80 protein-coding genes and 1 pseudogene (1 of these 81 only partly in view) are annotated in these 81,678 nt (G+C 34.2%); 38 read left to right on the forward strand and 43 right to left on the reverse strand.

Annotated features, from left to right (window positions below; all coding sequences use genetic code 11):
• Window positions 1-1,352, reverse strand: a pseudogene (locus FLY87_RS06915) (methyl-accepting chemotaxis protein); it reaches 277 nt to the left of the window's first position.
• Between the two features lie 196 nt (window positions 1,353-1,548).
• Here FLY87_RS06915 and FLY87_RS06925 point away from each other — a divergent pair.
• The 5 genes from FLY87_RS06925 to FLY87_RS06945 are packed head-to-tail and all read left to right on the forward strand — an operon-like array spanning window position 1,549 to window position 7,098.
• A complete protein-coding gene (locus FLY87_RS06925) occupies window positions 1,549-3,018 on the forward strand; it encodes a sensor histidine kinase (protein WP_012546582.1) in 1,470 nt (489 codons plus the stop codon).
• Entirely contained in the window at window positions 3,011-4,357 is a 1,347-nt protein-coding gene (locus FLY87_RS06930; protein WP_012545725.1) for a sigma-54 dependent transcriptional regulator, read from the forward strand. The genes FLY87_RS06925 and FLY87_RS06930 overlap by 8 nt, the downstream gene beginning before the upstream one ends.
• Before the next feature lie 37 nt (window positions 4,358-4,394).
• On the forward strand, window positions 4,395-6,098 hold the full coding sequence (locus FLY87_RS06935) for a PAS domain-containing sensor histidine kinase (protein WP_012545995.1): 1,704 nt from the start codon (window positions 4,395-4,397) through the stop codon (window positions 6,096-6,098).
• Window positions 6,095-6,472, forward strand: coding sequence for a response regulator (locus FLY87_RS06940; RefSeq protein ID WP_012545156.1), 378 nt, complete (start codon window positions 6,095-6,097; stop codon window positions 6,470-6,472). Before FLY87_RS06935 ends, FLY87_RS06940 begins: the two co-directional genes overlap by 4 nt.
• Window positions 6,469-7,098, forward strand: a complete 630-nt coding sequence (locus FLY87_RS06945) for a hypothetical protein (protein ID WP_012545260.1) — start codon at window positions 6,469-6,471, stop codon at window positions 7,096-7,098. The genes FLY87_RS06940 and FLY87_RS06945 overlap by 4 nt, the downstream gene beginning before the upstream one ends.
• Before the next feature lies 1 nt (window position 7,099).
• On the opposite strand, the gene FLY87_RS06950 is transcribed toward FLY87_RS06945, so the two are convergent.
• Window positions 7,100-7,558: a response regulator gene (locus tag FLY87_RS06950; RefSeq protein WP_012545664.1), complete on the reverse strand. Its 459-nt coding sequence runs from the start codon at window positions 7,556-7,558 to the stop codon at window positions 7,100-7,102.
• A 402-nt stretch (window positions 7,559-7,960) separates the two neighbouring features.
• Here FLY87_RS06950 and FLY87_RS06955 point away from each other — a divergent pair, with 402 nt between their 5' ends.
• Both FLY87_RS06955 and FLY87_RS06960 read left to right on the forward strand, forming a co-directional pair.
• Complete coding sequence (locus FLY87_RS06955) at window positions 7,961-8,905, forward strand: sulfite exporter TauE/SafE family protein (RefSeq protein WP_012546489.1); 945 nt, start codon at window positions 7,961-7,963, stop codon at window positions 8,903-8,905.
• A 13-nt stretch (window positions 8,906-8,918) separates the two neighbouring features.
• Entirely contained in the window at window positions 8,919-9,332 is a 414-nt protein-coding gene (locus tag FLY87_RS06960) for a hypothetical protein (protein ID WP_012545633.1), read from the forward strand.
• A 314-nt stretch (window positions 9,333-9,646) separates the two neighbouring features.
• Here FLY87_RS06960 and FLY87_RS06965 read toward each other — a convergent pair whose 3' ends face one another.
• The 10 genes from FLY87_RS06965 to FLY87_RS07010 form a co-directional block, all read right to left on the reverse strand.
• The gene (locus FLY87_RS06965; RefSeq protein ID WP_012545684.1) at window positions 9,647-10,333 is read right to left on the reverse strand and encodes a BsaWI family type II restriction enzyme; all 687 of its coding nucleotides are present in this window, start codon (window positions 10,331-10,333) and stop codon (window positions 9,647-9,649) included.
• Window positions 10,320-11,489 (reverse strand): DNA methyltransferase, encoded by a 1,170-nt coding sequence (locus FLY87_RS06970; protein ID WP_012546859.1) that lies wholly within the window; start codon window positions 11,487-11,489, stop codon window positions 10,320-10,322. Before FLY87_RS06970 ends, FLY87_RS06965 begins: the two co-directional genes overlap by 14 nt.
• 207 nt (window positions 11,490-11,696) lie before the next feature.
• Entirely contained in the window at window positions 11,697-12,140 is a 444-nt protein-coding gene (locus tag FLY87_RS06975) for a response regulator (protein WP_012546418.1), read from the reverse strand.
• A 6-nt stretch (window positions 12,141-12,146) separates the two neighbouring features.
• Window positions 12,147-12,527, reverse strand: a complete 381-nt coding sequence (locus FLY87_RS06980) for a response regulator (RefSeq protein ID WP_012545665.1) — start codon at window positions 12,525-12,527, stop codon at window positions 12,147-12,149.
• 9 nt (window positions 12,528-12,536) lie between these two features.
• A complete protein-coding gene (locus tag FLY87_RS06985; RefSeq protein ID WP_012545320.1) occupies window positions 12,537-13,466 on the reverse strand; it encodes a universal stress protein in 930 nt (309 codons plus the stop codon).
• A gap of 15 nt (window positions 13,467-13,481) precedes the next feature.
• Window positions 13,482-15,215, reverse strand: a complete 1,734-nt coding sequence (locus tag FLY87_RS06990; RefSeq protein WP_141266678.1) for an SLC13 family permease — start codon at window positions 15,213-15,215, stop codon at window positions 13,482-13,484.
• Window positions 15,216-15,224: 9 nt separating this feature from the next.
• Window positions 15,225-15,935 (reverse strand): hypothetical protein, encoded by a 711-nt coding sequence (locus FLY87_RS06995; protein ID WP_141266680.1) that lies wholly within the window; start codon window positions 15,933-15,935, stop codon window positions 15,225-15,227.
• A gap of 11 nt (window positions 15,936-15,946) precedes the next feature.
• A complete protein-coding gene (locus tag FLY87_RS07000; protein ID WP_141266682.1) occupies window positions 15,947-17,458 on the reverse strand; it encodes an SLC13 family permease in 1,512 nt (503 codons plus the stop codon).
• A gap of 9 nt (window positions 17,459-17,467) precedes the next feature.
• Entirely contained in the window at window positions 17,468-17,989 is a 522-nt protein-coding gene (locus FLY87_RS07005) for an HPP family protein (protein WP_012545603.1), read from the reverse strand.
• A 17-nt stretch (window positions 17,990-18,006) separates the two neighbouring features.
• Window positions 18,007-18,747, reverse strand: a complete 741-nt coding sequence (locus tag FLY87_RS07010) for a GntR family transcriptional regulator (protein WP_141266684.1) — start codon at window positions 18,745-18,747, stop codon at window positions 18,007-18,009.
• A 196-nt stretch (window positions 18,748-18,943) separates the two neighbouring features.
• Here FLY87_RS07010 and FLY87_RS07015 point away from each other — a divergent pair, with 196 nt between their 5' ends.
• The gene (locus FLY87_RS07015) at window positions 18,944-21,436 is read left to right on the forward strand and encodes a PEP/pyruvate-binding domain-containing protein (RefSeq protein WP_181406003.1); all 2,493 of its coding nucleotides are present in this window, start codon (window positions 18,944-18,946) and stop codon (window positions 21,434-21,436) included.
• 71 nt (window positions 21,437-21,507) lie between these two features.
• Here FLY87_RS07015 and FLY87_RS07020 read toward each other — a convergent pair whose 3' ends face one another.
• The 4 genes from FLY87_RS07020 to FLY87_RS10320 all read right to left on the reverse strand — a co-directional run bounded on the left by FLY87_RS07020 (window position 21,508) and on the right by FLY87_RS10320 (window position 25,376).
• Window positions 21,508-21,927: a sigma-54 dependent transcriptional regulator gene (locus tag FLY87_RS07020; RefSeq protein ID WP_012546768.1), complete on the reverse strand. Its 420-nt coding sequence runs from the start codon at window positions 21,925-21,927 to the stop codon at window positions 21,508-21,510.
• A 14-nt stretch (window positions 21,928-21,941) separates the two neighbouring features.
• Window positions 21,942-24,161, reverse strand: a complete 2,220-nt coding sequence (locus FLY87_RS07025) for a sensor histidine kinase (RefSeq protein WP_028842593.1) — start codon at window positions 24,159-24,161, stop codon at window positions 21,942-21,944.
• A gap of 44 nt (window positions 24,162-24,205) precedes the next feature.
• The gene (locus tag FLY87_RS07030; protein WP_012545151.1) at window positions 24,206-25,180 is read right to left on the reverse strand and encodes an AEC family transporter; all 975 of its coding nucleotides are present in this window, start codon (window positions 25,178-25,180) and stop codon (window positions 24,206-24,208) included.
• Window positions 25,181-25,250: 70 nt separating this feature from the next.
• Window positions 25,251-25,376 (reverse strand): hypothetical protein, encoded by a 126-nt coding sequence (locus tag FLY87_RS10320; RefSeq protein ID WP_012546186.1) that lies wholly within the window; start codon window positions 25,374-25,376, stop codon window positions 25,251-25,253.
• A gap of 212 nt (window positions 25,377-25,588) precedes the next feature.
• Between FLY87_RS10320 and FLY87_RS07040 the strand changes: the two genes are divergently transcribed.
• Together FLY87_RS07040 and FLY87_RS07045 are read left to right on the forward strand one after the other, a co-directional pair.
• Entirely contained in the window at window positions 25,589-26,098 is a 510-nt protein-coding gene (locus tag FLY87_RS07040; RefSeq protein WP_012545294.1) for a nucleotidyl transferase AbiEii/AbiGii toxin family protein, read from the forward strand.
• Window positions 26,082-26,276 carry a hypothetical protein gene (locus tag FLY87_RS07045; protein WP_012546041.1) on the forward strand — a complete coding sequence of 65 codons (195 nt, stop codon included), beginning with the start codon at window positions 26,082-26,084 and terminating at the stop codon, window positions 26,274-26,276. Before FLY87_RS07040 ends, FLY87_RS07045 begins: the two co-directional genes overlap by 17 nt.
• A 43-nt stretch (window positions 26,277-26,319) precedes the next feature.
• On the opposite strand, the gene hemG is transcribed toward FLY87_RS07045, so the two are convergent.
• The 12 genes from hemG to FLY87_RS07110 all read right to left on the reverse strand — a co-directional run bounded on the left by hemG (window position 26,320) and on the right by FLY87_RS07110 (window position 39,678).
• Window positions 26,320-27,672 (reverse strand): protoporphyrinogen oxidase, encoded by a 1,353-nt coding sequence (gene hemG, locus FLY87_RS07050; protein ID WP_012545161.1) that lies wholly within the window; start codon window positions 27,670-27,672, stop codon window positions 26,320-26,322.
• Window positions 27,654-29,183 carry a uroporphyrinogen-III C-methyltransferase gene (cobA, locus tag FLY87_RS07055; protein WP_012546266.1) on the reverse strand — a complete coding sequence of 510 codons (1,530 nt, stop codon included), beginning with the start codon at window positions 29,181-29,183 and terminating at the stop codon, window positions 27,654-27,656. Before cobA ends, hemG begins: the two co-directional genes overlap by 19 nt.
• A gap of 12 nt (window positions 29,184-29,195) precedes the next feature.
• Complete coding sequence (hemC, locus tag FLY87_RS07060) at window positions 29,196-30,131, reverse strand: hydroxymethylbilane synthase (protein ID WP_012545283.1); 936 nt, start codon at window positions 30,129-30,131, stop codon at window positions 29,196-29,198.
• Window positions 30,112-31,401 carry a glutamyl-tRNA reductase gene (hemA, locus tag FLY87_RS07065; protein ID WP_141266688.1) on the reverse strand — a complete coding sequence of 430 codons (1,290 nt, stop codon included), beginning with the start codon at window positions 31,399-31,401 and terminating at the stop codon, window positions 30,112-30,114. Before hemA ends, hemC begins: the two co-directional genes overlap by 20 nt.
• A complete protein-coding gene (locus tag FLY87_RS07070; protein ID WP_012545612.1) occupies window positions 31,398-32,204 on the reverse strand; it encodes an inner membrane protein YpjD in 807 nt (268 codons plus the stop codon). The genes hemA and FLY87_RS07070 overlap by 4 nt, the downstream gene beginning before the upstream one ends.
• Complete coding sequence (locus FLY87_RS07075) at window positions 32,204-32,884, reverse strand: molybdopterin-guanine dinucleotide biosynthesis protein B (RefSeq protein WP_012545701.1); 681 nt, start codon at window positions 32,882-32,884, stop codon at window positions 32,204-32,206. Before FLY87_RS07075 ends, FLY87_RS07070 begins: the two co-directional genes overlap by 1 nt.
• A gap of 668 nt (window positions 32,885-33,552) precedes the next feature.
• The gene (locus FLY87_RS07085; RefSeq protein WP_012546509.1) at window positions 33,553-34,992 is read right to left on the reverse strand and encodes an ATP-binding protein; all 1,440 of its coding nucleotides are present in this window, start codon (window positions 34,990-34,992) and stop codon (window positions 33,553-33,555) included.
• 183 nt (window positions 34,993-35,175) lie between these two features.
• The gene (locus tag FLY87_RS07090) at window positions 35,176-36,006 is read right to left on the reverse strand and encodes a universal stress protein (RefSeq protein WP_012545567.1); all 831 of its coding nucleotides are present in this window, start codon (window positions 36,004-36,006) and stop codon (window positions 35,176-35,178) included.
• Between the two features lie 2 nt (window positions 36,007-36,008).
• On the reverse strand, window positions 36,009-36,755 hold the full coding sequence (locus FLY87_RS07095) for a hypothetical protein (protein ID WP_012545191.1): 747 nt from the start codon (window positions 36,753-36,755) through the stop codon (window positions 36,009-36,011).
• 1 nt (window position 36,756) lies between these two features.
• Window positions 36,757-38,025: a sulfite exporter TauE/SafE family protein gene (locus tag FLY87_RS07100; RefSeq protein ID WP_012546139.1), complete on the reverse strand. Its 1,269-nt coding sequence runs from the start codon at window positions 38,023-38,025 to the stop codon at window positions 36,757-36,759.
• Between the two features lie 71 nt (window positions 38,026-38,096).
• Window positions 38,097-38,222 (reverse strand): hypothetical protein, encoded by a 126-nt coding sequence (locus FLY87_RS10325; RefSeq protein ID WP_255446980.1) that lies wholly within the window; start codon window positions 38,220-38,222, stop codon window positions 38,097-38,099.
• 190 nt (window positions 38,223-38,412) lie between these two features.
• Window positions 38,413-39,678 carry a sigma-54 dependent transcriptional regulator gene (locus FLY87_RS07110; RefSeq protein WP_141266690.1) on the reverse strand — a complete coding sequence of 422 codons (1,266 nt, stop codon included), beginning with the start codon at window positions 39,676-39,678 and terminating at the stop codon, window positions 38,413-38,415.
• Window positions 39,679-39,769: 91 nt separating this feature from the next.
• Between FLY87_RS07110 and mutS the strand changes: the two genes are divergently transcribed.
• Genes mutS through FLY87_RS07125 form a run of 3 tightly spaced genes read left to right on the forward strand, consistent with a single transcriptional unit; the run spans window position 39,770 to window position 43,872 of the window.
• Window positions 39,770-42,328 (forward strand): DNA mismatch repair protein MutS, encoded by a 2,559-nt coding sequence (mutS, locus tag FLY87_RS07115; protein WP_038059260.1) that lies wholly within the window; start codon window positions 39,770-39,772, stop codon window positions 42,326-42,328.
• Window positions 42,321-42,932: a dephospho-CoA kinase gene (gene coaE, locus FLY87_RS07120; RefSeq protein WP_012546225.1), complete on the forward strand. Its 612-nt coding sequence runs from the start codon at window positions 42,321-42,323 to the stop codon at window positions 42,930-42,932. The genes mutS and coaE overlap by 8 nt, the downstream gene beginning before the upstream one ends.
• Window positions 42,919-43,872, forward strand: coding sequence for a bifunctional riboflavin kinase/FAD synthetase (locus tag FLY87_RS07125; protein ID WP_028842605.1), 954 nt, complete (start codon window positions 42,919-42,921; stop codon window positions 43,870-43,872). Before coaE ends, FLY87_RS07125 begins: the two co-directional genes overlap by 14 nt.
• On the opposite strand, the gene FLY87_RS07130 is transcribed toward FLY87_RS07125, so the two are convergent.
• Window positions 43,861-45,723: a hypothetical protein gene (locus tag FLY87_RS07130; RefSeq protein WP_181406004.1), complete on the reverse strand. Its 1,863-nt coding sequence runs from the start codon at window positions 45,721-45,723 to the stop codon at window positions 43,861-43,863. The genes FLY87_RS07125 and FLY87_RS07130 overlap by 12 nt on opposite strands.
• 105 nt (window positions 45,724-45,828) lie before the next feature.
• Between FLY87_RS07130 and FLY87_RS07135 the strand changes: the two genes are divergently transcribed.
• The 7 genes from FLY87_RS07135 (at window position 45,829) to recG (ending at window position 51,333) form a co-directional block, all read left to right on the forward strand.
• Window positions 45,829-46,239 carry a tetratricopeptide repeat protein gene (locus FLY87_RS07135; RefSeq protein WP_141266692.1) on the forward strand — a complete coding sequence of 137 codons (411 nt, stop codon included), beginning with the start codon at window positions 45,829-45,831 and terminating at the stop codon, window positions 46,237-46,239.
• Between the two features lies 1 nt (window position 46,240).
• Entirely contained in the window at window positions 46,241-46,678 is a 438-nt protein-coding gene (locus FLY87_RS07140) for an OsmC family protein (RefSeq protein ID WP_141266694.1), read from the forward strand.
• Between the two features lie 126 nt (window positions 46,679-46,804).
• Window positions 46,805-47,176, forward strand: a complete 372-nt coding sequence (locus tag FLY87_RS07145; protein WP_012545038.1) for a PA2779 family protein — start codon at window positions 46,805-46,807, stop codon at window positions 47,174-47,176.
• Between the two features lie 113 nt (window positions 47,177-47,289).
• On the forward strand, window positions 47,290-47,532 hold the full coding sequence (locus FLY87_RS07150) for a lipoprotein (RefSeq protein WP_012546039.1): 243 nt from the start codon (window positions 47,290-47,292) through the stop codon (window positions 47,530-47,532).
• Between the two features lie 126 nt (window positions 47,533-47,658).
• On the forward strand, window positions 47,659-48,153 hold the full coding sequence (rimP, locus tag FLY87_RS07155; protein ID WP_012545395.1) for a ribosome maturation factor RimP: 495 nt from the start codon (window positions 47,659-47,661) through the stop codon (window positions 48,151-48,153).
• A 4-nt stretch (window positions 48,154-48,157) separates the two neighbouring features.
• A complete protein-coding gene (gene nusA, locus FLY87_RS07160) occupies window positions 48,158-49,255 on the forward strand; it encodes a transcription termination factor NusA (protein ID WP_028842609.1) in 1,098 nt (365 codons plus the stop codon).
• A 5-nt stretch (window positions 49,256-49,260) separates the two neighbouring features.
• A complete protein-coding gene (recG, locus tag FLY87_RS07165; RefSeq protein ID WP_012545417.1) occupies window positions 49,261-51,333 on the forward strand; it encodes an ATP-dependent DNA helicase RecG in 2,073 nt (690 codons plus the stop codon).
• Here the strand turns inward: recG and FLY87_RS07170 are convergent.
• The gene (locus tag FLY87_RS07170; protein WP_012546596.1) at window positions 51,330-52,088 is read right to left on the reverse strand and encodes a GGDEF domain-containing protein; all 759 of its coding nucleotides are present in this window, start codon (window positions 52,086-52,088) and stop codon (window positions 51,330-51,332) included. The genes recG and FLY87_RS07170 overlap by 4 nt on opposite strands.
• A gap of 173 nt (window positions 52,089-52,261) precedes the next feature.
• Here FLY87_RS07170 and FLY87_RS07175 point away from each other — a divergent pair, with 173 nt between their 5' ends.
• Entirely contained in the window at window positions 52,262-53,278 is a 1,017-nt protein-coding gene (locus FLY87_RS07175; RefSeq protein ID WP_141266696.1) for a zinc-dependent alcohol dehydrogenase family protein, read from the forward strand.
• Between the two features lies 1 nt (window position 53,279).
• A complete protein-coding gene (nth, locus tag FLY87_RS07180) occupies window positions 53,280-53,912 on the forward strand; it encodes an endonuclease III (RefSeq protein ID WP_141266698.1) in 633 nt (210 codons plus the stop codon).
• Here the strand turns inward: nth and fdhD are convergent.
• Entirely contained in the window at window positions 53,909-54,670 is a 762-nt protein-coding gene (gene fdhD, locus FLY87_RS07185) for a formate dehydrogenase accessory sulfurtransferase FdhD (protein WP_012546799.1), read from the reverse strand. The genes nth and fdhD overlap by 4 nt on opposite strands.
• Window positions 54,671-54,759: 89 nt before the next feature.
• On the opposite strand from fdhD, the gene FLY87_RS07190 reads away from it, so the two are divergent.
• From FLY87_RS07190 to FLY87_RS07220, 7 genes are all read left to right on the forward strand, one after another.
• Complete coding sequence (locus tag FLY87_RS07190; protein ID WP_012545650.1) at window positions 54,760-55,080, forward strand: iron-sulfur cluster assembly accessory protein; 321 nt, start codon at window positions 54,760-54,762, stop codon at window positions 55,078-55,080.
• A gap of 3 nt (window positions 55,081-55,083) precedes the next feature.
• A complete protein-coding gene (gene hemB / locus FLY87_RS07195) occupies window positions 55,084-56,049 on the forward strand; it encodes a porphobilinogen synthase (RefSeq protein WP_141266700.1) in 966 nt (321 codons plus the stop codon).
• An 8-nt stretch (window positions 56,050-56,057) separates the two neighbouring features.
• Window positions 56,058-56,351: a nucleotidyltransferase family protein gene (locus FLY87_RS07200; protein WP_141266702.1), complete on the forward strand. Its 294-nt coding sequence runs from the start codon at window positions 56,058-56,060 to the stop codon at window positions 56,349-56,351.
• Window positions 56,348-56,680 carry a DUF86 domain-containing protein gene (locus tag FLY87_RS07205; protein ID WP_141266704.1) on the forward strand — a complete coding sequence of 111 codons (333 nt, stop codon included), beginning with the start codon at window positions 56,348-56,350 and terminating at the stop codon, window positions 56,678-56,680. Before FLY87_RS07200 ends, FLY87_RS07205 begins: the two co-directional genes overlap by 4 nt.
• Window positions 56,681-56,690: 10 nt before the next feature.
• Window positions 56,691-58,706, forward strand: a complete 2,016-nt coding sequence (gene uvrB / locus FLY87_RS07210; RefSeq protein ID WP_141266706.1) for an excinuclease ABC subunit UvrB — start codon at window positions 56,691-56,693, stop codon at window positions 58,704-58,706.
• 41 nt (window positions 58,707-58,747) lie between these two features.
• Window positions 58,748-59,518 (forward strand): NAD-dependent deacylase, encoded by a 771-nt coding sequence (locus tag FLY87_RS07215; protein WP_141266708.1) that lies wholly within the window; start codon window positions 58,748-58,750, stop codon window positions 59,516-59,518.
• A gap of 109 nt (window positions 59,519-59,627) precedes the next feature.
• Window positions 59,628-59,873, forward strand: coding sequence for a hypothetical protein (locus FLY87_RS07220; protein WP_012546710.1), 246 nt, complete (start codon window positions 59,628-59,630; stop codon window positions 59,871-59,873).
• Between the two features lie 111 nt (window positions 59,874-59,984).
• Here the strand turns inward: FLY87_RS07220 and FLY87_RS07225 are convergent, their stop codons facing one another.
• From FLY87_RS07225 to FLY87_RS07240, 4 genes are read right to left on the reverse strand one after another with little or no spacing between them, the layout of a single operon-like run.
• Window positions 59,985-60,641 (reverse strand): formate dehydrogenase subunit gamma, encoded by a 657-nt coding sequence (locus tag FLY87_RS07225; RefSeq protein WP_012546324.1) that lies wholly within the window; start codon window positions 60,639-60,641, stop codon window positions 59,985-59,987.
• On the reverse strand, window positions 60,631-61,608 hold the full coding sequence (locus tag FLY87_RS07230; protein ID WP_141266710.1) for a 4Fe-4S dicluster domain-containing protein: 978 nt from the start codon (window positions 61,606-61,608) through the stop codon (window positions 60,631-60,633). Before FLY87_RS07230 ends, FLY87_RS07225 begins: the two co-directional genes overlap by 11 nt.
• Window positions 61,609-61,648: 40 nt before the next feature.
• Window positions 61,649-61,831: a zinc ribbon domain-containing protein gene (locus tag FLY87_RS07235; protein ID WP_012545552.1), complete on the reverse strand. Its 183-nt coding sequence runs from the start codon at window positions 61,829-61,831 to the stop codon at window positions 61,649-61,651.
• 13 nt (window positions 61,832-61,844) lie between these two features.
• On the reverse strand, window positions 61,845-62,108 hold the full coding sequence (locus FLY87_RS07240; protein WP_012546461.1) for a metal-sensitive transcriptional regulator: 264 nt from the start codon (window positions 62,106-62,108) through the stop codon (window positions 61,845-61,847).
• Between the two features lie 120 nt (window positions 62,109-62,228).
• Here FLY87_RS07240 and FLY87_RS07245 point away from each other — a divergent pair, with 120 nt between their 5' ends.
• The gene (locus tag FLY87_RS07245) at window positions 62,229-63,137 is read left to right on the forward strand and encodes a selenium metabolism-associated LysR family transcriptional regulator (RefSeq protein WP_012545844.1); all 909 of its coding nucleotides are present in this window, start codon (window positions 62,229-62,231) and stop codon (window positions 63,135-63,137) included.
• Here the strand turns inward: FLY87_RS07245 and pyk are convergent.
• Genes pyk through FLY87_RS07285 form a run of 8 tightly spaced genes read right to left on the reverse strand, consistent with a single transcriptional unit; the run spans window position 63,132 to window position 71,362 of the window.
• Window positions 63,132-64,550 carry a pyruvate kinase gene (gene pyk, locus FLY87_RS07250; protein ID WP_012546708.1) on the reverse strand — a complete coding sequence of 473 codons (1,419 nt, stop codon included), beginning with the start codon at window positions 64,548-64,550 and terminating at the stop codon, window positions 63,132-63,134. The two genes, FLY87_RS07245 and pyk, sit on opposite strands and share 6 nt — an antisense overlap.
• A gap of 11 nt (window positions 64,551-64,561) precedes the next feature.
• Window positions 64,562-66,139: an L-aspartate oxidase gene (gene nadB, locus FLY87_RS07255; RefSeq protein ID WP_141266712.1), complete on the reverse strand. Its 1,578-nt coding sequence runs from the start codon at window positions 66,137-66,139 to the stop codon at window positions 64,562-64,564.
• Between the two features lies 1 nt (window position 66,140).
• Window positions 66,141-67,847, reverse strand: coding sequence for a type IV-A pilus assembly ATPase PilB (gene pilB, locus FLY87_RS07260; RefSeq protein ID WP_012546013.1), 1,707 nt, complete (start codon window positions 67,845-67,847; stop codon window positions 66,141-66,143).
• Complete coding sequence (locus tag FLY87_RS07265) at window positions 67,848-68,735, reverse strand: methylenetetrahydrofolate reductase (protein WP_012545211.1); 888 nt, start codon at window positions 68,733-68,735, stop codon at window positions 67,848-67,850. It lies immediately after the preceding gene.
• A gap of 2 nt (window positions 68,736-68,737) precedes the next feature.
• Complete coding sequence (locus FLY87_RS07270; RefSeq protein ID WP_012546331.1) at window positions 68,738-69,385, reverse strand: methylenetetrahydrofolate reductase C-terminal domain-containing protein; 648 nt, start codon at window positions 69,383-69,385, stop codon at window positions 68,738-68,740.
• Window positions 69,382-70,242 carry a bifunctional methylenetetrahydrofolate dehydrogenase/methenyltetrahydrofolate cyclohydrolase FolD gene (gene folD, locus FLY87_RS07275; RefSeq protein WP_012545120.1) on the reverse strand — a complete coding sequence of 287 codons (861 nt, stop codon included), beginning with the start codon at window positions 70,240-70,242 and terminating at the stop codon, window positions 69,382-69,384. The genes FLY87_RS07270 and folD overlap by 4 nt, the downstream gene beginning before the upstream one ends.
• Window positions 70,243-70,809 (reverse strand): GTP cyclohydrolase I FolE, encoded by a 567-nt coding sequence (gene folE / locus FLY87_RS07280; RefSeq protein WP_012545785.1) that lies wholly within the window; start codon window positions 70,807-70,809, stop codon window positions 70,243-70,245.
• A complete protein-coding gene (locus FLY87_RS07285) occupies window positions 70,802-71,362 on the reverse strand; it encodes a 5-formyltetrahydrofolate cyclo-ligase (RefSeq protein ID WP_307722232.1) in 561 nt (186 codons plus the stop codon). The genes folE and FLY87_RS07285 overlap by 8 nt, the downstream gene beginning before the upstream one ends.
• Window positions 71,363-71,518: 156 nt before the next feature.
• Between FLY87_RS07285 and FLY87_RS07290 the strand changes: the two genes are divergently transcribed.
• The 8 genes from FLY87_RS07290 to FLY87_RS07325 all read left to right on the forward strand — a co-directional run.
• Entirely contained in the window at window positions 71,519-72,724 is a 1,206-nt protein-coding gene (locus tag FLY87_RS07290) for an acetylornithine transaminase (RefSeq protein WP_012546465.1), read from the forward strand.
• Window positions 72,721-73,620: an ornithine carbamoyltransferase gene (argF, locus tag FLY87_RS07295; RefSeq protein WP_141266716.1), complete on the forward strand. Its 900-nt coding sequence runs from the start codon at window positions 72,721-72,723 to the stop codon at window positions 73,618-73,620. The genes FLY87_RS07290 and argF overlap by 4 nt, the downstream gene beginning before the upstream one ends.
• Window positions 73,621-73,716: 96 nt before the next feature.
• Window positions 73,717-75,483 carry an L-lactate permease gene (locus FLY87_RS07300; RefSeq protein WP_028842618.1) on the forward strand — a complete coding sequence of 589 codons (1,767 nt, stop codon included), beginning with the start codon at window positions 73,717-73,719 and terminating at the stop codon, window positions 75,481-75,483.
• A complete protein-coding gene (locus FLY87_RS07305; RefSeq protein WP_141266718.1) occupies window positions 75,480-76,871 on the forward strand; it encodes an FAD-binding oxidoreductase in 1,392 nt (463 codons plus the stop codon). Before FLY87_RS07300 ends, FLY87_RS07305 begins: the two co-directional genes overlap by 4 nt.
• A gap of 10 nt (window positions 76,872-76,881) precedes the next feature.
• Complete coding sequence (locus FLY87_RS07310; protein WP_255446985.1) at window positions 76,882-78,189, forward strand: (Fe-S)-binding protein; 1,308 nt, start codon at window positions 76,882-76,884, stop codon at window positions 78,187-78,189.
• Complete coding sequence (locus FLY87_RS07315; protein ID WP_141266722.1) at window positions 78,182-78,718, forward strand: lactate utilization protein; 537 nt, start codon at window positions 78,182-78,184, stop codon at window positions 78,716-78,718. The genes FLY87_RS07310 and FLY87_RS07315 overlap by 8 nt, the downstream gene beginning before the upstream one ends.
• Before the next feature lie 10 nt (window positions 78,719-78,728).
• On the forward strand, window positions 78,729-80,852 hold the full coding sequence (gene ldhH / locus FLY87_RS07320; protein WP_012545063.1) for an L-lactate dehydrogenase (quinone) large subunit LdhH: 2,124 nt from the start codon (window positions 78,729-78,731) through the stop codon (window positions 80,850-80,852).
• Between the two features lie 45 nt (window positions 80,853-80,897).
• A partial coding sequence (locus FLY87_RS07325) for a methyl-accepting chemotaxis protein (protein WP_255446983.1) occupies window positions 80,898-81,678 on the forward strand: 781 nt, incomplete at its 3' end.

Here is an 81,678-nt window from a genome sequence, read left to right on the forward strand (position 1 = left end):
TTTTGAAGACTTTCCTGCATTGCGGATACAGCAACAACCGTCTCATTCTGTATAGTTTTTATAGTCTCACTTATCTATTCTGTTGCTTTTGTTGTCCTTTCAGCAAGCTTTCTGACCTCATCAGCAACTACTGCAAAACCTTTTCCCTGCTCCCCTGCCCTTGCAGCTTCAATTGCTGCATTGAGAGCAAGAAGATTTGTCTGGTCAGCGATTTCCTTTATCATATTAACAACCTCTCCTATCTGCTTTGATTGTTCTCCAAGAGACTGAATAACATAGGAGGTTTCTGAAACCTTATTTGCTATTTCCTTGACCTCAGTAACAGTCCTATTTACCACATCTTTGCCTTCCTCTGCAACATTCAATGCATCTGTAGCTGCAGAGGCAATATTTGATGCATTTTTTGCAATATCCAGAACAGTCTGAGACATTTCTGTGCTTGCTGTTGCCACCTGATTTGTCTTTGTTGCCTGCTCATCTACCCTTTTTGCCATTTGAAGAACCGTAGCAGATAGCTCCTCAGAAGCAGAAGAGAGTTGATTGGAGGCGTCAAGAATTCTGAGCATATTTTCCTTGAGCTTTAACCTCATTGAATCTACTGAATTGAGAAGTTCTCCGATTTCATCTTTTCTGTCAGATTTTATATCTACAATGAAATCCCCCTCGGCAATTCTTGAAAGTTTTTCTTTCAATTCTGAAACAGGACTGGTAATTCCTTTGATGGTATAAAATGCAAATGCTATACCGAAAATTACAGCCACTCCGCTGAGAGCAAACTCTATGTTTCGCTCCTTGCGAAATACTTTATCCTCCTCCTGTATATCTTTATTTTCCTTATCATCTATATAAGTAAGAAGACCATTTATATCGTCTCTGCATTTTTTACCTACATCCCTAAGCTCCTTTTCAAGGAGATTGGCCGCTTCTACTGTTTTATTATCAAGAGCAAGCTGAATGCTTTTGTTTATCAAAATTTCTCTTGTCTTGCAATCCTCTTCAATCTTTTGTAGTAATGTCTTTGCTTCGCTACTACTACACTGTTTTTTGAGTTCTGAAAGAAGTTCCCTAAATTTCTCCTTTTCTGAGTTTACTTTTTTTACATTCATTTCTTTCTCGGTTGAATTTTTAAGTAAAAGAATATTTCTTAAATCAATAGCTTCTTCTTGAATTATTTCTTTCATATTTTCAGCAAGTTCCAGCTTTTTAACATCATCATTCACAACCGTGAAAAGCAAAGCTTGTACCTTCTGGACATTAAATAAACCGATAAAGACAATAATAACAGTAATAAAAAGAATACCCCCAAAACCCAATCCCAGACGAAAACCCATTTTAATGTCCTTAACCCTCATAACAAAACCTCCTCATATATTAATGAAAATGCCCTAAATATATCTTAATAAAGGTCTGCTTTGCCTTTTTGCATTTTTTATGCCAAAAAATAAATTGATGTTCTTTTCTGAAAAATTAACTATTGAGATTAATCGAGCTTGTTTCAAAAATAAACTATTTGTTGCATTTTGCAATGCAGTTAATTTAAATTATACTATGTTTCCTAAAAGTATTGCACAGAAGATTATGCTTTTTTATATTTCAGGAATAGCTGTGACCATTGGATTGTCAATGATTCTTTTGTCTGATGTATGGATAGTTAAACAAAAGATAGAGCTTGAGGAAAATATCTCAAACTTATTTGAAACAATGCAGGAAATTAGAAGAACTGAAAAAAACTTTTTTCTCTATAAAAACGAATCAGACTACAATGAAAATCTGGAATATATAAAAAATGTCAAAGATTTCATAAAAAATAACAAATTTGAAGGGTTGAAAATAGAAAATGCAATAAAAGAATTTTCTGAAACTCTTCAAAGTTATGAAGAATTGATGTTACAGTTAAAGGGAAAAATTAACTCACCCTCTGCCTATGCGCTTGAAAAATCAATTAGAGAAAAAGGCAAACTCCTTACACATATTGCAGAAAATATTAAAACTACTGAACGCAAAATAATAAAAGACAGTCTGAACAACATTTTAAAATATAGCATTTTTGTGATAATTATATTTTTTGTTATTCCCTTTATTTTTTTTGGATTAGGTTTTACAAAACTTATTTCTGGAACATTGAAACATCTTGAAAGTCAGATAAAAGAGTTAGCAGAAGGGAAGGTATATCAAATTCAGACTAAATCTCATGACAAAGAGATTATATCTCTTGTCAATGCCTTTAATAAACTTCTCAAAGAACTTGAGTCAAAACAAAAGCAACTTATACAGGCAGAGAAACTTTCTTCTCTTGGCACTCTTTTGTCAGGAATTGCCCATGAGCTTAACAATCCCTTATCAAATATTTCAACTTCCTGTCAGATATTGATTGAAGAAATTGAAGATTCAGATATGGAATATAAAAAAGAACTTCTTCAGGCAATTGAATCACAGACAGAGAGAGCTAAAAATATCATAAGAACAGTTCTTGATTTTTCAAGAAGAAAGGAACTGACAAAAGAAAATATTCCTGCCAACAAGTTAATAGATGACACAATCCTTTTAATTAAAGGAGAAATACCTACAAAAGTAAAACTATCCGTTGATATAGAGGATAATCTTTCAATCTATGCGGACAAACAAAGAATCCAACAAGTTCTCATCAATATCATTAAGAATGCCATACAGGCATCAGGAGAAGAGGGAAAAGTAAGCATAAAAGCTTATTCTTACAGTCAGGAAGCATTTGATAGATATTTCATTTTAAAGGAAGAAGGAAAATGCATTGGTGAAATGCCATGCAATAAGGAGTTTATCTGTATTGAAATTAAAGACACTGGTCCCGGAATAGATACAGCAAATTTACTTAGAATATTTGAGCCATTTTTCACCACAAAGGAAAACAAAGGCTCGGGGTTGGGATTGTTTATAGCGCAGGAATTGATTAAAGACCACAATGGTTGCATCTGTGTTGATAGCACTTTAGGTAAAGGAACGACTTTTATAATAATGCTTCCAAGAAATGGAAATGATTAAAGTTCTTGTCATAGATGACGAAAAAATAACTTTAAAAAATCTTGAACATGTCTTAAAGAAAGAAGGATACGATGTTACAGGTACTGACAGTGGAGTAGAAGCTTTAAAACTTATTGAAAAGCAGGAGTTTGATATTGTATTAACTGACATTAAAATGGAGAAAGTTGATGGATTTGAAATATTAAGAAAGTGTAAAGCTCTTTATCCTGATACAGAGGTCATTATGATAACAGGATATGCTACTGTTGAAAATGCTGTTACTGCAATGAAACAAGGAGCTTTCTACTACATTGCAAAACCTTTTAAATTAGACATCATTCGCAAGATTATACTGGAAGCCTCTGAAAAAGTGAAGCTGAAGAAAGAGGTAAAACAGCTTCGCCAACAACTTGATTTTCACGAAAAAGTCAACATAATTACCCAGAATAGCAAAATGTTAAAACTTCTTGAAATAGCCCGTCAGATTGCACCAACCGATTGCAATGTTCTTATTACTGGAGAAAGCGGAACAGGTAAAGAACTCTTTGCAAGATATATTCATCTGAATTCCTTAAGAAAAAAAGGACCTTTTCTTGCAGTAAATTGTGGAGCCTTCTCTGAAGAACTTCTCAGCAATGAACTTTTTGGACATGAAAAGGGAGCATTTACAGGAGCTAATGCTCTAAAAAAAGGCTTAATTGAAATGGCATCCTCAGGCAGTTTATTTCTTGATGAGATAACAGAGATGTCCTTAACCATGCAGGCTAAACTTTTAAGAGTGATTCAGGAGAGAGAGTTCTTCAGACTTGGTGCAACTGAGCCAATAAAAGTTGATGTGAGATTCATAGCAGCAACAAACAGAGACATTAAAGAGGAAGTCAAAAATGGAAAATTCAGGGAGGACCTCTACTATAGATTAAATGTTGTTAATATAGAAATACCTCCCTTAAGAGAAAGAAAAGATGACATTCCTCTCTTAGTTGCCTATTTCTCAAAAAAATACTCTTTACTCATGAAAAAGGAAATAACTGGGGTTTCAGAAGAAGCAATTAATCTTCTTGTTAACTACGAATACCCGGGAAATGTGAGAGAGCTTGAAAATATCATAGAAAGGGCTGTTGTCCTATGTAATTCCTCACAAATTGACGTTGAACACCTTCCACAGGATTTAAAAGAACTAAAAATAGAGGTATTTACCAAAAAAGAAGGTAAATTTATGTCCTTAGAAGAACTGGAAAAGGAGTATATAAAATGGATTTTAAGAGAAGTGGGTAATAATAAAACAGTGGCAGCACAAATCCTTGGAATTGACAGAGTATCACTTTGGAGAAAATTAAAAAATTACGGGATTGAAAATTAATTTCCCCTTATTTCTAAAATCTGCTATAATTTAAAAAATGTTTAATCCTCTCAGACAATTTCTAACAAAACTTACCGAAGATAGATATTTTTATCTTAAATTCAGACTTATTTTGCTTAACACATTTTTTGCCATTATTCCCCTTGGTATTGTAGTAACTATTACCTATTTATGGATATATCAAATAGTTCATGACGAATTTAGAAATAATCTGAAATGGCAGATGCAGGAAACAAGACATTCCCTTGAATTTTTTATTTCTGAGAGAATTTCTGCTCTTAAATTTATTATAAGTTCCTATCCCGAAGACTATTTTACCAATGAAAAGAAATTTTATAAGATTTACTCTGACTTCAAAAGAGAGTTTGAAGGGATTGTTGATATGGGAATAGTTAATAGCAAAGGTATACAAACTTTATATGTAGGACCCTATCAACTGAAAGGCAAAGATTATTCTCAGACAGAATGGTTTAAAGATATGACATTAAGGACAGAATATGTAACAGATGTTTTTCTTGGATACAGAAAAATTCCACATTTCTCAATAATTATAAAAAAAGATTTACCTTCCAATAGCGATTTTAGACTTTTAAGGGTATCCATAAATATGGATATTTTACAGAGATTAGTAGCAAATCTTGAACTTGGTTCTCAGGATGATGTTTTTCTTATAAATAGAAACAAAATACTTCAGACCAATTCAAAGCTTTTTGGTAATGCTCTTGAATCTTTAAAACTTCCTTTTCTAAACATAGAAGCAGACAGCAAAAATATAAAGATTTATGATATAGAACTAAACAAAAAACAGGCATACATAGCATATGGAACTATTAAAGAAACTCCATGGATACTTGTAACAACAATATGTTCAAAACCCTATGAAAAAATTCCCTCCTTTTTTACAAAAGAAGTTACCTTAATAAGTATTTTCAGTATTGCACTGATTTTTTTTGTAATAACAAGTTCAATAAATAGTCTTGTTAACAGAGTGCATAAAGCTGACCACGAAAGAGAAATTGCAATAGCAAATGCTGAGCATGCTGATAAACTTGCATCCATAGGAAGGCTTGCTGCCGGAGTTGCCCATGAAATAAACAATCCTCTGGCAATTATAAATGAGAAAGCAGGGTTAATGAAAGACTTACTGGAGTATGGAGACATATCTCAAAATAAAGAAAGATTTATTCAGCTTATAAGTTCAATACAGGATAGTGTTACAAGGTGCAGGACAATTACTCACAGACTTTTAAGCTTTTCTAAAAAGATAGATAAAGCAAGAGAAGATTTTTATATAAACGAAGCAATACAGGAAGTAATTGGATTTATAGAAAAAGAAATTCAAGCTAAAGGAATTAAAATAGTTTACGATTTTGAAGAAAATTTGCCCAAGATTACAACAGATAAAGGGCAATTACAGCAGGTATTATTAAACATAATAAATAACGCTGTTGACGTGGTTGATATAGGAGGACAAATAGAGATAAAAACAAAGCTTATTGACGATAATCACATAAAAATATCAATTAAAGACAACGGTCCAGGGATTCCGAAGGATCGTCTTAAGCATATTTTTGAACCTTTTTATACTACAAAGAAAAAAGGCACTGGATTGGGTTTATATATTTCCTATGGAATAATAAAAAAACTTGGTGGTGATATTAAAGTAATGAGTGAAGTTGGTAAAGGTAGCATCTTTTCAATAGAAATGCCTGTCAATCCTGAAATGGAGGAAATTACATGAAAAAAGCCAAATTGTTAATAATTGATGATGAACAGGAATTAGTTACAACCTTAGCTGAAAGACTAAATCTTAGAGGATATGATGCAAACGGAGTAACCAGTTTTTCCGAAGCCATTACATTTATAAAGCAAATACCTGATGTTATTATCCTTGATATAGGACTACAGGATACAGATGGACTTGAAGTATTAAAAAGGATAAAAGAAATAAATCCTTCTATTCAGGTAATTATGCTTTCAGGATACGGTGATAATGAAAGAATAAACAAAAGTTTACAGAATGGTGCTTTTGACTATCTAATAAAACCTGTTGATATTGAAGAGTTAGTATCAAAAATTAACAGCGCAAAGCTAAAAAAGGAGGAAATGGAATGATTGAAAGACCCTTAGCTTTTGTAGGCAAGATTATCGCAGATTTTACCCATGAAATCAACAATCATCTTGCTTTAATAAAAGAATCTGCAGGTTTAATCAGTGATATATGTAAAGGCAAAAAATCTATTGATAAAAAAGAAATGCCCTATGTTATTGAAAGTCTTGAGGCAATTGAAAATCAAATAAACAAAAGTGTAAATTTTATCAACTATTTCAACAGATTCGCTCACAGAATGGACAATCTTAAAAGCTCCTTTAAATTAAACTCTGCTATTGAGGAATTATTTGAATTACTCAAAAGATATTCCAATAGAAAAAAAGTCTCTTTAAAATATGATTTACCCTCATCCCTACCTGATATTGAAAATTCACCATTTATACTGGAATTTGCAATATTTTATGCAGTAGATAGCTTTTTGAAGAAATCTAAACCTGATACAAATATCATTGTAACAGCTAACAAAGAAAATGGCTTCATCAGATTAACAGTAAAATATGAGGGCGAGTTTACAGAAAATATCACACAAGAAATATGGCAAATTTCAACAGTTCAAGAAATACTATTACTTACCAATATAAAAATTACATGCAACGATAAAACAGTTACTATAGAAATACCTATTTAAATTATTTTTCTTCCTTGTTTTCCATTATTTTTCTTGCTGTGTCAAATTCACCCTCTTCAGCAAAGGCAATTGCAGACATTGTAAGCTCAAGCTTTCTCTGATAAGCACCCTTGATTTTGTCCATTAAAGTTTCAATATCAACGGGTTTTCTCAAAAATTCATAAGCTCCGAGTTTTTCTGCTTCTTCCTTATCTTTTTCTGTTCCATGAGCAGTTAGAATAATAACCTGCGTTGTTGGATATGCCTGTCTGATCTGTCTTAAAACCTCAATTCCGTCCATTCCGGGCATGCGCAAGTCAAGAACAATAACATCTGGTTCCTGTTCTTCTGCATATTTTATTGCTTCCTCACCACTGTATGCTGTATCTGGTTTAAGTTCCCGCATCTCAAGTCTTTTGGCAAGAGTTTTTACAAACTCTACTTCATCATCTACAAGTAAAACTCTCATCTGCCTTCCCATTTTTACCTCCTGGATATTCTTTAGAGACTGTTCAAAAACTTGTAGTTTATTGAAAATCAATGAACCACAAGTCCTTAGATCTCTTAATTACCTCTAACTGTCATTCCTCGCCTCCAAAGGAGGAAACCCTTTGCTTACGCTCAGGGTGACAATCAAAGTGTCATTCCGAGGAGTGTTAGCGACGAGGAATCTCCTCGGTTAAAGGAAGAGATCCCTCGGGCAAAGCCCTCGGGATGACCCTTAATTATTGAACAGTCTCGTTCTTTACATAATAATAAAAAAACTGCAAAAAAATGTAAAGCAATTATAAATTATCTGGCTATAAAAAATTATAATAACCTTTTTCCCATTCATTTATGTAATAATTTTATAATCTTACATCTAAAACATTAGGAGGTTAGAATGAACATAAGGTCTCTGAGTTTGCTTATTCTTTTAGTCTTTTCTCTGCTTGCTGTTTCGCCAGTTTTTGCTGATACAATAACTCCTTCAGACAGTTCTATGCCATGGTGGGCATGGCCCCTTATTTTGTTTGTTGTTACATTTATACTCGGAGTTTTGGCTGTATTAGGTGGAGTCGGAGGCGGTGTTCTTTTTGTTCCAATAGTTGGTGGTTTCTTCCCGTTTAATATGGATTTTGTAAGAGGTGCTGGACTTTTTGTTGCCCTGGCAGGTGCCCTTGCTGCAGGACCGGGACTCTTAAAAAGAGGCTTTGCAGATTTAAGGTTAGCAATACCTCTCGCTCTTATTGCTTCAGCTTCTGCCATAGTTGGTGCTATGATAGGACTTGCTCTTCCGCCTAACATTGTCAATATTGCTTTGGGCGCAACAATTCTTATGATTGTAGCAATAATGCTTCTTGCAAAAAAATCTGAATATCCTGAAGTTAAGAAAGCAGATGCTCTTTCACAGGCACTAAAAATAAATGGTATATATCACGAAATATCAACAGGAAAAGAGATTGAGTGGAAAGTGCATAGAACTCCACAAGCTCTTGTTCTTTTCATCGCCATTGGAATAATGGCAGGTATGTTTGGACTTGGTGCTGGATGGGCAAATGTTCCAGTTTTGAATCTTTTAATGGGAGCACCATTAAAAGTCTCTGTTGCTACAAGTAAATTTCTTCTCTCAATCACAGATACATCTGCAGCATGGATTTATCTTAACAATGGTGCGGTTCTACCAATGATGGTTGCTCCGAGTATTGTGGGTATAATGCTTGGTTCAGTAGTTGGAGTGAGAATCCTTGCCGTAGCTAAACCAAAGATAGTTAGATATATTGTTATTGCAATGCTTCTTTTTGCAGGCTTAAGAGCATTGCTTAAAGGACTTGGAATTTGGAAATAATGGAGGTTAAGAAATGACAAAACATCAGATTAAAGAAGAACAGATTGCCTATGCAAAATGGCTTGACTGTGGGATGAAAATAGGACTTCTTTTGCTTATTATAACATTCATAATTTATATTACAGGAATACTTTCTCCCCAGATACCCATATCAGACCTTCCTAAATACTGGAAACTAAAGGCTCATGAATATTTGTCCTCTGCAGGAATTCAGGCTGGCTGGGCATGGTTAAGTATGGTTACAAAAGGAGACTTTTTAAACTTTGTTCCTGTAGCATTTCTCGGAGCTGTAACCATACTTTGTTATATTAGAATACTACCGATTTTTTTGAGAAAGAAAGATATAGCCTATTTCATATTTGCTTTGGCGGAATGCTTGATTTTAATACTTGCTGCATCAGGACTTTTACATGTAGGCGGACATTGATATCATTTCAAAAACCATAACTAATTTAACAGAAAAGGAGACCCTTCGGCTTTGCGTCAGGGTGACAGAAATTAGTGTATTCAATGGAGTATCATTTAGCAAATTCATTAAATCTTTAACAACACAATGTAGGTGACTTCTAAAAAACAAAAATGAAGTTTCCTTTATGGTGACAAAACTTCTCGTCATTCCGAGGCTGCGGAAGTAGCCGAGGAATCTCCTCCCTTGTTTAAAGTCAAAATTCTTTATCTGATTTTAGAAGTAGAATAAGTGTTTTCCCCAGATTTTTTCTTTTGAAAAGAATTCAGGGAAAATTAGTTGTTCAGCAACTTTTTTAAATCTTGAATGAAGTTAGAAAAATTTTTTACTTTATCTGATTCTTCAATCTTGACATCACTCATTACATAACAACCATCAGTATCAACCTCTACTATGGCTCTTCCTTTTTTGGCAGGTATTTTCTTGGTAAGTGTTCCATCTTCATCAGGTGTTATAAAGAAAACTTTTATATTTTTTGTAACGCAATCAGTGGATAGCTTTAATTTCCAATACCCTGTTTGAGCAATTCTTTCACGCAAAGTTACTTTACTTGATATTACTGCAATAACCTCGCAATTTTTTGGATTATAGATTATCAAATCAACATCTGGAAGATGAGAACCAAATTCTCCGTAGTGAATGAGTAAATTCCTCTTAACCCTGTTTAATTCTTCAGTTAAATTTTCACTACTTTTTCTCTCAAGCGTATTTCCTTCTACAATTTTCAGACCAAGCCTTTCAACTTGGTCTTTTATTATGTAAAGTATTAATTTTTCTAAATTCTTACCTTTAAAAGCCCTCCATGACTGTTCATGATCTCTGTTTGGAGTGGGAGATTTTTCCCAGTCTTCCTTGTGAATGTTTTTAGCTTCTTTTAGCAAATCTGAGATATAGTTGTAAACCTTATCTCCATACTTTTCTTTGTAATCTTCATAAAGCTTCAAAAGCTTATTTATCTTCATTTTTTCTTTCGTATTGAGTCCAATTTATTTTTCTCTTTGTTTTACTCTCTTTAGTTTTTATATCGGGTTTCCGCATGATATGAAGATATTTAAACCCTCTCAAATAAAAGTTAAATCTTATCGCGCGGTTATACCAAACACCAGTATTTGACGTTTGCCCCCTTCTCACTACACAGATTATATCAACGGGTTCAAAGTATTTACATAGCCTTTCAAATATTCTAAAGCCAACCGGAGTAAATTTTTTCTTTACCCATTGGTCACCAATAAGCCATGCCAGAATCTTTCCAGGTTTTAAAACTCTATGGCATTCTTTCATAACCTTCTCAAGTTCATTATAGAAATCCTCTGTTTCAGCAGAGATTTTACCTATACAATTTGGATTTTCATTGTATCTGATGTTATCTCCATATGGCGAATCAATGAAAATCATATCAACAGACTCATTATCAAGAGGAATACTACGTGCGTCATTTTGAATAATCTCTGAACGTGTAGGTGAGATATCAAAGGCTATGCATCTTCTTCCTTCTTCTCTACATACATCAAAAGTTGTTCCGCTACCTGCCATAGGGTCTAAAACAAGGTCTCCCGGTTCTGTGTATCTTTTTAGAAGATTGTATATAATAAAGGCAGGTGTGACACCTGGATATTTATTATTTCCCTTAGGGGTTTTGCCATAACTCTGTTTGGGGTAATCCCACAAGGTAGTCGCTTCTAATCTGGGTTTTTCGTGTTGCTCAGATTTCGGAAGCTTAATCATACTTAGGTCTAAATTAGGATTGTCTAATAAATTGAGCAAAATTTGAGTTTTTTTACGGTCAACTATATGAGTCTGCCATTCAATATTTAATTTTGAGAGAATTTGCTTTGCATTTTTTAATGATTTTATCTCTCCGTTTGTGACAACTTTCACCTGATAGGGATATCTTCCCTGCCAAGCCTCAGGCACAATATTTTTTCCTCCCTTAGAGTCAGCTATAAAAGGACCAAAAATAGTGTCAGTATCTATGTTGAGGAGAAAAAGAATGTCGCCCTTTTCAATTGACAATACTTTATCACTATAGATTTTGTTTGTGCCAAAAAGTTTTCTGACAAAACATTCTTCTTGACTTTTATTTGTACATGCAAAAATTACACTTTTAAAATTTTGCATCCTTTCTATTCCTCTTGATTAAAACAATCATAAGATTTTACGAATGAAACTATTAAAAATTATATCATATATCTGGCAAAGGAACTCAAAAAGCATTAATTTCCTTAATGCTAAGAACATTGCATTAGAGGAAAATCATACTTAGTTGTCTAAATGAAGTCAGCATGTTTCTCCATATGGCTGGGTCGCAGCGACCCAGCCTACCCTCTACCAAGGCTTACTCTGAAGAATTTCTTTTAGATGTTCCTCGTGTTTCTTCTCTATTATTAGAAATCTCTTGTTTTTTGCCTCCTCTATTTTCTTCATAAGCTTTTCAAAATCAACTGGCTTTTGCATAAAATCAATTGCTCCTTCTTTGATTGCCTCAACTCCTGCTTCAACTGTCCCGTGTCCTGTAAGAATAATTATCTGTAAATCAGGATGTTTAGCTTTTATCTCTTTTAAAACTTCTATCCCACTTTTCCCAGGCATTACAAGGTCAAGAATAATTGCATCAAAGTCCCTTTGATCAGCCTTTTTAATTGCTTCTTCACCAGTTGTAGCAGCTTCTACCTTGAGTCCTCTCATACCAAGTCTCTGTGAAACCACTTTCAAAAACTGTTCTTCATCATCTACCAATAAAACATTTGCCTTAAGCTCCTCATTTGACATCTGAAATTACCCCCTTTGTTTAATTTTTTCTCTAACTCTCTCAATCTTTATTATAAGCTCTTTTATATCAATTGGTTTAATTATATATTCCAGCGCTCCCTCTTTCATAGCCTCCTCAACATATTTTACATCTCCATAAGCAGTAAGCATTATGACTTCAGTAGCTGGATTGATTTTTTTTATCAACTTCAGAAACTCTATTCCATTCATCTCAGGCATTCTTATATCAAGAATAATGAGATGTGGAGAATAACTGTAAAAAAGAGGCATTGCTTCAATAGAAGATGTAGCAAATTTTACATCATACTCCCTCATAGAAAGTCTCTCCGAGAGAGTAGTTACAAAATCAACCTCATCATCAACAAGAAGAATTTTCAGTTTTTCCAATTTGATTACCTACTGATTAATTATTGCAATGGTCTGTTCAAAACAGTTATTTAGAACTGATGAGCTTACACCCCCTAATACAATGTCTTTAATTGCAGACCTCCCTTTACGTCCCATTATGACAAGATTATAGCCAAATTCTTGCACTTCCTTGATGATTTCATCTTTTGGAAATCCTACAACACTCTTAGTTTCAATTAATCCAGTTTCAACCCCTTCATCTGTAAGAATTTTCTTTGCTTTTGAAAGAGTTTCTTCTGCTTCTGCCTCAGGGTCAATTCCTTGTCTTACTCTTTCAAGATAGAGAGATACATTAATTACTCTTAGAATTGTAATTTTTTGTATAGCCTTTACTTGTTTTGCAAGACATGCTGCATGCTGCACTGCCTTCATTGAATATTCTGAACCATCCACAGGAAGTAGAATGTGGGATAAGGGATTTTCTGTTATCTTCTGTCCTACAATGTAAATATTTTGATTGAGCAAACCATGAATTACCTTGTTTGAAACACTCCCAAGAATATATCCCTTCCACTCTGACATTCCTCTTCTTGCCATAATTACTGTTTGGAATTTTTCACGGGTCGCAACCTCAATGATTTTATTTCCTGCTTCACCTTCTTCAACTAATTTTGATAAAGTTCCTTTAAACCCTGATTTCTTAAGATTATCTTCATATTCTGTCAGAAAAGGTATTATGTTTTCCTCAATGTGTTTTTCACGAATTTTTTTGAAAGTCTGCGTTTCTTTTATCAACTCTGCCCTGAAATCAATATTTTTCATTCTTTCACTTAGATACCCTCCTGTCATTACATAAAGAAGCGTGACTTCTGAAGAATCAACTCCCGAAAGTAAAGCCCCAGCAAATTTTATTGCTCTCAAGGAGTTTTCACTTCTGTCAACAGGAAGTAAAACTTTTTCAAAGGGACAGTTTATCATTTTCCAACCTCCTTTTTAGTAGAAAAGCAATAGCCATACATTGCAGATGGCTACACTAATTATCATATATAAAAAGGCATATTTCATGAAACCAAAGAAGCTTATCTTATGCCCTGCAGACTCAGCAATTCCTATTGTAACAACATTAGCAGAAGCACCTATCAATGTTCCGTTTCCACCGAGGCATGCGCCAAGAGCCAGTGCCCACCAAAGGACATTGGTTTCTGCTCCTGGAATTACCTTGCTAAGATAGGCAACTATGGGAAGCATCGTAGCTGTAAAGGGAATGTTGTCAACAAAAGCACTCATGATGGCAGATACCCAAAGTATCAAACATATGGCAACAGTTAGATTTCCAGCGGAAAGATTATGAACCCAGTCGGCTATTACTGCGAGAAGTCCTGCTTCCTCAACAGCACCGACAATTATAAAGAGAAAGATAAAAAATAGCAGTGTTGTCCACTCAATATCCTTCTCAATAAGTTCAAGCATTTTGACTTTCTTTGTCACAACTGCATAGGTAAAAAGAAGACCTGCACCAAAAAGGGCGGGGATAGAGACTTCCATATGCCAGTAGCCATGGGTTGCAAAGAAAGATACAACAAGAGCCATTATGAAAAGTCCATATCCAAGAAGGGTTTTGTCTGTGATTTTGTATTCTTCCCTTAAGTAACTGATAAATGCGTTTATGTCCTCAACTTTGCCCTTTTTGTATTCCTTTGAGTAGAAAAACTTGTTGTAAATAACAAGAGCTATCATACTTATAATAACTACTGGCGTTAAGGCATAGACGAACTGCATAAATGTAAGCCCTGTGTATGAACCAATCATTATGTTTGGTGGGTCACCTATAAGAGTTGCAGTTCCACCTACATTGGATGCCATTATTCCGGGAATTAAGAGAGATAAAGGATTAATCTTAAGGGCTATTGCAATCTCTATTAGAACAGGAGTGTAAAGTAACATTGTAGTGACATTGTCAAGAAAAGCAGAGGTGACTGCAATGAAAAAACAAGAAATTATTGCAAGAGTCATCACGTTACCCTTTGCAATTTTATAGGACATGTAAGCACACCACTGGAAAACTCCTGTATGTTTGAGGACACCAATTATAATCATCATTCCCATGAGAAGAAATATTACATTCATATCAATTGCCTGAATGGCTCTCTCAAAGGAGATTATATGAAACTCTGGATTAAAGGTGCCAAGTGTGTAGGTAAGTATGAGCATTGTTGCTGCACCTATCATGGCAGCTACTGTTCTATGGAGAAGCTCAAAAGATATCAGTGCATAGGCAATTAAGAAAACACCGGTTGCTATCCAGAAAGCAGGTCCGAGATGGCGTTCAATCATTATGTCTTTACTAATGTAAAATTCATTTCCTTTCTGGGCAAAGTCGTCCTTTTTAAACTCCACCTTTGTTTTTTTATAAGAACTCTTTACAATCTCAATCTCTATCTTTGCGCTGTCAATCTCACCTTTGGCAAGATAAAAATTCATTTGAAAAGTTCCGTGCGAGGAAGTGAGAGTTTTATCTGTCTCTTTGTGGTCAGTGATTAATTTATGGGGCTTTCCATTTACAAGCAAACTTATCTCAGCATCTCTTACAGGCTCTTTGTGGGAATCAAGAATTGAGCCTGAAATAAAGAATATATCAACATTTTCCTTTGGTTTTTCTGCTTCTAAGGCAAAGGCTGAAACATTAAAAACAAAAAGAAGCAGAAACAATATAAGCAGCTTTTTCATGACTCCTCCTTAAATTTCTAATTTTTTCTTTTCTCCATCAACTACAACATAGGCCTCATCTGGCACTATATAGTTTTCCTCAGGACCATGTATTTGAATTCCAGAAATTACAGCATAGTCAGCTTTTTTAGAGTCCACAACCTTTTCAATGATATTTTCTAAATCCTCAACTATCACCTTGAGTGTGATTTTTGTAAGGGTAAGAAGGTCAGGAACTTCACCGTATTTAAGTTCCCTTAAAATTCTTCTTTTAAGAAGACTTTCCTCAATGTCCTCTTCATCAAGTCTTATGTTTATTTTCCCACCACTGAGTTCATTAAGAAAAAGGCATAGAGCCCCACAGGCATGAGATTTTTCAAGTCCCTTTCTTTTACATACCCCCATGTTTTCGTTTTCATCAATGGCGATATGGGAAAAGGCATAGAATACATAACGCTCCTTACCTTCAACCTTTGGGGCATGACTTATAAAGGCTTTAAGACCAGTCTTGCCGGCTGTAAAAAGACCGGCAAGACTGGAGAAATTAAAAGCTTCTCCCCACATTCTTTTGACATGACTTCTTACAGTCTGGGAAATTTCATCCCTACATATACAAACTGACGCTATTGCGTTATCATCATTGAAACCGTAGCCTTTGAGAACATCATAGGATTTTTTGAGGAATTCATACTCTTTATAGAACTTTCCAAAAATCCTTTCTAAAATTGGTTTTATAACCATCTCTTACACCCCTACTTTAAAAGTATAGGCATTCCCAAAATAGGCCATACTGTAACGAGAAATATAGCAAGAACTAAAATCAAGACAATGCTCATTGTAATACCGTGTTTGAAAAACTCTCCTGGAGTAAACTGTCCTGACTGATAGGAAATAGCATTGGGAGCTGCACCTATTAGAAGTAAAAAGGGCATTCCTGCTGTGACCAGAGATGCATAAAGTATTACATCAGGTGCTACACCGAGATACTGGGCAATTACAAGAGATACAGGAAGGGATATGGCTATTGCTGCCACATTCATTATGAAATTGGTCATTATGAGAACAAAGGTTGCTATGCCAAGAACAAATATAATCCATGGTGCCTGCTGGAACATAACAAGCCAGTTAACTGCCATCCACTGGGCTGCACCTGTTTTCCAAAGACAGAAACCAATACTCATGGCACCACTAAATAGAAGTATTATATTCCACGGAATATCCTCAAGCTCCTTTATTGTGAGAACACCTGTGAGGAAGAAAAGCAATGTGGAACAGAGCATTATAGCAGAACGGTCAAGGGGTTTAAGAGCTGGAACAAAGGACTGAAGGGACATTACTACTATTACAGCTGCAACGCAGATTATTACAAATTTTTCCTGTCCTGTCATAGGACCGAGTTCTTTCATCATGGTCTTTACTTTTTCTCTAAGGCCTGGGATGATATTTTTTTCAGGTTTGAGGAATATCATCAGATAAACCCATATAAGGAAAACCATTATCCAGCCAATGAGGAACATATATTTGGTAAGTTCAAAAAATCCAATGTCTCTTCCGGTAAACTCCTTAAACATACCTGCTGCTGCAGGACCACGGGCTGCACCAAGAAAAGTAATAATACTTCCAGCACCCGCTGCATAAGCCATCCCTATAAAGAGTGCTTTACCAAACTTTGTTGGTTTATCACCTTCACCATAGAGGGCATTTATGGCAAGAAGAATTGGAAAAACGGTAGCTGCGGCTGCAGTATGTGCCATTAAGTGAGCAAGTCCGGCGGTAACAACCAAAGCACCAAGAACAATCATGCTGGTTCTTTCACCAACTACATTAAGCATATTGTATGCTAAACGTTTCGTAAGTCCTGTTTTTGTGAAAGCGAGTCCTACAACAACTGAACCGAAGATAAACATAACAGAAGGGTCCATAAAATCACGGAAAGCATCCTTTGCTGAACGAATTGCAAATATTGCCTGAAAAACACCTATGGCTATACTTGTAACACCTATGGGAACTACTTCAAAAACCCACCATATACCTGCAAGTAAAAATAAAGCTATTGCACCTTTTGCTTCCTTTGTTAAGGGGAAGTGCTTGCCCATTGGGTCAACAGCATCGGGCCAAGCAGGCGAAAAGTAAATTCCCAGAAAAAAGGCAAGCCCTAAGAAGATAAAAAATATTCTTTTCCATGGAATTTTTCTCTTTTCCTTTGCTACATAGATTTCTGGTGGTGGTTCAGGTAAACCTTCTGGTCTTTTTTTGTCAGCCATTTCCTCCTCCTATTCCTTGATTATTTCTTCTGAGATTGTGTCAAATACTTCAACCATTCTTACTATGCCCACAAATTTCTTTTTGTCTTCAATTACTGGCAGCACAGGTAGGTCAAAATGAATCATAAGATAAGCAGCCTTTGTAACAGGGTCTGAAGGGTCAACAAAATGTTTTGCAGGAACCATGATTTCACTTACAGGTTTCTGAGCAAGTTTTTTTGATTCCTGAGTAAAAAGGCTATCCCAGACAACACTGAGCCCTGTTTTTTCTTCTTCTGGAACCTGTGCTTTTGCTGGTGGCTTAAGAAATGAAGGCTCAAGTCCTCTTAAAATATCCTTGAGAGTAATAGTTCCAAGAAGATTATACTTTTCATCAAATACAAGCACTGCGAGAGGGTCTGTGTGTTTACTTGGCTGAATAAAAGAAGCCTTTACAACTTTGATAGCCTGTTCAATGCTGAACCAGTAGGGAATATGAGGATACTCAAATATTCCCATCATAACATCCTTTACTAATTTTCCATCTGACATACCCCACCTCCTAAGGTTTATAATGCTTTTCTTTGAAAAGCAATAAATAATTTATTTCCATCACTTTTTTTATAAAATTTGCTTAAAAGAACAACCGTATCACCTGAAAAAACCTTCTGTATCATCTCTATTGCATGGGTGTTTTCAGGAACCTTTAAAGACTGGGCAGTTTCTTTATTTAAAATTGATAGATCAAAATAATTTAAAACTTTTGTTGTTTTTATGCTATATTTCTTTTCAAAGAGGTCAATTATTGACTGGTTTTCAATATCTTCTTCAAGTAAATGAGGACAAATATTAAAAGGCACAAAGGATTCCTGAAGAATTGATGGTTCATTCTCAATGAGCCATCTCACTTTTACATATATAACATGTCTGTTTTCCGGTATATGCAACTCTTTACTTAAATTTCCCACAGGCATCATAACTGTTTTTGCAAGAATTTCCTTATTAAATAAAGCATCATCTTCAACCCAGAGCTTTTTAAATACCGTTGTCATTATCAAACCTTCTGAAATATAATTGCTACTTACAAAAGTTCCTTTACCCTGTTGCCTGATGAGATATCCCTGTCTTACAAGTTCCAAAACAGCATTTCTTACAGTTGCTCTGCTTACATTAAACATTTTGCAGAGTTGATCCTCTGTTGGTATCTGCATACCCGGGGTCCACTCTTTACTTTCAATTTTCCTTCTCAGGATATCAAATAGTTGAAGATATAGCTTTTCATGCTCGTCCCTACTAATTAACTCAACCATTTTTACTCCTTATCATATTGTTATTACATTATTATATTGTTATAATGTAACATTGTAATTTTATATATCATACTTACAATAAAAAACTTTGTCAAAAAAAAATATATTATAAAGCGATTAAAATCGTTTATAATTAGGAATGATAGATTTATTCAGGTTTTTTAAATCAAGGGCAAAAACAGAGGAGAAAGAAAAATTGAAAGAACTTTTGAAAGAAAAATACTCCTATTTCCAGAAAGTCCTAAACAGCAACAATCATGTTTTGAGTCTTATGGCAGACCTTGAAGAAAAGCTCTCTGGTGAGTATCTTTTTGATATGCATTACATAAAAACAAGTGTTCAATCAATATCAGAGGGCGTTGAAGATATAATAAAAAATCTTAATGCCCTCTCTGACGGGAAATATAAGGTATTAGAGCAAGTTCAAAGAGAAATTTATGAAAATATAGAAAAAACACTTACTTCAAAAATTGATATTCCTGTTACAGATTTTGTTATTCCTATTGAAAAACTTTCAAAGGATTCTTTAACCATTGCCGGAGGCAAAATTGCCCATCTTGCTGAATTAAAAAATAATCTTAATTTGCCAACTCCTGATGGATTTGTTATAACCTCTTACGCATTTATCAAATTTTTAGAAAATACCCAATTAAAAGGAAAAATCTCTGAGATAATAAACAGTATTGATATTAATAAAATTGAAGAAATTGAAAGAGGAAGCAGGGAAATTCAGGAACTAATTATAAATTCACAACTTCCTGAAGAAATTGAAAATTCTATACGAACAGCTTATAAAGAGTTATCAGAAAAAACAGGGAAAAAATGCATGGTCTCAGTAAGAAGTAGTGCCATTCATGAAGACTCTGATTACAGTTTCGCAGGGCAGTACTCTACCTATTTAAATGTACCAGAGAATCTTATTAGCCATTACTATAAAAAAGTAGTGGCAAGTCTTTTTAATAGAAGAGCAATTTTTTACTACAAAACAAAAGGTTTTTCAGAAAATGAGATGGTTATGGCAGTTGGCGTATTAAGAATGGTTAATGCCAGAGCTGGTGGAGTTATGTATTCTAAAAATCCTAACAATCCTGACAGCAATAACATTATAATTAATGCAGTTAAAGGACTTGGAAAATTAATAGTTGACGGTGCTGTAAATGCTGAAACCTATGTGATTTCAAGAAAACCTGAACTTAAACTTATAGAAAAAATTCCGAGTAAACAGAATATTATGCTCATATGTAAGGAAGAAGGTGATATTGAAGAAATTACATTACCCAATGGCAGTGATGAATTCTCCTTAGAAGAACAAGAGGCTCTTGCACTTTCAAAAATAGCGATTCAAATTGAAAATTACTATGAATCTCCACAGGATATTGAATGGGTAATTGATGAAGATGGAAGTATTTTTATATTACAAGCAAGACCTTTGAGAATACTTGAGAAAAAAACTGAATCAAAGGTTTATCTGCCTACAAGAATCAAAGATTATAATATTCTTCTTGATAGAGGTATCACAGCCTGTAAAGGTGTGGGCTATGGCAAGGCTTTTGTCCTCAAAACAGAAGATGATTTACAAAATTTTCCCGAAGGTGCTGTTTTAGTAGCAAAGCATACCAATCCAAGATATGTAATCATAATGAATAAAGCTTCTGCTATTGTAACTGATATAGGAAGTCCTACTGGTCATATGGCATCTTTGTCAAGAGAGTACAATATACCCACATTAATTAATACTGAAATAGCAACAAAGACTATTAAAGATGGGCAGGAAATAACAGTAGATGCTACAAATTGCATAATTTATGAAGGAAAGGTAGAAGAGTTAATAGAAGCTTATAAAAAAACCAAAGAACCTTTCAAGGAAACTTTATTATTTAAGACTCTTGAGAGAGTTCTAAAATTAATAGTTCCCTTAAACCTTGTAGACCCAACCAGCGAAGACTTTAAACCTGAAAAATGCAAAACCTATCATGACATTACAAGATTCTGTCATGAGATGGTTATGTATGAAATGTTTACCATGTGGGATAGATATGACAGCGAACATCATGCTGTACCTTTGATAGCAGGTATTCCAATTGGGATTTTAGTGCTTGATATTGAAGGTGGATTAAAAGAAGGAATCAAAAAAGCTACTCCTGAAGATGTATATTCAATTCCTCTTCAGGCTATTTTAAGAGGAATGCAGTCTATGCAATGGCCCGGACCTCCACCTGTTGATGCGAAGGGATTTTTTGAAATGGTAGCACATACAGTATCTATTCCCGAAGAACAGTTAATGGAAACTGCTAAAAAAAGCTTCTGCATTGTAACTAAAAACTATGTCAATTTTAGTATCAGGCTGGGATATCATTTTTCAATGATTGAAGCTTATACAGGAGAAAATATAAATGATAATTACATCAAATTCTTTTTTAAGGGTGGTGGTGCAGCACTTGACAGAAGATTAAGAAGAGTAAATTTAATAACAACAATCTTAAAGAAGATGGCATTCAGAGTCATGGTAAAAGAAGATGTAATTGATGCATTGCTGACCAAGTATAGCATACCAGAAATAGAAAGGCGACTTGAAGTTTTAGGAAAACTTACTGCCTATACAAAACAGCTTGACATGGTTTTATTTAACGATGCTATTGCTCAAATGTACACAGAAGACTTCATTAAAAAACATATTAAGGATATTTAGTAATTTCAAAAAGTTTGATTGAATAACAAAACAAAAAACCAACAACTTTTTAAATAAAGAAAAAGTGAATATCATAAACCTTCTTTAAGTTTTTCTTTTAGCATTTTGTTTTCCCGCTGAACTCTTAACCATTTAAGAGCCTTTTCTATAGTAAAAAGAATCTGCTCTTTTTTAAATGGTTTTGTTATGAAATCAAAGCCACCTTTTTCTATTGCTTCTGTAGCTGCATCAATTGTTCCATAAGCTGTGATTATTATTACAGGCACATCTTCATCACGTTTTTTAACTTCTTCAAGGAGTTGCAATCCATCAAGCCCTGGCATTTTAAGGTCTGTTATGACAAGATCAAAATCACCTTTTTTTGCCAACTCAACTGCTTCAATGGGATTATTCGTAGTTGTTATCTCATAAGGAGTTTTTTCTCTGAGAATCATGCTGAGAAGCTTTAACATATCTGGTTCATCATCAACTATTAAAATTTTCTCTGCCATCCTTCCCTCCCTTTCTATTCCTTTGCTGCTGGTAATCTTATTATAAATTTTGTTCCCGTTTCTTCTGCCTCTTCTTTTGTTCTTGTTTCAAAAGTAATTATACCATTATGCTTCTTTATAATGTTATAGGACACCCATAAACCAAGTCCAGTGCCCTTACCTACCTCTTTTGTGGTGAAGAAAGGGTCAAAAATTCTCTGTCTATGTTCTTTGCTTATTCCGCATCCTGTATCGGAAATACAAACTTCAAGCCAGTGACCATCGTATTTTGTTGATACTGTCAAAACCCCACCACCCTTCATAACATAAATAGCATTGTTGATTATATTAAAGAAAACCTGCTGGAGTTCTCCAGCATCACCTTTTACATAGGGTAAATCCTGTTGTAATTGCTTTTTTAATTCTATGTTATTTAGACTTATCGTGTTATTCATTACATCAAGAACTGTCTCAATACATTCGTTAATATTAACAATCTGTTCCTTGTGCTCTTTGTGTCTCACAAAACTGAGAAGATTTTCCACTATTCTTTTAGCATTTGTTGCTTGTTTTTCAATTGTTTTTAGAATGTCATATTCCTGAGATTCTGGAGAAGTTTTTTCAAGCAAAATATCTGTAAAACCTAAGATTATTGCAAGAGGGTTATTTATTTCATGAGCAACCCCTGCAGCAAGAGTTCCGAGAGAAGCCAATTTTTCAGTATAGTAACTCTGTTCTTCCATTTTTTTTCTGTCTGTAATATCACGAGCAATTCCTAATACCGAATAGATATTCCCTGTCTCATCCTTTAAAGCTCTTAAATTCGTGTTAAACCAGTACTCTTTTGTATCTGATTTAACCCTGTGTGTAATTTGTCTACTTTCTCCTGTTTTAAAAATTTGTTTTATATTTATCGCAAGAATAACTCCATCAGGAGAAAAAATTTCAGATACGCTTTGTCCTAATAGTTCAATTTCCTGTTTTTTAAAAAATTCAGCACCAAACTTATTTATTGAGAGAATTTTACCTTCGCTGTCTGTGGCTAAAATAATATCCTCTGCATTTTCAATTAATGACTTATATTTTTCCTCAGATTTTTTTAACTCTGCTGTTTTTTTAGCAACTTCCCTTTCCAGAATATTTGACCAAGTAACAAGAATGAAATTTATAAAAAGTCCACCAAATAGAATAATAACTATAATTACTCCCTGAATAACCATCTGCTGAATGTGAACAGTGTGAATTGCTCCCTCTACCTCACTTATTGGTGCAACAACAGCTATAGACCATACAACAGGCTGGGGTCTTTCTTTAAGTTTAATAGGCGAGTAAGCAATGAGCTTTTTTATTTCTCCTTCCACTCCTCTATGCCATCCGGAAATATACCAACTTGTTCCTTCTTCTCCTCTTAGCATTTTATCTCTTTGAATTTCATTTATTCTCTCAAAAGATATAGTCGGTTTCTTCCCCTTTCTTGCTTCAAAAGCATTCTGTCCTACAAACATTTGCTCCTCATGATAGAGAAATGTTCCTTTATGGTCAATTACCCATGCATATCCAGTTTTGCCAGACTTAATTTTTTTTGTTACCTTGCTTACTAAATATGTAACATCAACAGTAAAAACAATAGCACCTGAAAATTTATTAGTAGGCACAGGATGGGATTCATCTATGGATATCTGCCAGACAGGAATAACCATTTTCATGATAAGTAACTGAGAATTCTTAACTTCTTTACAATGAGTGATTTCCGTAAAAAATATTCCTCCTCTATTTTCTTCTTTTGAAGCCCAATTTAAAAATTCTTCATCTTCCTTCTGCATATTCCCAATTTCACATTTTTTCCCCTCAACAATTCTATATATTTTTTTTGTCTTGTTTTCAAGAAATTTTATCTCTCTTACACCTTCATACTTTACACTTGAAAAAGTAATATTCATTCTGTTTATCAGCGCTGGTTTTTCTGAATACTGAATCGCTGGAGATAGGCTGAGCAAAGTTATTTCTCTTTTTAAAAGCTCAACTGAATTTTCAATCTGATTTGCCGCATGTTTTGCTAACATTAGCTGTTGCTGGTTAAAATCTTCTGTAACAATCTCTGTTATTTTCTTTATTGAAAGCCAACCAAGAAAAAGCACCATTCCAAGAAGTAATATCATTGCTAAGGTGACAATAAACTTAAAATATCTAAGATTAAAGGGATGATACTTCTCAATAAGTGCCATCAATTTGTTAATTAATTTTTGAAAAAACACATTTACCTCGTTTATGGTTTAATCTTAATTATATTCAAAATTCTCTAAAAATAAAAGAACCATAAGGATATAGTGAGGAAAATTAGTGAACATATTGTTGTAAGAAATATCATCTCAACAGAGGTTCTCATGTCAACTCCGAAGGCAGTTGCGAAAATCATGCTCAGTAACATGGAAGGCATACCCGCCTCTATTATACATACATTCAGAGGAATACCTGAAACTCCAGCAATATTTCCATAAAATAAGGCAAAAAGCGGAGCTATGATAACTTTTATAGCAATTGCTGGCAAAGATATTTTAAATTTTTCAGGAGTAACAACTTTAACCGATAGTCCAACAATCAAAAGCATAAGCATAGTTACATAGGTAGAAATTAAATTCAAAAAACCTATCAACTCCTTTGATAGATTTACGCTTAATTCTTTAAACAGAAACCCAACTACTAATCCCCAGATAGGTGGAATTTTAAGAATCGTTAAAAAAGAATCTCTCAGTTTAAAACTCTTTGCCCTACCGTATCTCATACAGATTGCAACAGCTACGGTCCAGGTAAGAGGGGTACTTGCTAAAAAATCATAGGTAAAAGCATAGCTCATTCCTTCTGTTCCGTAAAGCTTTGTCAAAACAGGCAAGCCAATATAAAGCACATTTCCAAAAGCAGAGCACATTATGAGAGAACCGATGACCTCATCTTCAATTTCTTTCCTTGAGGCAATTATCTTATAAATCATCCAAGATAAAAAAACACAGCTTAATATTGTAAGATTAGCAACCAATGAAATCTTCAAATGACTTAGACTGAAGGGCATTGTATAGGTTGTTTTAAAACATACAAAGGGAATAATATAGTAGAAAACAAAGTAGTTTATTTTGTCACGGACATAGTCAATTTTTTCAGGTGAAACACCACCAGCCGTAAGCAGAATTCTCAACAATAGCCCTATTAAAATAAAAAGAAAAATATCAAAAGGCATATTTATTAATGTAGTATGAATGCTGTCAAGAAGTCTACTCACTAAGAACTTATCTTCTTATCTCAAATATTTTTTGAGAAAATTCTCTACTGTTTCAATTTTTGAGAAATATTCAAGCTTTCTGTGCATATTCATATCTCTTTTTTACTTCATTCATATAATGTGGAACGAAATCATAGTATTCTCTTATTACTATGTTTTGAAATTCTATTCTGTATTGCCTAACTTTTTGATTCATAAATCAAAAAGAACATGGCAATATCTATATTACTGTCTTCTCTTAATAAACCTATGGCAACAGAGCTACAAAGATAAACTGCTGCTAAGTTAGATATTTTTTGAGCCTTAAAAGCTTTTTTAATTCTCTGATAATATTTTGTATAGGTAATTATAACTCCTTGGTGAAAAAATTGTGGAATTTATACTTGAGTAATTGAGTAAAATTTAAATATGGAACTTTTCAAAAAGTTATTTGACTCACTGAATCAAGAAAAAGTTGAGTATCTTTTATGTGGAGGGATTGCTGTAAATCTGTATGGAATTGAGAGAGCTACGGCAGATATAGATCTTGTATTAAGGCTTGATGAGGAAAACTTAAAAAAATTTGTAAAAGTTGTTAAAAAATTGGCATTGAAACCTAAAATACCTGTTAAAATTGAAGAGTTAATCAGTCCAGAAAAACGGCAGGAATGGAAAAGAAATAAAAATATGACAGTTTTCAGCCTCTATGATGAAAAAGCACCTTTCTTTATCATAGACATACTAATTGAGGAACTCTTTGATTTTTCAGAAGTTTATAGAAGAAAAAGGGAGATAAAGTTCGGTGAAACAGTTATCCCGATTATTCCGATTGATGTATTGATTGAAATGAAAGAGAAAACAGGAAGAATTCAGGATGAGGCAGATGTTTTTTATTTAAGAAAAATCATGGAAGAATGGGAAAATGAGCAAGATGAATAAAGACCAAAAAAGTCCACTTCTTTACTATAAAACTAAAGAGCAAATTGAAGAATACAGGAAAAAACCTGTTGAGCTTAAACTAAGTTGGCTTCAGGCTCAGATGGAATTTTTCTATTACGCAATGCCTGAGAAAATTAAAAAAATAGGAAATAGAATAATAAAAAACAAAGGAAAGTAGATTTATCAATAAACTCCTTCGCCCTATGCCAATTTAAAAAAATTTAAACCATAATCCCTTCAGCCAGCTTCAATGAGTTTTCAATGCAGTCATTTACACTCACACCTCTGTAGGCATTACCTGTAAGATAAAGCCCAGAAAACTCTGAAAGAATCTGCTCAATCCGATTAAGTTTGTCCTCATGCCCTAACTCATACTGAGGTATTGCTTTTTCCCATCGGAATATTTTTATAAACTCTGGGTCTCCTTTGATATTTAAAAGAGGCTTCAACTCTGATAAAGCTGTATCAATAAGTTTTTCATCAGGCAACATTGCAAGCTCAGGGGCTCTTCTTCCTCCAATCATACTTCTAAGTAAAACATAGCTTTCAGGTGCTCTATTGGGAAATATGCTTGAGTCAAAAAGTGTTCCAAGAATCTTTCTTTGCTCTCTGTAAGGGATTAAAAAACCATAAAGGGATGTTCCAAAACCAATCTGCTCCTTTTTAAATCCAAAGGCTACAACACTCAGAGGTGGATAGGGAATTGTCTTTAAAATATCTGAAAGCTCACTGCTTAATTCTTTAAGTATTTCTGCAGATTCATGGGCAGGACAGGCAAGAATAACTTTCTCAGCCTCAATAAAATTACCATCGTCAAGATGCACTGTGTAGTAAGTGTTTTTTCTGTCTATGCTTAAAACCTTTTTACCTTTTAAAATTCTTGATGAAAGATGTCTTTCAAGGCTTTGTATAAGCTCTGACATTCCTCCTTTAAAAGACATGAGCACACCAGATGGCTGAGCTTTTGTATCTTTCTTTTCTTTTTTTAAAGCAATCAATCCTTTAAGGAGTCCTCCATGTCTCTTTTCAAGCCAATATACTTTTGGAAAACAGCTTTTCATGCTCATCTTTGAAGGGTCTCCTGCATAAATTCCTGTTGACATGGCATCAATAAGTTTTTCATAAAACTCTTTACCTACTCTTCGTGATACAAAACTTTCCACAGTCTCATCAATTTCTTCTTTTAATGGTGGAGTAAAATATTCTCTAAGCATTCTTATTTTGCCTGAAAAAGAAAGCAGAGGAGTAAGAAAAAATTTAATGGGATTCTCTGGAACTCTTATAAGTTTTCCATCAATGAGAATATATCTTATTTTTGAGCTCTCGCTACCTCTTAAAGGCTCTATATTTAATTCCTTTGCAAGTGATATTGTTGATGGTTTATTACTTAAAAAACCATTTACACCACCTTCACAGAGGAATCCTGATATATTTTCTGTAATAATTTTACCGCCTGCTCTTTTTTCTGCTTCAACTATCTTTATATTAAGCTGAGAATTTTTCTGTATTAAAAAATAGGCAAGAGAAAGACCGGAAATCCCGCCGCCAACAATAACTATTTCTGCTGAACCCATTTTATAATTGCCTCCACCATGTGCTTTATAGTTGATTTTTCAGGTATTATGCTTACCCTGTAACCTGCCTCTTCGACTGCCTTTGCAGTTGTCTTGCCTATTACAGCAATTGCCACTTCTTTAAGCATATTCAATGCATCATCTTTGAGGATATCAATCAAATTATTGAAACTTGAAGGAGATGTAAATGTTGCAATAGTTATTTTGCCTTCTCTAAGAAATCTTGCAAGTCTTTTACCATGCTCAGTAGGCTTTATTGTTCTGTATGTAACAGGAGCATCCACTTGAATTCCAATTTTTTCCATTTCTTCAACAAAGCCTTTTAAAGCAAGATCTGAACGAGGATAAAGAATTTTAAGGCTAAAGGCTGAAGGTTGAAAGTTTAAAATTTTTTCTTTGAACATTGTTATTAAAGCCTCTGAACTATATTCATCTGGAATTATGTCTGCATTTATACCAAAGTTTCTCAAACTTTTAGCAGTTTCTCTGCCTATTGCACAGAGCAAAACTCCCTTTAAATCTCTCATATCCCTGCCAAGACTCAGAAATCTTTCAAAAAAGAAATTAACCGCTCTTGGTGATGGAAAGACAATAAATTTATACTCCTTTATCTTTTCTATGGCTCTGTCTAATTCTTTAAAATCCTCTGGTGGCGCAAAAGCTATTGTGGGAAATACAAATAGCTCTGCACCCATGTCTTCAAGAAGGAGATAATCCTCGGTTAACTGTCTTGTAATAAGGACTCTATGACCATGTAAAGGCTTTTTTTCATACCAGCATAACTTATCCCTCAATTTCACCACATCACCAATTACAAGGATTGCAGGAGGTAAAATTTTATTTTCCTTTGCAAGATGAGCAATCTCTGAAATCGTTCCTGTTACTATCTTTTGTTCAGGTCTTGTTCCCCAGCGGATGATTGCCGAAGGAGTTTCTGGTTTAAGCCCTTCCTGAATAAGCTTGTTTGTTATTATTTCAAGATTCCGCACACACATAAGGAAAATCATTGTCTCAGATGCATTTGATGCCCTGATGTGAGTAAAGATTTTCTCCTGTTTTGAAAGGTCTTCATTTCCTGTAATTACAGTAAAAGCAGACGCTACTTTTCTATGTGTTACAGGAATTCCTGCATAAGCAGGAACAGCTATTACAGAGCTTACTCCCGGAATTATCTCAAACTCAATGCCCTCTTCATAAAGAATCTCAACCTCCTCACCACCTCTACCAAAAACAAAGGGGTCACCACCTTTAAGTCTGCATACTGTTTTACCTTCCTTTGCTTTTTGCACTAAAACTGCATTTATCTCATCCTGTGTCATCTCATGATGTCCGCCTCTTTTACCAGCATAAATGAATTCTGCATTATCCTTTGCATAAGTCAAAAGACGAGGATTTATGTGAAAATCATAGACAATGCAGTCAGCAAGCTGAATTGCTCTTATTCCTTTAAGAGTAATCAAGCCCGCATCTCCCGGACCTGCACCAACAAGATAAACTTTACCTTTATTCACTTTTATCTCCTTTTATTTATAGACCTTTTCAAGTATTTCTTTGCCACCTCTGTGAAGTAATTCATTTGCAAGCTCTACACCAAGACTTTGCGCTTGAGATAAACTTCCTTCACGGAAGCCTTTTATAACTGGCATTTTGCCCTCAGGGTCACCTATCATACCCACTATTTTAAGACTGTTATTTACAATCCTTGCATGGCAGGCAAGAGGAACCTGACAGCCTCCTCCCATCACTGAGAGAAAAGCTCTTTCTGCAAGAATGCAAATAGCTGTTTCTTCATGATTAAGAGGCTTTATCAGTTCATTTACAAAATCATCATCCACTCTTGTTTCAATCCCTATTGCTCCTTGCCCAATTGCAGGAATCATTAAATCTTCTGAAAAGGCTTGCGTAACTAAGTTTTCAACTCCCATTCTTTTAACTCCAGCCATGGCAAGAACAATTGCCTGAAACTCACCATCTTTAAGCTTTCTTATTCTTGTATCCACATTTCCCCTTAAAGGCTTTATTACTAAGTCATTTCTTAAAGCTTTTAACTGAACAGTTCTTCTAAGGCTGCTTGTCCCTAATACAGCTTCTTGAGGTAGTTCATTGAGTAAAACTCCATCCTTGCTTATAAAAGCATCTCTTGGGTCTTCTCTTTCACAAATAGCTGAGATTTGCAGCCCTTCCGGAATTTCTGTTGGAACATCTTTCATGCTGTGTACAGCAAGGTCAACTCTTTTTGAAAGTAAAGCCTCTTCTATCTCTTTTACAAATAAACCCTTGCCACCAATCTTTGCCAAAGGTGCATCAAGAATTTTATCACCTGTTGTTTTTATCTTTTCAATTTCAACTTTTAATTCAGGATAAAGTGTTTGAAGTTTGTCCTTAACCCAATTTGCCTGCCACATTGCAAGCTTGCTTCCACGACTGCCAATAACTATTTTATTCCTCTTCACTGTCAAGTCCGAATAACCTCCTTGCTGAAAAAATGAGTATCTCCTTGTTTTCACAGTTATTTTTAAGAGCAACAGTAGGTGAATGCATTATCTTGTTTATAATGCTCTGTGTAAGATAATCAATGGAATTAATTAGTTCTGGAGGCAGATCTTTGTATTTTGCTTTAAACTTTTCAATCTCCTCCTGTCTTACCTGTTCTGCCTTATTTCTGATTGAGACAATAACAGGAACGCTCTCAAGGGAGTTAAGCCACTGAAAAAACTTTTCTGTTTCTTCCTGAACAATACTCAAAGCTTTCTCTGCTTCTTTTTTTCTTTCAAGAATGTTTGAGTCAACCACATCCTGAAGGTCATCAATATTGTAAAGATAGACATTGTCAAGTTCATTACAGGCTGGATCAACATTTCTTGGCACTGATATATCAATAAAAAATATGGGCTTATGTTTTCTCAAAGGCATTACTTCCTTAAGCATCTGCTCCGTTATAACATAATGGGGAGCACCTGTTGAGCATATAACAATATCGGTTTTTACAAGTTGTTCCTTAAGGTTTCCAAAAGGCACTGCTACTCCATTAAATTCTTTTGCAATTTCCTCTGCTCTTTGAAAGGTTCTGTTTGTAAGATAAACATTCTTTATCCCGCTTCCAATAAGATGCCTTAAAGCAAGCTCAGCCATCTCTCCTGCACCAACAAGAAGAATGGACTTTTTGGAAAGTTCATCAAATACTTTTTTAATAAGTCCCACTGCTGCATAACTTACAGATACAGGATTTTTACCAATGCGGGTTTCATTTCTAACTCTCTTTGCTGTAAAAAGTGCTCTGTTCATAAGGTAATTAAGGATAAGAGAGGTAGTCCTTTCAGAAAGGGCAATTTCGTAGGATTCCTTAACCTGTCCTGTAATCTGAGGTTCACCCACAATCATGGAGTCAAGGCTTGAGGCAACCTTAAAAAGATGCTCAACAGCTTCTGTATCTTTATAGACATATAGATAATTTTCAAATTCTCCTATTTCAATGTTGTGAAAATTGGACAGAAAGGCTTTGATAGTTTCTTCTACTTGATTTTCTCTCTTCAAATCAGAGACATTAGCAGTATAGACATATATTTCAACTCTGTTACAGGTTGAAATAATTACAACTTCACCAATGCCTTCCCTCTGAATCAGTTCTTTTAAAGCCTCTTTAATTGCCTCCTTTGAGTTGAAGGCAATCTTTTCTCTTATCTCAACAGGTGCAGTCTTATGGTTTAGTCCAATAACTATTAAGCTCATAGCGGTTTATGAAAGCTCTCTGTTAATAGATTTATACCAAAAAAGCCAAATATTACAAGAAGAAAGGCAAATATGGTAAGATAGGCAGCTTTTTTCTTTCTCCAGTCTTCTTTGACTCGCAAATAAAAAATAGACAAATAAACAATCCATGTAAGAAAACTCCATATCTCCTTTGGATCAAAAAGAAATCCGAGCAGGCTCAGATATTTAACAAGTCCTACAATAAGAGCTGTGGTATAAATTGGAAAACCCCAAAAAATAAGGCGAAAATTTATCTTGTCCAAAATCTCAAGACTTGGAAGAATATTTCCCAATCCACCAAATTTTTTAGCTTTTATAGCCTTCTCCTGAACAAGATAAAGAACACTAAAAACAAAAGCGAGGCTAAATAGAGCTATACCAAAAACAGCCATAAGTGCATGAATATCAATCCATAGGCTTTTAAGTTCAGGCTTTAAATAAGGAATACCTCTTGGGAAAAAGGCACTTACAAACATAAAGGAAAACCCCAAAATCACGCCAAAATTTACAACCTTTGTTTTATAAGAAACTCTGAGCATCAAAGAAATCAGCAAAATACACCATGCAAAATAGGAGTTTGCCTCATGCATTGAAAAAACAGGTGCCTGTCCTGATTTTATATATCTTATAAATAGATAAAAGGTATGAAGGCAAAAACCTATCAGACTTAAAAAAAATACTGCCTTGTCTAAATCATCCTTTTTTCTTACAATTCCGGCAATACTAAGGAGAAATCCTGCAAAATAAAGAGTAAGAGCAAGCTCAAAAAAAATTGTTCCCATCAGAAACAGCCAAGCTCACATTTACGAATTTTTATTTTCAGTTCATTCGCCATTTTTCCCACTTCAATATATGGAACATTAAGTTCTTCTGCTATTTTTCTTGCTTCTGAACAAGTAATCTTTCCATCATTGCTTTTTTCTCTGAGAAGCTTTTCAATGAGTTTTTTTTGCTGAATCTTTTCAATCTCTGTCATAACTTCCTCCATAGAGTAGTCTCCTTCTATAACAATGTCAGCTATTTCAAAAATAGCCTTTCCTGAAGGTTTTACTATCTCTTCAATTTTACTTTTAAAAAATATTATAACATCAGGCTGCATCACTCTTACCATAGAATTACCTTCAATAATTATAAAATTAAGCTTTGTGCCATTATGAGAGAAGCGAAAAATCTCCTCCTTTAATTTATCAGCAATCTCTGGTAAATCCTCTTCTTTTGCTCTTATAAAGTAAACATGATCTGCACCTGCTTTCTTCATCCTCTCAGTGTCTTTACCTTCTTTTCCTATTATTGATGGTTCTGTAATAATTGAGGAATAAAAGGAAGTTTTGGAATATTTTACAGCGATAACAGAAACTCTTTCATTTAGATTTTTGATAAATCTTATAAAACTCTCTATAAAAGTAGTTTTCCCTGTTCCGCTTTTACTGCCACCTACTCCAATGATTAATGAAAATTGCATAGTTTATTAATCCTAATTTGTTTAGTAAAAAGGCTAAATTCATTTAAATTATAAAGTTTTACTATTGTTAGAAGTCAAATTAAGCTCTATTTCATTTTACATATTCTCAATGGATATGAGGAATTTCTGAGCATTTGAATTCAAAGTAAACTCCTTGCCGAAGGGCATGGACAAGTAAAGCATACCAAGAGGTCTAAATGAAACTAAGGAATCTAATCCGAAAGGGTCATTCATAGGGCTTTTCCCGAGAGATCTTTTCCTTAAAAAACAGAGGAGACTCCTCGTTACTAACGCTCCTCAGAATGATAATCACTCCCCGTCATTCTGAGCACCTTCAATGGGTGCTTCCTCTGGAGAAAAAGATGAGTTCCTTACTCCGCTTCGCTCCGTTCGGAATGACAGTAAATAGAATGCCCGTCAGAATGACAATAAAGGGAATGCTCATTGGAATGACATTTTTACTATCCACCTTGATAACATTTTTTTTTGTTACCCTGATAACATTTTTTTACTGTCACCCTGAGCGTAAGCGAAGGGTCTCCCCCTTAAATCTTAGATTCCCCACAAACCCTTCGCTACAGTTCAGGGCTTCGCTCGGCTCTGAATGACCAAGGGAGGTAAATGGAACATATCAGAGCTTACAAGCCTTTGAAACAGGCTAATAAATTTTAGGAATCTTTTAACGGAATGAATATATCAAATCTCGTTCCCTTACTTAGTTCACTTTCTACAAAAATAAAACCATTCAGAAGCTGAACAATTTGATATACCGTTGGCAATCCAAGCCCTGAACCTTTTTCTCCTTTTGTAGTAAAAAAGGGTTCAAATATCTTTTCCTTTGTTTCTTTGTCCATTCCAACTCCTGTGTCTGTCACAGATAAACATATATATTCTTTTGCAAATTCTTTTTTTGTTTCTGAAATTATTGTTCTGAATTTATCAGATAATTGTTTAACTGATGCCTCTATTTTTATCTGTCCTCCTTCTGGTAATGCATCCTGTGCATTTAAAACAAGATTTGTAACTACTTTTTCTATGTCAGTTCTATCAGCAAAAACTTTTAAAGAAATCTCTGGCATTATGAGGGTTAAATCAATATTTTCTTTCAATGAACCTTTAAGAAAAGTGGCAATGTTTCCTAAAACTTCTTTCAAATCTATAATTTCAGGATTTCTACTAATATCTCTTCCAAATCCAAGAATTTCTCTTATATTAATCAATACAGAATCAATGATAGAAAGCATTTTTACAAGATATTTTTTTGCTAATTCCATGTCTTCTGTTTGCAAAGCAACCTGAGCAAAGCCTTTAACACCTGTAAGCATGTTTTTTATCTCATGAGCATAGGTTGATGTCAGTCTTCTTATAGATTCCATTTTGCGTGAAATTATAATCTGTTCTTCATATTTTCTTATCTCTGTTACATCTGTAAGAAAAAGAGCATATCCTAAAACTTCTCCCTCTTCCAATCTTATTCCTCTTAAACGAAAAACTTTGTTATTATATTTCAGTTCTTTAAGATAACTGTTATGAATTTCATAAAGAGATACCTGAGGAAATACTTCAAATATGTTCTCCCCTTTTAATTTTTTATGACCTGAGTATTTTAAGAATGAATCATTGCAGTAAATAATCTTTCCAGAAAATTCTAAAATAGCAACTCCAACCGGTGAATGAGAAATTACATTGTAAAGCTTCATAAGTTCAATCTCAGCAGTTTTTCTGGCAGTAATATCTCTCACAATCTGAACAGCTCCGATCAGATCGCAGGCTTCATCAACCACAGGAGAAGCTGAGATTTTTACCCATGCACCTTTACCACCGTAAAGTGCTGGAAGAAATGTCTCTATTTCATATGTGTCTGCTTTTTTACTTAAAAATTCTGGATATATCATATCAGGATTCAAAACATAATCAACAGGCATTGGTCTTCGGTAGCCATAAAAAGGTAATGAATATTCAAAATCTCCCTTACCAATAATTTCTTCTTCAAAAATACCTGTCATTTCTTCTAAAACTTTATTCCATACAATCACTTTACCTGTCATATCAATTGCAAAAACTCCATCAGGTATTAACCGCACGATTCTTCTTAAAATATTCTCCACAATTAGCCCTCCTCCCTATTTAGATTTAAAAATTTGATTTATCAAAATGATACAAAAGAAACTTCTCTTCCGCTTTTAATTCATTAAGATTGAAAACTGGAATCTATTTTAATGGAAGTGTAATACCCTTTATTTGTTATTCTGAGGGGGACTATAAGCCCCCCTCAGAATCCATTTTTTATTTTACTTCTTTTTTACAACCATTACAGGACGGGCAACTGTGCCGATAACTCTTTCAGTTACGCTTCCCATGAAGAATTTTTCTATTCCTGTTTTACCATATGTACCCATTACAATCAATCCAACAGCGTTTTTGTTTGCCACATCTGCTATCTGTTCAAAGGGTTCTCCCTTTGCAACAACTGTTTGAACCTTTACACCTTCACGTTCTCCAGACTCTTTTACAGCTTTTACTGCTTCCTCAGCATAGGCAACTTCACTATCTCTTTTTGCAACTGAGACAGCAATAAGCTCACTGTTAAATCTCTTTGCTGTGCCTATTGCTTCTGATGCTGCAATATTGCTGTAAACAGAGCCATCAGTGGCAATGAGAATTTTATCAAAGTTGAGAGTTGCTCCTACTGGAACAACTAAAACCTTACACGGAGCATTTCCAATTACTTTTTTACCTACTGCACCAAGCATGACACCTTTTTTACCAAGTATAATGAGGTCAACACTGTTTTTTATTGCCTCATCAATGATGTATTTGTATGGTTCTGGTCCTGTGTAACTTATGGTTTCACATTTTACACCTGCTTTATCTGCGATTGCTTTCACATCATCAAGAGCTTGCTTTGCTCTTTTTTCCATTACATCTATTACCTGTGGAAGCGTTTCTACAAACTCTGCTGCAAAAATTGGCACTTCTGCAACACATATAGCATATACAGTACTTCCACAGGGTTTTGCAAGGTCAACTGCTGCCTGAGCCGCGAATTTAGCAGCCTCGGAACCATCTGTTGAAATCAGTATTTTATCTAATTTTGTTAAAGGACATGCACCAATAGCCATTTTTATACCTCCTTCTTTACCTTTGCTTTCTTTGTAGAAAGTCCTAATCCCTCAAATAAATAAAGCACTCCAAATCCATACCAGATTGTATATAAAACATAGAATAATAGAAGACCTGTTGCAACACCTGCTTTTTCTGTTATCTTGACTGCTTGAATTCCATAGAAATTGTATGCAGGTTCAATTGCTGCTGTCATAACTTTCTTTACAAAATTGGCATCCTCAGCTTTTTTATCAAGGGTAAGCTTTTTATTGACAAGATTTAAAGCATTATGCCACTGCCTGAACATCTGCTTCATCTTTTCATCATCTGTGACATCATATTTTTTCTTTATGTAATCTCCATTGTTATTATACATCTGATCTGAATCTTCAAGTGCAGCAGATATAATAGCACCAAAATCACCTGTTATGTGTACTTTTGAACCATTAACCTCTGCTTTTGCACCATTAATGGTAAATACTTTAGCCATTCTTTCAGCTCTTTTTTCTGCATCACCAGGTTTGTCACCTGCCCTTTTTACATCTACTACCACATCCAAAACTTTACCTTTATATTTTTCTGCATCCTTCTTTAGTTTAGGAATTTGATAGGCAGAACCTTTTGCCAACTTATTAAAAAGGTCATCACTGTATTCCAAACCATTCTGTCCCTGTCCATATATAGGAGCAAATATTAATATCAATACACCGATAAAGCTTATTAATAAAATCAATCCCCATGTTAGATGTTTTTTATCAGCAGCCATCTTATCCCTCCTCTCTAAAAGCCTTTAAGTTCTTAAAGAAACTACCTAAAACCCAAATTCCAAAACCTCCAACCGCTGCCCAGAATACAACATTTCCAATAAGAGTGATAATGTCACAGGCTTCTTTTGATATTGACCACAGTTCAAGGCTTCTTAATTTATCAGGAACAACACTTGCTCTGTTTGCAAATCCTGCAAGGATTGTCAAAACCCAGAATCCTCTGATAACCATTCCAGGAACAACCTTTGTTGTAAGTGCTCCAATCTGAATTCCTATAAGAGAACCAAGAAGCAATCCCATTGCAAGGGTATAGAAAACATAACCATAAATGGCATACTGAGAAATTGAGGAATAACCTGCAGTAAAGATTATCTGAAGAATATCAGTTCCAACTGTTGTTGGTGTTGATACTCCAAGTACATAGACAAAAAGTGGGAATGTTACAAATCCGCCACCAACTCCCATAACTGCTGCAAGAAGACCAACCAGAAAACCACACATAGCAACAAAGAGCCATGATATTCTTCTCCCTCCAAAGTCTTCATCAAAATTTATCATTGGAGGGATATTAATCTTCTGAATATTAAGTGCGAGCTTTGTTGTTGTCATAGGTCCACCATGTGCATCTCCATGAGCATCTCCACCTGCCTGCACACCTTTTTTGCGAGCCTTGCTCAACTTTATATAGTCTCTTAACCCATAAAATCCCAGAAATCCAAGTATGATAGCATAAACAATGCTGATGAAGGCTTCACTTGCCACAGGATCCCAATTATAAATTGTCCTTTGAATATAACCGCCTGTTGTTGCACCTAAAACAGAACCTATGACAAAGGCAACAGCTAATCCCACACAAACATTTCCGAGCTTTTTATGAATAACTGTTCCCATGATTGCCTTTGCAAATATGTGAAACTGGTCTGTTCCTACTGCTAAAATTCCCTTAACTCCTGCTGCCATAAGTGCTGGTGCTATGATAAATCCACCGCCTGCACCTATACATCCTGTAATTAGCCCTGCTGCAAGTCCTACTGCTATTGATGCAATGAAAACTGTTGTTGTGTAGTGCGATGGTGCGTAGGCTGATTTACCCCCCAGAAAATCAGCAGCACCTAAAAAAGATACAAGAACAATGGGTGATAAAAGAGCTATCAAAATCAACAACCTTTTCTTGTTCTTCAGGATGTTATCTGACATCTGCTTTTCCCACTTGGCTTGGTATATTGCACCAGCCATCATAAGTTCATATAGTTTCCTTAATTTACTCATTCCACAGCCTCCTCCTTTTTAATTTTTTTCTTTTTCTCTGAATAAATTAAAATAGCCCCACTTTTCTTCTGTTAGACAAAACATCTTACCCTTGTCTTTTTTTCACCTCCCTTCTTTTTGTTTTTTTCAGGCTTTTTTCGGAGTCTGTCAAACTCCTTTGGTTTTGAAAAAGTTATTGATACAAGCAGATCTTTCATTTTTTTCCAAACCTTTTTCATTATTAATTGATTATGCAATAGACATGCCAGATAACAAATTAACTAAAAATGAGGCTTTACTATGAAGGAAATAATAGTTCATGCAACATATTATTGCATTTTTGTTTCTATGGAAAAAAATTGCTTGTAAATAGGTTATATAAAATGCAACAAGTTGTTTCAGCTAAAATTATGTAGCAATTTTAAATTGTTTCAGTTTCCTCTGAAGTTGTTGTCTGTGAATTCCCAATAATTCTGCTGCTTTTGAGATATTACCTCTACTTTTCTGTAAGGCTGACCATATTAATTCTTTTTCAAAATTATCCACTGCTTCTCTGAGATTGCCGTGGGGTGTTTTTTTAGAATGTTGAGTTTTTAATAAATAGGCAGGCAAGTCTTTAATCGTAATCTCAACAGAGTTTGTGAATGCTATAGCTCTTTCAATAATGTTTTCAAGTTCGCGAACATTGCCAGGGAAAGAGTAGGACATTAAAGCATCAAGGGCTTCTTCTGTGATTCCTTTAATATTTATATCTTTTCTTTTAGCTGAATGCTTTTTTATAAAAAACTGTGTAAGGGAAGGGATATCTTCCTTTCTACTTCTTAATGGAGGAATCTCTATGTGAATTACATTTAATCTATAAAAAAGGTCTTCTCTAAAAACCCCTTCTTTGCAGGCTTTAGACAAGTCTTTATTCGTAGCAGCTATAAATCTTACATCAACTTTTACTGGGTGATTTCCGCCTATTCTTATGAATTCACCTTCCTGAATAACTCTCAAAATTTTAGTCTGAAAAAGAGGCGATACATCACCAATTTCATCAAAAAATACTGTTCCTCTGTCAGCCCATTCAATAAGTCCTTTTTTAGTGTAATTTGCACCTGTAAATGCTCCTTTCTCAAAACCAAAAAGTTCTGACTCAAGCAAAGTATCGGGTATAGCTGTGCAGTTTATAACAATAAATGGATTTTCTTTTCTCTCACTTAAATTGTGAATTGCTCTTGCTACAAGTTCTTTACCTGTGCCTGACTCACCTGTAATAAGAACATTACTATCTGTAAGTGCTGCCTTTCTTATACCGCAGTAAACATCTTCCATGATTCTACTTATTCCAATAAGACCATTTATTTCTACCTTTGGTTTATCCTTAAAATTTTCAAAAATTTCCTTTACAGATTCGTTCCTTAAAGGCTTTTGAAGAAAATCTGTTGCTCCTAATTTCATTGATTTTATGGCCTTTTTTATATCAGATTTACCGATGGTGATTACAGGCATGTATTGTTTTAGATCAATGACTCTTTTTTCCCATCCTTCAGAATCAATATCTATAAAGGCAATGTCATAGGTAGAAAAGTTTGTAGAGGCAGGGGATTTTGTCTTATTCGTTTTTCTTAAAGTAATACCTATGGAATCAAAAATTTCATAAAGCTTTTCTGCTTCGTCAGAAATTACCAAAACACTAAAGGACCTCAAAAAAACCATCGCAGTTAAAAATAGAACATTTTAGGCGGAGTTGTCAATACTGTATAATAAAAAAATGAACTCTATGGAAGTCTCACAAGAAGAACTTACTCCTCTTATGCGTCAGTATCTAAGAGTTAAAGAGCAATATAAGGATGCTATAGTTTTTTTTAGACTCGGTGATTTTTATGAGATGTTTGGAGAAGATGCTGTTATTGCTTCCAAGATACTGGGAATAACTTTAACATCAAGAGATAAATCAAAGGAAAAGGCTATTCCTATGTGTGGTATACCATATTTTTCAGCAGATTCATATATTGAAAAACTTCTCCGTGAAGGCTATAAGGTGGCAATATGTGAACAAATAGGAGACCCTAAAACCTCAAAAGGAATTGTAGAAAGAGAAGTTATAAAGGTTTTGACTCCCGGAACTTATCTACCAGAAGGCGTTAGAGAGAACATATATATTATGTCCATATATCCATCTAAAGGGAAAATCGGGATAGCCTTAGCAGATATTACCACAGGACAGTTTTTCCTTTATGAGACAGATAAAAATATTACTGATGAAATTGAAAGGTTTGAACCAAAAGAGATTCTTATTCCTGCAAGTTTTGAGGATAGCCTAAAATTTGAAATATCCTCTTATAACAAGACTTTCATTGAAGACTGGAAATTTGATTATCTCCTTGCGTATAAAACTCTCTTGGAGCATTTCAAAGTAGCCTCTCTTAAAAGCTATGGAGCAGAGGAATTCTCTAATGCTATTTCAGCAGGAGGTGCACTCTTAAAATATCTTGAAGAAAATAAACAGCAAACGGAGTTTAAAGGTATAAAGATATTAAATCTTTCTGAGTTTATGCTTCTTGATGCTTCTACCAAAAAAAATCTTGAGATTTTTGTATCCCTTGATGGTAGTCGGGAAGGTTCTCTAATATGGGTATTAGATGAAACGCTTACACCTATGGGAGCTCGCTTCCTTAAAAATACATTATCCTGTCCACTTCTAAATATATCAGAAATAGAAAAAAGATTTGATGGTATTGAGGCTTTTTGTGGAGATTATCTATTGAGAGAGAAATTAGAAAAAATTCTGAAGGATTTCCCAGATATTGAAAGAATTGCTCTCAAGATTAAAGGCAAAAGTATAAATCCAAAGGAAGTTAACTCCCTCAAGAATGCTTTAAAAAGAATTCCAGAATTAAGAGAAGTTTTGAGAAATAAAACAGAAATACTAAATAGCCTTTATAATTCTCTATACGAACTAAATGAGCTTGTGACAAAGATAGAGAATGCTTTGACAGAAAATCCTCCTCCTGTAATAACAGAAGGTGGCATTTTCAGAGATGGATATAATTCAACCATAGACGAACTTAGAGCATTAAGAACTGAAAGTAAAAAATATATACTTAATATGGAAGCTGAGGAAAGAAAAAAAACAGGAATAAATTCACTTAAAATTGGATATAACAGAGTCTTTGGATACTATATAGAAGTAACAAAGCCAAATCTTCACCTTGTTCCATCTCATTATATAAGGAAACAAACTCTCGCAAATGCAGAGAGATTTATTACAGAAGAACTCAAAGAGCTTGAGTTAAAAATAATGAGCGCTGAGGAAAAGCTTAAAATACTTGAGCAGGAACTTTTTATAGAATTGGTAAATTCAATTTTACCTTTTACTGATAAGATACTTAATAATGGAGAAACAATAGGGTTTATTGATTTTCTTCTTTCACTTGCAAAGGTTGCCTCAAAATATAACTACGTGAGACCTGAGATAAATGAAGAGGATATTATAGAGATAAAAGATGGCAGACACCCTGTAATTGAAAGACTCATTCAACTTGGAAAGCTTTATGAAGGAAGATTTATTCCCAATGATCTTTTAATCGGTCCAGCTGACCAAAGGATAATAATTCTTACAGGACCAAATATGGCAGGAAAATCTACATATATGAGACAAAATGCTTTGATAGTTTTGATGGCTCAGATTGGTTCCTTTGTTCCAGCAAAATATGCAAAGATAGGAATTGTTGATAGAATCTTCACTCGCATAGGTGCTTCTGATTATCTTGCAAAAGGACAGAGCACATTTATGGTGGAAATGATTGAGACTGCAAATATTCTTAATAATGCCACACCTAAAAGTTTTATAATTCTTGATGAAGTAGGAAGAGGGACAAGTACCTTTGACGGAATAAGCATAGCTTGGTCAGTGGTAGAATACATTGCTGAAAAAATAAAAGCAAGAACCCTTTTTGCTACACATTATCATGAGCTTACTGACCTTGCATTTAACCTTGATTGCATAAAAAATTTCACTGTTGTTGTAAAAGAATGGGGGGATGAAATAATATTTTTGAGAAAAATACAGGAAGGTGGAGCAGATAAAAGCTATGGAATTCAGGTTGCTCGTCTTGCTGGGCTTCCTTTAGAGATATTAAATAGGGCAAGAGAGATTCTTCATAGACTTGAGAAAAAGGAATTTCAAGTTTTTCCCATAAGGGCAAGACAGCTTGATCTGTTCTTTCAGGGAGACCCTATAAAAGCAGAGCTTTCAAAGATTGATATAGACTCTTTAAATCCTCAGAAGGCATTGAAAAAATTGAAAGAATTAAAGGAGATGCTAAAGAATGATTAAGATAGGACTTACAGGAAATTTCGGGATGGGTAAAAGCACCGTAGCAGAACTTTTTAAAAAATTAGGTGCTTATGTAATAAGTGCTGATAAAATCGTGGAAACTCTTTTAGAAGAGCCTGAGGTAATAGAAGAGATAAAAAAATTATTTGGTAATGAAGTTATAACAAATGGCAAACTGAATAAAAAATACATTTCAAGCATAGTCTTTGAAAATCCTTTGATGAGAATTTATCTTGAAAATATTCTTCATCCACGAGTTTTTGAAAAGGTTGACGAGATAGTAAAAAACATACCTCAGAGAGGAGAACCCATAATTGTGGTAGTAGAAGCACCAATTATTTTTGAGAGAGGATATCAGAATAAGTTTGACCTTATAATTACTGTTTTCACTTCAGAAGAAATTGCCTTAGAACGACTTGAAAAAAAAGGAATCTCTAAGGAAGAAGCTTTTAGAAGATTAAAATGTCAATTTCCCATTGAGATGAAAAAATCAAAGTCTGATTATATAATAAATAATTCAGGGACACTTGAAGAAACTGCTCAGCAGGTAGAAGCAATATTTCAAAAACTAATAGCAATGGAGAGAAAATATGCAGGTAATTAGAGGGATTGAAAAACTGGAAGCTAAAAATACAGTAATAACCATAGGAAATTTTGACGGTGTGCATATAGGACATCAGAGAATTTTTGATTATTTAAAAAGAAAAGCTACTCAGATAAATGGAAAAAGTGTGGTAATTACCTTTCACCCTCATCCAATAAAAGTTCTTTTTAAAGAGCATCCATTAAGACTAATTACAACAACGGACGATAAGCTTAAATTAATTGAAAAATGCGGAGTGGATATAACAATCTTAATACCTTTTACCCGTGAATTTGCTCAAATAGAGGCAGAAGATTTTGTGAAGGATATACTCGTTGAGAAACTTAATGCAAAATGGGTTGTAGTAGGTTATGATTACAGATTTGGTAGAGGAAGAAAAGGAGATAGGTACTTACTTAAGAAACTTGGTCTATTTTACGGATTTAAAGTTACTGTACTTAAAGCATACAAGAGCAAAGGGAAAATATTAAGCAGTACCGCTGTAAGAAATGCTCTTAATGATGGGAATATAAAAGAGGCAAATCTTTTTCTGGGAAGAGCTTATCACATAGACGGTGATGTTATAAAAGGTTTAGGAAGAGGCTCAACAGTTCTTGGATATCCTACGGCAAATATAGCACCTATTCAGGAAATTATTCCAAAGGAAGGAGTTTATGCTGTTAAGGTAACCATACCCCATTTATCAAAAACCTTTAAAGGAGTTGCAAATATTGGCAAGAATCCCACCTTTAACAATGTAAATATGAGTTACGAAGTTCACATTTTTGATTTTAAAGAAAATCTACTTGGTAAAACTATCAGAGTCCATTTTATTGCAAGACTTAGAGATGAAAAAAAATTTAATTCACCTGATGAACTTAAAAAAAATATTGCCCATGATATTGAAATGGCAAAAAAAGTTTTTAAACAAGACAGAACCAGACTATTCTTAGATTTTTAAACTCACAGGGTCTACTTCAAATTTAAAAGAAATGCCTTTAAAAGTTCTCAATGTTGCAATAGCACCTGTTAATTCATCTATGAGTCTTTTTTTATCCTTTGAGCGGAAAATAAACATAAATTCTTCTTTATCTTGATTTTTAAGAGGTCCAATAATCTCTCCTGAAATATGATTTTTTAAAAACTCTTTAACTTTATCTAAGGTTTCATATGGAAATGTTTTTTTAGTTTTTATCATCAATTTAATAAGCCTTGAAAAAGGAGGGAAACCCGTTTGTTCTCTGTGTTTTAACTCATAAAGGTAAAAATCTTTAAAATTGTAAGAGCGAATAAATTTAAAAATCTCTCCACCAGGATTTCTTGTCTGAATAAATAAAGTTCCATCTTGTTTAATTAACTGACAGATTGATAAAACTTTTGCAAAAGCCTTTTCAAAAGTTCTGTAATCAGGTATAGAAAGAAAAAAATCAAAATCTACAATAACAGCTCCTTTAAAATCAGCAATATATCCTTTTTTTATTTTACCTGTCTGTCCAACCCAAATTCCCTGAAACTGCTCGGATTCTAAATCTATCTCTTTAATTTCAACATGTTTGTCTGAAAAAATATTTTTAAGTTCCTCTGTAATGCGTTCAACTCCAACTCCCACTGAATGCATGTCTACTCCTGAACAATAAGGACATTGTTCGGAAATTTTCATTACAATTCCGCATCTAAAACATTCAAGTACTCTCGTAGATTTACGAAAAATCATACTATATCCACATTTTTCACACTTAATAACTTCTCCACATTCTGAACATCTCAAAAGACTATATCCGCTTCTTGGAGATGTAACAAGAATTCCTTCTTTTTGATAAAGCTTCAGATAAAGCAACGCTTCTGGATGAAAAATGCTTTGATAAGGCTGTCTTAAAATCTTTATGTTAGGATGCTTTGATTGATTGAAATCGTCTATTAATTCATATTTACTCCTAAGTGCATTGTAATAAGATACTGTTGAGGGCATAAAATCTGTAAGCACAACAGGACAGCCTTCAATAAAACCTCTCATGACAGCGCAATCTCTTGCATGATATCTCGGAGACTCTTCTGCTTTGTAAAGCCAGCTTGACTCCTGTCCAACCATAATCAAAGAAAGATTTTTTACAGGTGCAAATACAGCAAACCTTGTCCCTACAATAATTTTTGCTTTATTTGCAACTATTTCTTTTATTGAAAATAAAAGTTCAGAATGTTTCATCCCACTATGAAGAAGAACAATCTGATTATTAAAACTCCTCAAAAGATTAAACAGTCTCTGAGCCTCTTTTATTTCAGGCATTATTAAAAGAATCGTTCCATCTTCAGATAAAAGCTCTCTTACAACTTTAATCATTAGTTTTATTTCATATAAAAAATCAGGACATTGAATAAGAAATGTTTTATAACTTCCTACCCTTGTGAGGTTAATAATCTTTGAAATAGTTTCATTGTTTAAGAAATAATTCTCTACATTGAATGAAATAGGTTCTGCAGGCGGATTCTTTTCCTTTAATCTTTTTTTGCTTTTTCTTTCGCTAAGCAAATCTATCACTTCTTCAAAAAAAGTAACCCTGAGAACAGAACCCATCTCCGAAATATAGTAAGAACTCATCCATTGAAGAAAATCTATAAATTTCTCTTCATAGGCTTTACCAATAACTGTTTGAATTTTTTTTATTTGAACGGTTTTATCAGGTTTGTCTGTTTTATTTATAACAATCCCTTCAACAACTCTGTTTCTCAGCGGCACCTGAACAGCGAATCCTTTTAAATTTAGTTCTTCATCATATTGATAAGTAAGTGTCTTAAGTTTAAGAGGAATGGACACATTAAAATAAGGCATGAATTAATTATAACTATTTTATGATATAATTACACAATGCTGTTACAATTGCTAATAGCAATCTGCCTTATTATAATAACAGGCTGCAGTATGCCTCAAATTGTTGTTTTACACGACCCTTTAACTCCTCAAGAGCATCTTCAACTCGGATTAAACTATGAAAAAAAAGGACTTATTGAAGAAGCTAAAAAACATTATGAAGAAGCTTCAAAATCCGATGCGAGAGGATTACTCTTTCTCGGAAATTTATATTTAAATCAGGGAGAATATAACAAAGCAGAAGATTACTATAAAAAAGCAATCAAAAAAAATGATAAACTCGCTGATGCCTATAATAATCTGGCATGGATTTATTGCATAAAAAATAAAAATCTTGATGAAGCTGAAGACATGGTAAAAAAAGCATTAGAAATTGAAAAAGACAATTCAGATAAAGTTAAAATTTATCAGGATACACTTGAAAAAATTAAAAAACTTAATATAAAAAACAGGAGGGAATAAAATGGCTATGGTAAAAAAAATTAAAGTAGACACAAAATGGATAGAAAATTTTCTTATTGAGGTAAAAGCCCGAAATCATATAATCTATATTGATCAACCTGAAGATTCAGGTGGAAAAAATAAAGGGATAACTCCTCTTGAACATTTGCTCGCTGCTCTTGGTAGCTGTATTTGTTCAATGGCTGTTATTATTGCTAAACAAAAAAATATAGAATTAAAAAATTTTGATGTTTCTGTAGAAGGAGAAATTGATTATGATGTATTACTCGGTAAATCTAAACAACCAAGACCAGGATTTTACAAAATTGTTGTCAAAGTAAAATTAGATGCAGCTTTAACAGATATTGAAAAGAAAGAATTTATTAAGGAAATACAAAGCCGTTGTCCTGTAGCAGATGGACTTATGAATATAACACCGCTTGAAGTAATTATAGAATAGCTTTAGGACATCATTAAAAAATGAAATGACTGAAGAAGGATAATAAAATTAAATAAACTTATCATCTCTTGATTTTCAGGAGATTATAAGTTTTTAAATAATTCCAAACATTTCGGAGGTGTGCTTATGATGAAAAAAATTCTTGTTATTTACTTGAGTGTTGCGATTTTAGTAATCGGAACAGTGCAATCATCGGGTGCTGGAATTATTCCCTCAGAGATGACTCTTAATTCTACTACTCAAGATCTGGAAAAAATTCAAAAATTTCTTGAGATGAAAATGGTTTCCCAGAGACTTAAAGATTTTGGTTATTCTGAAAAAGAAATTATGGATAGGCTTTCAACACTTGATGAACAAACCCTGCATAAGCTTGCTCTAAAAATTGATGAAATAAAAATTGCAGGAGATGCAGGTTTAGCTGTAATTTTAGCACTTTTAATAATAGCACTTGTTATACTCATCATTAACCTTACAGGGCACAGGGTAGTGGTGAAATAATAAATAGTATATAGGGGTTGACAAAAAGGTAAAACCAATGGTAAAAAAATAAAGTCAAAGGGATTTCAGTTTTTAGTTCAAATTCTCTATGAGAAAGGAGGTGACTAAAGAAGATGAAAAAAATATTGGCATTAGTACTTTCTTTAATTCTCATGGTATCCTTTAGCTTCGCATTAGGATGCAAAAAGGCTGAGGAACCAAAGAAGCCAGAGGCACCAGCACCAGCTCCTGCACCAGCACCAGCAGCTCCTGAAAAAGCTCCTGAGGCTCCAAAAGCTCCTGAAGCTCCAAAGGCTCCTGAGGCTCCAAAAGCTCCTGAAAAAGCTCCTGAAAAGCCTGCTGAGAAGAAAAAATAATTTAGCAGGATACAAACAAAGCAACACTGGGATTATTCCTGGTGTTGCTTTAAATTATTCAAAAATGTTAAACTTTCCGAAAGAGTGGGCTTTCCCACTCTTTTATTTTGAGTAATCGGGGAAAGCATGAATATTAAAGAATTAAAAGACAAAATAACCGATTATGCCAATATAGTTGGCGAACAGGAAGGAGTGGAAATAGTTAATGTGGAAATATATCCAGGAGGTAAAGGATTAACTTTAAGAATTTTTATTGATAAAGAAGGAGGTGTCACTATAAAGGATTGTGAAAATTTTTCAAGAGCTATAGAGGCTATACTTGATGTTGAAGATCCGATAAAAAGCTCCTATACTCTTGAAGTTTCTTCTCCTGGAATTGACAGACCACTTAAAAATAAAAAAGATTTTTTAAGAAATATAGGCAGAGATGTGAAAATTACCACAAAAGAAAAAATAGCTGATAACACTTTTTTTATAGGGAAAATTGTTGATGTGGGAGATGACTGGGTAAGAATAGAAATTCAGGAAACAAAGATCAAAGGAAGCAAGAAAAAAGGTAAAACTGAACTTTTATTTATACCTTTTAATAAAATCATCAAAGCACAGGTTTATTTAGGATAATTTTATGGGGAAAGAGCTTAAATTTTTAGTAGAACAAATAATGAGAGAAAAGGGAATTACCAAAGATGCTGTGATAGAGCTTCTTGAGACAGCTCTAATTTCAGCTATAAGGAAGAAATATGGAAATAAATCTTCAATAAAAATAAAAATTGAACCTCAAACTTTTGACATTAATATCTTTGAAATAAAAAAAGTAGTAGAAGAAGTAAAAGATTCAGCATCTGAAATTTCAATAGAAGAAGTAAAACAAAAATATATTGATAAAGGAATCGGAGATACAGTTGAAGTTCCTTTATCAATTCAGGATTTTGGAAGAATTGCTGTTCAGACTGCAAAACATGTGCTTTTTCAGAAAATAAGGGAAATTGAAAGGTCACAGATTTTTGAAGAGTTTAAAGATAAAGTCGGTAATATAGTTAGCGGAACAGTATTAAGAAAAGAAAAAGGGAATTTCTATATACTTGTAGGTAAGGCAGAAGCAATTCTGCCAGATAAAGAGGTGCTGCCACAGGATAATTTAAAAAGAGGAGATATAGTAAAAGCATATATATTTGAAGTAAAACAGACACCAAAAGAACCTATAATAAAACTTTCAAGAACACATCCAAACTTTGTAGTAGGATTATTCACTCTTGAAGTTCCTGAGATTCAGGATGGAATAGTAGAAATAAAAACCATTGCAAGGGACCCAGGAGAAAGAACCAAAATAGCGGTTTCATCAAAAGACCCTTCAGTAGACCCTGTTGGAGCATGCGTTGGTATGAAAGGAACAAGAGTTCAGGCTGTTGTCAGAGAGTTAAAAGGTGAAAGGATTGATATAATTCCTTACAGTGATGATATGAGTTTTTTTATTGCAAAAGCTCTTACTCCGGCAACTGTGCTCAAGGTAGGTATAAATGAAAATGAGAAAACAGCAGTTGTTGTTGTTGAAAATGATCAACTCTCTTTAGCAATTGGTAAAAAAGGACAGAATGTTAGACTTGCTTCAAGACTAACAGGCTGGAGCATTGATGTATTGAGTGAGTCAGAATACAATCAAATGAAACATAAAGAAACAGAGAGAGCTTTTAAAGAAACCAATCAGAAGCAGGTAAATGACTAAAATAAATGAATGTTCAAGGCTTAAACCTTCCCATCCAGTATTTAAAAGGTGTAGGTCCTAAAAAAGCTAACCTTCTTAAAAAAATAGGTATAGAAACAGTTAAAGAAGCCTTATACTATCTACCTTCTCAATATGAAGACAGAAGAAATAAAAAAAGCATTTTTGAGATAAAACCTGGAGAAATCATAACTGCAGAAGGCTCTGTAGTTCAGATTAATGAAATAAGAACAAAAACAAATCTATCTATAATTGAAGCAATAATTTCAGATGGAACAGGTTTCCTAAAAGCAAAATGGTTTAATCAAAATTATCTAAAAAAAATTTTGAAAGAAAAAAAGAAACTAAAACTTTTTGGAAAAGTTCAGATTGATTATAGAGGAAATTATTTAGAAATTCTCAATCCAGAATATGAATTAGTAGAACAAACTTTAAATTCTCAAACCCAAGAAATCGTCCCCATATACAGACTTACTGAAGGTTTATCACAGAAACAGATGCAATCAATAATGCAGACTGCTGTAGAATTTGCTATTCCGCATATAGAAGAGCACTTACCTGAAAATCTGATAAACAAATTAAAGCTTCCAACTCTCAAAGAAGCTATTAAATTTGTGCATCTGCCTCCTAACAATGCGGATATCAAACTTTTAAATGAAAAAACTTCTGATTTTCATAAAAGAATAATTTTTGATGAATTATTTTTTCTTCAACTCGGCATTCTTCTAATAAAACAAAATAGAATCTGCGAAAAAGGTATTTCTTTCAACCCAGAAGGCGACTTGCTAAAAAAATTCCTTGAAAATCTTCCTTTTAAACTAACATCAGCACAACAAAAGGTAATAAATGAAATTTTAGAGGATATGAAAAAACCGATTCCTATGAATAGACTACTTCAAGGAGATGTAGGTTCTGGAAAAACAGTTGTTGCTGTGGCAGCAATGCTTGCTGCTATAGAGTGTGGATATCAAGCAGCTTTGATGGCACCAACAGAAATACTTGCAGAACAACACTATCTGAATATCTCTTCACTGCTTAAAGGACTGCCTATCAATACTTTAATTTACACATCATCCTATAATAAACATTCTAATCTCATATGTTCTGGTGCTGTAAATCTCATTATTGGCACTCATGCATTAATACAAGAAGATATTCATTTTAAAAATTTAGGTATTGTTGTCATAGATGAACAACATAGATTTGGAGTAATTCAAAGAGCAATGCTAAAAAAGAAAGGACTGAATCCAGATACCCTTGTAATGACAGCAACTCCAATTCCAAGAACAATGGCACTTACAGTTTATGGAGACCTTGATTACTCAATACTTGATGAACTTCCTGCTGGAAGAAAACCAATTTTAACAAAAGTCATTGAACCTGAAAATAAAAAAATCATTTATAAAATGATTGCTGAAGAAGTTAGCTCTGGAGGACAGGTCTATGTTGTATATCCTTTAATAGAAGAATCTGAGGCAATGGATTTAAAATCAGCAACTCAAGGATACGAAGGTTTAAAAAAACTCTTCCCTCAATACAAAGTTGCGCTAATACATGGAAAAATGTCAGCTAAACAGCGAGAAGAAATAATGAAAGAGTTTCGTAATGGTGATATTCATATACTTGTTGCAACCACAGTTATTGAAGTTGGTGTAGATGTTCCTAATGCTACTTTAATGATAATTATACATGCAGAAAGATTCGGACTTGCCCAGTTGCATCAACTAAGAGGAAGAGTGGGGAGAGGTCTAAGACCTTCAAAATGCATATTATTGCCTTATAAATTAACAGAAGAAGCTAAATTAAGACTTAGAGCAATTGTAAACTACTCTGATGGTTTTAAAATAGCAGAAGAAGATATGAAAATAAGAGGACCGGGTGAACTTTTTGGAGTTAAACAATCAGGAATGCCTGATCTGAAAGTTGCTGATTTAATTAAAGATCAGTCTCTTCTTGAAATTGCAAGAAATGAAGCAGAACAACTTTTACAGGAAGATAAAAATTTAAGTCTACATCCTAAAACAAGAGCTTCTTTGGAGAATTTCTGGAAAGGCAAGACAGAGATATTCATGACCGCCTAATCCATGGTATTTATATACTTTGGAGCTATTTCAATCCTATTCTTACCATCTCTTTTTGCTTTAAGAAGAGCTAAGTCAGCTCTCTGTATAGCATCTGTTGAGCTATCATTTATATCCACCTCTGTTATACCAATACTTACAGTTATATTAAGCTTCCCATTTCCTATTTTAACTGGTCTTCTTGCTATGTTTTCTCTAACCCTTTCAAGTGCCATAAATGCTTTTATTTCATCTGTTTCAGGTAGTATTATCAAAAATTCTTCGCCTCCATATCTTGAAACTACATCACTTGCTCTTAAAAGATTTTTAATCTGTAAAGCAATATGGTTTAAAACCCTGTCTCCTGCTAAATGTCCGTAATTATCATTTATAGATTTAAAATTATCTATATCAAGCATTGCCACTGACAAATGTTGCTTATGTCTCTTTGACCTTGCCATTTCTTCCATTAACCTATTTATTCCAGTTGTTCTATTATAAACCGATGTCAATTCATCAAAATATAACTGAGTTTCAACTTTTTCAAAAGAATAATGTATTATTTTCTCCATTTTTCTTTTCATAATTTTTGCGCTCAATAAATTTACTGTTAATGAACTTATTCCTGCTAAAGAAATAGCTAAAATAAATTCCTTTTTCTCATAACCCCCGATTATGAAAATAAAAGACAAAATCAGCATTAAAACACCGATGTTAAAAGCAAGAAATTTATTAATATCTTTTGTTATACTGATTATCAATATCTTGGGGTTCATAAGATTCCTCCTTACTTTTAATTTTCAAAACAAATAAACAAAATCCATGCCACAATAAAAATTACCTTAAATCTTTATTTGAACAGTGTTGCCTGTCAAAAAAACAGGCATTTTTTACCCTGAGGGTCAAAAATGCCAACACAGTTATTGAACGCATGGTATATAATATCTTTATGAAAGCATGGGTCATTGCCAAAATAAATGAGCCATTGAGACTTTTGGAAATGGATATTCCTTTCCCAGATTATAAAGAAATATTAATCAAAATTCATGCTTGCGGAGTCTGTCATACAGAGTTGGACGAAATAGAAGGTAGAGCAATGCCGGCATTTTTTCCTGTTATTCCAGGGCATCAGATTGTAGGAGAGGTTGTAAAAGTCGGAAGTGCTGTAAAGAAATTTAAAGTTGGAGATAGAGCAGGTGTAGGCTGGATTTATTCAGCCTGTGGTAAATGTGAGTATTGTTTAAAAGGGCTGGAAAATCTTTGCAAAGACTTTAAAGCAACAGGTAAAGATGCTCACGGTGGATATGCAGAGTATTTCAAAATTCATGAAGATTTTGCTTTCCCTATTCCAGAAAATTTTGCAAATGAAGAGGCGGCTCCTCTTTTCTGTGCAGGAGCAATTGGGTATAGGTCTTTGATGCTTGCAAAAGTTGAAAATAAACAAAACATTGGACTTATTGGTTTTGGCGCATCAGGGCATCTTGTCTTAAAAATGATAAAATATTTGTATCCAGATTCAAAAGTTTTTGTATTTTCAAGAACATTGTCAGAAAGACAGCTTTCTATGAAACTCGGTGCATACTGGACAGGGGATTTTGATGAAACACCACCAGAAAAATTAAATTCAGCAATTGATACTACTCCCGTGTGGAAACCGCCTATTAAAGTTCTTAAACATCTTAAACCTGCTGGAAGGCTTGTAATAAATGCAATAAGGAAAGAAGAAATTGATAAAAATGAATTCTTAAATATTAATTATCAGAAAGATTTATGGCTTGAAAAAGAAATCAAATCAGTGGCTAATGTTACAAGAAAAGATATTGAAGAATTTCTTAAAATTGCCTCACAAATACCAATAAAGCCTGAGATTGAAATATATTCTTTTGAAGATGCTAATAAAGCGCTCAAAGATATAAAAGAAAGAAAAATAAAAGGCGCAAAAGTTTTAAAAATTGGAGGAGAATAAAATGGATAAAAAAGAAAAAGTTTTAGAAATAATTAAAAGGCTTGATAAAAGATATCCGAATGTAAAAACAGCACTTAATTTTAACTCTGCTCTTGATTTAGTTGTTGCAACAATACTTTCTGCACAGACTACAGATATAAATGTAAACAAAGTTACTGAAAATTTATTCAAAAAATATCAAACAGCTGATGATTATGCAAATGTTTCTCTAACAGAACTTGAAAATGATATAAAAAGCATAAATTTCTATAAAAACAAAGCAAAATACATAAAGAATCTTGCAAAGAAATTAATTGAAGAATTTAATGGACACGTACCTAAAACAATGAATGAATTAGTTACACTCCCAGGTGTTGGAAGAAAAACAGCGAATATTGTGTTATGGAATGTTTTTGGAATAAATGAAGGAATCGCAGTTGATACCCATGTAAAAAGAATATCAAAACTACTTGGCTTAACAGAAAATACAGATCCCGATAAAATTGAACAAGATTTGATGGAAATAACTCCCCGTAAGTATTGGGGAAAACTCTCTCATCTTCTTATAATGCTTGGAAGAGAAATCTGCAAAGCTAAAGCACCAAATCATAAAATCTGCCCATTAAGTGATATCTGTCCGAGTAGTAAAACTTAGAAAACTATTCTTTCTGGATGACTGTATATATTAAATCTTTGCCCTCTCAGAAAGCCAATTAGGGTTAACCCTGCTTTTTCTGCAAATTCAATTGCAAGAGACGTAGGCGCTGTTCTGCTTACTATTAAAGGAATCTTCCACTTCGCTGTTTTTAATGCCATTTCAGAGGAGATTCGTCCGCTTACAAGCATTATTTTGCCCTTAAATGAGACTCTGTTAAGCAATGTCCATCCTATTATTTTATCAACTGCATTGTGCCTTCCCACATCTTCTGCTATGAATAAAATTTCATTTTCATCTGCTATCGCTGCTGCATGAATACATCCTGTAGTTCTATATAGAATTGATTTTTCCTGAAAATGTCTGAAAAGATTAAACAAAGCAGATGCGTTAATTTTTAAATGGTCATTGATTGTTTCTTTTACATCATTAAGAAAACTTACTGCTGCCATACAACCTGATGTAATTGTTTTACCATCAAGACAAACATGACCTTCAAGTTCAACTACAACTTTAATCTGTTTCTCATTTTCTTCAATCATTATTTTCTCAGGACACCAATCTCCTTTTAGAATCCCCTCTGTCATAAGGAAACCAACAACAAGTTCTCTAATTTGACAAGGAGAAGCAGACAGGGATACAATCTCTTCATTATTTACATAGACTTTTATTTTTTTCTCAACAGCTATTATATCATCAACTTCAGTGATATCATTTTGTTTAACTCTAACTATTTTTTTGTTTTCAAGTGATTGCATAGTTGTATTTTATCCAATTAATTTTTTTCTTGCAAATTATTAAAAAAAACTGCTATTCTGAAGTTAGAAAAAATTTTTAGGAGGTAGCTGTGTTTAGTATCAGTGAAAAAGCAGCCGAAAAGGCAAAATTAATCCTCAAAAACGAGGGAAAAGAAGGTTGGGGCTTAAGAATATTCTCAGCTGAAGGATATTGTAGTCCATCATTTGGCCTTGATATTGATGAAAATCCTCAGGAAGGAGATGAAGTAGTAGAAAAGGATGGATTAAAGGTTTATATGGATAAACAGACCTTTGATCTCTTAAGCGAGCTTGAGCTTGATTACTATGAGGATGAAGAGCAGGAAGGATTCATACTTAAAGGACCAATGCCTTCTTGCGGACCTGGTTGTGGAGGTTCCTGCGGCGTATAAGCGATGTTTCCAATTCATCGCCCAAGAAGATTAAGAAGAACAGATATCCTGAGAAAAATGGTGAGGGAAACCACCCTCACTCCTCAGGATTTTATTTATCCAATGTTTGTTGTACCTGGGAAGAAGGTTAAAAATCCCATATCTTCAATGCCTGAATGTTTTCAGGAAAGCATAGATGAGGCAGTAAAAACAGCAAAAGAAGTATTTTCACTTGGAATACCTGCAATAATTCTCTTTGGAATACCTGAACATAAAGACGAAAAAGCCTCCTCTGCCTATGATGAAAAAGGAGTTGTTCAGCAAGCTATAAAAGCTATAAAAGATGCTTTGCCAGACTTAATTGTGGTGACAGATGTCTGTCTCTGTGAATACACTTCTCATGGTCATTGTGGAATTATAAAAAATGGGAAAATAGATAATGATTCAACCCTTGAAATTTTAGCTCTTGAAGCTCTCTCTCATGCAAGAGCAGGTGCTGATATTGTTGCTCCCTCAGATATGATGGATGGAAGAATAGGAAGAATTCGCAAAGTTCTTGATGAAGAGGGATTCTCTGATGTAATAATTCTATCTTATGCAGCAAAATATGCATCTGCCTTTTATGGTCCTTTCAGAGAGGCTGCGCAATCCACTCCAGCTTTTGGTGACAGACGCAGTTATCAGATGGACCCTGCAAATCGTAGAGAAGCATTGAAGGAAGTTGCTCTTGATATAGAGGAAGGAGCAGATATTGTCATGGTTAAGCCAGCTCTGGCATATCTTGACATAATCTCTGATGTAAAGAAAAACTTTAATGTTCCTGTTGCAGCCTATAATGTAAGTGGTGAATATTCAATGGTAAAAGCAGCAGCTCAGCTTGGCTGGCTTAATGAAGAAGCAGTTATGATGGAAATCCTTACAGCAATAAAAAGAGCAGGAGCAGACATAATCCTTACCTATTTTGCAAAAAAAGCAGCAAAATTGTTTTAGTAAATAAAATGAAATCATTAGATGATATTAAATCAACCATAGCTAAACACAAAAAAGAAATTGTACTTAGATTTAATATAAATAAAATCGCTATTTTTGGTTCATGGGCAAAAGGAATAGCGAATAAAAAAAGTGATATTGATATTTTAGTAGATTTTGATCAAACTCCTGATATTTTTTTACTTATTGATTTAGAGGAGTATTTGCAAAAAATTCTAAAAAGAAAAATTGATCTTGTAAGGCTTTCAGCTATAAGGAAAGAAATAAAGAAAAAAGTTATGAAAGAAGCTATATTTTTATGAGAAAAGAAGATGAATTATTTATTCGGGATATCCTCACTGTTATAAATCTCATAGAAAATTTTATTCAAGATATTGATTTTAAAAGATTTATTGAAGATGAAAAAACAAAAAGTGCAATTTTATGGCAAATTCATATCATAGGAGAAGCTACTAAAAAATTATCTAAGGATTTAACAGAAAACTCAAAAGAAATTCCTTGGAAATACATGGCAAAAATGAGGGATAAGATTGCACATTTTTACTTTGGCATAGATTATGAAATTAGCTGGGACGTTATTAAAAACAAACTACCAATTATCAAACCATTAATAGAAGGTCTCTTAAAGTAAAAAATCAACAATGGGAAATTTTAAAATTTACACTTCCTTTAAACCAAAAGGAGACCAGCCGAAAGCTATAAAACAGCTTGTTGAAGGAATTAAAAAAGGACATAAACATCAGGTTTTGCTTGGTGTTACTGGTTCAGGGAAAACTTTTACTATTGCCAATGTAATTGAAAAGATAAACAAACCTACCCTTGTCATTGCCCACAATAAAACTCTCGCTGCCCAACTATACGGAGAATTAAAGGAACTCTTTCCCTATAATGCAGTGGAATATTATGTTAGTTACTATGACTACTACCAACCCGAAGCCTATATTCCTGAAACAGACACTTATATTGAAAAGGATGCCTTAATTAATGATGATATTGATAGAATGAGGCATTCTGCAACTTTATCTGTACTTACAAGACAAGATGTAATAGTGGTTGCTTCTGTCTCCTGCATTTATGGAATTGGCTCTCCTGATGACTATCTATCAATGCATGTAACACTTGAGGAAGGAATGAAAACAGAAAGAGATGCTATGCTAAAAAAGCTTGTTGAAATACTTTATATAAGAGCAGAAGAGGAATTTAGAAGGGGCACTTTTAGGGTTAGAGGAGATGTGGTTGATATATTCGCATCACACTGTCTTGACAGAGCATACAGAGTGGAGTTTTTTGATGATGAGATTGATGCTATTTATGAAATTGACCCTCTTACTGGAAGCAGGCAGAAAAGACTACAAAGAATATTTATTCCACCAAATAGCCACTGGGTAACTCCTGAACCAAGACTTAAAAAAGCGATTGAGACTATAGAGGAGGAACTGCAAGAGAGAATTAAATATTTCAAAGAAAGAGGTGAAGAGCTTTTTGCAGAACGAATTGAAAAGAGGACCCGTTTTGACATGGAGCTTTTGAGTCAGTTCGGACACTGCCACGGAATAGAAAACTACTCAAGGCACCTTAGCGGCAGACTTCCTGGAGAACCTCCCTTTACATTGATTGATTATATTTACGCTGGACCATCAAAGGGAGACTTTCTTACAGTTATTGATGAAAGCCATGTTACTGTGCCTCAGATTGGAGGAATGTATGAAGGAGACCGTTCCCGTAAGCAGACACTTGTAGAATATGGATTTAGGCTTCCCTCTGCTCTTGATAACAGACCTCTTACATTTAAAGAGTTTGAACATAGAATGAATTACGTAATTTATGTATCCGCAACACCAGGAGACTATGAGATTGAAAAATCAGGGGGAAGGATTGTTGAACAGATTATCAGACCAACTGGACTTGTTGACCCTAAGATTGAGGTTCGTCCTGCTACAAATCAGGTTGAAGACCTACTTGAAGAAATTCATAAAAGGGTAAGCAGAGGTGAAAGAGTTTTAGTAACCACAATCACAAAAAAAATGGCTGAAGACCTGACTGATTACTACACAACTGTTGGCATAAAAGCCAAGTATCTCCATTCAGATATTGACACTCTTGAAAGAGTTGAAATACTAAAGGATTTAAGGCTTGGAAAGTTTGATGTGCTTATAGGAGTTAATCTTCTTAGAGAAGGACTTGACCTTCCTGAAGTATCCTTAGTTGCCATATTTGATGCTGACAAAGAAGGTTTTCTTCGCTCTGAAAGGTCATTAATTCAAACAGCAGGCAGAGCATCCAGAAATATAAATGGAACTGTTATATTTTATGCTGATACAGTAACAGATTCAATGAAAAAAGCAATTGAAGAAACTGAAAGAAGACGTGAAATTCAGATGAAGTATAACAAAAAGAACGGAATATCTCCAGAAACCGTAAAAAGCAAAATAAAAGACATTTTATCATCAATCTATGAAAAAGATTATGTAACAGTAGATGTAGTTAAAGAAGAAGCAGAAGAATATGAACTAAATGAAGAAACAATTAAAAAACTTGAACAGGAAATGAAGCACGCAGCAGAGAATCTTGAATTTGAAAAAGCAGCAGAGATACGAGATAAGATATTCAAAATAAAAGAAAAAATGTTAAAACTCGGAATGAAACTTACAGTTTAAAAGCTTGACAGAAAATTTTCTTTCTGATATTTTCAAAAAACATGGACATTTCTTACCACGAAAAAATTAGTAAAACCTGTGAACTCATAAAAAAATCAACATACTCTGTTGCCTTTACTGGCGCAGGAATTTCTACAGAATCTGGAATACCTGATTTTCGCAGTCCGAATGGTTTATGGCAAAGATTTAGAATCGTAACTTATCAGGAATTTATCATTGATAGAAAAGCAAGAAATGAATTTTGGAAAATGAAAAGAGAACTGATTCAGGAAATTATCAATGCAAAACCAAATAATGCTCATAATGCGCTCGCAGAGCTTGAAAAAAGAGGGCTTCTCAAATATGTAATAACTCAGAATATTGACGGACTTCATCAGATGGCTGGTAATAAAAGTGTTATTGAACTTCACGGAAATCAGAGAGGATATATATGCCTTGATTGCGAAAAAGTTTATCCTCTTGAGGAAGTTCTGAAAATGCTCAAAGAACAGGAACTTGATTTAAGATGCGAAGTTTGTGGAGGTATTATAAAACCAACAATTGTATTTTTCGGAGAACCTATGCCTGAAAAAGAACTCCTTATGGCTCAACAAATTGCAAATAAATGTGATATCATGTTTGTTATCGGCACATCTCTTCAGGTTGAACCCGCAGCCTCAATTCCAAGAATTGCTTATCAAAATGGTGCGAAACTTATTTTCATCAACAAAGTCCAGACAGAGTGGGACTGGATCGCAGAAATTATATTTTATGACAGTGCTGGAAAAGTTTTGAAAGATATCTTGGATGTAATAAAATCAGAAAAATTTTAATGGCAAGTCTGTTTTTAGTGATAATTATCATCTGATTTTTATTAAAAATTTTTTAAATTGGAAAAAAATTTTTTTTATTTATATTGCCAATTTTGGTATATAATAGCTTATGGAAAAAACAAAAATATATGAAATTGAAGAAAAATGCACAATAAGACAAAAGTTTGGTAAATGTCTAATTCCTTTCAGATTAGCTCTTTTTTGCATGGATTGTTTTGCTATTCATATTCAAGATAAATGTCCAAATTGTCTTTCTAATAATTCAGTAAGACTAATAGAGTTATTTTTATCAGAACCTGACCCCTCTGATGAAAGAATCAGAGAGGTTATTAGAAAGAAATTCCTTGAACTTTAAATCTCTTGGAAATTAAAGAATTTTTAGCTTTTAAACAAATTTTGTTAAAAACTCTGTTAATCTTTCTGAAAAGCTACGATAAATACGGAAAAATTTATTGTTTGCCTAAAATTAGTGCATCTTAATTTTTTTATACCATATTGAATGTCTTTGTTTTACATATTCTTCATCAACCCATCCTGTGAACATACTTTTTAGCAGTGGCCAGTTTGATTTAAATAAAATAACTGTTGCAACATGAACAAAAAATGCAATTATAAATAAAAAACCTGTTAGAGTATGAACCAATGTATTAATTGATTCTAACCCTGGAGAAAGCACAATCCATTCAAGATTTTTAAGAACTTTTATAATACCTGTAACTGTCAAAATCAAAACTATCAAGCCAATTCCAACATAAGCAATTCTTTGCTCGGGCAGATATTTGTCTGATGGAGGTTCTTTACCAATTCCAATCATTGCTAATAGCACTTTAATGCTTTGAGACAAATCACCCTTTTTAGGCAAGAGAGCGAAATCTTTTCTTAATCCATGATAAAAAACATGAAAAATTACACCTGCTACAAACACTATTGAAGCAATATAATGAATCAATGTGACATTATAAAAATCACCAGTCCATGCAAATCCAGGCAAATCAGTTATATAATATCTCTTGTAAAGAGGAAGGCAACCAAGCCCAGTAAAAAGTAAAATTATTCCAGACAAGGCTATACTCCAGTGTTCAATAATTTCAATTATGCTATGTCTTTTTATTTTATTTCTCATTGGTTTCATCCTCCTTTTTAGTTTTTCTGGAAGAAAGAGCTCCTATAAAAGCTGCAGCCATTGAAATAAATCCTGAAGCTAAAACCAATTTTCCAATTGGATTGAATTTTGATTCTATTTTATTTTCAACCTTTACAGGCATTTGAAATTTTTCTTTTTTTTCTTTTAAAACTTTTTCTATTGCTTCAAAAGGAATTTTTGAAATATAAAGCGTTGATGTTCCTCCATTTTGTTTATCTCCATAAATATAAAGTCCTTCTTCTTGAGCTTTTCTGTATGCAAGTTCATAAATAGCTTTTCTTTCACCAAAACTGAAAACCGCATTTTCTTTAAGTCGGTCTCTACATGCTGTAACGCAGGCAGGCTCCTCGCCTTTTCTGATTTTATCTTTACAAAGGTCACATTTATACATAACCCCACCTCCAGCATACTTAGGAAGAATTTGTAAATATATACCAACACCTGCTTGTCTCTGAGGAATATGCCATGGACAGACATCTCTACATTTAGCACCACCAAAGCAGATTTTATCATTTATCACAGAATTACCCTCAGGCTGCTTGGTTAAAGCACCAAAGGGACATTCTCTCACACATGGAGGATTATCGCAATGCATACACCTTCTTGGAATATTAATCTCTTGCCCATCAACATTGAGTTTTTGAACAAAAATCCAGTTATAGGGAGTCAAGGTATCAATTTTATTTTTTTTGTCTGACCAGTCTTCATAGGTTTTTCTTGGCCAATAAGGCTGAATAGGCTTTTTGGGTTCTGGGAATCTATCTTTATTGTATTCTCTACATGCTTTTACACATCTTGGGATAGGCTCATCTTTACAACCATCGCATTTAGTAAGGTCAACTAATGTCGCATACTTACCTTCAACTGCCTCTGCATTATTTCCCAATAACAAAGATGCGCCTATAGCTGATGATAATGCTAAAAATCCTCTTCTTGAAATCTCCATTTTTCTTCCTCCCTCAGCAAACTGCTGATTATCTTACCCTTCAACCGCCTGTATGAACATAAGGACTGCATGTCGTAGCATTGCTCGTAAATAGAGAAATTAATCTTTCAGTTTCACTACTTCCACAATCAGGACATTTTTCAGACTTATCTCTTTCACTTACAGGTTTTAAAACTTGAAAAGTTGTTTTACATCTTTTACATTTATATTCATATAAAGGCATAGACAACACCTCCTTACATAGAAGATATATAGGTTTTTATAACTTTTTCTACTTCCTTTTCGAGATTTTCAACAGAATCTGCTTTACGCATTAAACAGTCATTAAGATAATACATCACAATCAAAAAACCAGCACTCTTTAATGCTCCATTAATTGAAGCAAACTGGGTTATAATCTCTTCACAGGCTCGCCCACTTTCTATCATCCTTTGAAGTCCCCTAATCTGCCCTTCAATTCTTCTGAATCTTTGAATAAGCTTTGTCTTATCTTTTTCCATTATACCTAACCCCCCTATTATTTTATTTTTATAATAAAATAGAGTATATAATCATTGTCAAGCATCAAGGTATATTTTGTCTTGCCTATTAATTTTTTTTATGCTAAAATAAACTTGCTCATGGAAGATCACAAATTAAAAGTATTCTGTACAGTAGCTGAAACAAAAAGTTTTTCTAAAACTTCAGAAATTATTCATCTTACGCAGCCTGCAGTGAGTCTTCAAATTCAGGCACTGGAAGAATTATATGAAACCAAACTATTTGACCGTTCCTCAGGCAGTATTACGCTAACCCCAGCAGGTGAGATACTCTACAAATATGCTAAACAAATTCTAACAATGTATGCTGAAGCAGCAAAAGAAATAAGTAAAATAACAGGATTAATAAAAGGATGTGTAAAAATCGGAGCAGGAACAACTGTTGGTAACTATATTCTGCCTGCTGTAGCTGTTGATTTCAAAAAAAGACACCCCAAAATTAGAGTAAGCGTTTCTATAGGTAATGCAAAAAAAATTCTTGAAATGCTTAATTCAAGCATGATAGATTTTGGAATTATTTCTGAAATGCCTGGAAAAAGCAAATTTATCGTGGACTCCATTATATCAGATGAGCTATGCGTGATTTGCTCTGCGGATCATCCTCTTAATAATCAAAAGTCTGTTTCATTGTATGATGTTGTGAAAGAACCATTTGTAATAAGAGAGGAAGGTTCAAGCACAAGAGTTATAATTGAAAAATTTTTAGCAGAACACGGACTTAGCGTTTCTGATTTACATATATCACTTATTCTTGGAAGTACTGGCTCCATTAAAGAAGCAGTTGAAAGAGGCATTGGACTTTCTATAGTATCCAAATGGGCTATTCGTAAAGAAGTATCATGTGGAAATTTAAGAATTCTTAAGCTTAAAGAAGGTAAGATAACAAGAGATTTTTATATTATTTTACCGAAGAATACAATTCTTTCTCCTGCCGTTGAAGAGTTTATAACGTATCTTAAAAATTATCCTTATTCAGATTTGATTTTATAAAGGATCACCAACCTTATGAAGTCTTACCACATTTCTGTTTCCTAAAAAAGGCGAACTCGCTACAAATACAACTGCATCACCATCTTTAACAAGATTTAATTTTTTCAGTTCTGTTTCAGTTTCTTTTAAAAATAAATTGTCTATCATATCAATTTTTTTAGATATGTGCATAGGGATAACAGCCCATAAAAGTGAGAGTCTTCTGTATACTTTTTCATCAGGAGTAAATGCTACTACAGGCATAAAAGGTCTCAGTTTAGAAATAAGCAATGCTGAAAATCCTGAGTAAGTAAAAACAACAATAGCTTTTGCTTCTATATCCTGAGCTACTCTAACAGCTCCCGAGGCAATAGCTTCAGGAAAATATTTACTAACTTTAAATGCAGTAGCAATTTTATCTGAAAAACTTTCTTCTGTAAAACTTATAATTGAACTCATTGTTTTAACTGATTCAACAGGATATTTTCCGCTGGCTGTCTCTGCAGAAAGCATAAGCGCATCTGTTCCGTCAAGAACCGCATTTGCAACATCACTTGCTTCTGCTCTGGTTGGTCTTGAATGTTCTGTCATTGATTCAAGCATCTGTGTTGCTGTTATAACAATCTTTTTCCTTTGATTTGCAATATCTATAAGCATCTTTTGATAAAAGGGAACTTCTTCAGCAGGAAGTTCAACGCCAAGATCTCCTCTGGCTACCATTATTCCATCAGTGACATCAAGAATTTCATGAATTTTTTTGAGCGCCTCTCTTTTTTCTATCTTAGCAATTACAGGAGGTAGAACAATATTTTTTTCATTTGCCCATTCTTTAATTAATTCAATATCATCTGCATTTCTTACAAAGGATACAGCAACATAGTCCACATCCATTTTAATTCCGAAAAGAAGATCAGATTTATCTTTTTCTGTAAAAGAACTTATAGAAGTTCTTGTAAATGGAAGATTTATACCTTTTCTGGATTTAAGAATCCCTCCTTCTATGACTTGTCCAATTAATCTATCTTGAAGTTTATCAATTACTTTAATTTTCAAAATTCCATCATCTATTAGAATATCTTCTCCAGGCTCTACATCTTCTATCAGGGATGGATAAGAAATAAAGATTCTATTTGTGTTTGAAACTTCGTTGCCAGAATAAATTTCTACTATCATTCCATCATTTAAGTGAATTTCTTCATTTTCCACATCACTTATTCTAATTTTAACTCCCTGAAGGTCTTGTAAGATAGCTATTGATTTTTTAATGTTTTTTGCTTCTTCTCGGATTGTTTTTATAATATTTTCAAACCATTCATAATTACCATGTGAAAAATTGAGTCTTGCTACATCCATTCCGCTTTCTATCATCCTGCGAATTATTTCTCTGTTTTCGGAAGAAGGACCTATTGTACAGACAATCTTGGCTTTTTTCATCTATCCTCCATTTAAAATACCTCAAACCCTGTTTCTGTTTTCCTGATTCTCAAATGTTTTTCCCATCCAGGTAACTTTTCTTTATAATCAGTTCTATAATGTGCTCCAACACTGTTTTTCCTTGCTAAAGCAGCCTCTGTAATTAATAATCCAACTGTAGTCATATTTTTAAGTTCTATAGCCAGCGGATCAATGAAAAATCTTTCAGTCACTTTTTCATAAATTGAAGTAATTTTAGTTCTGGCTATACCAAGAGATTCACCACATCTTATTACCCCTGCTTTTTCCCACATTGTCTGTCTTAATTCTTCTCTCATTTTGTTTATTTCAGAATGTTCTATATACTGCTTGTCAGGTTCAAGGGTAGAAACATGGAATAATGTATTATCAAACTGACTTCCTTCAACATACTCAATTGCTCCATGAGCTGCTCTATATCCATAAACAAGTCCTTCAAGTAGGCTATTACTTGCAAGCCTATTTGCTCCATGAACTCCTGTGCAGGCTACCTCACCTGCAGCAAATAATCCTTCAATATTTGTTTTCCCATTAATATCTGTTTCAACTCCTCCCATTATAAAATGGGCTGCTGGAGAAACAGGAATCGGCTGCTTTGTTATATCAAAATTGAACCTCAAACATGTTGAATATATTGTGGGAAATCTATTTTTTAAAAAGTTTTCATCAAGATGTGTCATATCAAGATACACATGTGTTGAATTGGTTTTTACCATTTCAGATATTATAGACCTTGAAACAACATCTCTCGGCGCAAGCTCTCCGAGCGGATGATAATTTTTCATAAATTCTTCTCCGTGAATATTTTTCAAACGAGCTCCTTCACCACGCATTGCTTCACTTAAGAGAAAAGCCGGGATGCCAGGTGCATAAAGTGCTGTAGGATGAAATTGAACAAACTCCATATCTTTTAAATAGATACCCATCCTAAAAGCCATTGCCATTCCATCTCCTGTGCATACTTTTGGATTGGTTGTTCGTGAATAAATCTGTCCAGCCCCGCCTGTTGCCAGAATAGTTGCCTTTGAAAAACATTTTATAATCTCTTTTCCTTTTAAAAGGAATGCCCCAATACATTTACCTTCTTTAACTATCAAATCAACTGCCATTGTAAAGGAAGCTTTTTTAACATTTTTTAATGTAGATACTTTATTTATCAAAACTCTTTCTATCTCTCTTCCTGTTGAATCTCCATGAGCATGGAGAATTCTTTTTCTTGAATGGGCAGCCTCTAAGGTAAAGGCAAGCTTAGAGCCTTCTTTATCAAACTCAGCTCCCCAGTTAATAAGCTCTATAATTCTTTCAGGACCTTCACTTACAAGAACTTTTACAGCTTCTTCGTTACATAACCCATCTCCAGCCTTGATAGTATCTTCAAAATGAATACCTATCTCATCTTCATCACTTAAAGCAACTGCCACCCCGCCTTGAGCATATTCAGTTGAGCTTTCTGTAGGTAAATCCTTTGTTACGACAAGAACCCTACCCTTTATACCAAGTTCAATTGCTGCACGAAGTCCAGCAACACCGCTTCCAATAATAAGATAATCCGTATAAATTTTTTCAGACATATTAGTCCTCAAAAGTTATTTTCATGACTTCATCCACTGACGTAATTCCTTGTATAATTTTGTTAATTCCACTCTGTCTCAATGTTATCATTCCAAGTTTTACTGCTTCTTTTTTTATCTCTGTTGCAGGCGCACCTGTTAAGATAAGCTCTTTTATTTCCTCTTTTATAGGCATAACTTCGTATAAAGCAATTCTTCCTGAATATCCTGTATTATTACATTCAGGACAACCCTGAGGACTGTAAATTTTAATTTGTTCTGTCAAGTCTTCAGGAAAGCCAATTTTTATAAGATTTTCTTTTGAGTATTTTTCTTCTTTTTTGCAATGGGAACAGAGTTTTCTTACAAGTCTTTGAGCTATAATTAGAATTAAAGAAGAAGATATCAAAAAAGGTTCTATTCCCATATTTATAAGCCTTGTTATTGTACTTGCAGCATCATTTGTATGCAGCGTGCTCAGAACAAGGTGTCCTGTAAGTGCTGCTTTTACAGCTATTTCCGCAGTTTCAAAATCTCTTATTTCTCCAACCATTATAATATCAGGGTCTTGTCTGAGGAATGCTCTTAGAGCAGAAGCAAAAGTAAGTCCTATATCTTCCTTTACCTGAACCTGATTAATTCCCGGAAAGCTGTATTCAACAGGATCTTCAACAGTCATTATATTAACACCAGGTTTGTTTAGTTTCATCAAAGCTGAATAAAGGGTTGTTGTTTTCCCAGAACCTGTAGGACCTGTAACAAGTATCATTCCATAAGGTTTTGCAAGGGCTTCGCTAAAAAATTTCAATGAGATTTCTTCAAATCCTAATTTTGTTAAATCAAGTTGCAAAGAACTTTTTTCAAGAACTCTTAAAACAACTTTTTCTCCATAAATAATGGGAAGAGTTGATACTCTGAAGTCAACCTCTTTACCAGAAATTTTTAACTTGATTCTTCCATCCTGCGGTAGTCTTCTTTCTGAGATGTCAAGATGAGCCATTATTTTGAACCTTGTAATTAAAGAACTTTTTATCTGAAGCGGAAGATTTAAACTGTTGTGAAGAACCCCGTCTATTCTATATCTCACATTAACTCCTTTTTCATAAGGTTCAATGTGAATATCACTTGCTCTCATTTTTAAAGCATCTATAATTATCTTATTAGCCAGCTTTATAATGGGAGCTTCTACTTTGACACTATCTTCTTTTGCCTCAATATACTCTGAAGGAACAGCATCAACAAGAGCGCTCTCTACAAGCTCTGCAACGGTTTCTGTTGTTTGAGTATTGTTTCCAATTGATATAAACTTATCTATTACTTTTAGAATTTCAGAGTCTTTTGTAAGATATATTTTTAGATTAAATCCTGTTAATAAAAATTTTATATAGTCAACGACTGTATTTAAGGGTTCACATATCGCTACTTTTATAGTATTGCCTGTTTTAGCAAATGGAACAATTTTATATTTTTTTATAACCTCTTCTGGGATTAATTTAAAAGCATTTATATCAATCTCTGTTTGGGATAAACTAATTAATGGATAACCGTATATATCACTCAATGCATAAACAAGTTGATCTTCAGTAATATATCCTAATTTTATTAGAGCAGCACCAATTCTTATCCCTTCAGATTTTTGAAGTTTTAAAGCATTAAGGAGTTGCCCTTCTGTAATCACTCCTTTTTTGACTAAATACTGTCCTAAGGAAGTTATTCCAACAATTCCCATTTACATTCTGATTTTAAGAAAATCCAATAAGTTTTTCACTTCTTCCACCTTTGAAAATGCCATTATATGAACACCATCACAAAGCTTTCTTTCCATCAAATTTAAAATTATTGAGCCTGCAAAATCAACTCCAAATTTTTCAACATCTTCATCATTTAATCTTTCTATCTTGTCTATTAACCAGCTTGGCATAACAACACCAGGCACTTTGCTGGCAAGATAGTGTAACATTTTTTTAGTTCTTATAAGAACTATACCAGCAATAACTTTTGTATTAAATTTTTTTGAGTAATCTATAAATCTTTCAAGTTTTTCAATCTCAAATATCATCTGGGTTTGAAAAAATTCTGCTCCCATTTTGAGTTTCTGTTCAAATCTTTTTAGTTGGGGCATTAACGGTTCTGCATTAGGATTTACTACAGCACCACAAAAAAACTCAGTCTTTCCATTCAGTTTGTTTCCATTTATATCCAATCCACTGTTGAGATTACCCACCAATTTAACAAGTATAGAAGAGTCTATATCATATACAGGTTTTGCTTCCCTATGGTCTCCCCATACAGGATGGTCTCCTGTCATAACTAAAAGATTTCTTATACCAAGAGCATGAGCGCCTAAAAGGTCTGATTGTATTGCAAGTCTATTTCTGTCCCTACAAGCCATCTGAAGCACAGGTTCAAAACCTATATCCATTGAAAGCTTACAGGCTGCCAGAGAACATAAACGCATTCTTGCTGAAGGATTGTCAGTGAAATTTACCGCATCAACCATTGTTTTTAGTTCTTCCAACTTTTTTACCATTCCCGTTATATCAGGTCCTTTTGGTGGAGTAATCTCTACAGTAATTACAAAATCTCCACTCATTAATCTCTTTCTAAGATTGCTCAACTTTATTTCTCCTTAAATTCTCTTGGTGAATTAGACTTGGACCAATCCTTAGGTCCTAAAATCTCTTCATAGAATTTTTCAACAAATCCTCTTTTTTCCAGTATTTCATAGGCAACTATCCATGCACATTTTCTTAAGGGATTAACTTCACATTTACCTTCTTTATATCCACCGCATGGACCATTAAGCATTGATTTTGGACATAGAGTTACAATACAAACACCTGTAATCGCAAGAAAACATTCGCCACAGGCACGACATTTTTCTTCAAACTCTCTAAAGCGACGCATATTGCCGATAAAAAGAGTGTCATTTAGGGGGATAACAGGCTTTTCCTTGAAAAATTCTGTAATAGTTTGAGTTCCTGCACCACATGAAAGAACCATAATACATTGAGCTTCATTTAAGGCTTCTTTGTATTCAACGAGCTCTCTTCTTGTCCCCAGTATCTGGCAACCTGTTTTTGCAATCATCCATCCGGTTACTTTTTTACTCTGACTTTCAAGCCATTCTTTCAAATTCAATATAGCATCTTCATCTCCTGTGCCACATAAAGTAGCACATTCAGAACACCCAATAAGAAAAAAGCTGTTAAAATTTTCAACAAAATTTTCAATCTCTTTTAAGTCTTTCTTTTTAGTTATAATCATTTAACTACTCTCTTCTGAAGCTTGGCTGCATAAATAGCATTTTCCATTAACATAGCTATTGTCATTGGTCCAACTCCTCCTGGAACAGGTGTTATGTAAGAAGCTTTTTCTTTCACATCATCAAAATTAACATCTCCAACAACTTTACCTGAAGCTGTAACGTTTATTCCGATGTCTATAACAACTGCACCTTTTTTTATCATATTAGAGGTAATAAATTTTTCTCTTCCTATGGCAACACATAAAATATCAGCTTTTTTTGTTATATCTTGAAGATTAATGGTTTTGCTATGACACATTGTCACAGTAGCATTTCTTTTCAAAAGCAGTAAAGAAAGAGGTTTGCCAACAATAATACTCCTTCCTATAACAACCGCTTGTTTACCTTCTAAGTTGATTTTATACTCATCAAGCATACGAATAATACCTTTTGGAGTACAAGGTATAAACAATGGACTATCAATTAGGAGTCTTCCAAGACAAAATGGAGTAAAACCATCAACATCTTTGAAAGGATTTATCCTTTCTAAAACCTTATTTTGATTTAAATGTTTGGGTAGAGGAAGCTGTATAAGAATACCATTAACCTGAGAATTTTCATTTAATTCATCAATGAGTTTTATTAAACTCGTTTCTTCTGTATTTTCAGGAAGTTTGAAAACCAAACTCTGAATATCTAATTCCTTACAGGTTTTTTCTTTAAAGGATACATATTTTTGACTGGATTTATTTTCACCAACAAGCACAACAGCCAGACATGGATTAATTCCTTGATTTTTTAAATCCTGAACTTCTTTTTTTAATTCTTCCTTAATTTTTAAAGCAAGGCTTTTACCATCAAGAATTTCTGCACTCATTTATTTATCCCTTCTATTAATTAGTTCCAGTGCTTCCTGTCTTGTTGTCTGACTTTTTCTGAATATGCCTCTAACAGCTGAAGTAATTGTTTTAGCGTCCGGTTTTTTTATGCCTCTCATACTCATACACAGGTGTTCTGCTTCAATAACAACCATACATCCCTTAGGCTTTAACTTTTCCATTAACAAATTAGCCAATTGGCTTGTCAATCTTTCCTGAACCTGAGGTCTTTTGGAAAGATAATCAAGAGCCTTAGGAAGCTCACTTAGCCCTACAATTCTTCCGTCAGGAATATAGGCAATATGAGCATTCCCGAAGAATGGCAAAAGATGATGTTCACAAACAGAATAAAAGGGAATATCTTTTATTAAAACCATTTCATCATGGGTTTCTCCTTCAATGCTTTTTAGTAAATCCTCGTCTGGTGGGAGTAATCCTCTAAAAATCTCTTCAAACATTCTGGCAATACGAATAGGCGTATCTTTAATTCCAGGTCTTTCAACATCCTCTCCTATACCCTCTAAAATTAATCTTACTCCTTCCTCAATCTTTTTTCTGTCAAACACAGCTTATCATCCTTTCATCAGTAATTATTAAATCAAGCCTTTTATCATGAGGCTCTATAGGAATTTCATCTATTATTTGCTCTTCATAAGCTAATCCTACAGCTACGCCTTTTTTATTTTCAAGAACTCTATCGTAATAACCGCCTCCATAGCCAATTCTGAAACATTTATAGTCAAAAGCAATGCCTGGAACAGCTATAACATCTATTTCCTCAATGAAAGCTTTTACTCCATTTTTTGGTTCAAAAATAGATTTATATCCAGGAAAAAGATCTTCCTTATCTTTCACCCAATAAAGCTCTAACTGAGTACCCATTACCTTTGGAAAGGCTGTTTTTATTGAATTTTCAAGACAAAACTGGAAAATTCTCCAAGTATCTACCTCACTTCCAAAAGATGCATAAAGCAGAACTGATTTAATATTGTTTTTTAAAAGCAAACTAATAAAAGTCTCAGTTATCTTTTCATCCTTCTGATTTTTTACTTCTTTTTTTATATTGTTTCTTATTTGAAGCATTTTCTCCCTTATATTTTTTTTATTCATAAAAAACATTTTTCTTATGTAGTCTGAGACTGTTCAAAAACTTGTAATTTATAAAAAGCAGTAAATTACATCTACTTTTCAATTATTTCTAAAGGACTACCAGCATAAAAATCAACATTTCAAATTATACCATTAACTTAAATATTTATGGTATTATAAAGCTTTATGGAAGAAAAGGAAATAATAAAACTTTCAGAAAAACTCTTTATTCCTACTTACTCAAGATACCCATTGGTGTTGAGAAAAGGACGTGGCGTAAAGGTATGGGATATAAATGGCAAGGAATATCTTGATTTTCTTGCAGGAATTGCAGTTAATGTTCTTGGACACTGCCCAAGAAAAGTAGTAATGGCAGTCCAGAAACAGGTGCAAAGACTCATTCACGTATCAAACCTTTACTATACTGAGCCCCAACTTGCTCTTGCACAAATATTGATAAAAAATTCCTTTGCAGATAGAGTATTTTTCTGCAATTCAGGGACAGAAGCAAACGAAGGCGCACTAAAACTTGCAAGAATATATATGAAAAACAAATATGGTAAAGAGCGATATGAGTTTATTTCTGCCTATAATTCCTTTCATGGCAGAACATTCGGAAGCCTTAGTGTAACTGGGCAGGAAAAGTATCATCACGGCTTTGAGCCTCTTTTAAAGGGAATAAAATTTGTTCCATTTAATGATCCCGATGCTATTGCTAATGCTATAACTGAAAAAACCTGTGCAGTTATTCTTGAACCTATTCAAGCAGAGGGAGGCATAAATGTTCCTGATAAAAACTATCTACCCAAGGTAAGAGAAATCTGCGACAAAAAGGGTATTCTTCTAATTCTTGATGAAGTTCAAACAGGCATAGGCAGAACAGGAAAACTCTTTGCTTATGAACATTTTGGGATTGAACCGGACATTATGACTCTTGCAAAAGGACTTGGTGGTGGAATTCCAATCGGAGCCATACTTACAAAGGAAGAAATTGCCAGCGCATTTACTTCAAAAACCCATGCCTCAACCTTTGGTGGAAATCCTGTTGCCTGTGCATCTGCTGTAGCAACACTTGAAACAGTGCTTGAAGATGGCTATTTACTTGACTATTGTCAGAGAATGTCCAAATATTTTATGAAGAAACTAAATTCAATAAAAGATAAATATCCTGAAAAAATAAAAGAAATAAGAGGAATGGGACTTCTCATAGGAGTAGAACTAACATTTAGTGCAACAGAAATAGTTAAAAAATGTATGGAAAAGGGACTGCTTATCGGCACAGCAGGAGATGGTTCTGTGATTAGATTCACACCTCCTTTAATTATTGAAAAAGAAAACATAGATGAAGCAATATCAATAGTTGATAAAGCTCTGAAGGAGGTATCAGTTTGAAAAGAGATTACCTGAGAGTATTTGATTTTGATAAACAGGAATTCCTTTTCCTAATAAAAAGAGCTATAGAACTTAAGTCAAATAAAGATTATTTAAAATATCCTCTCGTTGGCAAATGTGTAGGTATGATTTTTGAAAAACCTTCAACAAGAACAAGAGTTTCCTTTGAAGTGGCTATTTATCAGCTTGGTGGACATCCTGTTTATTTAAGCCAAAGAGAATTACAACTTTCAAGGGGAGAAACAGTAAAAGACACTGCTCAGGTTCTGTCACGCTACTTAAATGCTGTTGTAATAAGAACCTTTTCTCATAGTATAATTGAAGAATTTGCAAAATGGTCAGATGTTCCTGTTATAAATGCTCTCACTGATAGCCATCATCCTTGTCAGGCTATGGCAGACATGATGACTATCTTTGAGAAAAAGGGCTATCTTGAAGGAATTAAAATTGCCTATATCGGAGATGGCAATAATGTAGCAAACTCTCTTATTGAAGCCTCTGCCTTAACAGGAGCTAAAATCAATATAGCTACTCCTCAGGGATTTGAACCTCTTGAAGAATCAGTAGAAAAAGCAAAAAATATGACGGAAATAAATCTTTTTAATGATCCCTATGAAGCAGCATTGGATGCTGATGTTATATACACAGATGTCTGGCTCAGCATGGGAGAGGAACAACATACTGAGAAAAAAGAAAAATTCAAAAACTTTCAGATAAATTCAATTTTATTAAAAAAAGCAAAAAAAGATGCTATAGTCATGCACTGTCTGCCTGCCCACAGAGGGGAGGAAATCACTGATGAAGTGCTTGACGGACCTCAAAGCGTGGTATTAGACCAGGCAGAAAATAGACTCCATACAGAAAAAGCAATTCTTGAGTTTTTGCTGAATTTGTAGGAATATTCCTACAATAATGTAAGAATATTCTGATTTACAACTTCCTTTAAATCATGCATAATTTATTAAAAATTTTATAAAAAGGAGGTTAAAGCTATGCCTTGGACAATGGATATTAATCCGTTGGGTAGTCTTGCCTTAAGTGCCTTAGTTGCGGCAGTGCCTATTCTTTATCTTTTCTGGGCACTCGCCTATAAAAGAATGAAAGGGCACTGGGCAGCAATTTCTGCGGTTGCGATTGCTGTTCTTATTTCTATTATTGCCTATGGAATGCCTGTTAATCTTTCAGTTCTTTCAATTTTTAATGGATTTCTTTTTGGTCTATGGCCTGTCTGCTGGATAGTTGTAACTGCTGTTTATATTTACAACCTGTCTGTTGAAACAAAACAGTTTGAAATTATTAAAAACTCTCTTGCTGCAATCTCTGATGACAGAAGAGTTCAAGCAGTAATTATTGCTTATTCTTTTGGTGCATTTCTTGAAGGTGCAGCAGGATTCGGCACTCCTGTTGCAATTTCAGCAGCAATGCTTGCAGGATTAGGTTTCAATCCAATTTATGCTGCAGGTATCTGTCTTATTGCAAACACAGCGCCTGTTGCCTTTGGTGCAATCGGAATTCCAATAGTTGTTGCTGCAGGAGTCTCTGGAGTGGATATGATGGCAATAAGTAAGATGGTTGGTAGACAACTTCCTTTCTTCAGTATAATTGTTCCTTTTTATATGGCTGTTGTAATGGCTGGATGGAAAAAAGCTGTTGAAATCTGGCCTATACTTCTTGTAAGTGGAGGTTCCTTTGCATTAACTCAGTTTTTAGTATCCAACTACATTGGTCCTTATTTGCCAGACATTCTGTCAGCTATTGTTTCAATAATTGCAACAGTAATATTTGCTAAAATATGGCATCCTAAGGAATCATGGACATTTGAACATGAAGCAGCTGCTGTAGGAAGAGCAAAGCTTGAGTTTACTGCAGGACAGGTATTTAGAGCATGGGCACCTTTTATTCTTCTTTCAATTTTTGTTGCTGCATGGGGAGTAAAGCCAGTAAAAGCTGCACTTGATCAAATTGCTACATTGAAATTCCCAATTGCAGGACTTGATAAAGCAGTTATAGATCATCTTGGTAAACCAAAAGCCGCAGTATATGCCTTTAATATCCTTTCAGCAGCAGGAACAGCAATTCTTTTTGCAGGTATTCTTTCAATCCCTGTCATGGGAGCATCAATTGGAACTGCTTTAAGAGTCGCAGGAAAAACACTTAATCAACTTAAATGGCCTATAGTAACAATTGGAACAATTCTTGGATTTGCTTATCTTTACAACTTCTCTGGTATGGCAATTACTCTTGGATATGCTTTCGCATCCACCGGAATTATCTTTCCATTCTTTGCAGCATTCCTCGGTTGGCTCGGAGTTTTCATGACTGGTTCAGATACATCTTCTAATGCACTTTTTGGAAAGCTTCAGGAAGTTACAGCCCGTCAAATTGGAATAGACCCTGTGCTTACAGTGGCAACAAACTCTTCTGGTGGTGTTTTTGGAAAAATGATTTCTCCTCAGTCAATCGCTGTTGCAACAGCAGCTACTGGATATGTAGGACATGAAGGAGATATCTTCAGATTCACCCTTAAACATTCTATTATCCTTACATTTATAATGGGAGTACTTGCAATGCTTCAGGCTTATGTATTTACATGGATGATTCCTCAATGGGAACAGGTTGTTCAAGCTGCTGTACAAGCGACAAAAGCAGCTGCTCCTGTTAATATTCAGGAAGGAATCAACTATCTTATTGCCACATTTGCAATTTCTCTATTCATAGTAATCCTATCCAGAATAATTGGTAAGGGAGCTGTAAAATGATTGATGGTAACTTCATAAATAAATGTAGGAATATTTTCGGCACAGAAAATGTTCTTACTGACAGGGCTGAGTTAATCACATACAGCTATGATGCCACCCCCGGGATTCCCCGTGAGATTCCCGGGGTGGTTGTTTTCCCTGAAAATACAAAGCAAATTCAGGAGCTAATTTTTCTTGCGAGACAGACAAAAACTCCGATATATCCAAGAGGAGCTGGAACATGCTTGAGTGGCGGTCCTGTACCCTTAAGCAAAGGTGTTGTTGTTTCCTTTCAAAAAATGAATAAAATAGTTGAGATAGACCCAGACAATCTCACAGCAACCGTGCAGCCAGGTGTGGTTATTGCTGACTTAAATGCAGCAGTTGCAAAATACGGACTAATATACCCACCTGATCCTGGTTCTATGGCAACAGCAACTGTTGGTGGTTCTGTTGCTGAAAACTCAGGTGGGCTAAGAGGCTTAAAATACGGAGTTACGAAACATTATATAATGGGAATGGAAGTTGTTATGCCTACAGGAGAAGTTTTCCGTTTTGGTGGCAAAACAGTTAAAAATGTCACTGCCTATGATTTTACTCATCTTTTTGTTGGTTCAGAAGGAACTCTCGGAATAATAACTGAGATAATCTGTAAGCTTATACCTGCTCCCAAACATCGTAAAGCAATGATTGCCTTCTTTGATAAACTTGAAGATGCTGGTAAAACTGTTACAGATATTGTTCGTAATCATGTCATACCTGCAACCCTTGAAATAATGGATAAAGTCACTATTCAAACGGTTGAAAACTATGCAAAAGTAGGACTTCCTACTGATGTGGAGGCACTTTTACTCATAGAAGTTGATGGAATGGGAAAAGACTCTGTTGAGTGGGAAGCAGAAAAATGTGTTGAGATTATAAAACAAAACAATGGTAAATATAAAATCGCTGAGACTGATGCTGAAAGAGACTCTCTATGGGCAGCAAGAAGAGCTGCTCTTCCAGCACTTGCTCAGGTAAAGCCTGCTACAGTTCTTGAAGATGCAACAGTGCCAAGAACAAAGATTGTTGATATGCTGATTGCCATCCAAAACATAGCTAAAAAATATAATCTCATGATTGGAACATTTGGACATGCAGGAGATGGTAATCTTCATCCAACCCTGTTAATTGATCCAATGGATAAAGAAGAAATGGAAAAAGTTCATAAAGCAGTAGATGAAATATTTGATTCAGCTCTTTCCTTAGGAGGAACTCTTTCAGGAGAGCATGGCATAGGTGTGGCAAAGTTAAAATATCTGAAAAATGAAATCGGACGTGCAGGAGTGGAAACAATGAGAAGGATAAAGCAGGCTCTTGACCCTGACAATATTTTAAACCCTGGCAAACTTGTTCCTATGGAGGATTAAGTTGGCAACAGTGATTTCAAAAACAGTATTTGATGATGTGGAAACTTTAAAAAAGGAATTAATTAGATGCATGAAATGCGGAAACTGCATGTCTGCATGCCCTATCTACAATGTAGAAAAAAAGGAATCCTCTGTTGCAAGAGGTAAAATTGCTTTGGGAGAAGCTGTTTTATCTGATGAAATTAATATAGATGATGAAACTCTTGTAAAACTTATTTTTAACTGTCTTGTCTGTAAATCCTGTATGCTCGCATGCCCTTCCGGAGTTCGCTATGATAGAATTATTCTTGGACTGAGAGCTGCAATAGCAAAGAAAAAGGGCATTCCATTTGTTAAAAAAGCCCTCTTCGGACTTCTAAAGAATCCAGAACTTTTTGACAAGGGGATGAAAGCCTTCGCAACAATGCAAGGACTATTTCTTAGGGAAGAAGGAGAGAAAAAAAGAACACCAAAAAGATTTCTCAAAGGAATAAGTCCAAGATTTGATGAACAATTTATTCTGCCGGAACTTTCTCGGGAAAGCTTTAGAGATAGAGTAAATGAGACTGTAGAGGCTAAATCTTCTCAAGCTACTGTAATATTCTTTACAGGTTGTTCTGTCAATTATCTATATCCAGAAGTTGGCGATGACTTACTCTATGTATTAAATAAAAATAATATCTCAGTTATAACTCCTAAAAAACAGAACTGCTGTGGAATGCCTGTAATGGTTCATGGAGATATTGATACAGCAAGAGAACTTGCAAGAAAAAACATTGATATCTTTGAACAAACCAATGCTCAATACATAGTCACTGTTTGTGGTTCCTGTGGAAGCGCCTTAAAACATGAATATCCCCTAATTCTTGAGGGAACAGAGCATGTAGAAAAGGCAAAAAAATGGGCTGAAAGAGTTTATGATATATCCACATTTCTTTTAAAAGTTATTAATCTTGAGCCACCAAAGGGAAAAGTTGAGCTTAAGGTTACATATCATGATTCCTGTCATCTTAAAAAATCCATGAAGGTATTTAATGAGCCAAGACAACTTCTTAAAATGATTCCTGGACTTACTCTCATAGAAATGAAAAAACCCGATGCCTGCTGTGGTAGTGGTGGAAGCTATCACCTAACTCATGCAGATACCTCTATTAAAATAGCAAAGGCAAAGGCTGAAGACATAAAAGCAACAGGAGCAGATACTGTTTGCACAGGCTGTCCCGCCTGCATGATGGAGATTTTTGAAAGCATGCACAGATTTGACGGACAATGTAATGTTACACATACTGTAAGTTTATTGGCACAATCTTATAAAGCTGAGGAGAAAGAAAATGTTTGAAAAATTTAAACAAAAGGCAGAAGCAATAAATGCAGAAGTACACTTTTTTAACAGTAAAGCAGAGGCACTTGAATTTATAAAGGATTTTATTAAACAAAATACTTCCAAAGCTATTTCTAAAGAGGTTGTATGGTGTGATTCAATCTTTCTTGAAGGAATAGATAAAGACGCACTGCAAAAAGAGTTGCCCCAGATTGAGTTTAATATAGACCTTAATTCTGCCTCTTCAGCCAAAATAGGTATAAATCAAGTTGATTTCGGCATTGCCGAAACTGGAAGTCTTGTTGAAATAGCTGAAATAATTTTTAAAAGACTCTGTTCCATTTTACCAGAAATTCATATAGCAATTCTTCCCATGAAAAAAATTTTACCTGATATAGAATCAGTAATGAAACAGGTAGATATAAAAAAGATTCCATATATGACAATAATAAGTGGACCAAGCCGAACAGCTGATATAGAAAGAGTTCTTACAATCGGAGTTCACGGACCAGAAAGGGTTATTATTCTTTGTGTGGATAATTTTTAGGAGGCTATAGATGATTAGAGAAGAAATTAAAAAAGCTTTACAGAATGCCAATCTTTCTGGAGCATTAACAAGATTTTCGGAAGCCTATGCTGTAAGCAGGCAGAAAGCCTATGAAGGACTTAATTTTGAAGAATTAAGAGAAAAGATTGCATCAATTAAATCCTATGTAGCTGAGCACCTTGATGAACTTATTCAAACTTTTATTAATTCAGCAACAGAAAATGGAGCAAAGGTTTTTTATACAAAAAGTCCTGATGAGGTAAGAAACTACATTATTGAACTTGCAAAGAAAAATAATGTAAAAAGCATTGTTAAATCTAAATCAATGGCAACAGAAGAAATTCATTTAAATAAATATCTCAAGGAACACGGCATTGAAGTTAATGAAACAGACCTTGGAGAATGGATAATTCAGCTCGCTGGGCAAAGGCCTTCACATATGGTGCTACCAGCAATACATTTAACAAGATATGATGTCTCAGATGTTTTTACGAAAAAAGTTGAACCTGTTGAACCAGACATTGCCAGAATGGTTAAGTTTGCAAGAAAACATTTAAGAAGAAAGTTTCTTGCAGCAGATATGGGTATTACAGGAGCAAATATAGCTATTGCAGAAACTGGAACACTTGTTATATTTACAAATGAAGGAAATGCCAGATTAACAATGGCATTACCCAAAATTCATGTTGCTGTTGTTGGAGTTGAAAAACTTGTTGCTAAGATGGAAGATATATTCCCAATTATAAAAGCTCTTCCAAGAAGCGCAACAGCCCAACTTATAACAAGTTATATATCTTTTGTAACGAAACCCTACAGGCATATAGATGGTTCTCAAAAAGAATTTCATATAATATTATTTGACAATAACCGCAGTGTAATAGCAAAAGACCCGATTTTTAAACAAAGCCTGCAATGCATCCGCTGTGCTTCATGTTTGAATGTATGTCCTGTATTCAGACTCATTGGTGGACATGTTTTTGGTAAAGTTTATACTGGAGGAATCGGAACTATTCTTACAGCATGGACAGAGGGGCTTAAAGCTTCAAAGGATATTCAAGGACTCTGTATTCAATGCGGAAACTGTGTCAGAGTATGTCCAGGTAAAATAGATATTCCTGAATTAATATTAGAGATAAGAAAAAGATTAGCCAAAGAAGAAGGACTTAATTTTAAAACTAAAGCAATATACTCTGTAGTAAACAACAGAAAACTTTTTCATTCAATTCTGAGAGCTGCTTCAAAACTTCAAAAGCCTTTTGAAAAACAAGGCTTTATAAGGCATCTGCCCTTCTTCCTTTCAGAATTAACAACTGAACGCAGCCTCCCAGCGATTGCAGATGTTCCATTCAGGGACAGATTTAAAAAAATTAAACAACCTAAATCTAACAAAAAAGCTGTCTTTTTTGCAGGCTGTCTTATTGATTTTGCTTATCCTGAAATAGGTGAAGCTCTTGTTAAACTACTTAATGCTGCAAACATAGAAGTGCTTTTCCCTGAAGAGCAAACATGCTGTGGCGCACCTGCAAGATACTCAGGAGTAATGGATGTAGCAGCTAATAACTCTAAGCAAAATATTGAAGCACTTCTTAGCGTTGATGCAGACTATATTGTCTCAGCATGTCCAACATGCACCGTAGCTCTTAAAAAACAGTTTGTTAAAGATTTAAAAGAACAAAACTATGGAGAGGACTTAATAAACTCAGCTCAAAGACTGGCAGAAAAAGTATTGGATGCTTCAGAATTAATCAATAAACTAATAAAGGAAGATAAAATTAAGTTTGATAAACTTCCTGAAACTGCATTTACTTATCATGATCCTTGCCATCTTATAAGAAGTCTTGGTATCTATAAAGAGCCAAGAGAAAGTCTTGAATCTTCAGGAATGAAACTTATTGAGATGTTTGAATCAGATACATGCTGTGGTATGGGCGGCTCTTACTCCCTGAAATTCCCAGAGATTTCAGGAAATATACTTAGAAGAAAGCTTGATAATATCATAAAAACTGAAACAAAACTTGTATGCACAGACTGTCCCGGGTGTGTAATGCAGATTAGAGGTGGAGTTGACAAGGAAGGACTCCCAATTGAAGTAAAACATTCCCTTCAAGTTCTTGCAGAGAGGCTTAAAAAATAAAATTAAAATACAAATTATACATATATAGACGACGGAGGGGGATATATGTTCACAAATCTTAGCATTGGTAAAAAACTTAGCATAGGATTTGGAATGTTCATTTTTCCTCTTGTATTTATTATAATTTTGATGGTATTACTTCTTATTCAAATTCAGTCATTCAAAGATTCTGACACTTTTCAAACAATCCGAACAATCTCCATTATAACTACTTCTATTGCTTTCTTTGGAATATTAACAGGATTTCCGATAGCCTTATCTATTTCAAAATCTATAAGAAAATCAGCAAAAGAACTTAAGTCAGTGCTTAATACCCTGAATAAAGGAGATTTCACAGTAGACATTAATGTATATACTAAAGACGAACTTGGTGAGGCATCCCAAACTTTACATGAAATTATTTTAAAACGAAGAAAATTTTTTGCTGACTCAAAACTCATATCTGACTCTCTTGCCTCCTCCTCTGAAGAACTTTCAGCAACAACAGAAGAAATATCAAGAAACCTCAAATCCCAGACAGAAAGAGCAAGCCAGATAGCCTCTGCAGCAGAAGAAATGAGCCAGACAGTAGTAGACATAGCAAAGAATGCATCAAACATAGCAGAAGTAAGTGTAACAACAGCCAGTGTTGCAAAAGAAGGCAAAGACATGACAATGAACACAGCACAAGAGATAAAAGTAATTGAGGGAGCAATAGGTAAACTTTCAGAAGTAATCAATGTATTAGGAGACCGTTCTCGTCAGATAGGAGAGATAGTCACAGTGATCAAAGACATAGCAGACCAGACAAATCTACTTGCATTGAATGCAGCAATAGAGGCAGCTC

Source organism: Thermodesulfovibrio sp. Kuro-1, assembly GCF_006538445.1.
Lineage (GTDB): Bacteria > Nitrospirota > Thermodesulfovibrionia > Thermodesulfovibrionales > Thermodesulfovibrionaceae > Thermodesulfovibrio > Thermodesulfovibrio yellowstonii.

Coding starts and splice junctions, on each gene's coding strand:
- FLY87_RS06925 (WP_012546582.1), top strand. CDS start 1,549: ATGTTTCCTAAAAGTATTGCACAGAAGATTATGCTTTTTTATATTTCA.
- FLY87_RS06930 (WP_012545725.1), top strand. CDS start 3,011: ATGATTAAAGTTCTTGTCATAGATGACGAAAAAATAACTTTAAAAAAT.
- FLY87_RS06935 (WP_012545995.1), top strand. CDS start 4,395: ATGTTTAATCCTCTCAGACAATTTCTAACAAAACTTACCGAAGATAGA.
- FLY87_RS06940 (WP_012545156.1), top strand. CDS start 6,095: ATGAAAAAAGCCAAATTGTTAATAATTGATGATGAACAGGAATTAGTT.
- FLY87_RS06945 (WP_012545260.1), top strand. CDS start 6,469: ATGATTGAAAGACCCTTAGCTTTTGTAGGCAAGATTATCGCAGATTTT.
- FLY87_RS06950 (WP_012545664.1), bottom strand. CDS start 7,558: ATGGGAAGGCAGATGAGAGTTTTACTTGTAGATGATGAAGTAGAGTTT.
- FLY87_RS06955 (WP_012546489.1), top strand. CDS start 7,961: ATGAACATAAGGTCTCTGAGTTTGCTTATTCTTTTAGTCTTTTCTCTG.
- FLY87_RS06960 (WP_012545633.1), top strand. CDS start 8,919: ATGACAAAACATCAGATTAAAGAAGAACAGATTGCCTATGCAAAATGG.
- FLY87_RS06965 (WP_012545684.1), bottom strand. CDS start 10,333: ATGAAGATAAATAAGCTTTTGAAGCTTTATGAAGATTACAAAGAAAAG.
- FLY87_RS06970 (WP_012546859.1), bottom strand. CDS start 11,489: ATGCAAAATTTTAAAAGTGTAATTTTTGCATGTACAAATAAAAGTCAA.
- FLY87_RS06975 (WP_012546418.1), bottom strand. CDS start 12,140: ATGTCAAATGAGGAGCTTAAGGCAAATGTTTTATTGGTAGATGATGAA.
- FLY87_RS06985 (WP_012545320.1), bottom strand. CDS start 13,466: ATGATAAACTGTCCCTTTGAAAAAGTTTTACTTCCTGTTGACAGAAGT.
- FLY87_RS06990 (WP_141266678.1), bottom strand. CDS start 15,215: ATGAAAAAGCTGCTTATATTGTTTCTGCTTCTTTTTGTTTTTAATGTT.
- FLY87_RS06995 (WP_141266680.1), bottom strand. CDS start 15,935: ATGGTTATAAAACCAATTTTAGAAAGGATTTTTGGAAAGTTCTATAAA.
- FLY87_RS07000 (WP_141266682.1), bottom strand. CDS start 17,458: ATGGCTGACAAAAAAAGACCAGAAGGTTTACCTGAACCACCACCAGAA.
- FLY87_RS07005 (WP_012545603.1), bottom strand. CDS start 17,989: ATGTCAGATGGAAAATTAGTAAAGGATGTTATGATGGGAATATTTGAG.
- FLY87_RS07010 (WP_141266684.1), bottom strand. CDS start 18,747: ATGGTTGAGTTAATTAGTAGGGACGAGCATGAAAAGCTATATCTTCAA.
- FLY87_RS07020 (WP_012546768.1), bottom strand. CDS start 21,927: ATGGCAGAGAAAATTTTAATAGTTGATGATGAACCAGATATGTTAAAG.
- FLY87_RS10320 (WP_012546186.1), bottom strand. CDS start 25,376: ATGAATCAAAAAGTTAGGCAATACAGAATAGAATTTCAAAACATAGTA.
- FLY87_RS07040 (WP_012545294.1), top strand. CDS start 25,589: ATGGAACTTTTCAAAAAGTTATTTGACTCACTGAATCAAGAAAAAGTT.
- FLY87_RS07045 (WP_012546041.1), top strand. CDS start 26,082: ATGAGCAAGATGAATAAAGACCAAAAAAGTCCACTTCTTTACTATAAA.
- hemG (WP_012545161.1), bottom strand. CDS start 27,672: ATGGGTTCAGCAGAAATAGTTATTGTTGGCGGCGGGATTTCCGGTCTT.
- hemA (WP_141266688.1), bottom strand. CDS start 31,401: ATGAGCTTAATAGTTATTGGACTAAACCATAAGACTGCACCTGTTGAG.
- FLY87_RS07070 (WP_012545612.1), bottom strand. CDS start 32,204: ATGGGAACAATTTTTTTTGAGCTTGCTCTTACTCTTTATTTTGCAGGA.
- FLY87_RS07075 (WP_012545701.1), bottom strand. CDS start 32,884: ATGCAATTTTCATTAATCATTGGAGTAGGTGGCAGTAAAAGCGGAACA.
- FLY87_RS07090 (WP_012545567.1), bottom strand. CDS start 36,006: ATGGCTATTGGTGCATGTCCTTTAACAAAATTAGATAAAATACTGATT.
- FLY87_RS07095 (WP_012545191.1), bottom strand. CDS start 36,755: ATGGCTGCTGATAAAAAACATCTAACATGGGGATTGATTTTATTAATA.
- FLY87_RS07100 (WP_012546139.1), bottom strand. CDS start 38,025: ATGAGTAAATTAAGGAAACTATATGAACTTATGATGGCTGGTGCAATA.
- FLY87_RS10325 (WP_255446980.1), bottom strand. CDS start 38,222: ATGAAAGATCTGCTTGTATCAATAACTTTTTCAAAACCAAAGGAGTTT.
- mutS (WP_038059260.1), top strand. CDS start 39,770: ATGGAAGTCTCACAAGAAGAACTTACTCCTCTTATGCGTCAGTATCTA.
- coaE (WP_012546225.1), top strand. CDS start 42,321: ATGATTAAGATAGGACTTACAGGAAATTTCGGGATGGGTAAAAGCACC.
- FLY87_RS07125 (WP_028842605.1), top strand. CDS start 42,919: ATGCAGGTAATTAGAGGGATTGAAAAACTGGAAGCTAAAAATACAGTA.
- FLY87_RS07135 (WP_141266692.1), top strand. CDS start 45,829: ATGCCTCAAATTGTTGTTTTACACGACCCTTTAACTCCTCAAGAGCAT.
- FLY87_RS07140 (WP_141266694.1), top strand. CDS start 46,241: ATGGCTATGGTAAAAAAAATTAAAGTAGACACAAAATGGATAGAAAAT.
- FLY87_RS07145 (WP_012545038.1), top strand. CDS start 46,805: ATGATGAAAAAAATTCTTGTTATTTACTTGAGTGTTGCGATTTTAGTA.
- FLY87_RS07150 (WP_012546039.1), top strand. CDS start 47,290: ATGAAAAAAATATTGGCATTAGTACTTTCTTTAATTCTCATGGTATCC.
- rimP (WP_012545395.1), top strand. CDS start 47,659: ATGAATATTAAAGAATTAAAAGACAAAATAACCGATTATGCCAATATA.
- nusA (WP_028842609.1), top strand. CDS start 48,158: ATGGGGAAAGAGCTTAAATTTTTAGTAGAACAAATAATGAGAGAAAAG.
- recG (WP_012545417.1), top strand. CDS start 49,261: ATGAATGTTCAAGGCTTAAACCTTCCCATCCAGTATTTAAAAGGTGTA.
- FLY87_RS07170 (WP_012546596.1), bottom strand. CDS start 52,088: ATGAACCCCAAGATATTGATAATCAGTATAACAAAAGATATTAATAAA.
- FLY87_RS07175 (WP_141266696.1), top strand. CDS start 52,262: ATGAAAGCATGGGTCATTGCCAAAATAAATGAGCCATTGAGACTTTTG.
- nth (WP_141266698.1), top strand. CDS start 53,280: ATGGATAAAAAAGAAAAAGTTTTAGAAATAATTAAAAGGCTTGATAAA.
- fdhD (WP_012546799.1), bottom strand. CDS start 54,670: ATGCAATCACTTGAAAACAAAAAAATAGTTAGAGTTAAACAAAATGAT.
- hemB (WP_141266700.1), top strand. CDS start 55,084: ATGTTTCCAATTCATCGCCCAAGAAGATTAAGAAGAACAGATATCCTG.
- FLY87_RS07200 (WP_141266702.1), top strand. CDS start 56,058: ATGAAATCATTAGATGATATTAAATCAACCATAGCTAAACACAAAAAA.
- FLY87_RS07205 (WP_141266704.1), top strand. CDS start 56,348: ATGAGAAAAGAAGATGAATTATTTATTCGGGATATCCTCACTGTTATA.
- uvrB (WP_141266706.1), top strand. CDS start 56,691: ATGGGAAATTTTAAAATTTACACTTCCTTTAAACCAAAAGGAGACCAG.
- FLY87_RS07215 (WP_141266708.1), top strand. CDS start 58,748: ATGGACATTTCTTACCACGAAAAAATTAGTAAAACCTGTGAACTCATA.
- FLY87_RS07220 (WP_012546710.1), top strand. CDS start 59,628: ATGGAAAAAACAAAAATATATGAAATTGAAGAAAAATGCACAATAAGA.
- FLY87_RS07225 (WP_012546324.1), bottom strand. CDS start 60,641: ATGAGAAATAAAATAAAAAGACATAGCATAATTGAAATTATTGAACAC.
- FLY87_RS07230 (WP_141266710.1), bottom strand. CDS start 61,608: ATGGAGATTTCAAGAAGAGGATTTTTAGCATTATCATCAGCTATAGGC.
- FLY87_RS07235 (WP_012545552.1), bottom strand. CDS start 61,831: ATGCCTTTATATGAATATAAATGTAAAAGATGTAAAACAACTTTTCAA.
- FLY87_RS07240 (WP_012546461.1), bottom strand. CDS start 62,108: ATGGAAAAAGATAAGACAAAGCTTATTCAAAGATTCAGAAGAATTGAA.
- FLY87_RS07245 (WP_012545844.1), top strand. CDS start 62,229: ATGGAAGATCACAAATTAAAAGTATTCTGTACAGTAGCTGAAACAAAA.
- pyk (WP_012546708.1), bottom strand. CDS start 64,550: ATGAAAAAAGCCAAGATTGTCTGTACAATAGGTCCTTCTTCCGAAAAC.
- nadB (WP_141266712.1), bottom strand. CDS start 66,139: ATGTCTGAAAAAATTTATACGGATTATCTTATTATTGGAAGCGGTGTT.
- pilB (WP_012546013.1), bottom strand. CDS start 67,847: ATGGGAATTGTTGGAATAACTTCCTTAGGACAGTATTTAGTCAAAAAA.
- FLY87_RS07270 (WP_012546331.1), bottom strand. CDS start 69,385: ATGATTATAACTAAAAAGAAAGACTTAAAAGAGATTGAAAATTTTGTT.
- folD (WP_012545120.1), bottom strand. CDS start 70,242: ATGAGTGCAGAAATTCTTGATGGTAAAAGCCTTGCTTTAAAAATTAAG.
- FLY87_RS07285 (WP_307722232.1), bottom strand. CDS start 71,362: ATGTTTTTTATGAATAAAAAAAATATAAGGGAGAAAATGCTTCAAATA.
- FLY87_RS07290 (WP_012546465.1), top strand. CDS start 71,519: ATGGAAGAAAAGGAAATAATAAAACTTTCAGAAAAACTCTTTATTCCT.
- FLY87_RS07300 (WP_028842618.1), top strand. CDS start 73,717: ATGCCTTGGACAATGGATATTAATCCGTTGGGTAGTCTTGCCTTAAGT.
- FLY87_RS07305 (WP_141266718.1), top strand. CDS start 75,480: ATGATTGATGGTAACTTCATAAATAAATGTAGGAATATTTTCGGCACA.
- FLY87_RS07315 (WP_141266722.1), top strand. CDS start 78,182: ATGTTTGAAAAATTTAAACAAAAGGCAGAAGCAATAAATGCAGAAGTA.
- ldhH (WP_012545063.1), top strand. CDS start 78,729: ATGATTAGAGAAGAAATTAAAAAAGCTTTACAGAATGCCAATCTTTCT.